A 115,343-nucleotide genomic window follows, 5' to 3' on the forward strand; every position below is an offset into this window, starting at 1 on the left:
CGGTCTCTCAGGAGTATTTAGCCTTGGAGGATGGTCCCCCCATTTTCAAACAGGATTTCTCGTGTCCCGCCTTACTCAATTTAACAACTATAACCTTTTCGAATACAGGACTGTCACCTTCTATGGTTAACCTTTCCAGGTTATTCTTCTAAAATTATAACCGCTTTTGGGCTATTCCGCGTTCACTCGCCACTACTAACGGAATCTCTTTTGATTTCTTTTCCTATGGGTAATGAGATGTTTCAGTTCCCCACGTTCGCCCCATGTTGCCATGGTGACATGCCTTCAACATGCCGGGTTGCCCCATTCGGAAATCTACGGATCAAATCGTATGTGCCAATACCCGTAGCTTATCGCAGCTTATCACGTCCTTCTTCGCCTCTGAGAGCCTAGGCATCCGCCGTACGCCCTTTGTAACTTTTTTTCTCAAGTGGTCTGCTGTTTCTATATATAAATACAGCTAAACCAGTTTGTATAAACACAACTAAGCGTTAGTGTTTGTTAATCTTACTTGTTAAGTATTTTTTATCTTTTGCCTAAGATCTGCTTGCAAATTCTAAGTTTTTTGGCTTAATGCCTCTTATTCTTACTGCAAGTCTAATCTTAAATCAATGTTTTCTCGTTTTCTATAGCTTACTATTGTCTATATCGTTTTATAGTAATAGTAATCTTCCAGTATGTCAATGAACTTTTCGATTGGATGAGCTGCTGAGCTTACGATATTTCGCATGCTTGATTCTGCTCACTCATCACTAGTTTTGGTGGAGAATATCGGAGTCGAACCGATGACCTCCTGCGTGCAAGGCAGGCGCTCTAGCCAGCTGAGCTAATTCCCCTCTTTTTTAGTGTTAACCAAGCTGTAGTCTCAGGCAGACTCGAACTGCCGACCTCTACATTATCAGTGTAGCGCTCTAACCAGCTGAGCTATGAGACTCTTTCTAAACTCTAAAAAGAGTGGTCTGTTTNCCCATTGTCCAATATTCCTCACTGCTGCCTCCCGTAGGAGTCTGGTCCGTGTCTCAGTACCAGTGTGGGGGATCTCCCTCTCAGGACCCCTAAAGATCATCGCCTTGGTGAGCCGTTACCTCACCAACTAGCTAATCTTACGCATGACTATCCTTATCCGATAAATCTTTCAATATCAATCGATGCCAATCAATATATTATACGGTATTAATCCAAGTTTCCCTGGGCTATCCCGTTGATAAGGGCAAGTTCCATACGCGTTACGCACCCGTACGCCGCTCTCTAAGTAGCAAGCTACTTATACCGCTCGGCTTGCATGTGTTAGGCCTCCCGCTAGCGTTCATCCTGAGCCAGGATCAAACTCTCCATTGTAATAATTATTTCTTTTTACAATGCCTAAATCCTAAAAACTCAAATTGACGGTTCTTGGCTTATTTTGTTTCTTCTAAGTTTATTTTATCTTTCAAATGAACTGCTCTTTTTCTATTCGCAAAACCTTTTTCAAAGTTGCGAGCGCAAAGGTAAGAACTTTTTATAAATTGACAAAAGTTTTTTTGATTTTTTTTTAATCTTCAGGAAAACAATTCGTCGCGTTAATCATCCGACTTTTCTTCTTCCTTAGCTTTGCTTTCAAAATCCCAACTTCACTCAGGTCGTAACCTGTTTTGGGACTGCAAATATACAACGCAATTTTTCCGAAATACAAATTTTTTAGAAGAAAATTTCGAAACTCTTCCTAACATGATGAAAACCCGTGAGATATGACGAAAAAAAAATAGCTTTATAATTATTTACCCATAGATTTTACGCCACTTTTGTCAATTCTTTAAGCAAAATATTATTCACGATTGGCTCTATTTGCGATTTGTTGACCAACAATTGGTTATTATTTAGGGTGTCTATTTCATAAAACGAAACATTCTTTTTCAATAATTGTAATTGTTGATAAAATGCTTTCTCTTTGTTTTTATCAAAAAACTGAACACCTTCAACGGTTATGATATGCAAATTGGATTGAACAAACTGCAGCAATTCGGCAAGTTTCTTTCTATTTTTGGTAATATCGACCGTTTGAAATAAATTCAACAAATAATCGTGCTCTACTTTAGGCAATTTTATCAGCCAATCGTTCACAATTGGAGCACTTGCAATAGTCAAGAGGTTTTGTATTTTATTCGGAAAGAGCGTCGCCATTTCCCAAGCTATTCCTCCGCCCAAATCTGCGCCTATCACAGTAAATAATTTATCGACATCCAACTGAAACAACGATAACCAAAACAACACTGCCACATCGCGCGCCTCTACTTTTTTGTTCTGATAAAACACCACATTATCACCATCATTGCCTGGAATATCGAAACAGATTACTGTAAAAAAATCAAGGTCGATCGCCTTTCCTTCACCCATCAATCCGTCCCAATGGAGCATGCAATCTGAGTTGCTTTTCAAAGCATGTTGAATCAAAATAATTGGCGCTGTACCAATTTGTTTGCCGAATTGACGGTAATTCACTTTTTGATTTTTAATGATTTGATTGTTTTGCAGAGGCCAAACTGAAACCTCTAAAGATTGCAACTTACTCATGATTTTAAATTTTAATTGTTAACATCAAAAAACCCCGTTAAAAAAAATAACGGGGTTCTAAATATTTAAAAATTGTAGATACACAATATTACCTATCCAAACACCCGCACACGGTACGAATTCGCATCCATTGATTTTGTTTGTTTGAAATGGTAATATTGCTTCTCATTTTTCGATTAATTGTTGATGTAAAATTATGAATCTGTTTTGTGAAATAAAAATTATTTCGGGTTTTTATTTGTTTTTAGTATAAATTCAGGAAAATCACAAGCAAAAACCCATTAAACCGAAAATAATTCTAACTTCTATTTCAAACCTTTTAAAATTTCATGAAAAACAGCCTGGGCAGAGAAAATACGATTTGTTGCCTCATCGATCACAATCGAAACATCGGAATCCAGCACTTCATCTGCTACCACCACGTTGCGGCGAACAGGCAAACAATGCATAAATTTTCCGTTATTGGTCAATTTCATCTTCTCCATCGTAATTTGCCAATCTTTTTCTTGCGGTATGATTTCGCCATATTGTTCGTACGAAGACCAATTTTTGGCATAGACAAAATCGGCATCTTTCAATGCTTCTTCTTGGTTGTACGCAATGGTTGCGCCTTGTGTAAATTGCTCGTCGAGCTCATAGCCTTTGGGCTGAACGATTGTAAAATCGACCCAATCGACCTTAGTAAACCATTGGGCAAACGAGTTGGGAACAGCTTGCGGTAAACGTCTTGGATGCGGTGCCCAAGTCATGACTACTTTTACTTTTTTGGTTAGTTTTTCGGTTGGATTATAATTGATCTTTTCGGCAATGGTAATCAAATCTGCAAAAGATTGTAAGGGATGTAGCGTAGCGCTTTCTAACGAAACTACTGGAACAGAAGATAAATTCTTTACTTTGTTGAACATGACTTCTTGGTAATCCTCATCTCGATTTTGTAATTTTGGAAATGTACGAACTCCTAACACATCGCAATAGGCACTCATCACCTGGATAGCTTCGGTGATATGTTCCTGAGAATCACCATTCATAACGGTTCCGTCTTGCATCTCTAGCGTCCAAGAATCTGCACCAGCATTGAGCACCCAAACGTTTGCTCCTAAATTGTATGCCGCCTTTAGTGAACTTAATCTCGTGCGCAAACTAGGATTGAAAAAGATGAGTCCGATAGTTTTATTTTTTCCTACTTCTTGTTGTGCAAACGGATTTGCCTTGATTTCTAATGCTTTTTGTAGCAATTTGTCGATGTTTTCTACATCATTTACAGAGGTAAATTGTTTCATTTTAGTTTTTATTCGTTCGATTCTAAAACAAATTTAGTGTAAATATAGCATTACCTTTTAGCAGCAGAAGATATTTTTGTAAAATACATTTGGTGGGAATAGGTTTTAACGCAAATCGATCAGCATCGTTGGTTTGCGTTTGAGCGGATTATAAACAATTGGCGCCAAAACCTCTTCTGAAACGAATTCGACTTCTGGTGTTACCCTTAATTTTGCCCTGAAATGATCTTTAATTTCTTTCAGAAAATCTTCCGAATCATTATCCGACACAATTTTTATACGTATAACATCCGTACCAAATTCCGAACAAGAAAGTTCGATCAAATGCATGGAAATAGCATCATAATGCGCCAATAAATCGTGCATCGCTGGCGGATACAACGTGGTTCCTTTATATTTTATCATCTGTTGTTTGCGACCTTCAACTGGACCAAGACGATGGGTAGTTCTACCGCAATTACATTGTTGCACATGTTTGCGAACCAAATCGCCAGTTTTGAATCGTAGCAATGGCACGCCTTCTACGCCCAATGTTGTGATCGTCAATTCGCCCAACTCTCCGTCTTCGACTTCATTATTATCTTCGTCCAAAATTTCTGTAATAATCAATTCAGGATGATGATGTCCTCCTTGCTGAGCTTGGCACTCTGTAAAAGCTGTTGCCATCTCGGTAGAGGCATAGGTAGAATACAATTTCAAGTTCCATTTAGAAGTGATTTTCTTTGTCAAAATGGTCGGTTGAAAATCAGAAGTTCTCAGCGCTTCGCCAATACAAATTACGCCTTCTACGCCACAATTACTAAAATCGATGCGATGTTGTTCTGCATATTCGATCATTTTCAATAAAAAAGACGGAACAGCAATCAGGTATTTTGGTCGAAATTGCAGAATAGAATCCCACTGCAGCGCCGGTATGCCCGCTCCTACTCTAATGACACTTGCACCTAACTGTCGCAAACCAAGGAAATATGCCAACCCCGCCATAAAACGCCGATCCATCGTCGTCATCAATTGGACCACATCTCCTTTTTGCACACCAGCACACTCGAACGAGATGCACTCGTTATATGCCAAACGGTCGAGGTCTTTGTCGGTAAGACCAAAAGTTACCGGATCGCCCAAAGTGCCCGAAGTTGTAGCAAAATCTACAATTTTGGATTTCGGAACACAAAAAAAATCATCGTTGTACAGTTGCACCTCGTTTTTGGTGGTTACTGGTATTTTTTTCAGGTCTTCTAAAGTTCGAATTGCTCGAATATCGATCAGATGTTTTGCAAAAAGACGCTGATAGAAAGGCGAATTGGACTGTAAATAGCGCAATTGTTCTCTCAATTTTTCTTCTTGAAACTGCTTGATTTCTTCTTTGGATTTTTGCTCTATAGGTGGAATCATCTTTTCTTTTTTTGAACTTTCCTGATTTGTTTTTCGATGGAATGCCAATCAGACTTCGTGGTTACTTCTTTGGATCTTGCCAATAGAAAATACTTTTCTGCTTTCGCCAAATCGCCTTGTAATTTAGCATTTATTCCGGCATCATAATACACTTGCCAAAATTCTGGATTGGTCGCCACATACTGCTCGATAAATCCATTATCTAACGCTGTTTTTCTCTCGTGAGCTCGATGGATGGTCAAACGCTTTTTTTTGAACAATTCGTATTGCTCAAACGCTTTTGTGAGCACAAATGGATGCTGCGGTACGCGAAGCGAATCGACTACAATTTTCACAGTCGGATACATTTTTTCTTGCAACTTCGTTAAATCATACACGGTAAATTCTCCCATATTATAAGGAGCAGACGAGACGTAAACCAATTTTTTTTCTGGTCTAAAAACAACCGCATGATGCGCCAATAATTGATTCAAAGCTTTTTCATTTCCCAGTCCGATATCCTGATGATTCAATCCTTTGAGATTTCGAAGAACTTGAACTACTTTTTGATCATCGAAGGGTTTCAAATCGTGAATTTCTTGTTCTAAAATTTGATATCGATATGCCGAATGAGAATTGGCGATATGTTTTTGGTTGCGTTTATCCGCTTCGAATGGTGAACTCAGAAAATGATTGGTACTGATCAACCAACTTCCGCTGGGCTGTACAATGCCTATTTTTTTGGGTGAGCGTTCGATCAAAATTGCTTTTCGATCAAATGCACTCGAAATCATCAACGATTCTGACACAAAAACTTCTCTGGTTTTGGCAATGGCGATTGCCTCTTCTATCGTTTTGGCATATTGCAAAATTTCGCGAACAAGCAGTGCTATAGGCGTTTTTGCTTTCAACGGAATGCTCGATTTCCCAGCATTGATGGTGACCGAAAGCCCTTCTACGTTCATTCCAGATGTTACACCTACAAACCCCGGCCAACCAATCGAAAGATAAGCATATCCATTTTCGGGTTGCACAAATTGAACCACTTTATTTTCTGCAAAATCATCATTCAGATAGAAATCAAAATTGCGTCCGACCAACAATTCGCCGTCCATCGAATTTTCGTCCCAAACAGCGAAAGAAGAGCATCCGACAATCATAAGATCGTTCATCGCATGTCCAATATCATGCGCTGCATGCAGGTATAAGGCTCTTGGATAAGGCTTGGCGATGGAATCGAAATCGGGATTGGAAAATTGGGATAAAGCAAAAATTTCTGTTTTATATTCTTCCGAAATATGCTTTTGGATGTCGCGATTGAACCACCGAAGAAAGAAATTCAAAAAACCTGTTTTTTTCTTATCTCCTAATAATTGTTGTACACCTTCAAAAAAAATCGATTCTTGATTCTGATATAAATCTTGCGTGAGAAGCCCGTTTTTTGTTCCCAAATCGTAAGCATTCCCATCGAGATACATTTCCCAATTGCCTGCACGATTTTTGCGAAGAAAATTATGATCAATCGTTCGAAGACTATCCGAATGGACAATCAATTGATGCGTTGATTTCGGGTAAAATCCTATATTCGGAGTTTGTTTCAGGCTGCGATTTATACCGCAAGAACTGAACAAAAACGCAAGACTTATCAACAACCAATATTGCATAACTATGAATTGTTTTTTTTTATTTTACGTACAATCTCATCGAAACCTCCCAAAATTTCTGAACAAGTAACAAAAGCTCCAATGGTAACGCCCAAAATGCCGTGCATGCGTATATTTTGTCCTGTCAAAAACAGATTGTCGAGTTTGGTTTTTGCTGAAATAAAAGTTTTCATTGGTGCATTCGAATCTTTGGTAAATCCGTACAAATTGCCTTTTTCACAGCCAATAAAATCGCGGTAAGACAAAGGCGTAGAAGCATATACCGATTTTATTTTCGATCGGATAGACGGAAATTTCTTTTCCAATTCATCCAAAACCAAATCAATTTTTTGTTGTTTAAACAACTCATAATCTTCGCCTCGTTCGCCTTTACGCTCTATGGTTTTGGTGTTGTGGGTGTTTTCCCAAGCCTTAAACTCATCAAAATCCATGTACGTCATCACGGTCATCCCATCGGTCCATTGCTGATTTTCTTTAGACACGTTGAACGTTGCAACATACATTGCTGGCCAGTCTGAAGAAGGTAAAAGATGTTCGTTCAATAAATTTGCTGACGAGCGATGATGATAAATATTGCGATTGAGGTAAGGAAAAGTTTCGGGTTCGAAAACAAGGTGTACCGAAAAAACTGAAGGCGTAAAATTGAGGCTATTGATACGCTTGACAAAGGGTTTGGAAAAGTTTTTTTCGCCAACCAACCGAATGGTCTGATTGAGGTTGATATTCGAGATGAAACGGTTGGCAACATAGGTTGTTCCGTCTTTGGTAAGGCAAGCCATCACTTGATTGTTTTCAACAATAAAATCGGTTACTTCTTGGTATTTGTACACTTCTCCCTCCAACTTTTTGAGCTCTCGAATCAGCAATTTAGACAACTGGCTACCACCTCTTATGCATCGCCATGCGCTTTTCATGTACGAATTTACCGACAATGCATGCACATAAAAAGGCGTTGTTTCAGCTTCGCCAACGTATAAAAAATTATTCCCAACCAAAACCGATTTTAGCAAATCGTTGGTGGTCAATTGATCTAAATATTCTTTCAGGTTGATGGATAAAATTTGATCATCATAGGCCATCCTTCCTGGTTGCAAATTGTACATCGGGAACGCATCGCAAATGCGATCTAAATCTTGGCAATACTGCTCCAAAGCTGCTTTTTCATCAGGAAAATGCTGATGCAATTGTGCGATGAATTGGGTATGATTTTGCGCTAGCGGAAATTCTTCTTCGATGTCGTCGAACGAAATTACATCAAAACCATCGAGTGCTAATCGCTGCAATTTCAGATCATTCATTATTCCTAAATATCGAAAATATTGATAGAGATTTTCACCCTCAGCCAAACCGCCGATATAATGAACGCCTGTGTCGAAAATCACGCGATCTCGAACAAAAGTCTGCAAATTTCCGCCGAACTGATTGTTTTTTTCCAAGACCACCACTTTGTAGCCTTCTTTGGCCAAAACAAGAGCAGAAACCAATCCGCCCAATCCGCTTCCAATCACAGCTACATCGTACTTTTTCATCTTTTTTTGTATTGGATCAATTTTCCTAATTGGTGAATTTTTTCGTAATTTTCTAAGACAGTAGATGGAACAGTTGCATCGAAGACAAAAACCTCTTCGATGTTCGGATGAATTTCTGCATCGTATTTTACATCGGAAATGATCAGCACTCGACAATCGGCAAAATCATCTTGCTCATCGAGGTAAGAAATCGAACGTTTTTTCACCAAATAATTCATCGAAGCAATCGCTCTCTTTTCATCATCCGAAATGTAAGTTTTTATCTTTCGGTTGGGTTCGCTCATTGCCAACAAAAAATCGAGTTCGCCCAAATCGTGCGCTATTCTACCAATTTTTTCACGCTCTCCTATCAGGCGATTGAGTTGATGATATACGGTTTTATTTTGTTCGAAACGCTTCTTCATCTCTGTCACAACCTCTGGCTCTTTGTACAAGAAACTCAGAAATAATTTGGTTCGATAATAATTTTCGTTTTCATACTGCTTTCGCAAAGCGCTGAACTGTTTTTTGAATTCATCGCTTATTTTTTTGGTTCGGACAGCATATCCTTTTCCGAATCGTTCGTCATTTGGCTCGATCACTTCGCCAAAAATCGTGAGCAAATGCCCATCGTAAATAATGTAATCATTCTTCGGCCAAACATCCGATGCGCCAAGAAGATATACGGGCTGAATTGGAATATTCAACTTTTCTGCCAAATAAAACGCTCCCTTATGAAATCGGGCGATGGCATTGCTTTCAGAACGTGTCCCTTCTGGATAAATGATGAGCGAAAAATGCGGTTGAATGCGCTGTTTAAACGTTTCAAATTCTACTTCTTCATTTTTCTTTACAGGATAAAAACCTGCCGAACGAACGGCTTTGCCAAAGACAGGAGAATGATAAACCTTGTTGTTGACCAAAAACACGCTGTTGGGTATCGCCATTTTGTTGAGCGGAATATCTAAAGATGAGGAATGATTGGATATGAAAACCGTTTGAGTCGAATTTCGTTTATCCAAATGCAGGATTTTTTTCTTCACAAACGGATTGATGTAGGGGATAGTTGCTAAAAAACCCGTCATCCAACGGTCGATAATTTTTCGTTTGCGAATATGCGAAATCGGTGCTAAAGCATTGAATAGCACTATCAAAATATTCAACACAAAACCAAAAAACAAAAAATAAGCAAAAAATGCAACCGATTGAATCACCAAACGCAAACTCACAGGAGACAATCCTTTGGCTGGACGGTTTTGAAAGAAAAACTTAAACAAGGGCGGATAAAAAACAAAGGTAATCATCACAGCAACCAACACCCCAATAAGCGCCACCGACGAAATGGATTTGAGGGCTGGATGTTGTGCAAAAATTAAGCTACCTAATGCTAAAATAGTAGTGAGCACCGCCAGCAATATAGAAGTTCTATATAACTTCTGTTCGTTGCGACCCGTCGTATATTGTTTCTGCAACGCACTGGTCATGAAAATGCTAAAATCCACGCCATGCCCCAAAACCAATGTATAGACAATCGAACTGAATATGTTGAATTCGATTTTGAACAAGCCCATCAATCCAGCTGTAACAAATCCAGTAAGAGCAATGGGGATAAAACTGGCTAAAGCCAATTCAATTCGTCTAAAGAAAATCCACAAAATAAGGAGAATAGCAATGGTGGAATAATTGATTAGACGATTAAAATCATCGACCAAATTGCCTAAAAAAGTCTCGTTGAGATTCTTGCGATCGATGATCACCAAACCCTCTGCATTGTCGTATTGCGAAACGAATGAATTACGCTGTTGTTCGTCTAATTTTACCAAAGTAGAAACCGTAAACAATCCGTCTTTCTCATTGAAGAATTCAGACAAAATTGACGAGTTGAATGCTTGAATTTCGTCTAACGAAACCGCTTCAAAATCATGAGCAAGCTGTTGAAAAAACTCTTCGTGTGCCTCTGCTGTCAAGCCCAATTCATCTGCACTGAGTCGAATCAACTGTTGAGTTCTCGCAATTTTTTCTGGAGTCCAAAACCGCTTCCAATCATCAAGTTTTTTTTCTTGAATCGCTTTAGGCAAAAGCAAAGCATTGATGGACGAATAATCTAAAATTTCTTTAGACTTCAGATTCGTTTCCAACTGTTTTTCGAGTTGTTGCGAACGCTCTACAGCCTCGTCAAGGTTGCTTCCATGCGCAATTACATAGACCGACTTTTGCATCATATTGGTCGATTTTACCAATTGATTTTCGGCTTGAATTTGATCGATTGGAACAAAATTTAGACTTTCTATATTTTGATTAAACTTGACCTTATCGAAGGTAAAAAAACTCATCGCGACCAACACAACCGACAACCAAAACCAACTTTTCTTTTCATCGAAATTTATTTTGGCTATCTGCTCCACTATATTTCGATTTTCTTTGATTTCGCCCTTCGAAGGATGGTACAAATGCGGAACCAAAATTAACGTGAAAAATCCGCTTGCGATAACGGTAACAAAAGCAAAAATTCCTAAATCTATCAACGCTTCGGAATGCACAAAAATTAAACAAATAAAGGCAACTGCTGTGGTCATACAACTCATGAGTACAGGTCGCGTAATGTCTCGAAACAATTGCGATATCGAGGGATTTTTTCGATAATGCGTCATCACATGCAAAGCATAATCTATGGTGATTCCTAGCAAAACGGCACCAATACTCAACGAAATAGCAGACAATGAATCGCGCAAAAAATATAAAACACTCAGCGCCGTAAGCAACCCAAAAATTGTGGGAATAAAAATGATGATGGGAGTAAAAATTTGTCGGTAAAAAAGCATGAGCAACAAAACCAAAATAGACATGGCAATCAAAACAGTTTTCATGATATCGGTTTTGATTTGTTGTGCATTGGCTACCGCAATGATTGGAGCACCAAAAAAACTAATTTCGGTACGATGGAGTTCGGCATTCAACGCTTGCTGAAGTTCGGTCAAACCTGCAACAAAAGCGGCATTGTGCTTGGTGTCGCCGCTCTTGTAAACCGGATCGATGAACAGTAAAAGTTTCGAATCGTCTTGCGTAAAAATATAGCCGTCGCGGTACTGCAAATCGGTGATCGAACCGATTTTTTGTAATTTTTGCAAAGCCCGAAATCCTAAACCCAAAGGATCTTTCAAAATAAAATCTTGCAACACAACTCCCGAAGGCGACAATAAGGTTTCGAAGTTTTGGGTCATTTTCACCGAAATAGAATCGGTATTCAATTGTGAATCAATCCATTGATAATCTTTTTCATCCAAATAAATAGGCAAGTGATGGTAAACAAATTCGAAGGCTTCTATCATCAACTCATCATCTGCTACACCACCAATATTCTTGATGTAGACGCGATATTGCTCTAGATTATCAACCAAGCGATCTGCGGTTTGCATCATCTCCTCGATCGAAGCGTCGTTTTTGCGCTCGATGATGACTGTAATTTTATCGGAAAACTGCTGTTGTTGAAATACTCTCGTCGTAATATCCGATTTTTCCGAATTAGGAATTACACGGGTAATATCGTCTTCGAGCTGTAGCTGAGTCGTGAAATAAGCTCCCATTAGCAGAAAAACAAGCGCAAAGAACACGCTCCACACGCGATGAGTTGAAATCCAATGATATATGCGATAAAACAGCTGATGCATCTGTATAAAAATCGCCTAAAAATACGGATTTTTCATTAGTTGATAAAGGAACAGCTCGTTAATTGAAAATCTTTTTCAGGATTCGCTTGGGAGCGAAATAAATCAGGGTAAAAAACACCAAAACAGTATTCAATATGCTGATGCGTGTAAAATCTCGGAAAGGACGAAAATGCGAAACACGTTCGACTGGATCGTACAAAACCTTGATCGGAACGTTTTCTACTGGAATATTTCGCCATGCCAAACGCACAATAACTTCGATTTCGAACTCGAATTTTTTGGTATAAAAACGCGTTGGCAATGCGCGTAAGGGATAAAGACGAAAGCCAGATTGCGTATCTTTTAACGAAATTCCAGTCTCGAACCAAAACCAAAAATTAGAAAACCGATTTCCAAAACTCGATTTTTTAGGAATGCCGTCTGCTTCCATATTTCGATTTCCAATCAGCAGAATGTCGCGCCCTTTGTGTTGTTTGAGTCGATCCATAAAAACAACAATATCGTCTGGATAATGCTGCCCGTCTGAATCGATGGTTAGGGCAAAATCGTAATCCAAGTCTTTTGCCCAACGAAAAGCATATTGCAAGGCTTTACCTTTTCCTTGATTTTGAGCAAAATGGTGAAGGTTGAGATTAGAATAGGAAGCTAAAATTTCTGAAGTCTCGTCTGTAGAACCGTCATTGATGATGATGATTTGATCTGTACATTTCAACACGCCGTCTACAACGCGCCTTAGCGTTTTGGCATTGTTGTATGTGGGAATAATCACACAAACTTTAAAGGCTAAAAAATCGTTCTGAAGCGTCAAACTTTAGTCAATTTTAGTTCAACTTTTCTTTATCGGCATTCGTCATCGATTTGGAAACTTTGCTATAATGTTTTATCATTTTCCTTACCTCAGCATTTTGAGAAGGATAAAGCGAAATCAATGTTTTTCGATCTTCTGCAATATGCGTATTGTACTTCATAAACTTTGGCAAATTTTCCTGTATAACGAAGCGTATCAATCGAATTTCGGCATTTTTCGGTTCTTTATTCACCGCATTATCAATTAATTTAGCTCCATTTTTCAGCAATTCGGTCTTTTTTTCTTTATTTCCAAAATATCGAGAATACATGATGCTAGAAGCGCCTTTGTATGCCAATATCGTTGAATTGTTTCCGCTGTAATCTTCCAAAGAACGATAGAATTGCTGAGTAATTTCTTTGTTGTTTGCCGATTTCTGAAATTGTTCTCGAAGCTCGGGCAAAGTGGTTTTCAAGAAAAAAAAACTACAGAATAAAATACTTAATATCAATTTCATATTTTTACTTTTTTATATTCGCCAAAAAACTTTAGCGCTACCGTATGATCGAATTTGGTTACGTTTTTTACCTTTACTTGATCTTCTTCGTTCGAAATCGATAGTTCTAAAACCAATTTCGGATTTTTTTCTGGATTGATGATTGCCATAAATTTCACATTCGACAATTTGATTAATTGCAGGGGTTGTTGCAAAATTTTTTCGGTCGACTCTTTTATGATTTGCATCATGCAAACGCCAGGAGTAACAGGATTGTTAGGAAAATGCCCTCGAAAGATTGGATGCGCCGCATTCAGCGCTAACGTTACGACAAATCGGTTTTCGGCAATTTCGTTGGTATCGATTGTGGTATAAAAATCTGTTAGTAAGGTCATTTTCCTATTTTTGTGTAAATAAATTCAAAATTTGCGTGACTTCCTAAACTTCACTCCATTATTTGAATAAATTTTCGTCCAAAGTTGGATTGGATTTACGATTGCTAAATGTGAACAACGTATAATCGTTGTTGGGTTGCACCATTTTCACCTGCGAAACCATACGATTTTCACCCTCAAAGGTCAAAATCACTTCTTTCATATATTTTTTCATTTGTTTGTCAACCGGACTGAGTTTCACCAATTTGAGGTCAGCTTTTTTCAGAAAAGTTACTGAAAATTCTTTAGAATCGAATAAATTTCCGTTGAAAGAATTCAAAACCAAATCATTCAACTTTCCGAATTGTTTATTGGTCGATAAATCGGTCGATTTTTTCTTCCCTGCTTGGGTAATATAAATGGTTTTATCAGAAAAAAACAGTGTTGTTGTGGCAGGTTTGGTATATTGCCAAAGCACTTTGTTGGGCGATTTCATATACATTTTTCCAGACGAAACCGATGGTTTTTTCAAGAAGGATAGATTTTTGGTTTCGGTAAAATCTGCCGAATAAGTTTTCAATTTCCTCACTTCTTGTGTTACTTCTCTCTTGAATTTGGTAATTTCTACCGTCGACATTGGAGTTTGTGCAAAACCCCAAAATCCCGTCATCATCAAACTAATGAGCAAAACTTTCGCTTTCATTTTCATATTTTTTTAGCTCTTCTATCGTCACCATTTGGTACGATTGTTCATGAAGTACTTTCAAGATTTGTTCCAAGACTTTTACCGTTTTGGTCGAGGTGTCGTGCAAAAGAATCACTTCTCCTGGAGCAATTTTTGGTAAAACACGCCTCAAAATACGCTCTTCATCATCGATTACCGTGTCCAACGACCTGATACTCCATCCGATAACCTCGTGCGGTCTTTTTTGAATTGCCCTGGCGATATTCGGATTGGTTACGCCAAATGGCGGACGAAAATACGTGGTGGGTTTAGCCGTTTTAACCGAAATCAAAGCATCAGTTTTATCTAATTCTGCCAATATTTCTTCGGTAGAAAAAAAACCGGTTTTGGCAGAATGGCTATACGTATGATTTCCGATTAAATGCCCGTCGGCAATGATTTCATTGACCACCTTATCTTGATTTTCGAAACGATGACCAATGCAGAAAAAAGTCGCCTTGGCATTGTATTTTCTCAACAATTTCAGAACGTCTTTGGTATGTTCTGTAGGACCATCGTCAAAGGTAAGCGCAATAACTTTTTGTGATGTTTTTGCTTTATAAAATACCGATGTGAAATAATTTAGACGTAAATCAAATGCTCCCCAACTCGTCAATCCCAGCCAAATAATAGCAGGAATTACCAGCCACCATATCGGCGTTTTGCCCCTCCAAGCAAGAAAAGCCAGCGTGAGCAATGCAAAAATGCAAACCAAAGAAACTAACCTATGCAGTAACATTTCGCAATAATACTATACTATGATTTTTTCCTAAAAAATGATTGTACAAAACCACGTATTTGAGCTGAGCTTTCTTCACCGAATTGATCTGAATTTTCGGGCTGATTTGTTGCTTTTTCAAGGCTTCGCAAGCGAGCAATAATCCATAAGCAGAAGCTGTATGATATTCACCCGAGAAAGGTTTGTATGTACAAAGCTGAGCATGATGTTGATCGAAAAATGACGTATAAAACGCATCGAAGCGATGATCATCATTTTTACCAATAAAATAAGCATCTACAGCCAATTTTGTGAGCTGATTTTCTTCTAAAAATTGCTCCAAAAAATCATCAACCTCATCAGAATTCAATTCGTTTTGTAATTTCACATCCACAATTTCTGCAAAAGAATTTGTTGATGGATTTTCAGATAAACCAAAAAAGGTAGCACCCTCGCCAAAAGAAGCTCCATTCGAGCTTTCAGACGATTTTACGATTTCTTTCAACTGAAGCAATTGATGCGTAACCTCGCCAATTTCATCGACTGCGCCCACTAAAACTTCGTTAGATTCTCTATGCTGAATTTGCATCAAACCGTCTAACAAAGCCGCCTCGAACGAATTACCGCCGTTGGTATAGGTAAAATTGTAAGCATTACATTTCAGTTGAAGCGCGATTTGTGCAGCGACGGTGTTGTGCGTAGATTGGATGAAAGCGGTGGGCGTGAGAAATTCTTCTTGATTATCAATCAGATTCCGCAGAAACTTCTCCGAATCATTCAAACATCCTAAAGCCGAACCTACTATAATCGCATCTGGTATTTGGATTTGCGCTTGTTTTAATGCAAGATTTGCCGAAAAAATTCCCATTTTTATAGCTTTCGACATTCGTCTGAGATTAGCTGCTGGAATCATCATTTTGTAGGCTGGCTCTTGGGCAAAATTCAGAAAATTGGTCACAGCTTGGAGTTGTTGCGTAAAATCTTCGTTGGTATAAGGCTGAACACTCACCGCAGCCATTCCGTTTACAAAACACTTTTTCATGACTGCGTAAATATTAAGGTTGAACAATTTCCACCAAAACCAAACGAATTTGATAAGACGTGTTGAATGGGTTTTGTTTTGATCTCCAATTGCGGAATCAGTCCAAATTCTGGAATTGGGGTTTCGAAATTAAGATTTGCCCAGACTTTCTGTTGTTGCAAAGCCAAAATACAAAACACCGCCTCTACACTTGCGGCTGCCGCCAAGGTGTGACCCGTGAATGGTTTGGTTGAACTAAAACTAGGAACTTGTGTTGCAAAAATTCTTTTGATTGCCGCACTTTCAGACGCATCGTTGTTTGGCGTCGCTGTACCGTGCGCATTGATGTAGTCGATGTTTTCTGCGGTAAGATTGGCTATTTCGAGTGCCTTTTGCATCGCCAAAAATGCCCCTTCTCCCGTCTCGGAAGAAGCCGTTTGATGATAGGCATCGTTGAAATTTGCATAACCAGCCAAATATGCTAAAACTTGCTTTTGATATTTCGAAACCATAGCATCTGATTCGAGCACAAGATAAGCGGCAGCCTCACCAAGGTTCAAGCCTTTTCGCTGAGCATCGAATGGTCTATTCAATTCGTCTGATAAAATCATCAAGGAGTTGAAACCGTTTAGTGTAAACTTCGACAAAGTATCTGTACCGCCAACAATTACCCGATCTAATCTTCCGGATTGAATCATTCGGGCACCGAACATGATGGCATTTGCTGCCGATGAACATGCGGTGCTGATGGTGGTGGTAAATCCTTTGAGTTGCAGTATTTCTGCAATCTTTGAGCTAGAATCACCAGCGTCATGACTCAAAATATATTTTTGCTTTTCGGGATGTGCTTCGTATTCGAAAAAATAATGTTCGCTCTGGTCCATCCCTCCGACCGAAGTCGCCGAAATCAGTCCTGTGCGTTCATCGTTCATCAAGCCGATTCCTGCCTGTTTTACAGCTTCTTTCGCTGCAATTGCTCCCAAAAGCGCTGTTCGAGTGAAGTTATGATCGGTAGGTAATTTGAGTTTTTCGCTCAGTTCTTCGTTAGACAGTTTTACTTCGCCCAGCGGAAAACGGCTCTGATGAACTGTTTTTAGAAACTGAGCGGTGCCTATTCCTGTCTGATTTTGCAATAGAGACAACAGGTTCTCTTCTACCGAATTACCGATAGCCGAGATAATTCCCATTCCAGTAATTGCAATTGGTTTAGACATTATTTTGTTCTATTTTCGGTAATGTATTTTGCCATAGTTTCGATGGATTCGAAAATGGTTTTTCCTTGTTTTGGATCGGTAATTTTTATACCAAATTCTTTGTCCATCAATACAATCAGCTCCAACGCATCGATCGAATCAAGACCTAAACCTTCGCCAAACAATGGTTCTTTCGGGTCGATTTCATCGGCATTGATGTCTTCTAAATTTAGAACTTCTACAACTTTTTGTCTGAGTTCGTTTATTAAATTTTCCATTATAAATGTTTAATTCTTTCGTTAATAAATTTATTCGTTAAAGGATAATTTCCCTCTTCGCCAACCAAATATACGAATGCTTGATATTTATTTTGAAAATAATCTACCCAACCGCATAAAACTTGCGTAGCTTTTTTTGAGCTGAGCAAATAATTGGCCTGAAGATGAACAAGCTCTGCTGGATAGGTTTCGTCGACAAGAAAGATGCTTTCTGACTTCAAATCGTGCCGAATGCTTACTTCGCCAATGGTAATATTGGGCAGTGTGTAAACGAAAACAGCCGGACTTGGGTAATAATCTGTCTCCGAAGCTATACTCGTTTGATGTTTGCAATCGGTATCCAAACTTGCCGAACGATTGGCAAACAAAATCGCCGTATCGGGAACGTGATGATTCTCTAACACCAATTCGCTCGCAATGAAAGCCAGTTTACTCAAGGCATCCATTTTGTAAAATTTGGGGTAATTCCACTGTTGATCGGTATAAATTTCTTTTGCAAAATGATTGAAATCTTCGCTATCGGATGAATGAATAACTTCACCGTTTAGTTTGAGGTTCTGTTTTGTGATTTCACAAAACTGCCTGATGTACAATTGCTTATTTTGCATATTTCTTAACCAAAATTGCGGCGTTCGTTCCACCAAAACCCGATGCAGTTTTGAGTAAAACTTTTATTTCTTTATTCATATTTTCTATAGCGATAGTCAACTGGTGACTAGTTCCAACTTCCTCAAATCCTAAGGATTGAATCACCAAACCTTCCTGCATTTGCTTGCACGCTATTGCCAATTCGAGTAAGCCTGCACAACCTAGGGTATGCCCAAAATACGCTTTGAGACTATTGAGCGGAATAGATTGCATTCCTAATCGATGAAAAGCGATTGCTTCCATCTCATCGTTGTAAAGCGTGGCTGTACCATGAGCCGAAATATAATCGATATCGGTTGCGACAATGCCCGCCTCTTTCATTGCGCTTTCTACACTCCGAAACAAACCTTCGCCCGTGCGAGATGGACCAGAAATATGATTTGCATCGTTGATGTTGCCTTCGCCTAAAATCTGATAGTTCCAAGAAGTTGCCTCGAGCTCGCTAGATAAATAAATTGCACAGGCCGCCTCGCCCAAACTCACCCCTTTTCGGTGGGCATCATAAGGCCTACAGGGTTCGTCACTCATCGCTTGGAATGAATTGAAACCCGATAAAACAAATTCGGTCACCTCATCAACCGCTACAACAAATGCAGTTTTTACCTCATCCATCTGAATCATTCGCTTGGCAAAATTCACTGCCAAAACGCCAGAGGTACACGCATTGGAAATGACGATGGGTTGTCGCTCGAGCATGAACACTTTTTTTAAGGTTTCGGAAATTACGGTAAGATGTGCCGATTCTATCTGCTGTTTCAGCCCTCGGATATTGCCTTTGGTTGTAGAAAGCACCAAAAGTGTGTCGGGGGAAATCCTATTTTTAATCAAAGGCATGAGCGCCAAAATTGCCATTTTTTCGATGCGTGAACAATGATAATCATTCCAACTTTTAGAAAATTCGTCTTCGAGTTTTTCGGTACAAATCTGCGCTCCAAACGCCTCTTGAAAACGAGGAATAGCCTGAATCTTTTTGATTCCGGATTGGTTGGCAAGCAGCCGTTGCCAATTCGACTCCAGATCGAAACCCAAAGGCGAAATTACATTGGCTTCTTGTATAAAAATTGGCTTCATATCAATCCCATTTTAAGTTTCCAATCTAAAATAAAATCGGGGATGGTCAATTGTAAATCACCATCGAGCGTCATGAAAACTTGCACCGTTTCGCCCGTGCACACGATTTTGTTTTGTTGATTGAACAATTCGTATCGGAAAACCAATTTCGCCGCAGCCGAGTCGACGTAAATCGTTTTTATTGTTAAAAGCTCTCCATACCGCAAAGGAAGTTTGTGTTCGCAGGTCGATTTTACGATAGGAATGGCTAAATGATTTCGCTGAAAATCGAGGTAAGAAATCCCATGCTCTCGACCAAAGGCTTCTCGCCCATCTTCGGAATATCGTAAATAATTTCCGTGCCACACAATTCTTAAAGCATCGGTTTCATTGAAACGGACACGAATTTGAGTCGTGTTTTGCAAGCAAATCGAATCAGGCTGTTCGTTTTTTTCGGTCATAGATAATCGCGATTCCTAAGCACAAGCTAAAAAACAAAAATAGGGAAATAATTTCGGGTAGAATCAAACTTAGCCCACCATTTCGTAAAATGATGTCGTAATATCCGCTCAACGCCCAACGCATTGGTGATAATTCTGCAAGACACTGAAAAGTTTTCGACATCATAAAAACAGGCACCCAAACACCGCCAATCGCCGCGAGAATCACCACCAATGTTGCTCCAAATGGCGGAGCTTGTTCTTGGGTTTTGGATATGGTCCCCAACAAAATCCCTAATCCGATCGCGGCTAAACTCGCACAAAACGTCATCAAAACCATCAATCCAAGCTGACCATGCAATTCGAAATTTGGCAATCCAATAAGCGGAAAAACAAGTTTAGCCACCAAAAGAACAGCAAAAAACTGCAGTAAACAAACCAAAAGGTAAACCAGCATTTTGCCCATCAATAAAATAAAATAAGGCATCGGACTGGTGAGCAGTCGATAATTGGTTCCTAAATTTTTCTCTTTTACGATGTTGATTGACAAGGGCACGATAATGAAAAAAATAGCAAACAATGTCCAAGCTGGTACGTTGTGTTGCACAGCATTGGGCTGCAGCTCTTGTGGTGCTGTAGAAGATTCTTTGTACTGAATAAGCGGTTCGTTTGCAAATAAATTGCCAGACCTTCCGCCCATGACTTCTTCGAACGCTTGATAAATTGCTTTGCTCTGCGCTTGATAAATGATTTTTTCTATACCAAATTTTAATGAATTGCGCATGTTTTCTTGGACTGCCGGATCAAAAATCAGTTCGATTTCTTTGGCTTTTGTATGATTTTTCGTTTCGGTTTGAATGGAATCCAAAGAAAATTCGCCCACAATTTCTTCTACATTTCGCTCAACATTTTCGTACAACACTTTCGTAAGTCCTTGAGGAACAATAATTGCCATTTGATATTTTCCTTCGTTCACCAAATTTTTCGCTTGCTTCTCTTCTATTTTTTCAGCCTCTATTTCCGAAACTAATTCGAAAGCTTCGGTTTTCATCAGACCCTTGTAAAGCTCGTTAGAAATTGAATCGTGGTCGTGATCGATCCATAAAACAGGAAGTTGATGATCGGTATTGTCTAAGGTTTGGTACTGAATTGCCGTAACCATGACCACTAAAACCAAGGGCATGATAAAAAGCACCGCCAAACCGCCTAGATCTCTAGACAATAACTGAATTTCTTTGAGTATAGAACGCCATAATTTATACAACATCTCGTAAAGCTTTTCCCGTGAGATTAATGAATACCTCTTCGAGGTTTGACGCCTCTTCATATTTTTCGATCAAACCTCTCGGTGTGCCTTGAGCAATAATTTTTCCATGATCGATGATGGCAATATCGGTACAAAATTCTTGTGCTTCGATCAAATGATGTGACGTATAGACGATGGTCGTCCCTTGTAAATTCAGCTGGGTGAGAAAGGCAATGATGGTTGCTCGCGATTGCACATCGACGCCTACTGTAGGCTCGTCGAGAAATAGTACTTTGGGCTGATGCAAAATTCCAGCAATCAGATTCACTCTTCTTTTCATCCCACCAGAAAAAGATTCCACTCGTTTATGGGTGAATTTTTCTAATCCTAATAAACTCAGATTTTGATGAACCAATTCTTTGAGCCGAGCCCCTTTCAATCCATACATACTTCCGAAATAAAGCAAATTCTCTTTGGCGGTTAGCGTCGGATACAAAGCGTATTCTTGCGGAACAACGCCAATCAAGGATTTGATTTTGTTTTCATCTTTTTTGTAATCCAATCCGTCTATGGTAAATCGACCCGAAGTAGGCTCTATCAAACCGCACAGCAACGAGATGAGGGTCGTCTTCCCTGCGCCATTTGGACCAAGAATGCCAAATATGGATTGCGCTTCGATGGTGAGCGACAAATCTTCTACCGAGTAAAAGCTTTCTCCTCTATACTTTTTGAATAGTCGATCTATTTTGATCATTTTTTGATTTCTTTTTTCAGTCGTTTAAAAAAATCCTCTTCCGTATCGGCCAACCTCAACAGTTGATCGCTCAAATTGTTGTACACATCTTCAAGATGATTTCTCTTTTTATAAACTCGCGAAGCATTGAGCGCAAAATCTCGCCATTCGTCTCCAATTTTTGCCATTTCTATAGCAAAATTATTCAGCTCATCTCGTTTGAGTTTCTGAGAAGCTTCTTGTAAAAAAGCCGCAAAAATATACCGAAATCCTCCACCTCCAGTTCCAATTTCTTCCTGCATTCGAACCATTTGAGCCAGATAATAATTCGTTTTTACATTCCCTATTTTTTTTGGCCATTTTTTTATATCGTTTGCCAGCATTCGCATTCCACGCACCCCAACGATTGGCACAGGCGCAAGCATTTCGTTACAGGTTTTCAGAATTGCTTTTTTTATAGCTTTTACCCAATTTATAGTTTGTGGAAAAGAAATAGGATAATAAATATGACCTTTGGGTGCGAGGGTTCCTTTTGCAAAACGCACGCGTTCTAAATCTTGCTCATTAATTTTGGTCGGAAAATCTAAAACAGGATCACTCACCAGGTATTCGCCTTCTTTTTTACCGTAAATCACCAAATTGTGTCCATTGAAATGAAAGCGATATTCGTCTGGAAAATAAGGTAAATTGTAAACGCCAACTTGTAATCCGCAAGGCGTATTTTCGGTTAATTTACGATCCAAAGCCTCTTGTGCTTTCTTGGGGTTGGAAAACTTTTGTCGTTTGATTTTGATGCCTAATCTTTTGCTTAAACGATTAAAAATAAATCCGGGTATCGGGCGGTAGCTGATTGCTGGTGCATGATTCACCTTGAGGAAGGGTAAATATACAAAAAACAGCCCCGAACCAAGACCAAAAACCATCGGTTCGCTTATCTCGATTCCTTTGTGTTTTAGCAAATTCGACGCAACACCAGATTCACAATGTGCCGATTGATGATGTGTGAATTCTATTTCTATATTATTTTCCATCAAAACTTGTCAATTCTTCCACTGTAATATTGAAAATTTTGGCATATTTAGCCAAGGTTTTGGGTTTTATTTTCTTGAAAACACTCGGTTTTTGATGTCTTTTTATCAAAAATGTAAAAGTATCCATATAGGCGGCCAGTGTTTTCCAATCCATCTTGTTTACTTCCATGAAATAAACGATCGGACTTTTCTGTCCGTTCGCGACTGCATCTTTTGCTACTAGTGCACGTTGGTGCAAGGAATTCAGGGTTTCGGTTTGCACCAAGGTTTTCACTTCCCAGCCTTTTGATTTTTGAGTAGAAAATTTCCCCTCTTCGTCCAATGCATAATAGATCTCGGTAACATTTTGCTTGCTCAAGAAACTCTCGTCTTGTGGAACTTCAGATTTTTTCATTTCGAAGTTGATTGCTTATTATTCCTCAAAATTAAATTTAATTCTCCAAAAGCAACCAATTTGTCTGCGACAAAACTCTCTACTTTGATAGTACACAGATCAACATCTTGCAAAGAATGTTGAGAAATTAGCTTGGCTTTGGTTTCCAATATCTCATCTACAGCGGGCAAATGAAGAATCTGAAAAGTTTTAATGACGCTGATATAGCCTATGGTTTTGGGTTGTGTTTTATCTTTTTGCTTGGCATAATAATGCTGCCCTAAAATACACGAAGCAGTCTGTGCCGCATTTTCTATCAGTCCAGCTTCCTGAAAACGCCCGTTGTGCACCAATATATTGTCAGATTTTATACAATATCGAGTTATGACTTCGTTGGGCGTAAGCTGCGAAATGAGATCGACCATCAACATTGGATCTTGATGCGGTAAAAAATTTTTGACAGCTATGGAACAGGTTGATTTCATAGGGCGAAAAAATTTTTATTCTGGTGCCAAAACCGTTTTCATCTCGCCAACCGATATTATTTCTTGGTCTATTTTGGCGATTATTTGTACCAATGTAACGCCCATTACCTCTTGTAAAATCTCGGCAGAGGTCACAATTTTTTCTCCTAATTTTGGTAAGCGCATAATTTCTATGCTTTTGATCGACCCTATGTAACCCGTTGGTGCCGGCTGATTTTTCAGGTAAAAGCGAAAACCAGTGTGCAAAGCAACCGTTTGCGCCATGTGTTCGATGAGTCCGGGTTCGTTGAGGCATCCATCCAAAAAAAATATATTTTCTTGCTTTACGGTAAGTCCGCCCAAGACCTCTCGCTCGTCGTAATGGTACAGCGCATCGACCATAACGATAGGATCTCGTTGAGGAATAAAACGTTGGATGGTTTTACTATCGTGTATCGGTAATTTCATAAATCAGAATTTAAACCACTGTTAAATAAGCGTAAGCATAAGAAAATCGTCCACTTTCTGGCACCGACAACAAGATTCGTTCTCCTTTTTGCAGTTGTCCAGAATTCATCAATTCTTCGACCATCACATAAATCGATGCTGCCCCAACATTTCCAACTTTAGAGAGGTTCAAAAACCACTTTTCTATCGGAATTTCGTGTCCCGCATCTTTGAATTCTTGATATAATTTTTCTTTGAAATAGTAGGATGAAATATGAGGCAAAAAATAATCGAAATCTTGAACGCTGACGCCTCGTTTTTCTAAAACTTTCAATTGGCTCTCCACTCCTTTTTTGAGGATATATTCGTCGAGAATTTTAACATCTTGTTTGATCGAAAAAATAGATTCTTTCAACCATTCGTCTGTCGAAAAATGTTGCCAAGGTTTGATACTGCCATCGGGCAGCTTTTCGCCTCCGGCATACATGCACGTCTCCAACTCATTGGCATAAGAAACCGAATCCATCCAATTGATTTTCAAAGAAATACCTTTCTCGTTGGGTTTGTTTTGAAGCAAAAAAGCTCCTGCGCCGTCTGATAACATCCAGCGTAAAAAATCTTTTTTGAATGCCAAAACGGGTTGTTCTTCTAATTCCTTTAGACTCTGAATTTCTTTTTCGAAGCGCTCTGCGATCATCCAAGGTGAAACGCATTCAGACCCAGTTGAAATGGCATTTTCGGCCTGACCCGACAAAATTGCTAAAAAAGCAAATTTGAGTGCGTTCATCCCCGAACAACAAATTCCGGTTGAAGCATTCAGCTCGACCGTTTTACCCTTCAACAAACCATGTACCATAGCGGCATGAGAAGGCAACAACTGATCGGGAGTTGAGGTGCCACAAGACAAAATTTCTAATTGATCTCGAGAGAACGATTCGTCGAATAATTGTTCTATTGCATTTTTGGTGAGTTGGGCATTAGTATGCGTAAAATTTTGATGCTGGTCTAGGGCATAATACCTGGTCGTAATGCCGTTGTTACGCAAAACTATTCTTCTCGCTTTGGATGCTCTTCCGTCGATTTCTCCCAAATATTTTTCCATATCCTCATTCCCGATTGGCTGATTGGGCAGATATTTTGAACTCTTTGTGATGTAAACCTTGTTCGACATTATTGATGTTCGACACGCTGATAGTATCGTTTTTGCTTTTGAATTTTATAATAAAAAAATGGATAAAAGATCGTTTCTACCAAATGAACGATCGGTGAAATCATCCAAATCACGACAAGCAAATATAAATGAAAGAGTTTGATTAAGCGAGTTTTTTGGTGTGGATTTCGTTGAAAAAGATTGGCCCAAATGCTAAACAATCGGTTGGCTTTTTTATCCATCGATACCAAAAACCATCGAATTTCTACTGCATTATTTTCTATCAATTCTTGTTGTAGACTGCGATAATCCTCGGATGAAGAATGTTTTTTTATAATCGCGCCAAATTTTTTCGCTGCTTTTATTTCGTGTTCTGCAACGCCAGGCATAGGGAAAAATCCGTGAGGCTTTCTCTTCACACCAGAAAACATCCAGTCGACCACCGTAACGACGCTCACTAGGTTGATGTTGCGATCGGTAAGCGCTATGTTTCCTACCAAAATAGCCTGATTATCTAACAATAGTCGTTTGATTTTTTCTTGTGCATACACCCACATATTTCGACTTCCGCTTATGGTAACCACGGGCTTTCCTTGCAGCAGTTGAAAAGCAAATTTACTTTTCAGAAAAGAATTGATCGGAATAGATGGTGATAAATACCAGACTTGGTAATGCAACAAAATCAGGTCATAATCGGTGGTTAAAATTTTCTGATTTGGTGGATGAAAAGGATGAGGATTCTGCAAAAAAGAATCAGGAAAAACGCCGAAAAATTGTTCTTTATCCCACGGAAACGGAAAATCGTTTTCCATCTGAATATTGTAGAAATCCACCTGATAGGTCGGATCTTCTACAAATGGTAAACTAACCGAATCTGCAATCTCTTTCAATTGCCCAGATTGGGAATAATAGATTACCAAAACGTTTTTCATACCCTTTAATTTTTTAATGCTTTCCAAAAATCAAAATAATTAAACCATTGATACGGATATTGCAAAACAATCTTTTCGACACTTTGGCAATACTCGCTGAGCAATGATTGGGCATCTCGATGTTTGTAGACTGCACGACGAGTAAAGAGATGATAATGCAACTTCTTCTCCTTCATCACATAGACAAAAGCCACCGGCACTTTGAGCCTTGATGCTATATGGTAGGGACCAGCTGGGAACAATGCTCGCTCACCTAACAAAACCTCTTTCAATACTTTATTTCCCTCAAAATAGCGATCACCTGTAAAACAAATGAGTTCGTTATTTGCCAAGGCTTCGTTGATCTGAAAGATGTGCGCCAAATCTTCTTGAATGATGATGAATTTTATATTCGATTTTACCCGAATACTATCCATATAGGCTTTGATTGCATTGTGTTCTAAATCTGTGGTGACAAGGTTGATACTGAGGTCTAAATTCACCTCATCTAAAAAATATTCGGCAATCTCAAAATTTCCGACATGAGCACTGATCAATATGCCTCCTTTTTTCTCGGCAACTAAGGTTTGCAAAATTTCAATTCCGTCGAATTCATAGGTAAACCGATTGCGCATTCCCATCGAAATTGCCGTCTTGTCTATCAAGGTTTGCCCGAAAACGAAATAGCTTTTGTATACTCCAAAAATCGAGTTAAAGATAGAAAATTGTTGGCGATGTCGCAGGTAATAATAGATTGCTCGATTGCTTTCCCAGGCTACTATAAAATAATAAAAAGCTACAAAAATCAAGACCGAATAAGCAGCCCTAACTCCTAGCTTTTTTATACTATAAACAAATATTTTATATCCTAGTAAAGTCCCGCGAGACTTACCATTCCATTGGCTCATCTAAGCACTTTTTTCGTCTAATTTTTGTTGGATAATATTGTAGAAATCTCGAAAAGTTATCATTTTCAAAAAATCATCTTTCACCAATTTTACGCCAAAATTCGACTCGATAATGACCACCAAATCCACATAATCTAAACTGTCGAGATCCAAGGTTTCTTTCACATTTTTTTCGTCTGAAATTAGATCACCATCGATTTCAAATTCTTCTATTAGAATCTCGTTTATTTTATCTGATATTTCGGTTTTAATCATTTTAAATTTATCGTTTAAACTTCTTAATTATCAAAGCAGAATTCGTTCCGCCAAATCCAAAAGAATTGGACAAATATACGTCAAAATCTTGATTTACGGTTTTGTTTGGAATATTTAATTGTGCCGAAACTTCATCCGGATTTTCAAAGTTGATATTGGGTGCTATAAAACCGTTGAGCATCATCAAATTAGAATAGACAATTTCGCTTGCTCCTGCCATCCAGCATTCGTGTCCAGTCATGGATTTGGTCGAGCTGACATAAGGTCGACCGCCGAAAACGTTGAAGATGGCTTGTGCCTCGTTGCGGTCTCCAACCGGTGTAGAGGTTGCATGAGCATTGATGTAGGCGATTTCATCTGGCACTATCCCAGCTTGTTTCAAGGCTTTTTGCATGGCAACAGTTGGGCCGTCTACATTGGGCGTCGAGATATGTCGGCCGTTGGATGAGAATCCGTAACCAATTACTTCTGCGATAATGTTGGCACCGCGTTTTTGAGCCGATTCTAAACTCTCTAATATCAAAGTGGCTGCTCCACCGCTCGGAATGAGCCCATCGCGATCACGATCGAATGGTCTCGAGGCTTTGGTAGGATCTTGATCGCGTGCAGAGAACACACCCAAACCATCGAAGCTTGCCATGGCATATTTGTTGATTTCTTGTGCTCCTCCACAAATGATCATGTCTTGCAAGCCATTTTTTATCATCATAAATCCTAAACCAATCGAATGCGAACCACTTGCACAGGCTGCACTGATAGTCATATTCACACCTTTCAACTGAAAAAGCGTAGACAGATTCATGGTTACGGTAGAATTCATCGACTTGAAGATGGCTCCAGAACCGATCAACGAGGTGTCTTTTTTTTGGCGTACAATGTCGGTGGCTTCTATTATCGCCTTGGATACGCTGTCGTTTCCGTACAAAATCCCCACTTCATGCTCTTGGAAATATTCATGAGGAATTTGAGCATTTTCTAAGGCTTCTAAGGTTGCCAAATAGGCGTATTCTGTTTCTTCGCCAATGGTTACGCGATGTCGTCTATTCAACAATTTTTTGAGGTCTGGAGTTGGAACCTTGCCTGTTAGGGCCGATTTGAAACCGTATTCTTTTCGTTCTTCATCATAAACAATTCCAGATTTGCCTTCGCGTAAAGATTGGGTAACTTGATCGAGCGACGTCCCCAAACACGAATAAATCCCCATTCCTGTAATGACTACTCTCTGCTCCATTGTTTAAGAATATATTCCTCCGTTAATATTGATGACTTCTCCTGTAATGTAAGATGCTTTTTCTGATGCCAAAAAGGCAACCAAATGGGCGACTTCTTCTGGTTTTCCGAATCTATTGGTCGGAATCATTTTTTTGAGTTCTTGTTGATTCATTTCTGCGGTCATGTCGCTCTCAATAAAACCTGGAGCAACCGCATTCACCGTTACATTGCGTTTCGCTACTTCTTGTGCCAAAGATTTGGTCGCTGCTATCACAGCGCCTTTGGCTGCCGAATAGTTGATCTGTCCTGGATTGCCTTTCAGTCCTGAAACCGACACAAGGTTGATGATTCGACCGTAACGACTCCTCAATAAATCTTGAATGAAAAATTGGGTCACATGATAAAAACCATCCAAACTGGTATCGATAACCGATTTCCAATCGTTTTTCTCCATCCACATGAACAGTCCATCTCGGGTAATCCCTGCGTTATTGACAATCACTTCTACTTTAGCGTTCAGATTTTCATCCTTCCAAGCCTGCAAAACCTGTTGGGTTTCGGTCTGATTTGCTACATCAAACTTTAAGATTTCGCCTGTCTTCCCATGTAAATTCAACTCGTTTAAAGTTTGCAAAGCGGCTTCTTTATTGGATTGATAATTGATTAAAATATGATAGCCCAACTCCTTAGCCAATTGTACACAAATTGCTTTTCCTATACCTCTAGAACCACCCGTGACCAATGCTACTTTTTTCATTTAGGCGTTTTTTATATAATCTTTTAATTGTTTAATATACGGATAAAGTATGATATCATCATAGACTGCAGGCACAATATTTCTGATTTCGCGATAAAATTTTCTCGAATTTGTGCTCAATTTTCTTTGTAAGTCTCTTGCTTCTATTGCTTGCGCAATGCTCATCAGATGGATGGCAAGCACCTCAAATGTATTTTCGATAACCTGATTGCAAATTACGGCTGCATTGGTGCCCATGCTGACCACGTCTTGATTGTCGTTGTTATTCGGAATGCTATGAATGTACATCGAATTGGAAAGGGTTTGATTCTCTGCTGTCGTAGAGGTTGCTGTAAACTGAGCGCCCTGCATCCCAAAATTGAATCCTAATTTACCTAAATTGACAAAAGGAGGCAAAATCTCGTTGATTTTCGAGTTGAGTATATAATTCAATTGGCGCTCCATTAGCATGCTGAGTTTGGTAATTGCCAATTTCATTTTATCCATTTCGAACGCCACATAATCACCATGAAAATTTCCGCCGTGATAGACTTGCCCTTGCTCCAAATCTACTATCGGATTGTCGCTAGCCGAATTGATTTCTTGAACCAAAATTTGCTCCACACCCGCCAAACAATCTTTCACAGGTCCCAAAATTTGGGGTACACAACGCAGCGAATAATATTCTTGAACTTTGACTGAAAAAATTTCTTCTGTATTCTGACCGCTGTACAAATGAGCCTGACGAGATCGAATATTTTCACTATCGTGCAAAAACTCTTGCATTTGCTCGGCCACCCACAATTGGCCTTCGTGCAATTTTGCCCGATTGAGCTCAACCGAAAAATGATCGTCGTAGGCCGCCACCAACTCATTTACAAGGCAAGATGCCTGAATTGCCAATTTCAACAATTTGTAAGCATAATGCAAATTAACAACGCCAATTCCAGACATCACGGCTGTACCATTCATGATGCTCAAACCTTCGCGAATGTGCATCTCGATGGGCGATAATTTTTCTAATTCGAAAACTTTTTTGGTTTCTTGTCTTTCTCCTTTATACCAAACTTCACCTTCGCCAATTAAGCATAGCGCCATGTGTGCCAATTGCACCAAATCGCCACTCGCCCCAACGCCACCGTGTGCAAAAATTACGGGGTAAATCTCTCGATTGATCAGCTCTTTCATCAATTCCAAAACCGAAGGATGCACCCCCGAATATCCCAAAGATAAAGTATTGTAACGCGCTACAAGAGAAGCCCTTACCATTTCGGGCGAGAGTAGATTTCCTTGTCCTGTCGCATGACTTCTAATCAGATTGTACTGCAATTGCAACCGCTGATCATCTGCAATTCGATACTGAGCCATAGGACCAAAACCTGTATTGACGCCGTAGATTATTTTATCTTGGATAAAAGATTGTAAGAAATCGAAGCTTTTTTGTACCTGATTTTTAGTTTCATGATCAAACGCTAGAGGTTGCTGATGAAAAACAACGGCTTCGATATCGGCGAACGGCATTAAGATTGGGTTAGGGTTCATAGGATAAGTAGAATTCGAATAATTTTAATATTAAAATTTGTGATGTTTGATGTACCTTCGTTTCACTTATATTGGGTTTACAAAATTATAATATTTTTAACATTATAAAAATTAATTATGAATCAAGAATTTGTTGATGTTTTGATTATCGGTGCCGGACCCGCTGGTAGTATTGCTGCTGCCTATTTGCATCAACATCAAATCCAAACAAAAGTAGTCGAAAAAATGCGATTTCCTCGATTGGTCATTGGCGAAAGCTTGCTTCCAAGATCTATGGATCGATTTGAAGAAGCGGGTTTATTAGACGCTTTGAATGCTTATGATTTTCAGGTAAAAAGTGGAGCTCGTTTCATAAGAGGAAATCAGGTTTGTGAATTCGATTTTAGTAAAAAATTCGGCGAAGGTTGGGATTGGACATGGCAAGTTCCGCGTGCCGATTTTGACAAAGCCATCACAGACGAATTACAAAAAAAAGGAGTCGATATTGCTTTTGAAACCGAAGTTACGCATGTCGCCATCCGCGAAGACGGATCTGACATCACGGTTGTAGACAAAACTGGCGTCTCGTCTGTCATCCATGCAAAATATATCATCGATGCCAGCGGATATGGTCGAGTTTTACCCCGATTGCTCAACCTACACGATGATTCTAATTTGAGTCCGCACTCCGCGATTTTCTCGCACACCACGGAAACCAACCGCCCAGCAGGACGAGAAGGCACACAGATAACCTTCGACATCCTCGAAACCGAAGTTTGGCTATGGGTAATTCCGTTTTCTAATGGCAATACGAGTATCGGAATTGTAGGCAACACCGCCTATATAGAACAATTGATACAAGACGCTGGCTCTATGGACGCTGCTCTGAAACAAGCAATCAATCGTTCAGATTTTTATCGCGAGCGATTCCGAGGACACGAGTTTCTCTTCGAACCAAAATTGCTAAAAAATTATTCGACCTCTGTAAAAAAGATGTTCGGCAAAGGCTATGTTTTGACAGGCAACAGTACCGAATTTTTGGACCCCGTATTTTCGTCTGGCGTTTGTTTTGCCACCGAATCGGGAGCATTGGCTGCCGAATTGATTATCAAAGAAATACAAGGAAAAGCAGTCGATTGGGCAGTAGAATACGAAGCTTACATGAAACGCGGAATCTACGTTTTTTCGACCTATGTAAAAGAATGGTATACTGGAAATCTACAAGAGTTATTCTTTTTTCAGCCCGAAAATCCACAGGTGAAAGAAAAAATTTGTGCTGTTTTGGCTGGTTATGTTTGGAACGAAGAAAATCCGTTTGTTAAAAAACACAACAAAGTGATTCGCAACATGGCGCATCTAATCAAGATGAGTAAGGCATAAAAAAAACAAACCGCAGTTGCGGATTGTTTTTGCATTATTTCTTCAAGGCTTTTTCAAGATTTTTAGAAAAAGTTTTGGCTGTTTTGGCAAATCCTTCTCCTATACGCGATTCGTTACTGAAATTATTTCCGTACTGATCACCTGGCGCTTCTTTGTATTTTATAATCAATTTTTTGTCGCCTTTATTTTTCGAATCTGTAAAAATTAGAGTTGACGAAACTTTTGCGTATTGTTTCATGACAAAAGCATCCCAACCTGGATATATCCAATCTACTCTTACGGTAAGCGTATAGGGCGTATCTTCTGCGTATTTAGAAAACTGAATTCCAGTATCTTTGGTCGCATATTTCGACAACAACTCCATGAATTTCGGTTCCCAAATCGATTCTTTTGCTCCTTTCCATTTATCGATCCAAGCATCTCCATTTCCTGGATTTTTTGAATTTAAATCATCTTTGCGTTTGGCAATGTATTCTGCCTCTGAAATACTATCGGCATTGATTTTCAGATTAGAATAATCGAATACGACTTTCACTTTTTTTTGATCTTTCAGAAAGTTAAAATCACCCAGTTTTATTTCGCTTTTCTGTGCCGTTGCCATTGTTGCAATAGACAACAGCATCATCAATAACATTTTTTTCATATAACGTTTTAGATTTAATCGTATTGGGTATTGCCGAAGGCGGAGAAATCGGTGCGATAAGTTTCGATTTTGCACTGAGGCGAGCCAAAACGAATTTTTATGAGTTAAATTTAAAAATAAAAATCGAATAAAATTCGTTTTTGGCGGTATATTAGGGCAGATGTTGAGTTATTCACTTTAGCCCCGCTTTTGACAATACCTTGTTAGCTGACGTTTTAATCAGAAGTGTCTACTCCACCGTTATTCATTTCCATCATGTTCTTTAACGCTTTTTTATATAATTTTTGATATTCTTCATATGTAATGGATTTTGTGAAATTAATTTTTTTAAATTCTTTGTTTGTATTTTTTATTTCTACAAGATTGTAATATGTGATATCTTTTAAATTATTTCCATATTTTTTTTCGATTTGAATTTCGAAAATTAATCCGGGTAAACCTCCATATAAGCTTGGCCCAAAGGGACAAGTCATTTCTTCACTATAATATGCCGTAACAATTATATTGTCTTCTAAATTCTCATATATTGCTTTTTTTAATATATAGGTTTTAAATTTTTTCTCATCGTCAGATATTAGTTTCCAATTAAATTTTGGTATGGAGTCTTCAATGAAATAATTTTTTCCTAATGATGATTTTCTTTCATACATTTTATTTTGTTCTAGGTTCACAAAGATAATACCTGAAGAAGCCATTGTAAAGAAATCTCCTTCTTCTTGGCGGTTGTTTATCTTGGGGATATATTCAAATTGTGACATTTTGGAGTCGTACAATAATTCAAATTCTGCCGGTATTGAATGATATTCTTTTCCTTTTTCATCAATATGAGTAGAAGTTACTAAATATAATGCACTAAATTTATCATTATCTAAATTTTCTCCAACTTGAGAAAATGTTAAAGATGACGGTAAAATAAATGTCATAATCAAAATTATATATTTCATAATATGATATTTAATTGTTTAGATCATACATTTCAATTACATTGGGTGTGTAAATTGTGGCATTATTGCAACATTCTTTGTAATCAAAGTATGCTTTTTTTGCATCGGTGATTATTTGTTCCCAACTTTTTGTGTTTGTTAGCTCAATTGTTGGAGCAATTTTCAAATCATCATTTAATTGATTTATTTTTATTGCCCACAAATGAATTACATCATTTTCCTCTCTTACATCTAATATTAATCCTGGTAAACCATAAAATTTCCATGGTCCATCTTTTATAGGGATTGATTCTGTGAAATAAGCAAAATAGGTTCTTCCTTTATAATCAAATTTAGCTTCACTGCACTCAAATCCTAGAATGATTTTCCTATTACCAGTTAACGTATATTTCACATCTATGATAGGTTCTTTTATTGTTATTTTTTTTTGAAATAATACATCCGAATATGAAAATATATTTTTTTCTTTAAAATTTTTATAAACTTGATTTTGAACAGAATCTATTTCACCTATAATATTTCCGTCCATATCAAAATCAATTGTGTTTGGTTTAAAAAAATATTTTGGAATGTTAAATACTGATATTTCATTTTGATGAAGCAATTTGCCTAATAACGTGTCCTTTGGATTTACTTCCGAATATTTATAATTATAATAGTAGTCTATTTGAATTGTCTGAGAATTACATTTAGGTATAAAATAATATGTAATCAATAGTAGATATAGAATTTTCATATATTGTAATTTTATATATTAAAAGTGAGACAAATATTGCCTCACATATAATTATCCTTGTGGTTCAAAAGCCTGTATTGCCATACTTCTAGCACAAGATTGTGCTTCAGGATACGTAGCCGCTTCACAACAAAATAATTGCCCGCCTGCAGAAACACAATAGGTTACACTCATATCCTCGTTAATTGTGTAATACTCATACTCATTTACTTTGGTGTTATTTGAGTTTTGATTTGCAACCGCAAAACTACCTACTAATAAAATCGATAATGATAAAAATAAATTTTTCATAAATATATAAATTTAAATTGGCGCCTACACTCTTTTTTAAAGTCGTTCTTTCAGTTTCCTCCTACTATTGCAAAATTTATAAAACCACTTGTTGTCAAGTACTTTCTTCAATTTTTTTCATTACAAATCAAAGTTTCAATGAAAAGTAATCCGAAAGCTATTTTATAAAATGTCAGCTACCACTTAAATATACGAAATAATACTTTATATGCGACTTAAATTTTAAAATCACCAAACACTGTGTATTAACACTCTATATCAATATTTATTTATAAATTAGTCATTCTATTCATAATAAATATTTGTTTGCGTAATTCAATAATATTTAAGATCCGAACTCGCCAACTTTACAATCGAAATTGCCCAACATAGAAACAAAAACATTATCTGGATTTTCTTTTACTACTAGAAAAAAATATTAATATTCTACATATATTTTGTAAGTCTCGCTATTTTGTCATTAAATAAAGCTTGGTATATCCAAAATACTAAAGGCAACAGAAATTTTGTAGATATAATAGAATGCTATCAACATATTACAGAATCTCTATTAGATGAATAATATAAACTCGCTAAAAGAATGAGAAAAACTGAATTAATATTTAATATAAAGAAAAACTCGGACTAAAATTAGGAAAAATGGAACAAAGTCTATGTGCTAGATACCAACCAAGGAGCCTTAATCAAGCGGATCCACAAAGGGCAAGATAACGAGCATATTACTCTAGTATCAGAAAATGAAAAATACGAACCTTTTGAGTTGCATTTATCGCAGATTTATGCTGTTGCCATAGTCATTGGTGTCGTAAGACTTGAGTAAAGTTGCGAATTGATCATATTGTAACCACTATTTATTCGACCAATCGCAAGATTACTATATAAACTAATGTCAATCAATCAAATACACCAAAAGTATTAATATTTATTTCGGGATTACACCCCTGCGAATATTAGTTTTTAACGCTTAATAAATACATCCAAGAGAGCTACACCTACGAGATTCGTATATTTTTTTTACATAAAGTGAATTTAGAACTGAATTTAGAACTGAATTTAGAACTGAATTTAGAACTAATATTTTAGCGTGATTTCTATTTTCCAGCAGAGAACAAAAAAGCATAAAAAAACAGCCAATTAAAGTGTATTGAAAAGCTGTTAAATCTTATTTTTTACGCTACAACAGTACAATTTGGGTAGTTATCACCTTATATTGACAGTAAAACCGTTTCAATAGTAACATAAATGGTATTAATGCAGTAGTAAAATGGTAGTAAATGTACATTTTGTTTTGTTTGCATAAAAAAGACTTTTTTGGTTATTAGTATTATGTACATTTTGTTTTTACCCCCTTAGTTTGCTAAATTTACAAAAACACTCTTGTTGTCAAGCACTTACTTCATTTTTTTTCATAGCAAATCAATGTTTCAATGAAAAGTATTCCAAAAGCTTTTTTATAAAATGTTAGCTAACGCTCAAATTTACGCTTTTTGATTATTGGTCAAACTCGATGACTTCTAAATTTTCTATTCTACCAGCATTCAATTCGAATCGCAACATGGTACGCACTTGTTGAAAACCATGTTTGCCCGCAGCTCCCGGATTCATGTGTAACAAATGAAACTTGGGGTCGGGCATCACTTTCAAGATATGCGAGTGCCCACAGATGTACAATTTGGGTTGATGAGTTTTGATCAAATCTTTTACACGGCTCAAATATTTTGGCGGATAGCCTCCGATATGCGTCATCAAAACTTTTACCCCTTCGAGCTCGAAAATCTGATTTTCGGGGCATTCGTTTCTTATGGTTGCATCGTCGATATTCCCATAAACCGCCCGAACGGGTTTCAGCGCCTGCAGCCGATCCAAGACTTGTCGATTACCGATATCACCAGCGTGCCATATTTCATCTGCCTTTTGGGCATGTGCCAAAATACGATCGTCGAGATAGGAGTGCGTATCGGAAAGTAAAAGTATCTTTTTCAAATGTTGTATTTTTGTATTTCAAATTTAGGATATCTTGCGATACTTTTTAGAATTAGCCTACAACGGAAAAAATTATTTTGGATGGCAAATACAGCCTCAGCAAATCTCGGTACAAGAAAAAATTGAATATTGTTTATCAACCCTACTTCGGCAACCCATCAGTATCACTGGAGCGGGCAGAACAGACACAGGCGTTCATGCCCAAAAAATGTTTGCTCATTTTGATTACGATCTACCTTTACCCGAAGATTTCGTAAAAAAACTAAATGCTTTTTTGCCACAAGATATTAGCATTTATGCGATTCATCCTACGAAAAAAGATGCGCATGCGCGTTTCGATGCGTTGTCGAGAACCTATCATTATTATATACAACAAGGTAAAAATCCGTTCAATTTCGATCAATCTTGGCAAATAAGACACTCACTGAATGTGGATTTGATGAATGAAGCTGGGAAATTGTTGATTCAAAAAACCGATTTTGGTAGTTTTGCTAAATTGCATACCGATGTAAAAACCAACATTTGCGAAGTTTACAAAGCCGAATGGATTTACCTGGAAGACAGATTGTTGCGATTCGAAATCACGGCCGATCGCTTTTTACGCAACATGATACGTGCAATTGTGGGAACATTGGTAGAAGTGGGACAAGAAAAAATAAACGTCAAAGATTTTGCACAAATTATTGAAAAAAAAGACCGTAGCTTTGCAGGAGCATCTGCACCAGCACAGGGATTATTTTTGGTGGATGTACAATACCCAGAAGACCTCTTCGAATCATGAGCGAAAAAAACAACACATCGTTTGATTATAATGGACTGAAACGCGTCATTGGCATCGGAATGCAATCCAAAGGGTTGTTTTTCACGGTAATTTTTATAGCTTTCATGAGTTCGGCGGTATCCATTTATCGCCCTTATTTAACGGGAAATGCCATTGATGAATACATCTTGAATCATGATGCTCCTGGCTTACAAAAACAATTGATCCTCATTGGTATTACCTTGGTCTTGGAAGGAATTTTAGCTTTCTTTCTGATCTATTTGGCAAACGTTGTCGCTCAACGGGTCATTCGTTTTTTACGGGTAAAATTGTATAATCATTTACTGACATTCAAACTCGGATATTTCGACAAAACACCCAATGGTGTTTTGGTGACACGCTCGGTGTCGGATATCGAAACCATTGCAGAGGTCTTCAACGATGGCATCTTGGTAATTTTGGGTGATTTCTTACGCATCATCTTCATTGTTGGAATGATGTATTACATGAACTGGACGCTTGCCACGGTTGTGATTTTGATTTTACCTTTGATGATGATCATCACGCGATTTTTTCAGAAAGCCTTGAAAAATGTGTACCAAGAAGAGCGAACCTTTACCGCAAATCTCAATTCTTTTGTACAAGAACGCCTAACAGGGATGAACATCATTCAACTTTTCAACCGAGAAAAACGGGAATACCAAAAATTCATCAACATCAACAACCAACTGAAAGGCACTTACCTGAAAACGGTGCTTTATTTTTCATTACTATTTCCGGTGGTCGACATTGTTTCGGCGACTGCAATTGGTTCTATGATTTGGTTTGGCGGATTACGAACTGCGGTCCATGGCGATGTTTCGGTTGGTGACATCATTGCGTTTATTTCGTTTACCACCATGCTCACGCAACCTATGCGACAGATTGCAGAACGCTTCAACTCGATACAACGGGGGTTGGTAGGAGCTGATCGAGTTTTCAAAATATTGGATTCAGACGAAACTTTGCCCAACACTGGAAGCTTACAATTGGATCGTATAGAAGGTAAAATTGAATTTGAAAATGTAAAATTCTCATACGTACCCAACAACCTGGTTCTGAAGGGCATTTCGTTTACCACCCAACCCGGCGAAACTATTGCGATTGTAGGTTCTACAGGCGCAGGAAAATCGACCATCATCAATTTACTAAGCCGTTTTTACGACATCGATTCGGGTAAAATATTGATCGATGGGCATGATTTGTACGATATCGAAATAAAAAATCTTCGTCAACACGTGGCTGTTGTCTTGCAAGATGTTTTCTTGTTCAACACCACGATTTTCGATAATATAGTATTGGGAAACAAAAACATTAGCTTGCAAGAGGTAGAAAATGCAGCAAAAATTATTGGAATTCACGATTTCATATCAAAACTTCCGAAAGCCTATTATACCGAAGTTAGCGAACGAGGTTCGACCTTGTCGGTAGGGCAGCGACAATTGATTTCGTTTCTACGAGCATACCTTTACAACCCTCAGATTTTGGTGCTAGACGAGGCAACTTCGTCTATCGATACCGAATCGGAGAAAATGATCCAAAGCGCGACAGAAAAATTGACCGAAGGGCGTACTTCCATCATTATTGCACACCGATTGGCAACCATAAAAAATGCAGAAAAAATACTGGTAATGGATAATGGAATGATTGTTGAATTTGGTACACATGAAGAATTGTTGGCTAAGAAAGGATTTTATCATAATTTGTACGAAGTTCAGTTTTTAGAAAACGATGAAAAAAAATAAAGAAGAATTAAAGTAAAAATAATAAAGAATTCTTACTTTTATTGTGTTAATATTTTAAACTATTATAAATACATTGAAACAATGAAAAAAGCAATTTTAGGATTATCAGTTTTAGGTTTGGTTGCATTTACATCATGTAAAAGCGAAGCGGAAAAAAAAGTTGACAACGTAAAAGATACGCAAGAAGTAATTTCTGAAACTACCAACGACGCTACAGAAACCGCAAGAGACGAGGCAGTAAACGTTATGGAAACTCTTGAAAAAATGCCAGCTTTCAGCTCGCCAGAAGCAAAAACATTTGCAGACAAATACGCTGCTTATGTACACGAGTTGAAAACAGTAGCTGCATCTGGAGACCAAGCTAAATTGGCTGAATTACAAGGGAAAGCAGTAGAATATACTAAAGAAATGGCAACACTTGCTCAAAAACTTACTCCAGAAGATGCAAAAAAATTGTCAGATTGGGCTGCTGAATTACAAAAATCATTGAACAAATAAGATTCAAACAAGTTTTTTGTATAAAGGCACCTTCGAAAACGAAGGTGCTTTTTCATTTTATAATATTATTAGTCGTAAGTTTTCTTAACTTTATTGCAAATATTATATTCTTATGACCCTCGTGCAATTGCAGTATGTCTTAGCGGTAGCTGAACACAAAAACTTTACTGTTGCGGCAGACAAATCGTTTGTCACTCAACCAACGTTGAGCATGCAAATACAAAAATTAGAAAAAGAATTGAACATCGAGATATTCGATCGCACTTCACATCCGATCAAAATCACGCAAATCGGTCAGAAAATCATCAACCAGGCGAAAGTCATACTCAAAGAAGCCAACCGTATGCAACATTTGGTAAACGAAGAGAAAGGACAGTTGGAGGGCGATTTCAAAATCGGAGTAATCCCAACCATTTTACCCACTTTGGTTCCGCTTTTTTATAAAACTTTCGTAAAGAACAATCCGAAATCGAATCTCATCATCAAAGAACTTCAGACCGAAAAAATAATCGAAGAGGTAAAAGAAGGCTCGTTGGATTTTGGGATTGTGGTGTCGCCGCTCTACGAAGATCAATTGATAGAAAAAACGCTCTATTACGAGCCACTTATAGCTTATATTCCGCCCAATCATCGGTTGGCAGGACAAGACCTCATTTCGGAATCTGATTTGGATACGGCAGACTTATTGATCTTACAAGAAGGCCATTGTTTTCGCGATAATGTTTTGGCGTTGTGCGAGACTTCTAAATTGAAGCAAAGTCCGATAAAACTTGAAAGCGGAAGTTTTGATGCTTTGATAAAACTTGCAAATGATGGTTATGGGATGACTTTGTTGCCAGCCTTGGAAGCCGAAGATTTACCGAGCGATTTACAGCAAAACCTTCGACAGTTCGAGCATCCAGTACCAACACGTGAGGTGAGTCTTATCTATCATCAATCGCAACTTCGGGCAACGTTTGAGAACGAATTGGTAAAGACGATACAAGGTATTTTGCGAGGAAAAATATTTTTGGAACAAAACGATGAAAACCACACGGTAAGCTTGCCATAATAATTGTTGAACAGCAAGAACATAAAAAAATCCGACCAAGAGAATTTTGATCGGATTTGTTTTTTTATAAAACTTTTTCTCGGTATGTTTTGAGAAAAATTAGATTGCGTAACGGATGTATCCTTTTACAGTAAGATCTGGATTTACCGCTTTTACCATATCTTTTACCGATGTTTTACCATCTTTGATCGATGCTTGGTGAACCAGTGTATTCTCTTTGAAGAATTTTTGAAGTTTACCTTGCGCGATATTTTCTATCATATTTTCTGGTTTACCTTCTGCAACCAATTGCTCTCTAGCGATAGACAATTCAGTATCGATTACCGATTGTTCTACCTGTGTTTCGTCTAAAGCCACCGGATTCATTGCTGCAACTTGCATCGCAACATCATAAGCAACCTCTTTTGCGCCGTCGTGATCACCAGACAAAGCCACTACAGCTGCGATTCTGTTACCAGCGTGGATATAAGCGTTCAATGCAGATCCTTCGATGGTTTGGAAGTTACCGATTTCTATTTTTTCACCGATTACTCCTGTTTGCTCTGTAAGTTTTTCTTCTACCGTGATACCGTGGAAAGGTGCTTTCAACAATTCTTCTTTGGTAGAGAAGTTCAATGCTAATTCTGCCAATTCGTTTGCCAATTTTACGAAATCTTCATTTTTAGCCACGAAGTCTGTTTCACAGTTCAAAGCGATGATTACCCCTTTGTTGTGTGCTTCGTTTACTTTTGCGATGACAGCACCTTCGGTAGATTCGCGATCTGATCTGTTTGCTGCAACTTTTTGACCTTTTTTACGTAGGATTTCTACAGCTTTATCGAAATCTCCTCCAGCTTCTTCCAAAGCTTTTTTAGAATCCATCATTCCTGCTCCAGTAGCATTTCTCAATTTACTTACCTCAGCGGCTGTTGCTTTATAGCTCATAATTCTTTTTTGTTTTATTAGTATTTTTTGTGTTGTAACGAATCAAAAGTAGCTCATACATCCGAAAATGTAGGAGCTACAGTTTTTGTGATTATTTCGATGAAATGATCATCTAAGATTTTTTAAGCTTCAGTTTCTGTTTTTTCAGCTCCTTCTTTTGCTTTTTCTTTCTCAGCTTTACGCGTAGACAGACCTTCTTTGATAGATTCAGCAACAGTAGACAAGATGATATCGATAGATTTAGAAGCGTCATCGTTTGATGGGATTGCGTAATCTACGACACGTGGGTCTGTGTTGGTATCTACCATAGCAAAAACTGGAATACCTAATTTTTTTGCTTCGGCAATTGCGATGTGTTCGCGCACGGTATCTACTACGAATATAGCAGATGGTAGACGGGTCATATCTGCAATAGAACCTAAGTTTTTCTCTAAACTAGCTCTTTGACGATCGATTTGTAATCTTTCTTTTTTAGACAATGTTTCAAACGTTCCGTCTTTTTTCATACGGTCGATTGAGTTCATTTTTTTAACTGCTTTACGGATAGTAACAAAGTTAGTCAACATACCTCCAGGCCAACGTTCTGTAATATAAGGCATGTTAATTTCTTCAGCATGTTTAGCAACTACATCTTTTGCTTGTTTTTTGGTTGCAACGAAAAGGATTTTACGTCCCGATGCTGCGATTTTACCCAATGCTTCAGAAGCTTCATCTAATTTCACTGCAGTTTTGTGAAGGTCGATGATGTGGATTCCATTTTTCTCCATGAAGATATAAGGAGCCATGTGTGGATTCCATTTTCTTGTTAAATGACCAAAATGCACACCAGCATTTAAAAGGTCTTTTACATTTACTTTTGCCATTTTCTTATTTTCTTAGTTTACGTTCCGTTTTCTCAACAAGCAACAAATGAGTGGTCATGTATTCGCCTCAATTGTTTAGATGCTAAACCAACGGAAAATGGATTTTTTAATAATTTGAATAATCGATTAACGTTTAGAGAATTGGAATTTCTTACGTGCTTTTTTCTGACCGAATTTTTTACGCTCAACCATTCTTGGGTCGCGTGTCAATAATCCTTCTGGTTTCAAAGAAGCTCTGAATTCTGCATCTACTTCGCATAGTGCTCTAGAGATTGCCAAACGAATTGCTTCTGCTTGACCTGTATGTCCACCCCCAAACACTTTGATTGCTACATCGTATTTATCTTTTGTTTCTGTAAGCAAGAAAGGTTGTTGTACTTTGTAACGTAAAACCTCTGTACCAAAATAATCTTCTAAAGAGCGACCGTTTATAAAGATTTCACCGTTTCCTTCTTGTAAATATACACGAGCGACAGATGTCTTTCTACGTCCTATTTTATGAACTATTGCCATGGTTCTAATTATAAATATTGGTTAATATCTATTTTTGTTGGTTTCTGAGCTTCGTGCGGATGCTCTGCCCCTTCAAAAATGTATAAATTTTTCAACAATGCTGCTCCTAATTTATTTTTAGGTAACATTCCTTTTACAGATTTTTCGATCAAACGTTTCGGATCTCTATTGTACAACTCTTTAGCTGTCAACGATCTTTGACCTCCTGGATAACCTGTGTGACGGATGTATAATTTATCCTCCCATTTGTTACCCGTAAGTTTGATGTTTTCTGCATTCAACACAATTACATTGTCTCCACAATCTACGTGAGGCGTGAAGTTTGCCTTGTGTTTCCCTCTGATTAGCTTCGCAATACCTGACGATAGGCGTCCTAAACTCAGGTCAGAAGCGTCCACTACTACCCATTCTTTCTGAGCAGTCTGTTTGTTGGCTGATGTAGTTTTGTAACTTAACGTGTCCACTATCTTGATTTTTAATATTTTACATAAATCCCGACGCTATGATCGGGGTGCAAATGTACGAATTCCTTTTTGTAATCCAAAAAGGAATTTGCAATTATTTGTATTTTTTTAGAATGCTTTTATTATAACTTGGCAAAGATAAAATTTTTACCGATTAAATTAAGGCTTTATCATACGCCAAAATCTGTTGTGTTGTGCTGCCCAAATAATCTCCGCCGTACTCAATTACATCGCCAGGTTTCAACCAAATTTGTGGATCTTTTCCCATGCCCGAGCCTGCTGGTGATCCTGTTGATAATATATCGCCTGGCATAAAAGATAAAAACTGACTGAGGTATGAAATTAATTTGGGAATACGATAAATGAAATCTCGCGTATTACCATCTTGCATCATTTCGCCGTTGAGCTTCAACCACAATCCAACATTATTGATGTCGGCAATCTCGTCTTTGGTTACAATCCACGGACCAACTGGTGCAAAGGTGTCGCAACCTTTTCCTTTATCCCACGTCCCTCCTCTATCGGTTTGAAAATGTCGTTCGCTAATATCATTCATCAACACATAACCGTAGACGTAATCCATTGCCTCTTCTTCTGTTACGTTGCTTGCTCGTTTGCTAAAGATGACTGCCAATTCGGTTTCCCAATCCATTTTCAGCGAGCCAAACGGCTGCATAATGCCGTCTTGCGGACCGCAAAATGACTGATTTGCTTTGAGGAACATGATGGGTTCGGGTTGCTGTTCTAACCCCGTTTCTTTTACATGGTCTTCGAAATTGAGCCCTACACAGACTATTTTCCCGGGCTTTTCTAGCGGTGGTCCAAGGCGTACCTCGTTTGCGACTATGGGTAAATCTTGGCGATTGGTTTCGATATAATCCATTAATTCTTCTTGCAGAGCTTCGCTTGCAAAAAATTGTTCATTATACTCAATTCCTGAAGCTGAGACGTCGTATCGCACATCATCGATTACGATGCCCAACTTTTCTTTTCCTTTTTCTCCAAAACGGATTAATTTCATTTGTTATATTTTTTCCGTTTGCAAATATAGGGTATAAAAAAAGGAACCAAAAAGGCTCCTTTCATTTATTGAATTTTAAATATTATCGTTTCGCTATTGAACGAGAAATAACAATTTTCTGAATTTCTGAGGTTCCTTCGTAAATCTGCGTAATTTTTGCGTCGCGCATCATGCGTTCTACGTGATACTCACGTACATAACCATTTCCTCCATGGATCTGAACTGCTTCGGTTGTTACATTCATCGCGGTGGTAGAAGCGAATAATTTTGCCATTGCACCAGATTCTGAAATGTCTTTTCCTTCATCTTTCTCAACTGCTGCTTTGAAGCACAACATTCTTGCTGCCGTGATATTCGTAGCCATATCTGCCAATTTGAACGCAACCGCTTGGTGATTGATAATTTCTGTACCAAAAGCTTTACGAATTTTAGCGTAATTCAGGGCCAATTCGTACGCTCCTTGTGCAATTCCTAAAGCTTGAGAAGCGATCCCGATTCGTCCTCCGTTCAAAACGTTCATGGCGAATGCGAAACCAAATCCATCTTCACCTATGCGGTTTTCTTTTGGCACTTTCACATCGTTGAAGAATAAAGAGTGCGTATCCGATCCGCGGATTCCCATTTTTTGTTCTTTTGGTCCTATTTCGAATCCTTCCCAACCTTTTTCTACGATAAACGCATTGATTCCTTTATGCTTTTTTTCTGGATTGGTATGGGCAATCACCAAATAAGTAGAAGCGTTGCCTCCGTTGGTGATCCAGTTTTTGGTACCATTCAGTAAATAATATTCGCCCATATCTACTGCTGTGGTTTTTTGTGATGTTGCATCTGACCCTGCGTCTGGCTCAGATAAACAAAACGCACCGATTACTTCGCCTTTTGCCAACGGCACTAGGTATTTTTGTTTTTGTTCTTCGGTACAATATTTTTCCATCCCGGCACAAACCAAGGAGTTGTTTACCGACATGACTACGGCAGCAGAAGCGTCTACTTTTGCAATTTCTTCCATTGCCAAAACATAAGACACGCTGTCCAGCCCTGCTCCTCCATATTTCGGGTCGACCATCATTCCCAAAAACCCGAGTTCGCCCATTTTTTTCACGGCGTTGTGTGGGAAGGTTGAGGTTTCGTCGCGTTCGATAACTCCCGGTAATAATTCTGAAACAGCAAAATCACGTGCTGCTTGTTGTATCATCAATTGTTCTTCTGTAAGCTGAAAGTTCATTTATTTTTTTGTTTGTTTTTGTTATTTTTTTATTCAAATTTTAAGGACAAAAATACGCCTCGTGTTTTCAGGTCGTACAAGGTGCCGGTATAATTCGGATAGTTCTCTTCGTCTTTGTCTCGTACCATCTCATTATTAAAGAAAAATACACCTTTGAGTGCGGGTGTCATTTTGAACTTTTTAAAATAGATATCGACCCCAATTTCTGCCTGCCAATTGAAATTGTTGGTGGTGGTACGGAAAACTCCCGCCAAATTATCATCTTCTTTGTCTTGATTCGATTGCAAATTCATCATATACCCGAATCCTCCTTGCATATAAGGGCGTGTATTGAACCAACGATTGCCATGAAAATTGATCAGAATTGGAATTTCTACATAGGTAGATTTTACGTCACGTTTGTAATCGGCTTCGTTCACCAACCCTACATTGCGAAAGTATAAGGTACGCTCGGCGAAATGGATTCCTGGTTCTGTCTTGAGGTCGATGTAATCATTTACCCGCATTCGACCAACAAGTCCGACCGAAAACCCAGGTGAATTTTCTTGAGCTAAATACACCATTCCGTCTTGGTCTGCTCCGTCATCTTGTATTCCATTGTCAGAAAATTCTTTGGGTACAACTTTGTACGAGAGTAAATTTGTTCCTAAATAGAATCCGAACGAAAATTTTTTCTGATCGGTAAATTCACGATTCCATTCTTTATCGTAATTGGGTCTAAATTGTCCGAAAGAACTTATACCTAAAACGGTCGCGATAAGTAATAATTTTGCCTTCATAACTTTTATCGGAACGAATATAATCAAAATTTATTTTACAGCAACGTAAATACTTGCTATTCCAAATGTTAAACGATGATCTACGGGATTTTTAAAATTTGTTCCGCTAAGTATAGCTTTCATTTCTTCGCCTTGCGGAAAAGCACTGATAGACTCTGGCAAATAGGTATACGCGCTTTGATCCTTGGAAACCAATCGACCAATCATGGGCAATAAGGTTGAAGAATAGAAGCTGTACAACTGTTTCATGGGGAATTGAGACGGATAGGAAAACTCCAAAATCACAAAGGTTCCGTTGGGTTTCAACACGCGGTGAATTTCTTTCAAACCCTTTTCTAAATTTTCGAAATTTCGCACGCCAAACGAGACCGTAACACAATCGAACGAATGATCTGCAAAAGGCAAATTCTCTGAGTCGCCTTGGATCATCTCGATTCTATCCGACAGTTTTTCTGCTGCTACTTTTCCTCGTCCAACTTCCAACATTCCGGCCGACAAATCCAAACCTGTAACGCGCGCATTGGTCTTTTTTGCCATCATTATCGCCAAATCACCCGTACCAGTGGCAATATCGAGAATTGTTTGCGGGTTCGCTTTTTGTACAATTTCGATTACTTTTTTGCGCCATTGTACATCGATACCTCCCGACAAAACACGATTCAACAAATCGTATTTCGGCGAAATATTATCGAACATCTGTTCTACTTGTTTTTTCTTGGTAAGGTCCGACTCTTGGTAAGGAGTAACATTATCGTGTTTTGCCATTCTCTTTATTCGTAATTTTCAAAATAAAATTGTTTAAAATCTTTTTCGTTGAAAATCTTCATCAAATCGGTATGTTTTTCGCCTTTTTTGATAAAAATTTTCGGAAGATCTTCGTCGAGGTTATAATAGAAATTCTCTATATACAGCCGATCCGACTTCAAAATACTGCCAAAATAGACTTTATCATCGATTGTAATATGGTTTGATTTGAAAAGCGAATCGACATTGTTTCGCATTCCATAAGGTCTTTTGAAGGTATAATAGGTCTCGCCTGTTGGGTTCAACAAACCGTTTGCTTTCTTTATGTTGATTACCGTGTCTATTTTTCTGTCGCGATAGACGTATTTTACTCGATTCTCGCCACGCATCAAATCGATTCTCATGGTTTGATTGGGAGCGATGACAAACTCCTTACCGTTGATATCCAACGCCAATTGTTCGGAAGAAGGATTGTCGATAACATAGCCCATTTTCTTTTCTAAAAAGGTCGAATAAATTATATAAAGGACGCCAAACGTAACCAAAACGACCAAAAAACCTACTAAAGCTGGATTTCTTTTCATTCGGTAAAAATAGGTATAGTTTAGAAAACCAAAAAATCACAGTTTGCATTTTTTATACTAAATGATTTAATCTAGCTATATTTGCATGAATAATTAAAAAAATATTTTCAATTTTAACAATGATAAATTCAGTAATAAAAGGTAGCGGGAGTTACATCCCAAAAAACGTCGTTTACAATGCTCATTTCGTTGATTACGAATTTTATGACGAAAAAGGCGAGCGAATTGATAAACCAGGAGAAGAAATTATCAAAAAATTCCAAGAAATCACCGAAATCGAAGAAAGGCGTTATATCGATCAAAATATACTGAATTCTGAAATTGCAACCATTGCCGCCCAAAAAGCTTTAGAAAAATCGGGCGTCGACAAAGAAGCTTTAGACTACATCATTGTTGCACACAATTTTGGTGATATAGACCCCGTCAGTCGTCAGATCGATATTATGCCCTCTATGTCTGCCAAAGTGAAACACAATTTGGGTATAAAAAACCTGAAGTGTCGCCCTTACGATATGACTTTTGGTTGCCCTGGCTGGGTAGAAAGCATGATATTGGGACATCAATTCATCCAAGCTCGATTGGCAAAAAACATTTTAGTCATTGGCTCAGACACTTTATCGCGAGCAGTGGACCCGCACGATCGTACCGCTATGATTTTTGCAGACGGTGCAGGCGCAGTCGTATTATCTGCCGAGGAATCAGACGAGAAATACGGAATTTTGGCTTACAACACTTTGTCGTATACGGGTGATGAATTGCGATACTTAGAAAATGGTCCTTCGCTGAAATCAGGCTACGTGGGTTCGAATAAAAATATTCGCATGAAGGGTAGAAAAGTTTATGAATTCGCACTGAAAAACGTACCCAACGCACTGAAAGAAACCATGGAAATCACCGATCTTGACATCGATGATTTGTCGAAAATATTATTACATCAGGCCAACGCCAAAATGGATCACGCCATGATAGAACGTTTTTATAAACTCTACAATCGGGCGGTGCCAGAAGGTGTAGACCCTATGACCGTCCAAAAACTAGGAAACACTTCGGTTTCTACGATTCCGATCATGTACGATTTGATAGAAAATCATTTGTTGGGCAAACACCAGTTCTCGAAGGGAGATCATCTCTTAATGGCTTCTGTGGGAGCAAGCATGAACATCAATGCGTTGGTTTATAAATACCGCTAACCCATGTCGAATTCTTTTGGTAAGATTCTACGTCTAACAACCTTTGGCGAAAGTCATGGCCGAGCAATTGGTGGAATTCTCGATGGTTTTCCAGGGAATGTTGCCTTAGACTTAGAAGCGATCCAACATCAATTAGACCGAAGAAAACCTGGACAATCTTCTATCGTTACGCAAAGAAAAGAATCAGACACTGTTCAATTTCTATCGGGCATTTACAACGGAAAATCGACTGGGGCGCCGATTGGTTTTTTGATTGAAAACGACAATCAGAAATCGAATGATTACGATCATCTCAAAGATGTTTTCAGACCATCACATGCCGATTTTACTTATCAGAGCAAAAACAAAAACCGAGACCATAGAGGTGGTGGCAGAAGCTCTGCCAGAGAAACCGCAAATTGGGTGGTAGCTGGCGCCTTGGCAAAACACCTCATTCCAGAAATCAAAATCAACGCCTACGTTTCTGCTGTAGGAAACATTCGGGTTGAACAGCCCTATACCGAACTGAATTTGGATCTTATCGACAGCAATATGGTGCGATGCCCAGTTGAAGATAAGGCCGAAGAAATGATCGATTTTATAAAAAAAATAAGAAAAGAAGGCGATACCGTTGGCGGTGAAATAAGCTGCGTCATTCAGCATGTGCCCATTGGTTTGGGCGAGCCTATTTTCGACAAACTGCATGCTCGATTGGGGCAAGCGATGTTGTCTATCAATGCGGTAAAAGGATTTGAATATGGCGAAGGGTTTGCTGCTTCGCGATTGCGAGGCTCGCAAATGAACGATTTATTCGAAACCGATGGGACAACCAAAACCAATTTTTCGGGCGGTGTGCAGGGTGGAATTTCGAACGGAATGCCAATTTATTTCAAAGTTGCATTCAAACCCGTTGCAACCTTGATGCAAACGCAAACAGCACTTTCTGCCGAGCACAAACTTATCGAATTGCAAGGTAAAGGTCGCCACGATCCTTGTGTAGTTCCGCGAGCTGTACCCATTGTAGAGGCATTGGCTTCTTTGGTTTTGGCAGATTTTACATTGATCAACAAGTCGAAAACATTGTAAAAAAAATTGGCATTTATTTTGAAAATGTTGTTTTACCAACAATTATTTTCTATATTTGGAAACGTAATACTGTAATTGTATGAAACACTTTTTACTTTTTATTACTATATCACTCTTTGGTTTTGCTGAGTTATCGGCACAGTCGGGGTATAGAAATGCACCGTTGCAGACGCAAGTTGAGGCGAAATCGGTGGTTATTTCTCCGAATCCAGCGACAAGTCTTGTCGAAATCAATGCAGAAACTTCGGGTAAATTGTCTCATGTCATCATCTACTCTATCATCGGCAACGAGGTGTTGAATGCCAAGGCAGATAACAATAATCTCCGATTGAATATTGGAAACCTAAAAAAAGGTAAATACATCGTACGCTCATTCTTCAGCAATGGTACGTCTGAGGTTACCACCCTCATAAAGCAATAAAAGCAATAATCAAGAAAATACGATATAAAAAAAAGAGGCTGTCTCAAAAGTGAAACAGCCTCTTTTTTTGTTGCCATCAGCTTATTATTTTTTCATGGCTTTGCTATAATTTTCGTCTACTTGTTTCCAATCCAAAACTTTGAAGAAATTGGTCAAATAATCATCACGTTTGTTTTGGTATTTCAGATAATAGGCGTGTTCCCAAACATCTACACCCAAAATTGGCGTACCAGGCTCTTTTGCTCCTGGCATCAACGGGTTGTCTTGATTTGGAGTTGAAGTTACTGCCAACGAGCCGTCTTCTTTCACAATCAGCCAAGCCCAACCAGAACCAAACTGTTTAGATCCGGCTTCTTTCAATTGTTTCACCAAGTCGTCTAAGCTACCAAATGTTGTTGTAATTTTGGTCAACAATTCTGCAGAAGGCTCGGCAGTAGGATTTGGCGAAATCAAATCAAAATACATCAAGTGGTTGTAATATCCACCAGCATTGTTGCGCAATGCGCTGTTGTTCATATCCAAATTCTTCAAGATATCGACAATGTTGTTACTTGTATTTCCACTCTCTTTCAATGCAGTATTCAGTTTGTTGATGTATCCCAAATAGTGTTTAGAAAAGTGAACCTCCATTGTTTTACCATCGATGTATTCATTTACCTCATCGTACCCATATTTCAATGGTTTTATTTGGAAAGTTCCTGGATCAGCTTTCACATCTGTCGGGTTGCCCAAAGTTTCTGTTTTATCGTCTGTTTTCACTGCAACGGTATCATTAGAAGATGGTGTCACTACTGTATTGGTCGATTCTTTACAAGCGTATGTCATCAACAACATCAAAGAAGCACCTAAAATCAAGCCTTTTTTCATTTTATTAACGTATTTTATTTGAGTTGATAAGTTAGCAAAAATTATACTAAACTTGAAATTATCAATTTTAATATTTTGTTAAATTAAAACAAGTTAACTTTCTCTCAACAAACGCAACTCATTTTTCAAACTTAATAGCTGTTCTTGTAATTGTAGAATTTGCTCATCCTTCGATTTGATGAGTTCTTTGTATAATTCTTCAATTTTTGCTGTGGAAGTTATATTATTGGTATTATAATATCCTGATTGTGAACAAGCATTGAAAACGACCTGATCATTGAAGTTTTTAATAGTTTCTGAATCGACCTCTAAAACACGTGCAATTTCGTTTAATTTTTCTTCCGAAATTTTGGTCTTACAATTCTCAATATCAGAATAAGAGCTTTGACTTATCGATAATTTATCAGCCATATAACTTTGACTAAGATTCTTTATTTCACGTACTTTTCTTATTTTATAACCAATAACAGTATCCATAAACACAATATTTTATCAATCAAATGTAATAAATTATTGGTTATGAAATTTGCCATATCCTTCACTTTATGAATATTTTCAACTTATTAAACAATTTCAAATAACCTAATAATTATGAAAAAATTTATTTTAAAAGGAGGCTTGATTATAGCCTTAGCTTCAAGTTCAATTTTTTATGCATGTAATAACGATGATGACACCGTTGAACAAACAGCCGAATTACAAGGTAAAAAATCACCTGTAATAGGAGAAGACATCTTCTTCAGATCAGATTACAAAGAAGATGTTACCAAAGGAGGTGGAGTAACTTTTGTATTTGATATAGGTAGACGATCGTCCCCTACTTGTAAGGGATTTGGAATCTGTCGCCTTGCTGCATTTGGTATTTGGATTGTTGTCCAGCCCAAAGCAAATCAAGCAATAGGAATTGACAAACAAAGTTCTCTAAAATTTATTACAATTGAGTTAGAATCTCCTATAGATCCTGCAGAATTCGACACACGTTTTTATGTTGATGAAGAAATAATTGACGACAATGGTAATTATAAAATCAAGGCAGGTGTTTATAATTTAGATTCTACGATCGGTTTATATGGTGGTTACAAATTACCTTATTTTGAATTGTAATTAATTATTAATATTTTAGGGTGTGAAATTCACACCCTAAATTCAATAAAAACAAACCTATGAAAAAACTTTTTCTATTTTTCACATTATTTATATTCACTATCGTATCTGCTCAAACTAAATACGAGACTCTTACTATTACCAATTACGACAGTATTCTAAAAAAGCTTGACTCAGAAAACCAAAATGAAATATACAATCTAAATATTAATGATTTTAAGCAACTTGTATCTAAATCAGCAAAACCATTTACATTGGTATATACATATGCTTGGTGGTGTGGTCCTTGTCGAAAAAAACTACCACAGGTTTTAGAATTTAAAAATAAACATCAAAACAAAGTAGAATTACTTATTTTAACAGGTGAGAAAAACCCAAGCAAATACCTTTATATGACTAATAAAGAATTCAATACTAAATACAATATTTTATTCCCAACATTTAATATCTCTGATGAAATTTCAACAAAAAGTAAAAAGAAATTTCACAACTTTATTCAAACAATTGTACCTGGACATTCAGACTACGGAACTGGTTTAAGTCTTAATTTATTAATTGATAATAAAACTTCTGAAGTTTTGTATGCATCATTTACTGAAATAGAAACAACAGACTCAATCTTCTCCAAACTAAACTCTTTTATTTCAAACAATTAAAAAACTCCAAAATCTCAATGGAATTTGGAGTTTTTGATGTAGCGTAAAAATATCGTTTTATTTTTTGTAATTCACCACGGCTTCAATAAATGCTTGTGCATTTTCTACCGGTACGTTTGGCAAAATGCCGTGCCCCAAATTGGCAACGTATTTATAGGTTCCGAAATCGTCGATCATTTCTTTTACCATTTGCTGTATCACCGCTGGCGGCGACAACAATCTCGACGGATCGAAATTACCTTGTAAAGTTTTTCTGAAACCTGTAAGTTCTCTTGCTGTATGCGGCGATACGGTCCAATCTACCCCCAAAGCCGAAGCATTGGATTTGCTCATTTTTTCGAGTGCAAACCAACATCCTTTTGCAAAAACTACAACCGGAACCAAAGGCGCCAATTCGTTGACGATTCGCTCCATATATTGCCAAGAAAACTCGTCGTAATCTTTTGGCGAAAGCATTCCGCCCCACGAATCGAATAGTTGAATGACATTTGCGCCGTGTTCTACTTTTTTCTTCAGATAATCGATCGTTGTTTTGGTAATTTTTTCTAACAACAAATGTGCAGCTTGTGGTTGCTGAAAACAAAAAGCTTTGGCTTTATCAAACGATTTTGACCCTTTCCCCTCTACTGCGTAACAGAGAATGGTCCAAGGCGAACCTGCAAAACCAATAAGCGGAATTTTGTTGTCTAATTCTTTTTTGGTAAGATCGATCGCCTGCATCACATAACCCAACGATTCTTCGATATCTGGATCGATAAGATGCTGTACATCTTGCATAGAACCAATCGGATTTTCTAACCAAGGTCCCACTCCGTTTTTCATCTCGAAATCCATCCCCATCGCTTGCGGAACCACCAAAATATCTGAGAAAATAATGGCTGCATCTAAGGGAAATCTCCTGATCGGTTGCATGGTAATCTCTGCAGCCAACTCTGGGGTTCGACAGCGTGTGAAGAAATCGTACTGGTCTCTAAGTTCGATAAACTCTGGAAGATAACGTCCTGCCTGACGCATCATCCATACTGGTGGGCGTTCTACTTCTTCGCCTCGTAGAGCTTTTAGATACAAATCATTTTTTATCATTTTCGATAGTTTTTTATGGTTTCCAAAACTGCTTCAACCGTGGTGTTTTTTGCAGTAATTATTGGATTATTAATTTTAGATTTAATGGCTTGTGTCGTGGTTTTACCAATCGAAAACAGCACACTCGAATGCGGTATTTCGTTTTCTTTGATAAACGATTCGAAGCTCAGCGGACTGAAAAATGCATAAGCGTCGAACTTTTGCATCATTTTATTGGTAATCGGTCGGGTATGATAACACACCACCTCGTGAATGTGATTTTGGTTGACACTCAATTGGTCTATTAAATAATCGCGACGACTTGTTCCGCTAAAAAACTGAAATTTTTGATGCTTCACATCTTTCAAATGTAGCTCAAAAAGATCTGCTGCATACTCTTCAACTGCGACAATCCTGCGATTTTGCTCTTTCAGCATATTGGCCGTTTTGTGCCCTACCACAAAAAAATCACCTTCTACAATAATGCCTTGTATTGCTCGTGCAGCATTCTGACTCGTCACAAGATGTTTTCGCACAACTGATTCTATTTTATTTTCAATGATATTCTTTTCTTCTAATCTTATTTCCAAAGTTGGAACAACTCGAATCTGCATTTCATTTCCGAGAAAATCTCTGAGGAGCGAATCTGAAATCTCTTTGGTAAATAGAATAGACTGAATCACGATTTCTTCAATTGTGTTTTGATTTGTTCGATCATCTTTTCGGCACCCAAGATTTTGCATTTTTCTGCCATTTTTCGACCAAAATTTTGGAAATCTTGCTTCGTAAAATGCTCTTCGACTTCTAATTTTTGTTGGCCGTCTAATGAAAGAATCGCACCATGAAAATGATATTGCTCTTCTCCAACTGTTGACACCAAAGCTCCGATTGGCGCTGTACAGCCCCCTTCTAATATATTGAGAAATTGCCTTTCTACCGTGGCTTTCAATTCGCATTCGGTGTTGTTGATATTGGGCAATTCGTAATTCTCTCGCGTTACCACTCCCAAAATTCCCTGCGAGGGTGCAGAAATCATCCAATCGATGACTTTATAATGTAATTTTTTTGCGGTTAATTCTTCTAGAATTTCTGCTCGATCTAAACCAGCTAAGGCGAAAATAGCTCCATCCCAATCGTTGTCCAAAAGTTTTTGCAAACGCAATTGTACATTTCCTCTGAGGTCGACCAATTGATCGTTCGGATATTGGTTCAACCAAAACGCACGACGCCGCAAACTACCAGTTGCAATGGTACGCACTTCTTTTTCGAAGATTTTTTCTGATTTATAAACCAAAATATCAGCTGCGTTGGCACGCTCGGGATAGGCTGCTAAAACCAAGCCTTCTGGCAAAACTGTCGGTACGTCTTTCAACGAATGCACCGCAATATCGATCTTGTCGTTGAGCAATGCAATATCCAACGATTTGGTAAATACACCGGTAAACCCTAATGAATAAATAGGTTGTTTGAGATTGAGATCACCTTCTGAACTGATGGGTACAATTTCGGTTTCACATCCTTTTTGGGTGAGTAAATCGGATACTTTATTCGCCTGCCATAATGCTAAAGGACTCTGACGAGTCCCTATTCTTATTTTTTTCATGGAGATATTAAGCTTCTTTTAAACGAAACATTTTTTGCATTAATTCGTAGGTGTCTTCTGCTTGTTCTCGATTTTCGAGCAGATAAGATGCAAACTGATTGGTCATTCGTTGAACCAACTTACTGGCCAAAATGATTTCGTTTTCGTCCAGTTCCATATTATCTTTTTTCATATTATGGACTTCGCTGTGCTGGATGAATTGCAACCTTGATTTGAACGATTGAATATAGGGCACCAACTCTCTTGTTTTCAACCACTCACCAAACTCTTGCATCAATTCGAGAATGATGGCTTCAGCATCTGGAATTGCAGCTTTACGCGTTGCTATGGTGTCGTCTACCATTTTCGAAAGTCCATCAACATTGAGCAATCTGATATTGTCGCGCGTAGCCAAGCTATGGGCCACATTTTCTGGAACCGACATGTCGATAATCAACATTTCTTTATCGAATGGAATCATCTCTTCGGTTATGGTGTGGTTGGTTGCCCCTGTAGCGACAATCAAGATATCGGTATTAGCTAATTCTGAGATTAATTCGGTGTGATCTTTTACGATAACTTCGTATTTATCGCCCAAAACATCTGCTTTTTCTCGGGTTCTGTTGACAATGGTGATCTGTGCTCCATTGGCATGTTTTACCAAATTGGCACAAGTATTTCGTCCAATTTTACCCAGACCGTAAAGTAGAATATTTTTATTGGCTAAATCTTTATAATTGTTTAAAATAAAAGCTACCGCAGAAAAGGCTACAGACGCCGAACCATTGCTCAGCAATGTTTCATTCTTTACGCGTTTGCTTATTTGGATGGCGGTATTCACCAAACGCTCGAGAAAAGCATTGGTCGATCCCTGTTTTTTGAATCGTGAAAACCAAATTTTGATCTGCCCAATGATATCAAAATCGCCAAGGATCTGACTTTCTAATCCGGATGATACACGAAACAAATGTTCTACGGCTTCTCTTCCTTCTTTTATGGTTACAAAATTTCTAAATTCTTCTACGCTTCCCTCTGTAAAACGACAGAATTGTTGGATAAGTTCTTCTGCCGAAGTTGCAAAACCGTAGCACTCTGTGCGATTGCAAGTAGAAACCACAAAGTAATGATCCAAACCATTGAGGCTTGCATCGCTTACAAATTTTTCTACCGTTTCTGGAAAAAATGTAAATTTACCACGAGCTTCCGCATCAGCTTTTTCATAACTGATTCCGATCACGTAGAATTTTTGGTCTTTTTTATCTCCTCTTATCGTCATTCGTCAACTAAAACTGAAGCAAAATTACGCTGAAAAAAAGAGAAAAATAGCTTCAAAAAGAAAAAAATAACGCCAAAAAGTAATTGTAATTATTTTAGAACTAATCTAAATTATTGTTTAAATTTGCGTTGTAATCCTTTTTGTACAGCAACTTAAGCCGTCGAAAAGAATTTTACATGACAAGCATCAGTTATGAATCGGAAGTTGAAAAATACCCACAAAAGTAAAATCAAAGAGTATAGCATTGGTAATGAGACTTATATTGTTCAGCTCAACAATTTTACAGATTCTACCGATACCATCCTCAAAGGCTTAGACAAGCGATACATTCAATTCTACTTTTGTACAAAGGGAAATTTGATTTTCAATTTCAACCATGGAAGTTACAAAATCAACCTTACCGATGGACATAGTTTTTTGTTTTACAACCCGAATCTCGACATGCCTTTGAATCTGAATATCTCTGCCCAGAGCAAAGTCTTGATTATTGCAGTATCGATAAAAACCTTACACTCTATTTTTGCGCAATACAACATCAACAACGACATTATCGAACGCACACAATTCGACAAGTTTTACGAACAAAAAAGTTTCACAAGCAATATGCGTGCAATTCTCAACCAAATCGAAAACATGAACCTGAATCCTGCTTTCGAGAATTTGTATTTGTTGGGGAAAATGTACGAAATGTTCACCTTATATTTCGCCAATATCGAACACAAACGAGATTATTGCCCGTATTTGGACAATGAAGTCCAGGCCAGAAAATTGAAATTAGCAAAAGATATTTTGGTAGAAAATCTCAGCAAACCGCCTTTGATGAAAGATTTGTGCGAACGAGTCGAATTGTCTGAATATCACCTGAAAGAAGGCTTCAAAAAAATCTATGGCAATACGGTTTATGGTTATGTGTTGGATAAAAAACTGGAAATTGCAAAAGAAAAACTGATGGCTGGACAACACAAAGTGAAAGAAATTGCTTTCGAAATTGGCTATGAAAATCCTTCCCATTTCATCGCCGCTTTCAAGAAGAAGTATGGCGTGACGCCGAAGCAGTTTACCAAAGAAAACAACTGATCTTTGACGCCTGAACCATGAGTTTTTGACTTTGAATTTGCTTTCGAATCGCTTTCAGATTTGAGGAAAATTATTTATTTCTTTACGAAATCAATATTCCTTTTCAGTCCGCTAAATTTAGTTCGTTTTACAGGAGATTTTTTAAAAACTTTCCTGAAAACCTCTTCGGTAATTTCTTCCCAATCTTGTTTACTGAACTGATTGATTTGTTCCTGAGCAACGAATTTTTGCTCTTGGGTCGGAAGCGAAAATCTATTCCACGGGCATACCTCTTGGCAAACATCGCAACCAAAAATCCAGTCGTCAAACTTGCCTTGCATCTCATCAGGAATTTCATTTTTCAGTTCGATAGTGAAATACGAAATGCATTGACTCCCATTCACTGTTTTGTTGGGCAAAATCGCCGCAGTAGGGCACGCATCGATGCATCGGGTACAGCTGCCACAATGATCTGTTTCGATCGGATTATCGTACGCCAAATCCAGGTCGATAATGAGTTCGGACAGGAAAAAGAAAGACCCTTTTTGCTTGCTGATGAGCAATGAGTTTTTTCCTACCCAGCCTAAACCCGCTTTTTGTGCCCAGGCATGTTCTAAAATCGGAGCAGAATCTGCAAAAGCTCTACCTCTCACCTCGCCGATTTCTTCTTGTATGTAGTGCAGCAACTCTCGTACTTTTTCTTTCACCACAAAATGGTAATCTTCGCCTTGGGCATACATCGCAATTTTGTAACCATCGGGGTTGCGATCCAAATCTTGATAATAATTATAACTCAAAGAAATCACCGATTTGGCGCCCTCTACCAATAAGCGTGGATCTAAACGCAGATCGAAATGGTTTTCCATGTAAGACATCTGACCATGGTACTGGTTTTTTAGCCACTTTTCTAACCTTGGAGCTTCTTCTGCTAAAAAATCTGCTTTGGCTATGCCACAACTCAAAAAGCCTAATTCTTTGGCTCTTCTTTTGATGAGTTGCGAACGCTTTTCGAGCGTAAAGATTGATTCGGCTAGAAGCATTATTATTAAGGTATAGATAGGATGAAAAACTAATCGAAAAGTTCTTGTTGATTGGATGAATTCCCACTAAAATTGATGCCTAAATGTCGGTATGATTTTTCGGTTGCAATACGACCTCTTGCCGTACGCATCAGGTAGCCTTCTTGTATCAGATAAGGCTCGTAGACTTCTTCCAAAGTTCCTCCGTTTTCGCCTACGGCTGTTGCGATCGTCGTAATTCCGACAGGACCACCCTTAAATTTTTCTATTATCGTTCTCAGAATTCGGTTATCCATCTCATCCAGACCATTCTGATCCACTTTCAGAGCTTTCAGACTAAATTCTGCAATCGGCTTATTGATTCTTCCGTTTCCTTTTATCTGAGCAAAATCGCGGGTTCTGCGCAACAAGGCGTTTGCAATTCGAGGCGTTCCGCGGCTTCTACTCGCAATTTCTATAGCGGCATCTTCGTCTATTGGCGAACCCAGAATGCGAGCGCTGCGTTCGATAATTGAGCTCAACAATTCTACATTATAATATTCGAAACGAAAATTGATACCAAAACGCGCCCGAAGAGGAGCCGTCAACAACCCCGATCTTGTGGTGGCGCCGATCAAGGTGAAGGGATTGAGCCCGATTTGCACCGAACGTGCATTGGGACCAGACTCTATCATAATATCGATTTTGAAATCTTCCATTGCCGAATACAAATACTCTTCGATCACGGGCGACATCCGATGTATTTCGTCTATAAACAAAACGTCATTCGGTTCTAAATTCGTCAACAATCCCGCTAAATCGCTTGGCTTATCCAACACTGGACCCGATGTGATTTTGATGCCAACACCCAATTCGTTCGCAATGATATTCGCCAAAGTCGTTTTGCCCAAACCTGGAGGACCGTGCAGCAAAACATGATCCAAGGCTTCTTCGCGTAGTTTTGATGCTTTTACAAAAACTTCTAAATTTTCTAAAATATGAGTTTGACCTGCAAAATCGTCGAAACGTTGCGGACGCACCGTATCCTCATTTCGTAGATCATCATCTGGATAAAAGTCGCGATCTGGATGCAAAAGGTCTGACATATCGTGATATAAATTATTATGATAAAGTACAGTGATGTAATTACAATATATCGCTGTATTTTTGCACTACAAATTACGGAATAATTTTTTAGAATATTCAATATGAGCAAAGGAATACTGTTAGTCAATTTAGGTTCACCTGATTCTACCGATGTACAAGACGTGCGGACCTATCTACGCGAATTTTTAATGGATCCTAAAGTTTTGGATTCGCCTTGGCTCGTGAGAAAATTTGTGGTAGAATGTTTTATTTTACCCAAAAGACCAGTAAACTCGGCAGAAGCTTATCAAAAAATTTGGACAGACGAAGGTTCGCCATTAATTATTTATTCTAAAAAACTACAACAAAAAATTCAAAACAAAGTTGATGCGCCTGTTGGCTTGGCGATGCGATACAAAAATCCGTCGATAGCAGCCGGATTGCAAGAGTTGTACGATAAAGGCGTACGCGAAATTTTGGTCATTCCCCTTTATCCGCAATACACCATGAGCACGACCGAAACTGTTGTCGATAAAGTAATGGCGGTACAAAAAAAGAAATTCAAAGACGTAGACATCAAATTTCTGAAGGCTTTCTACAATCATCCAGATTACATCAAAGTCTTGGGAGATTCGATTAGAGAAAAGTTACCTTTACAATTCGACAAACTATTGTTCTCGTATCACGGAATTCCAGAACGTCACGATAAGAAAGCAATCGCATTTGGCAAACGCAACAACATCAAGGTCGAAACATACCGAAATCAATGTTTGGAAACGAGCCGTTTGGTTGCCGAATATTTGGGTTTGTCCGAAGATCAATACCATACCTCTTTTCAGTCGAGACTAGGTAAAGATCCCTGGATACAACCCTACACCGATCAGACCATAGAAGATTTTCCGTCGCAGGGCATAAAAAACCTCGCCATTTGTACGCCCGCCTTTGTTGCAGACTGCCTCGAGACTTTGGAAGAAATTTCGATGGAAGGCAAAGCGCTTTTTTCTAAAGCTGGCGGCGAAAATTTCACCTATATTCCATGTCTGAACGATCGCAACGATTGGATAGAGGTCTTGGTGAAATGGATAAACGGTTGGTTGAACCAATAGAAAATAATATCTTTGTTTCTTCAAAATTTAATAAAATCACCTTTTAAAAAAGATTGATTGAATGAAGAAATGGATTTGGTTTTTTTATCTTTTGCTTGGGAGTAGCGTTTGGGGGCAATTCTTAGACACCAACGGCAACCTGCTCTTCGACGGTAGAAAATACCTGAAATCTAAAGTCGACACTACGGGCAGAAAATCGGGCTGGGTAGTATCGGGAATCAACACTTTACAAATCAATCAGAATACATTTTCTAATTGGATTTCGGGTGGAGAAAATTCTGTTTCGGCGACAGCAAAAATTGATTACGAACTGAATTACCGCAAGCGAAGCCATTTGTGGGACAACCGTTTCCTTATCGAATATGGTTTTATGGATCACAAAACTTACGGAACACGCAAAACCGCCGACAACATCAACATCACCACTTCGTATGGTTACCTTTTCAAAGATTATTGGTACTTGATTGCTTCGGTAAACTTGCGTTCGCAATTCGACAAAGGTTTTGATTACAATGTAGAACCCTACAAACAGTTGTCCAATTTTATGGCACCAGGGTATCTTACCGTCGGGATTGGAGCAAATTATATCCCGAGTCCGCATTTTCAATTGAATATTCATCCCGTGACCTCTCGTACTACTTTTGTATTAGATAAAAATTTACAAACCAAAGGAAATTTTGGTCTCAGAAACGATGGAGATATTGCCTATTTCGAGATGGGAGCTTATGTTGGAGCCCGTTACCGAATGAAGCTTTTTGAGAATGTCTATTTCGACAATACCATTGGAATTTTCTCGAATTATTCTCACAAACCGCTCAACATAGACGTTGTCTATGCCGGCAATTTCGATATGAAGATCAACAATTTCATGTCAACTCAACTCTCTTTGAATTTGGTTTATGATGAAGATCAGATCAAAAAAACGCAATTCAAACAGACCTTAGGCGTCGGACTCACCTATAAAATCAGCAATCAAAAACCGCCAAACGAACGCAGAAAAAGAAGAAAACAAGACCGCATGGTGCATCCGACCCAGATTCCGATACAAGATTTGAAATTTAGACGCAGTTATTACAATAGAATGAAATTTGATTCTGTATTTTTGCAAAAAACAATTTCAGAATCTAATCTGAAATCAGAAACAATTTTCAACCCTTAAAATTAAACATTCTAGAACTATGAAAAAATTTTTCGCATCACTATTGATGCTCGGGCTTGCTAATGTTTATTCGCAAACGGTAGATGAAAACGGATTGAAAACTGACAGTAAACGCTACCTGAAAGAGCAAAATTACGATGGTCGCACAGCAGGATGGTTCATCAGCGGAAACAACTCGTTGCTATTCAGCCAAAGTGCTTTTGACAATTGGGTTGCTGGTGGTGTAAACTCTTTTTCGTTGAACGGAACCATGGATTACGAATTCAACCTTACGCGCGGTAAACACATTTGGGACAATCGTGTTATTTTAGGATATGGTATTTTGGCAAACAAAGGCGAAGATCAACGTAAAACCAACGATATCATCGACCTTACCTCGTCTTATGGTTACAGCATTGGCAATCATTGGTATTTAGCAGCAATGATGAATTTCAAAACGCAATTTACCACAGGATATGATTATACCGTAGATCCAAAAGAGAAAATCTCGAATTTTATGGCACCGGGTTATCTTTCGTTCGGACTTGGGGTGGATTATAAACCAAATGAAAATTTCCAAGTTAACATTCACCCAGTTACACCACGTTGGACATTGGTTACGGATAAAGATTTACAATATGCAGGAAACTTTGGTTTGGAAAAAGATGGCGACTCTTCACTATTCGAGTTTGGAGCTTACCTTGGCGCACGCTACAAATTGCAAATAATGGAAGGCATCACCTACGACAATCGTTTGGGAATCTATGCCAATTACTTAGACAAACCACAAAACATGGACATTGCCTATGCTGGCGTTTTGGATATGAAAGTGAACAAATGGATTTCTGCTCAAGTAGCCATCAACCTATTGTACGACGAAGACCAAATCAAACGTACTCAGGTGAAACAAACTTTAGGAATTGGATTCAATTACAAATTCGACAACCAACCAGTTGCTGAAGTAGATACTGCTTTGATGACAGAAGAAATTCCTTACATCGAAAATGACGAACCAGTTTTGGTATCTGCAAACACATCAGAAACAGTAGATTTACAATTATAATCATCACCATCATCAATACAGAAAGAAAAGCATCTACTAGGATGCTTTTTTTTGTTTGAAGAATATCCGTAATTTGTAAGAAATAGAAGCTATATGAAACTCATAGGACCATTCAAACAAATCATTACGCTAGAAAATTTACCCTTAAAAGGACCGCTAAAAGACGAACAATTAACCTATATAGAAAATGGTGGAATCGTTGTAGCACACGAGCAAATCGTGGCTGTTGGTGATTATACTTGGTTGCAAAAACATTACCCAGACAGCGAATTAGAAATCATCGAAAACGAGCAAGTGCTATTGCCGGGTTTTGTAGATGCCCACACCCACATTTGTTTTGGCGGAAACAGAGCCAAGGATTTTGCCATGCGACTAAACGGTAAATCGTACCTCGAAATCGCAGAAAGCGGTGGCGGAATTTGGTCTACCGTGACACAAACTCGGGCAAAATCGGAAGAAGAATTGACGGCGATTTGCTTGCAAAATGTACAAAAATTGATACAGCAAGGGATTACCACAGCAGAAGTAAAAAGCGGATATGCTCTTTCGGTAGAAGGCGAACTCAAAATGATGAGAGCGATAAAATCGGCGAAAGACAAAGCATCTATCGATTTGATTCCCACATTTTTGGGTGCTCATATGAAACCCAAAGACTTCGACGGAAGCAACCGTGCGTATTTGGATCTTTTGATTGAAGAAGTTTTTCCGATTCTGCAAAAAGAACATCTTGGTAATCGCGTTGATATTTTCGTCGAACAATCGGCATTTTCTGTAGAGGAAGGCGATTATTTTTTAGAAACTGCAAAAAAACAAGGTTTCGAACTCACCGTTCATGCCGATCAATTCACGCCTGGCGGCAGTCATTTAGCCATCAAACACCAAGCACTCAGCGCAGATCATTTAGAGTTTTCGGGCGAAGACGAAATAGCAGCTTTGGCACTATCAGATGTCGTAGCAACCGTATTACCCGGCGCTTCTATCGGGTTGGGAATGCAGTACGCACCAGCCAGAAAATTATTAGACGCCAATTGTTGTCTATGCATCGCCTCTGACTGGAATCCTGGTTCTGCACCCATGGGCAACCTACTCACGCAAGCCTCTATATTGGCAACATTCGAAAAATTATCGATGGCAGAAGTATTAGCCGCAATCACCTATCGAGCTGCAAAAGCCTTGGGTCTGGATGATCGCGGAAGTTTAACTCCAAACAAAAAAGCCGATTTTATCAGTTTCGAGACCGATGACTTCCGAAATATCATTTACTTACAGGGTCAGTTGCAACCTGCCATGGTTTGGAAAAATGGAAATCGAATCTTTTGCTAACGATTTATAATCAATCAAAATAAAATATTCTTAGTGGTACTGAAGAGAATATTCTTAATTTTGCGTACTATTTTTTGCATATGATACAATCAATGACCGGCTTTGGAAAAGCAGTTGTCGAATTACCAGAAAAAAAGATAAGCATCGAAATTCGATCTTTGAACAGTAAAACATTGGACCTGAACACGCGAATTCCAAGTTATTACAGAACCAAAGAATTGGATATTCGAAATCTTATCTCTGAAAATTTACAACGCGGTAAAATTGATTTCAATTTGAGTTGCGAACTCAACGCAGCTGCACGCAGTCAGAAACTTAATGCAGACCTGATTCGGGCTTATTTAGAAGATTTCAAAAAAATTACACCACAGGTTGCAGAAGCCGATTTGTTGCCCGTTGTGTTGCGCTTGCCCGATGTGTTGTGTACGCCACAAGAAGAATTGGAACTGGCAGAGTGGGATCAGATCAAACAAACCATTTTGGAAGCGATCAACGACCTCAACCAATTCAGAACAGACGAAGGCAATGCTCTGGCAAAAGAATTGCGACAATACATCCTTCAGATCTTGAATCTTTTAGAACAAATAAAACCTTTTGAGGGTGAACGAATAATTACAGTTCGCGAACGACTAGCCAAACGATTAGAAGAATTGGCTGTAGAAATCGACCAAAATAGATTGGAGCAAGAACTGATTTATTTTATAGAAAAGTTCGATATCACTGAGGAAAAAGTAAGATTGAAAAATCATTGCGAATATTTCTTGAGCGAATTGGACGCTGAGCAATCAAACGGAAAAAAATTAGGTTTTATTACCCAAGAAATTGGTCGAGAAATCAACACCCTTGGATCGAAATCCAACCATGCTGATATGCAAAAAATTGTAGTTCAGATGAAAGATGAGTTAGAAAAAATTAAAGAACAAAACTTAAATGTTTTATAATGAATAGAGGTAAACTAATTGTGTTTTCGGCCCCTTCTGGCGCAGGCAAAACAACATTGGTAAAACACGCTTTAGAAATCTTCAAGCAAGATTTAGCATTTTCCATCTCGTGTACAACACGCCAAATGCGAGAAGGTGAAACGCACGGAAAAGATTATTACTTTTTGGATCTGGAAGATTTTAAACAAAAAATTGAACAAAACGAATTCATTGAGTGGGAAGAAGTCTACACCAACAACTTTTACGGTACGTTGAAATCTGAAGTTGACCGCTTGATGGATGAAGGGAAATCGGTAATTTTTGATATTGATGTAGAAGGAGGACTCAACATCAAGAAACTTTATGGCAAAGATTGCCTTACGGTTTTTGTGCATCCGCCATCAATCAACAGCCTGAAAGAGCGTTTGCGTGCTCGCAATACCGAAACCGAAGAAAAGCTGAAACAACGATTAGAAAAAGCAGACCTCGAAATAGCAACAGCACCCAAATTCGATGTTGTTTTATGGAACGATGATTTGGACAAAGCTAAAAACGAAACGGTATCGATTATCCGAAATTTCTTGAATTTACACCATCAGATATAATGCTAAAGCCTTTGAAAAAAGGCTTTTTTTATACTCAATTGGGAATTATGCGTTTCAAGAAACGTAATTTGTGCGAATATTCTTGCGAATCGGTATTGAAAATGCCATTGGTGTCCAACGGATCGATGCGTACTTTACCATGTGCATGGATGATTTTACCATATTCTAACACAATTCCAACATGAATAATCTTTCCATCTTGGTTGTCGAAAAATGCCAAATCACCTGGCTCTGTTTCTTCTAAGAAACTCAACACCTCGCCCACCTCGGCTTGTTGCGATGCGTCTCGGGGCAGTTTGTACCCACAAAGTTTGTAAACTTGTTGCACCAAACCAGAACAGTCGATACCAAAAGTAGATTTTCCGCCCCACAGATAGGGAACATTGAGGTATAAATTGGCAAAATCTATCAATAATTTTTTCACTTTCACTGCTTGTATCACCTCCCCTAAATATTGAAATTCTTTTACACCGAAACCAAAAGTATTCTGGTTGTAATTTGGTAAAACAGCTCCCAAAGGCAAGGTAAGTGGTAAATCATTTTCTACCGCCAGATTGAATGCATCGGTCGTGTAAAAATTCATGTTCAGCTGTTGATACTCGTTTTCGGAAAGCTCGAAAAGCTGTTTGGGATCAACAAAGCCTTCATATCCATCAAAATCTGCTTTTATTTTGACCCATTTTTTTTCTCGTTCGAGTATGACTACTTTCTCACCAAAAAGCAATTGTGTTACCATCTCTGCCATATCGGTATTGGCTGATCTAACCGGAGCTACACTTACCTGACAAATTGCAAAACTCATTTCTTACGAATTAGGGTTATACCATCTCGAATTGGTAAAATTACAGAATCTACTCGTGAATCTTGGGTTACCATGCGGTTCAGTTCTCGTAAAGAACTGGTCTTTAAATCATTGATTTGCTCGTCTAAAACTTTTCCGTACCAAAGTACATTATCAATTAGAATCAAACCGCCCTTTCGCAACAAGGCTACAGCCTGCTGATAATACGTGGGATAAGATTGTTTATCTGCATCGATGAAAATCAAATCTACAGATTCGTTTTCAATGGTTTCCAAGCCCAACAATGCAGAACCGATTCGGTAATCTATTTGATGGGCAAAATGAGACTGATCAAAATATTTTCTCCCCAAATATTCCAATTCATCGTTAATGTCGAAGGTAATAATCTTACCATCAGCCTGCAAGCCTTCGGCAAGACACAAGGTCGAATAACCCGTGAAAGTGCCAATCTCCACGATTAATTTAGGCTGAATAATTTTCGAGATTAAACTTAACAATCGCCCCTGATAATGACCAGAAATCATATGCGGTTGGGTAGTCACCTGATAGGTTTCTACCAACAAATCATGCAACAATTCTGAGTATGGAGAAATATGCTCGTCTAAATATTGTTCTAGTTTCGGATCGATTGGAATCATAACAATCAAATATCAACAAAAATAAAAAATCGCAAGAAAACTCTACAACTTCCTTACGATAATCTTATGGTAAATGTATTTATTTTACTTCTTTCAGAATAGCATCTACCACAGCCGGATCCACCAAGGATGAGGTGTCGCCAAAATCATGCTTTTCACCCGAAGCGATTTTGCGCAAAATGCGACGCATAATTTTACCACTTCTTGTTTTTGGTAAATCTCGTACAAATTGTATTTTGTCGGGTCTTGCAATCGCCCCAATGGTACGCGAGACCAGCGATTTTATTTCGTTCTCCAATTCGAGAGACGGCTCATGCCCTTCGTACAGGGTAACGAATGCATACAAGGCATTTCCTTTGACATCGTGCGGGAATCCGACCACCGCGCTTTCTGCAACAATTTCGTGCTCGTTGATTGCGTTTTCTATTGGTGCGGTTCCCAAATTATGTCCAGAAACGATGACCACATCATCTACTCTACCCGTAATTCTATAATTTCCCATTGCATCGCGATATGCACCATCACCTGTAAAATAATACCCCTCGAAAGTAGAAAAATAAGTGTCGATATAGCGCTGATGATCTCCAAAAATTGTTCTTGCCATAGAAGGCCAAGGGAATTTAACCGCCAAACGTCCTTCGGCTTTTTCTGCTTTTTCATCTTCAAGTTCGTTTCCTGCATCGTCTATAAGCGATACTTGAATTCCGGGAAGTGGTAATGTAGCAAAAGTCGGACGTGTGGGAGTAATCCCAGCCAAAGGCGAAATCATGATGCTACCAGTTTCTGTTTGCCACCAGGTGTCAACGATTGGAGCATTACCTTTTCCAATATAATCATTGTACCAATGCCAAGCTTCTTCGTTGATAGGTTCACCAACAGAGCCTAATACTTTGATGCTCGACAAGTCGTACTTTTCGACAAACGAAAGAGATTGTTTTGCCAACGATCTTATCGCGGTAGGCGCAGTATAGAAATGGCTCACATTCAGTTTTTCGACCACCTCCCAAAATCGCCCGAAATCTGGATAGGAAGGAATACCTTCGAACATCACTGAAGTAACGCCGCACAACAATGGCCCATAAACGATATATGAATGCCCTGTGATCCATCCAATATCTGCAGTACACCAAAAAATATCGTTTTCATCCATCTGAAAAATATTATCGAAGCTATAAGCCACTTCGATCATATAACCTCCGCAGGTATGCACCATTCCTTTTGGTTTGCCCGTTGAGCCAGAGGTATACAAAATGAACAACGGATCTTCGGCGTCCATCACTTCGGCGTCGCAGTGGTCGTCAACCTTTGCCATTTCGTCTATCCAAAATTTATCTCGACCGCCCAACATGGCAGTAGACTCGAGTGCTCTACGATAAACGATTACATTTTGTACAGAAGGGCAACTCTTCAATGCCTCGTCGCAAATCGCTTTGAGGTTGATTGATTTTTCACCCCGAAAAACTTCGTTTGCTGTGATCAATACTTTACATTGTGCATCATTTATTCGGCTCGCTAAGGCTGAACTCGAAAAACCTGCAAATACAATAGAATGCACTGCTCCAATTCGTGCACAAGCCAACATCGCAAAGACCAATTCTGGAATCATCGGCATGTACAGACAGACCCGATCTCCTTTCCCTATTCCATTGTTCTTGAGCACATTGGCAAATTTACAAACTTTATGATGCAGTTGTTTGTAGGTTATGTGTCGAGTTTCTTCTAAGGGATTGTTGGGTTCCCAAATAATGGCAGTTTTGTTGCCTAATTTTTCTAAATGACGGTCTAATAAATTTTCGGTAATGTTCAATTTTCCAGATTCGAACCATCTAAAATCGGCAGTTCTGAAATCAAACGCCAAGGTGTTCGACCATCGTTGATGCCACCGAAAGGTTGAAGCTACTTCGTCCCAAAAACTGTCGGGATTCTCGACACTTTCTTTATAAGATTTTTTATAATCAGAAAAAGATTGAATTCTTAAATCTCTTAATTGTTTCATATCGTGTTTGTATTGTTTTGTCTAAAAATAATAAAAAAAGCGTTAAATTAATAATTCAACGCTTTTTTATTCATTTTTTTAATTTTTATTTTCCTTTGTAGGGACTCGCATTATAATATTGTAAGGCTTGCGGCAATACTTCTTTGATTTTTGCAATTCGCGTAGCATCGCTAGGGTGCGTACTGAAAAAGTCTGAGCCTCCTGATTTTCCTTGCGACATTCTCTCCCAAAATGGAACAGCTTCGCTAGGGTCGTAACCTGCCATCGCCATAAGATATAAGCCAGTGACGTCTGCATCCAACTCCATCTTGCGCGAATAATTCAACAATACTCCTTGTCCGCCAAAATTGTACAATTCTCCAATGACGTTTGCGTATTGTGAGTTAGAAACGGCTCCACTCAACAGTTGACCTCCATATTGAGCAAAAACTTGTTGTGAAATCTGCTCTGCACTATGCCCTGCCAATGCGTGACCAATTTCGTGTCCCATCACAACTGCTAAGCCAGTTGCGTTTTTGGTAACGGGTAAAATTCCAGTATAGATGGCAACTTTACCTCCGGGCATACACCATGCGTTGACTTGATTATCTTGTATCAAACTGAATTGCCATTGATACCCCTGCAATTGACTCGAAATTCCTAATTGTTGATAGTACTTTTCGGCAGCAAATTTTAATCGTTCACCAACGGTTTGCACCATTTTGGCATCGGCTGTCCCAGTCACAACTTTACTTTCTTTCAATACTTGGTTGTATTGAGTAAATGATTGTGGGAATAATTGCGCATTTGACACAATCGACAGAGATTTGCGTCCCGTAACTGGGTTTGTGGAACAAGCTGCAATCAGCATTCCTATACCCAAAGTCGAAATTATAATTCTTCTCATTTTTATAATCAGTTTGGTTAATGTCCTAATTTCTTTTTTATTTCATTCAACTTCATCAACGCTTCTACAGGCGTTAAGGTATTGATATCTGTTTTCAGAATTTCTTCTCGAATGGCTTCCAAAATCGGATCGTCTAACTGAAAAAAACTCAATTGCATTTTGTCTTCAGTAAGCTTTTTAGTACGATCGGTAAGCTTTTCGTTGGCATGTGAATTTTCTAAAACTTTCAAAATTTCATTCGATCGATCGAGCACCCATTGCGGCATTCCTGCCATTTTTGCGACGTGAATTCCGAAACTATGTTCGCTTCCGCCAGGGACTAATTTGCGTACAAACAAAACGTTGTCTTTGGTTTCCTTTACACTTACATTGAAATTTTTTATTCGTTCCATACTCGAAGCCATTTCGTTGAGTTCGTGATAATGGGTTGCGAATAAAGTCTTGGGCTTTGTTGGATGATTGTGCAAATATTCTGCAATCGCCCAAGCAATAGAAATTCCATCATAAGTGCTCGTTCCACGACCAATTTCATCTAACAAAATCAAACTTCGTTCCGAAATGTTATTTAGAATGCTTGCCGTTTCGTTCATTTCGACCATAAAAGTAGATTCACCAGACGAAATATTATCGGAGGCTCCTACTCGTGTAAAAATTTTATCTACAATTCCGATACACGCCTCCTCTGCTGGGACAAAACACCCCAATTGAGCCATGATTACAATGAGTGCGGTCTGACGTAACAATGCCGATTTACCAGACATATTTGGACCTGTGATCATGATGATTTGCTGATCGGTCTTGTTCAATTTCACATCATTGGGCACGTAATCTACGCCAACTGCTAATTGTTTTTCGATTACGGGATGCCGCCCGTTTTTGATTTGCAAATCGAGATTATCGACAACGGTTGGTTTGTGGTAATTATTTTCTACCGAAATTTCAGCGAAAGTAGAAAGAACATCCAAATAAGCAATTTGATGCGCCGTTTGCTGTATAAGTTCTATTTCTAAAATAATTTTTTCGATGAGGTGTTGGAAAAGTGTGGTCTCTAATGTCAAGATCTTCTCCTCTGCCCCCAAAATTTGGTTTTCGTACTCTTTCAGTTCCTCGGTAATATAGCGTTCTGCATTTACCAGGGTTTGTTTGCGAATCCATTCTTGCGGCACCTTGTCTTTGTGCGAGTTTCTTACTTCTATATAATAACCAAAAACGTTGTTGAAGGCTATTTTGATAGATGGAATTCCAGTCTTTTCAACTTCGCGCAAACGCATTTTTTCTAAAAAATCTTTTCCCGAAAACTGAATTTCGCGCAATCGATCCAATTCTGTCGAAACTCCTACCGCGATAACATTTCCGCGTACTAATAAATGCGGTGGATCATCGGTCAAGGTTTTTAAGATTTCGGATGAAATAAAATCCAAACGTTCAACTGACCCAAAAAGTTTTTGTAAATCTGCCTGATTGGATTGTTGAGCTTTTCGCTGAATTTCGAAAACGATTTGAAGGCTCTGTGCAAGTTGTAAAACCTGCTTTGGCGAAATTTTCGCAGTTGAAACTTTTGCTGCATAGCGTTCGATATCGGATAATTGCCCCAACAAAGACCGAAGCTGTTCACGCAAATCATTTTCAACAACCAAATATTCAACCAATTGTAAGCGCTTCTCTATCAACTTTTTATCTTTCAGAATACTGACCATCCACCGGTGCAGCAAGCGACCGCCCATCGGACTGGCAGTCTGATTGAGAATATCCAACAACGCAACTCCTTTTGGATGCGAAGGATACAGCAATTCGAGATTGCGAATAGTAAAGGGATCCATCCAAACGTATTGTTCCAAATCTATACGTTGAATAGAGGTGATATGCTTCAGATCGAAATGATGCGTATCATCTAAATAGGCAAAAATAGCGCCCGAAGCTATCACACTTAGGATTTGACCTTCTATCCCGAAACCCTTCAGCGAATTGGTTTTGAAATGATTGAGCAGTTTGTCTTTGGCATAATCTAACTGAAATGCCCAATCTTCTAAATGAAAAATATTCGGATTATCTAGGAAAGGATAATTTGTTCTTTTCTGTAGGATGATCTCCGAGGGTTGATAGCTTTGTATAAGCTTTTGCAACTGTTGTTGACTCCCTTGGAAAACCAAAAATTCGCCAGTAGACAAATCGAGAAGAGCGGCACCAAAATTTTTATCTTGATGATGAATTGCCATTAAAAAATTATTTTTTTTGGCATGCAGTACTTCGTCGTTTAGAGCCACACCTGGCGTTACCAACTCGGTTACACCTCGTTTTACAATGCCTTTTACAGATTTTGGGTCTTCGAGCTGATCGCAAATGGCAACTCGCAATCCAGCTTTTACCAATTTTGGCAAATACGTATTGAGCGAATGATGAGGAAATCCAGCCAGCTCTTTATCTTTCTCCGAACCATTTGCACGTTTGGTCAATACAATATCCAAGATTTTGGAACATAAAACCGCATCCGAACCGAAGGTTTCATAAAAATCTCCTACTCGAAACAATAAGAGCGCATCGGGATATTTTGCTTTGATGGCATTGTATTGTTGCATCAAAGGTGTTTCCTTTTTCTTCACTATTTTTGACAAAAATTATGGCTTTTTGAAAGAGGCTAAGTTAAAGATTTTAGAACGGATGAGAAAATTAAAATTAGATGAATTAGGAAGAGTTTCTACAGAAGAGTACAAAGAAATCGATAAAATTCCGGTTGTCGTGGTCTTGGATAACATTAGAAGTATGCATAATGTGGGAGCTGTTTTTAGAACGGCGGATGCGTTTTTGATCAAGAAACTGTACCTGTGTGGCATTACGGCAACTCCGCCACATAAAGAAATTCACAAAACGGCGATTGGCGCAACCGATAGCGTAGCTTGGGAATATGAAAACGATTCTGTTGAGTTGATAAAAAAATTAAAAGCGGATGGTTATACCATTGTTTGTATAGAACAGGTCGAAAATAGTAAGGCTTTTCAAGATTATACTGTAGATTCTGATAAAAAGTATGCTATTGTAATGGGCAACGAAGTAGATGGTGTTCAACAAGCTATTGTCGACATTACCGATGACTGTTTAGAAATACCGCAATCTGGCACAAAACATTCGTTGAACGTGAGTGTTTGCACTGGAATCGTATTGTGGAAATGGTATGCCGCTTTTGTTTTGCAAAAATGATTGGATAGGTAATAAGTTAACCATCCACCTATCAATACAACCATCCGAAGAGGTTTAATTTCTTCGGATTTTTTTGTGAATCGCCATTTCAGGATGGGACAAAAAAAGCTCCGAAAAAATTTCGGAGCTTTTTGTATCTAGTTACGAGGGTTCTTATTCTTTAATTTTGAATACTACTCGTCTGTTCTCTAAGTTTTTCCAAGCCGGACAGTTTGTATGAGGATCACACTCTTTGTGTTTCAAATCAGACTCACCTTTGCCGATTGGCGTTATTTGGTCTTTATTTACACCTTTGTTAACTAAGTAACGAACAACTGAAGCAGCACGTCTTTCTGACAATCCTTGGTTATATTGTTCAGAACCAGCAGCATCTGTATGACCTTCCACCCAGAAGTTGTACTGAGGATTCTTGATAATGACTTCTGCAGCGTTATCTAGTTTAGGATAAGAAACTGTTCTGATTTTATCAGAGTCATAATCAAACTCAATTCCTTTCAACCAATCTGTTAATTGATCAGCGATAACATCACCAGACACTACCGTCTCGGCTACCGGACAACCTTTGTTGGTTAATGGACCAGGAATTGTAGGACATTCATCTTCTGTATCTACTAGACCGTCACCATCCGTATCCAATGGACAACCTGAACCATCGACTTTATAACCTTCTGGTGTATTTGGACATTTATCCCATTGATCACAAACCCCATCGTTATCTTCATCTATACATTCGAAGGGTGTTGCTACTGGGGCTAAGATTGGTTGTACCATATAAGGAGCCCATTGCAAAGATTCTCTATCGGGACCAAATTTATAATGAACCCCTAAAGACAATGTAATCATGTTATCGTCACGTCCTTCTTCAGTATCCGCAGCAGTCCAATAGCCTGGCCATGGATCACCAGAAGCGTCAAACTCTTCGTCACCGCTCATAAAATACATTGCGCGAAGTTCAACGTCAAATTTATTATTGATTTCGTATCGCAAACCAGCTCCACCTTGGAAAAATACTGATTTATCTCCTAACTTCTGATCTGTAATTACGACATATCCATCTGGACCACTTCCTCTAAAATTGTTGCGTTCTGCTTTATACCCTAATAAACCAGCTCCAAAATAACCGTGAAGTGCTAATTTTAACTCAGTTCCATTATCAGAACGTCTCAATAGATTAGAAAAATTAACATCTCCTAATAAAGATATTGCATTATATTTTGTACGCCCATCTACTTTCCCTCTATAATTTGAAATATAATAATCATCAACAGTTCCATGTTGACGAGTTTTTCCAAATTGATACATCAAAGACATTCCGAAAGCATGTGTAAGCTGTCGGTTCACTTGAAATTGGAAATCATAACCCGGCTTAAAATAACCAGCGTCCCAACTTACCAAGTCGGTATTTTGCAATACATTACCCCCAGCAAAAAAGCTAACTGACCAATCGTTAAATTTCTTATCTTCTTTAGTAAATTTGTCGTCATACACATAGTTTTCTCCAGAAACTACTTGAGCCTGAGCCTGTGATGAAAACAAACCTAAAAACACTAAAGAAACAGATATAGTAAAATTCTTCATAGGTTTTTTTTTAAATCAGTTAATTTTCTTAATATTAATACTTTAAATTAAATTATAGATGTTTAAGTTTTCCCTCTTTAAGACTTTACAAATATATAATTATTTACAACATTATTAATAAATCGTTTACAAATTTTCTATTAAAATTTCTTGGATGGGGGATGATGAGTGTTTCCGATTTATAAATAATTTCGCCTATTTTCAGAATATCGATATCGATTAGGCGGTCGGTATACTGCTCTCCATCAAGAGGTTGTTCATAGACACGTCCCATTTCCGATTCTATTTCTTTCATATCTCGAAGCATCTTTTGAGGCGAAACTCGACTTTCAACACAAATAATTTGATTCAAAAAACAATTATTCGAGGTAAATCCAACTGGCTCTGTCTTTATCACATCTGTTTGTTTTACAATAGGATAACCTCGAACTGCAATTAATTCTTTTGCTTTTTCGATATTCAATTCTTTATTTCCTAGATTTGTTCCAAGTAACAAAATGGCTTTATTGTACGACATACTACAAAAGTATTAATTAGAAGATTAGATATGAAAAATTTTTTTTCTAGAGTATTTTCTACCATCGTTGGTAATTTATTAACCTTTGCAATTCTCTTTGCATTTCTTACAGTATTGATTCTTGTATCCTCTATCGGCAGCGGAACGAAAAACACTATCGTTCCAAAAGCAGCCATATTAGAACTTACACTGGATTCTCCTATAATGGAGAGCGAGATGGACAGAACTCCACTTACATTGTTCAACTTATCTGAAGAACATACCTCCTATTACTTGAGCGATATTCTCGATGCCATTGAGGCAGCAGCTACAGACGATCGTATCCAAGGTATTTCGTTGAAAGTAGATAATTTTCAGGGTGGATTTACCCAAGCAGATGACATTCGTCTGGCATTAGAAAACTTCAAAAAATCTGGAAAATTCGTCTATGCTTTTAGCAACAACAGCTCGCAAATCTCTTATTACATCATGTCTATTGCAGACAAAATTTACCAAAATCCACTAGGAATGTCGATGGTACAAGGACTAAGTGCTGAAATCATGTTTTACAAGAATTTTGGTGATAAATATGGCATCGATTTTCAGGTTATACGACATGGAGCGTACAAAAGTGCCGTAGAACCTTATCTTCGCGATAATTTATCTGAGGAGAACAAAGAGCAAATAATAGATTATGTCGGAGACATTTGGAACAATATTGCAACAAAAACTGCAAAATCCCGTCAATTATCCTTAGAACAATTCAACACCAAAGTTGACAGTCTATATGCCTTCAATCCAGATCTTGCAAAAAAAAATAAGCTGGTCGACGAACTCTCTCAAGAGTCTGCATACAATCTGATGTTGATAAAAAAAATAGACGAAACAGTCGAAAATGTGAATGAAAAAACCGAGAAAAAATACTTCACCAACTTAGAAGATTACATCTTGCAACTCAACAAGAAAAAAGAAAAAGACGTCATTGCAGTCTTATACGCTTCAGGCGGAATTAGCGAAGGTGACGGATTCGAAGGAATCCAGTCAGAAACCTACATCAAAGCGATTCAAGATATTGCAGAGAACGACAAAATAAAAGCGGTAGTACTGCGTATAAACTCGCCTGGAGGTAGCGCAAACGCATCCGAAGCCATCTTGTACGAACTGAAACAGCTCCGCAAGAAAAAACCTGTTGTGGTTTCGTTTGGCGATGTCGCTGCTTCCGGCGGATACTATATCGCACAATCGTCTGAACGTATTTTCGCCAATGCCAACACCATCACAGGGTCTATTGGTGTTTTAGGAATGATTCCGAATGCAAAAAAATTAGCCAACAATATCGGGATCACAACAGATATTGTAAAAACCAATGCCAATGCAGATCAGCTAAAATCTTGGACCAATCCCATGAACGATTATACCGAAATAACCATCCAAAGAAGCATCGAATATATTTACCATCAGTTTGTAAATCGTATCGTGGAAAATCGCAACATGACTTTCGAAGCAGTTGATAAAGTGGGCGGCGGACGCGTTTGGTCTGGAAGCCGCGCCATGCAACACGGATTGGTTGACGAAATCGGAAGCTTGCAAGACGCCATCAATTACACCGCAAAACTCATAAATGCTGATCGATACAAATTGGAAAGTTATCCTAAAAGAAAACAAGCATTCGAAGAGTTTATGGAGTCGTTGGGCGGTAAAACCACCAAAGAAGCGCTGGCTCAAGAATTGGGCAGCGAAGGATATGCACTTTACGAACAAGTGAAAAACATCCAAAATCAACGAGGAGCACAATTACGATTGCCCTTTACAATGAAAATCAAGTAAGCTTCAAAATAACTTCGGTATTTTATAATATTCGACACAACATATCGTTAACAATTTTATGATATTTTTAATTCGAAATAGGATTGTATTTTGAATTAAAAATATCATACTTTTGTAGCTATCATAAAAATTATCAAAAATTTAACTGAGACTTAGAAAATAAATGGGACTGTTTAATTTTTTCACACAAGAGATTGCAATTGATCTTGGAACAGCAAACACATTAATCATTCATAATAATAAGGTTGTCGTAGACAGCCCTTCTATTGTTGCCATTCACCGCAGAACCAATAAGGTAATTGCCGTAGGCGAACAAGCAAAACACATGCAAGGAAAAACACACGACGACATCAAAACCATACGCCCACTGAAAGACGGCGTGATCGCAGATTTTGAAGCGTCTGAATTTATGTTGACCGAGTTCATCAAAAAAATACCCGGAATTCAAGGTAAATTATTCTCTCCATCGTTGCGAATGGTCATCTGTATCCCTTCAGGAATTACCGAAGTAGAAAAAAGAGCCGTAAAAGACTCTTGCCAACGCGTAAACGCAAAAGACGTTCGCCTCATCTACGAACCTATGGCCGCCGCAATTGGAGTAGGAATAGATGTTACCCAACCAAAAGGAAACATGATCATCGATATAGGTGGCGGGACTACCGAAATAGCTGTATTGGCATTAGGTGGAATCGTTTGCGACAAATCGGTAAAAATCGCTGGCGATGTCTTCACCAACGATATTGCTTACTATTTGAGAACCCATCACAACCTCTATATTGGTGAACGCACTGCAGAACGCATCAAAATTGAAGTTGGCGCTGCAGTAGAAGAATTGGAACACGAGCCAGACGATTTACCAGTACAAGGTCGTGATTTGATTACAGGAAAACCAAAAGAAATCACCGTAAATTATAAAGAAATCGCAAGAGCATTAGACAAATCTATCCTTCGAATAGAAGATGCGGTGATGGAAACTTTGTCACAAACGCCACCAGAATTGGCAGCAGATATTTACAATACTGGAATTTACATGGCCGGCGGAGGTTCTATGCTTCGTGGATTGGATCAACGTGTATCGAAAAAAACAGGTTTGCCAGTCTTCTTGGCAGATGATCCTTTGCGTGCTGTTGTGCGTGGTACTGGAATCGCTCTAAAAAATATCGACAAATATACATTCTTGATGAAATAATAATTTTTTGAGCTAAGTATCGATGTATTTTATTATAAATTTAATTAGGAAAAACGGCTATTTTTTATTTTTTCTATGCTTACAAATTATTGCATCGATACTTATTTTCAGATACAATGTGTACCACGAAGTTGTTTTGGGTAAAGCGAGCACCAACATTGGCGGAGCAATCGATCAACATACTTCAAAAATTTCTAGATTCTTCAACCTCCCAACCCACAACAGAGCATTACAAGAAGAGAATGCAATTCTTCGAGAGCGTTTGTATGCATTGGGCGTAAAAGATGCCAAGACAGGCGTTTTTCAACGTTTAGATTCTGTACAATATCATCAGACTTATTCCTTTATTCCAACAGATGTTATCAATAATACCATTGTGCATTCGCATAATTTCTTGACCATCAATCGCGGTAAAAATGACGGAGTTCAGGTGGGCGACGGTATCATATCGCAAAATGGAGTTGTCGGAATTGTCACGCGCGTTACCGATCATTATGCAAGAGCATTATCAATCTTGAATACCAACACCAAAATAAATGCTCGACTGAAAGGAAGCGAATATTTTGGTACGATGGTTTGGGACGGAAAAGATCCGCGCTATACTTATCTTACAGAAATTCCAAAATATGTTGATGTAAAAGTGGGCGACACCATCGAAACCGACGGGAAATCTCCCGTTTTCCCAGAGGGTATTCTCATTGGCTCTGTTGCCAGTAAAACCATCGACAATGTTTCGGGTGACTTGAATATCAAAATCAAACTGAAAGAAAATTTTGCCAACATCAAATATGCCTATGTGGTAACCAATCTTCAGCGAAATGAAATTATAGAGGTAGAAAAAGATCAGACAGCAAATCCAAATCCAAATGTTCAATAGAGATTTTTTTATTCAAGTTCTGAAAATCATTTTTCTGATACTGCTTCAGACTTTTATCTTTGATCATATCGAAATCATGGATAAAGCAAAACCTTTTGTCTATATCTTATTCGTCATTTTTTACCCAATTTATAACAATCGATTTGCTTTTCTTTTACTAAGTTTTGTTTTGGGATTGGGCATCGATTTCATGGAGCAAACAGGTGGTATTCATACTTTTGCCACGGTAGCTGTAGCTTTTTTCAGACACCGAATCTTGAAGGTCATTACAGGTCAATCTTTTGAGGAGCAAGACCGATATAATAGCTACGAAATCTCGACTATGCAATGGTTTTGGCTTGCTCTTTTCATTACCTTGGTGCATCATCTTATCTTGTTTGTTCTCGAAAACTTCAAATTAGCTCACCTATTAGAAGTTGTCGTGAGCGCCTTGTACAGCACAGTACTGACCCTGATTTTTATTATTTTCTATAAAATCTTATTCAAAAGAAAACAGCGAATATGAAAAAATTAGTCGTCATATATGGCCTTATTTTTTTCATTGTTGTCTTGTTTATTGGCCGTTTAGCATATTTACAATTGATTACCGATCGTTATCAGTTGAATGCTTTCAACACCTCGATCAAACAAGAAATAATCTACCCCAACCGCGGTGATATTCTCGATCGCAATGGTAAATTATTGGTATCCAATACGTATTCTTACGAATTGAATGTGGTTCCAAAATTAATTTATGACGATTTCGATAAAAAAGGGTTTAGTCAAATGGTGGGCATCAGCACCAAGCAATTCGACTCAATTATAGCGTCTATAACCACTGCACCCGACTATAAAAAAATGACGCCTTACCCCTTTATGAAAAATATTTCTCGTGAGCATTTTGCCCAAATGCAAGAGCGATTATATCTTTTTCCAGCCTTTTCTATCGTGAAGCGACCAGAACGAAAGTATATGGTAAAGACTGCCGGAAATATTTTGGGTTATATCAACGAGGCTAATCCTGCTTATATCAAAACCGATTCTACGTATTATCAGCCTGGTGATTTGGTAGGCATTACTGGTGTAGAAAAATCGTACGAAAAAGAATTGCGCGGTATAAAAGGCGTAAAAAATCATGTTGTAGACATCAGGATGAATGTCGTGGGACCGTACAAAAATGGCGAATTTGATCGCCCTGTGAAAAGCGGTAAAACGCTAAAATTGACCATCGATTATGATTTACAACTCATGGCAGAAGAAATGTTGCAAAACAAACGAGGAGCCTTGGTCGCAATCGACCCGAATACTGGCGAAATCTTGGCACTTGCTTCTGCACCAACCATTGACCCGTCTGACTTCCTGAATTCGACTACACGCAATGCGCTCATTCGCGATACCTTTGCTCAACCAACCTTTGATCGGGCATTACAAGGGACATATCCGCCAGGCTCTACCTTCAAAATGATTACCGCTTTGGCAGGGATGCAAATGGGCACCATGACACCAGAAACGCGTTATACTTGTAAACATGGCTTCCGCTATGGGCGTATGCGAATCGCTTGCCATTGCGGTAAGTACTACGCTCCACAGGGCCTAGAACGTGCCATAGGGAAATCTTGTAACAATTATTTTTCTGAAGCTTTCCGCGATATCGTTCGCAAAGATTCTTCGGATTATTCGGTAGGAGTGAATGAATGGGCTCGTATTATGAATAGTTTTGGTTTGGGTAAATTCATGGGAACAGATCTGCCTGTAGGAAGCAAAGGAACCATTCCGACTTCTGATTTTTATGATCGGATGATGGGCGAAGGCGTTTGGAATCCGTACCGCATCATCTTCAACGGTATGGGGCAGGGTGAAATTACAACAACGCCCTTGCAAATGGCTAATTATACAGCAGCTATTGCTAATAAAGGATTTTATTTTACACCTCATATTGTAAAAGAAATCGAAAATAATCCCATCAAAGATTCCAATTATATCGTACCCAAAAAAACCATGGTAAATCCAAAATATTTCCAAACGATATTGAATGGTATGGAAAACGTTTTCACGATGGGAACTGCCCGAAGTTTCAGAATCAACGATTTTGTACAGCTTGGAAAGACGGGTACTTCTCAGAATTCGCAAGGCGAAGACCATTCACTATTTGTACTGATTGCACCCAAAGATAAACCCAAAATTGTGGTGGCAGCTATAATAGAAAACGGAACTTGGGGTTCTACCTGGGCTGGACCAATGTGCAGCCTTGTTGCAGAACGTTACCTTACCGATACCATAAAACGTACAGCATTATTCAATCGGATGAAATCTGGTAACTTGAATGCTCGCTACCAAAAACAATGGATCAACACGCTGAAGAGAAAAGGATTGTATAAAGAACCCGTAAAAAAAGATAGCATTGGTACAAAGCAGGACTCTACAGGGCGTTGATTGGATCACGATATTCTTAGGATTCATCTTACTCATTTTCGGGATCATGAATGTATACAGTGTGCAACATGATTTGGGAATGAAACAAATGCTATGGGCTGGACTCGGCATGGTGATGATTTTTGGGCTGATGGTCATCAGCAACAACAATCGGAATTTTTTCGAGACCAATAGTGTGGTGATCTACGCCATCTCTATCTTGCTACTAGCAGGAGTTTTGGTCGTAGGAAAAGAAATCAACGGGGCTAAAGCTTGGTATAGAATTGGCAGTTTGTCTCTGCAACCGGCTGAGTTTGCCAAAATCAGTACTGCCTTATTGATTGCGAACTTATTGAATCATTCTAACTCTCATTTGAGAGATCTGAAAACGCTTGGGCAGATTTTACTCATCATGCTCATCCCGATTAGTCTGATCATGCTTCAGCCAGATTTGGGCTCGGTCATTATTTTCTGTTCCTTCTGCATTCCATTATACCGAGAAGGTTTGAATCCAGTTTTAATTTTCATTCCTATTATCGGACTTGTTTTATTCCTTATTTCCATTGTACAAATTCCTTTTTATGTACTGCTTATCTTTGGGTTTATCATCCTATTTATCGTCTTGCTCATCAATGCTTTCTATTACAGCCACGATATAGAAGAATGGGTTTATGGGGTGATGATCGGACTCTGTTTTTTCTTTATTTTAATCATTGTATCGAGTTATTTGGTTTCTAATTTATCTGAAGAAACTCGTGAATCTTTCGGTCATTTATATCCCTCTCGCTCTTTATTTTTCTCAGATCCAATCCGATTCAACGTTAATCTTTTCGGATTTTTGGGCATTTTACTATCGGCGACACCTGTGATTCTATACAAAATAGACAAGCGAAAAGAAGTGATGAATTCGCCTTTTAAAATCAATTCAGGATTCAAAACAGATATTCTCACAACATCGGCAATCATCTCTACGATTGCGTTGCTTTTTGTGATGACGCTTAGTTTCATTTCACCCATCGTATTCGAGAAATTACCCAAACATCAGAAAGAACGTGTTATGGTGCTCTACGAAGGTGAAGGAAAATACCGTGACACCTCTGGGTACAATTTGCTCTATGCCAAAACCGCTATCGGCTCGGGCGAACTTACGGGTAAGGGCTACCTACAAGGAACGGTAAAACAAGGGCGTTTTGTGCCAGAGCAACAGACCGATTATATTTTTGCTACTGTTGGGGAAGAATGGGGGTTTTTGGGCAGTGTTGGTGTTGTAATTCTGTATGCGCTTTTCATTGCTCGCATCTATTATTTGGCGGAGAGCCACACCAATGTATTCGTTCGTTTTTATGGTTACAGCGTCGCTTCTATCTTGTTTTTTCACTTTTTTATCAATATCGCAATGGTGATGGGGCTATTCCCAACCGTTGGAATTCCACTACCTTTTTTCAGTTATGGTGGAAGTAGTCTTTGGGGCTTTACCATTCTCATCGGTATTTTTCTAATCATCCATTATCAACACAAACAAAGTTTATTATAAAAAAATCGCTATCAGCGTCTGATAGCGATTTTTAATGCTTAAAGTTCGTTGATATGATTTATTTTCTTTATCAATTTATTGTCCTTGTCGAGCAAAAAAAGCGTCGGTGTAGAATTCACTCCGTACATTCGGGCGATCTCGCTATCCCATCTTAACAATTCGGTCGTATTGTACCATGGTAAATCTTTGGTCGCTTCATCAAACGCTTGCTGTTCGACATCTAGAGAGACGGCAACGATTTCGCCACCATCTACTTTGAATTTTTTATAAAAATCTTTTATATACGGCATTTCAGCAACACAAGCTGGACACCAAGAAGCCCAAAAAACGACCAATTTTTGATTCGCCTTTACATCGTATAATGATTTTTTACCCTTAATCGCTTTGTCGAAATTGAAGTTGGGCACTCGCTCTCCTACTTTCAGGCCTTCGATGTTGAATACCGCGTATTTCAAATCTTCGTGAACATTTCCTGATAAAGCCTTCGCTTTATTGATTAAATCGGCATTGATGGTTGGAAATTGTTTCGGGTTGAAAATGTTGATTAGATTCGCTAAAATCATTTGTCCGCGCGACGATTTTAAATCAAACAGATTCACAAACTGATCTGTAATCGCCTTCATTCCTTCTTCGCTTTTGCTAGTGTTAGCACTTTGCGTAAAATATCCTTTTAGATAGTTGAGAATCAACACATTCATCAAACCTGATTGCTCGAGACGTTGGTCATCATTTTTCAACACGGTCACAATTTGGTCCAAACCTTCTTTATTGAATCCACTAGAAGTATGTTCAGCCAACTCGTTCAGTTGTAAATAATAGGTCAAAAGTTCGGGCTTGGTTGATGAAACACCCTTGCTTAATTTCTCGATACGATTGATTTCCTTTTGCAATGCGGTATAGAATTCATCGGTCGGATTATAATAATTTTTCAACTGTTCGAAAACCGAATATCGCAAGTCTTCGTACAATGCATTCTGCAAAGAGATCTGGTATTGCTGGGCAACTCCACCCTTTGTAAATTCTATGTTGGACTGTAATCGATTGGGAGATGTCGCCTTGAAACTCACATCTTGATTGTCTGACATGATTTTGATGGTCTCCCCATTGGCTAAACCGAGCTCGACAATTCCGTTATATTTAGTGGGTATTTTCAATATAAAATTCCCATTTTGGTTGGTCGTGGACTTATCGATCAATTTCAGAATACTGCCTGTGTTGATTTTAGCCGTGACCATTTGATTGGGATAATTGTTGATGCTTCCCTCAATTTTGAATTGTGCAAACGTATATGAACTTAACAAAAGTCCAACGCCTATAACGATATTTTTCATAATGCTATAAATAAAAAAACCTCAATCTTGGATTGAGGTTTAAATATACTATAATTTTCTTATGCGACCTTTTGATTGCGTTTTTTATTCACAACATAACCAACGCCAAGTGTAAGCGCAAACCCGAATAAGATTACTTGGTAATCATCGACTGGAGTTTTAACTTGAGATCCAGGACCATCACATTCTACACCCCCACAAGGTTCGCTTGGACAATCGTATCCACATTCATCATCATAAAAATCCTGAGCTTGAACGAAATTAAATGTCAATACAAATGTAACTATGTAAAATTTGGTTAAAAATTTCATAATTATCTATTTAATGGTTTAAGGTTAGTCTACTAATAATTTTTGTGATACTACAGATCCGTCATTATACGAGGTTTTGATTATGTACAATCCTTTATATGCAACAGGAAGATTCAATTTTAGATCCTTATTAACCGATTTTACTTTCTGTGTACTAACTTTTTGTCCATCCAAAGCAAATATTTCTACTACCCCCTCTTGTTTCGATTGATCAAATTTTACTCTATAATCATTTTCAGATGCCTTATAAACGATAGTTTTGTAAGCGTCGACAGATAGGTCGTTGTTTCCTAAATTTCCTTTTGGATAGTCTTTCCAATAGAATTCGTATCGATTATTTGTCTCCAATGCTGACGCTATCGTTATAGGCAACTCAAAATCAGAGGTAATTTCATGCGCTACCTTTTCTACTTTGTCATATAGGTAGAATTTTGCATCACCGTCGAATTTCTGAACTGGAGAAGTAAAGATTGAATATTCTTTCAGTCTAAACTTCAAGATGTATTGCTGACCTATTTTAACTCCAGAAAACTTCATTTCGATTGGTTTGCGAATGTAGTCGTCTTTAAAGGTGTTTACTAATGTTCTTGAATTGGCTACGGGTGTTCCGTCTTTCTCTTCTTCTACGAAATAGATTAAGTTCAAATCACTACTTTCCAAATCATTCCCCGATTCGAATACACTCGAAGTTGACAAGAAGATCGGACTACCCACTCGTTCTCTGGCTGTGTTGTAAATACCAACTTCCATTTGATAGAAGTTTTCTGCATTGTTACCTCTTGGTGCTGATCCTAGATTTAAATCTAGTTTATGCTTGAAAGTTTTTACATCATTTCCTAAGTTCACCGTAACTGGAACGATTGGAGTTGTATTGCCAACTCGATTAGTAACCGTTACACGGAACATTTCTAACGGACGCAACAACAAGGCTTCTTCGTTACCTACCCATATACCATTTTCACGTTTAGCTCTCACATAAATAGTTTTACCTGCAGCAACTGTAGAACCATCTTCTGCAGTCCAAGATTGCTCAAAAGCATCATTAGCTTTTAGCACATAATATCCGTTATTGATATTAGAAGTACTAGATCCGCCAATGGTCAACCACTTGCTTGGGTCAGACAAGTCTACATTTGAAGTAAATGGATTAGCGAAACGATACATATTTTTTCCGAAACGGTATAACGTTCCAGGATTACTACGTTCCCCTAAATATGACTTATAGGTTTCCCTATAGTAATTTATATTATTCATCCATTGTGAATAATTCATACCTGCAAAAACATCAGCATTAATACCTCTTGGTGTCCCTTGCCCAGTTGAAATAGTAACGGCTGCTGGAGCTGGTTTTCCTTTATATGGAATAATTTTATTTCCATCGTAGAAAGAGTTAAGACCAGCAGAGTATTGATCTTTTTCCAAGTTTAGCAAGTAGTAATAACCTGGCTTAAGTTGATGAGAATTATGTACCGCATCGTTTTCGATTTGAGGATTGTCCCAAATCATCAAGGTTTGCCTATAACGACCTCCACAATGAACATTCACTTGACAATCACCTACAAAATCTGATGCTGTTTTCCCCTCAAAAGCATTCATCAGTTCTGTCACTGCACCTTGAAAAGGTAGACCAATCGGATACCAATCAACGCTTGATGAAGCAACAGATTTCTTTTGTTGGGTCATGCGTGCAGTAACAGCATTATTATCAGTTCCAAAGATGATCAACTGTCCGTAAGGTGAAGTATTAGCATTTTGCCCTTCAGTCCAGACATTCACAAACTGTGTACCATCAAGTTCATCAGATACATTGCTTCCTTTCTTAAATCCTCCAGTGTAGACATTCCCTTTATTTACAATTGTGTTTGTCGCTTTCGTATTGATAAAAAAGTCACCTGAATTATAAAAAAGCGTGTTTTCTTTTATAGTAACAAATGCTCCTCCGTTAACATAAGTGTTAGACTGAGCATTAACTAAAGTAACAAAAGATAAACTTAAAAAAGTAAGTATATTCTTTTTCATATGATTTTAGTTTGGTTTGATTAGTTTTTTTTAAAAAAACAATTCAATGCAAATATATAAAATTTATTTGCTTAAACAATTCTTATTCAATTTATTTTATATCAATTTTTATTTTTTCGGTATAGTCTTCTATATTGTACATCACATCGGTAAACACTTCTTCTGCTACAGAGCGGAGTCCGCGAGCACCCAACCCTAATTCGTTTGCACGGTCTACTATATAGTCTAGGGTTTGTTCTGTGACTTCCAGTTTTTTTCCATCCAATTCGAATAATTTTTCGTATTGTTTTATCAATGCATTTTTGGGTTGTGTAAGGATTTGCTTCATCGCTTCTCGATCCAAAGGTTTCAAAAAGGTAATGATTGGCAAACGCCCAATCAATTCTGGAATGATTCCAAAATTTTTCAAATCCATGGCATTTACTTCTTCTAAAAGGTTTTCTACATTTTTTCCTTTTTCTTCTTTATTGAAACCAATCACGTTCTTATTAAGACGATTGGCGATATGGCGATCGATTCCAGAGAATGCACCACCAGCTATAAATAATATGTCTTTGGTATTGACTTCTACAAATTTTTGATCTGGGTGTTTACGTCCTCCTTTCGGTGGAACATTTACTACTGTTCCTTCCAAAATTTTCAACAAGGCTTGCTGCACACCTTCGCCCGAGACATCTCGTGTAATGGAAGGGTTGTCGCTCTTACGCGCGATTTTATCGATTTCGTCGATAAACACAATGCCTTTTTCTGCCAATTCTATATTATAATCTGCTGCTTGTAAAAGTCGGGTCAAGATACTTTCTACGTCTTCACCTACATAGCCTGCTTCGGTAAGCACTGTGGCGTCTACTATGGCAAACGGCACGTTCAGGAGTCGAGCAATGGACTTGGCTAGTAAGGTTTTTCCGCTACCGGTTTCACCCACCAAGATGACATTCGACTTGTCGATTTCTACTTCATCGGGCTTGGTATCATACAGTACCCGTTTGTAATGATTGTACACAGCAACCGACAGAATTTTCTTGGCCTGATCTTGTCCAATGACATAATCATCCAAGAATTCTTTGATTTCTCTGGGTGATTTTAAGTTTAAAGGTTGAACAATATTTTGCTCTATGTTGAAGCGAGCTTCTTCTTTCAGAATACCGTAAGCTTGTTCGATACAATTCTCACAAATATTTCCTTCTACTCCAGATACCAATATTTGTACTTGTTCTCTACTCTTACCACAGAACGAGCATTTATTTTCTTCCAATCTTTGCTATTTTTTGAGTTTGCAAATTTAGCACTAAATTATGACTAAGGAAAATTCTAATTACAAAAAATCCTCTTCCATTTGAAGAGGATCATTTCATTATCTGTCGTTGTTTATTTTTCTATTGGGCAACAAGACTTCGTCAATCAAGCCGTAAGCTTTTGCTTCTTCCGATGTCATCCAATAATCTCGTTCACCATCTTTCTCGATCTGCTCGAAGCTTTGACCAGAATGATAAGCCAAGATATCGTACAACTCTTTTTTCAACTTCAAAATTTCTTTCAAAGTGATTTCCATATCGGTTGCTTGTCCTTGTGCACCTCCAAGCGGTTGATGAATCATCACGCGTGAATGTCTTAGAGCGCTACGTTTTCCAGGCGCTCCGGCAGCCAACAAGACAGCTCCCATAGACAACGCAGTTCCGGTACAGATGGTTGCGACATCGGGTTTTACCAATTGCATGGTATCGTAAATACCTAAGCCAGCATACACTCCACCTCCTGGTGAATTCACATAAATCTGAATATCTTTGGTAGCATCGGCGCTTTCTAAGAACAACAATTGAGCCTGAATAATATTTGCAATTTGATCGTCGACTGCGGTTCCTAAAAAAATGATACGATCCATCATCAGACGAGAAAACACGTCCATTTGTGCTACATTGAGTTTTCGTTCTTCGGTGATGTATGGTGTTACGGCTTGGATATAACCATCAACAGTAAGACTGTTGATACCAGCATGTTTGACTGCGTAATTTCTAAATTCTTGACCAGCGTTTTTCATTTCTTATAAATTTTCTGAGGTTAAGTATACAAAAATTTATCCAATTTATGCATTTGCCTCTTCTACTTTATTTTGAGCTGAAATAATGTCAACAAACTCATCCAATGTCACTTTTTTCGCATCCAATTTTGCTTGTGATTTGAAAACCGCTAACATTTTGTCAGTAAAAACTTGGTAAGATAAACGATTATATTCTTCTTGATTCGAAATTGCGCTTGCAATGATAGAGTTCATCGTTTCTTCTGGAATGGTATTTTGACCGTACATTGCCAATTGCTCCTTGATTGCGGTTTCGGCAGCAGCTTTTACTTCGTCGGCTGTTACTTGAATATCATTTTCTTCTGCAATTTTACTTTCGATCAATTGGTATTTGAGGCTTTTAGAAATTTTTTCTAACTCCTCTTTGGCTTGTTCGTCAGATGTAATGTTGTCGTTCGAGAATTGTAACCATTTTACCAAAAATTCTTCAGGTAATTCTACCGCCGTGTTTCCGATCAATTGTTCTACCACTTCGTTGATTAGCTGACGATCGGTTTCTTTGGCGTACATTTTTTCTGATTCTTCTTTGATTTTTGCTCGGAAAGCTTCTTCAGAATCTACAGCACCCTCACCGTATACTTTGTCGAATAATTCTTGGTTGATCTCGGCAGCATTCATCTTGTTGATCTCCTTTATTGTCAAAACCAAATCAATTCCATCTTCTCCCATTTGTTCTTCTGCAATATTGAACACCGATTGTGCTTGTTCTGCATCTTCGAAAATATCTTTGGTGTTGGCTTCAACGGTTTCTCCAACTTTTTTAGCTTCGAAAAGTTTCTGATCTTTTACATCTTCCAAACGGATGTAAGTGTTCTTTGTAGCTTCTTCGTTGTTTTTCTCTTTCACTTCAACTTTCAAAACTGCATTTTCTTCTACAGTTTCTAGAGACTCCATAGAACCGTAACGTTGTGCAAAATTGTTGATGTATTTATCAACTTCTTCGTCGCTCACATAAATTTCATACGCTGGAACTTCAATCTTTTTCAAGTCCACCTTTACTTCTGGAGCTAATCCAATTTCGAAATCAAAATTCAATTGTTCTGCATCCCAATCGAGGTTTTCTTGCGCTACTGGAATCGGATTTCCTAAGATCGAAATCTTTTCTTCGTTGATATATTTTGTCAGTTCTTTTTGTAATAATTCGTTTACTACATCAAAAATCACGGGCTTTTCATATTGTTTTTTCACAAAACTCATGGGTACATGACCTTTGCGAAAACCTTTAATGTTTGCGGTTTTCTTGTACTGAAGTAAGACTTCGTCTACTTTGCCCTGATAATCTGCTTTATCTACAGCAACGCTGATTACTGCTGATAATTTGTCTGTTGTATTTTTAGTAATATTCATCGTTTGAATTTGGGTTGCAAATGTACAATTTTTTATCCAAATTGTTAACGCTTAATTTTTTAAAAACAAAAAAAGCTCATTTTTATAATCTGAGCTTTTTTCTTGTATTTTTTGAGTGGATTTTTTTACTGTCTAATCTTCGTAATCTGCATACGACGGATCGAGTACAAAATCTTCCATGAATTTGGTTGTGTAATTACCTGCAATGAAATCTGGATCGTCCATCAATTGTAAGTGAAACGGAACGGTAGTTTTGATTCCTTCGATATAGAATTCTTCCAAAGCGCGTTTCATTTTCTGAATCGCTTCTTCTCGCGTCATTGCTGTGGTAATCAATTTTGCAATCATCGAATCGTAGTTTGGCGGAATGGTGTATCCGGCGTATACATGGGTGTCTACACGCACTCCATTTCCTCCTGGAATATTGATCGATGTAATTTTACCTGGCGACGGACGGAAATCATTATACGGATCTTCTGCATTTATTCTACATTCTATAGAATGCATGTTTGGATAATAATTTTTTCCAGAAATTGGTTCTCCCGCAGCGAGTAATATTTGTTCTCTGACCAAATCGAATCCTGTAACTTGTTCGGTAATCGGATGCTCTACTTGGATACGCGTGTTCATTTCCATAAAATAGAAATCGCCGTGTTTGTCTACCAAAAATTCGATTGTACCAACCCCTTCGTAACCGATAAATTCTGCAGCTTTTATAGCGGCTTCTCCCATGCGTTCACGTAAATCTTCGGTCATGATTGGCGAAGGCGTTTCTTCTACCAACTTTTGGTTGCGACGTTGAATAGAACAGTCGCGTTCTGATAAATGGCATGCTTTTCCGAATCGATCTCCTGCAATCTGAATTTCGACATGGCGTGGTTCTTCGATCAATTTTTCCATATACATTCCGTCATTCCCGAAAGCGGCTGCGGCTTCGGTACGAGCAGATTCCCAAGCGTGTTGCAAATCTTCTTCCTTCCATACTGCACGCATTCCTTTTCCGCCACCACCAGCGGTTGCTTTTAGCATAACCGGAAATTTGATTTCGCGTGCAACGGCCAATGCTTGTTCGTAACTTTCTAGCAAACCATCAGACCCTGGCACAACGGGTACTCCAGCTTCTTTCATGGTTGCTTTTGCGTTTGCTTTGTCGCCCATTCGGTCGATTTGGTCTGGCAAAGCTCCGATGAATTTGATCTGGTTCGAAGCACATACTTTAGAAAAGGTAGAGTTCTCTGATAAGAAACCATAGCCTGGATGAATCGCATCTGCATCTGTAATTTCTGCCGCTGCGATGATGTTGGTCATCTTCAGGTAAGAATCTTTGCTCGGTGCAGGTCCTATACAAACGGCTTCGTCTGCAAAGCGTACATGTAAAGAAGTTTCATCGGCTTTTGAGTAGACCGCTACCGTTTTTATCCCCATCTCTTTTGCAGTACGTATTACACGCATTGCGATTTCGCCTCGATTGGCAATTAGTATTTTTTTGAACATCTTTTTTAATTTGAAATTTAGATTATTTTGAAAATTAGAAAGCCTTATTCAATGTAAAGATTTTTATCTCAACATCTATTGTCTCACATCTAAAATTCTAATTAAGAAGGATCTACCAAAAACAATGGTTGGTCGTATTCTACCGGAGTTGCGTCATCAACTAATATTTTCACGATTTTACCTGAAACTTCTGCTTCTATTTCGTTGAATAATTTCATTGCTTCTACGATACACAATACTTTTCCTTCTGCAATGGTGTCACCAACTTGTACAAATGGTTCTTTTCCTGGCCCAGCTGCTCTATAGAACGTCCCAATCATCGGCGATTTCACGGTGATGTAATTGTTGTTTTCTTCTGCTACAGGTGCTGCCTCTTCTGTAGAAACTGGCACTTGTGGCGCATTTACAACGGGTGCTGGAGCTTGCAACTGAGGTACGTAAACTTGCTGTACATCTACTGTTTTTGACGATTGCCCGTGCAGGGTTTTGATTTTGATTTCGATATCTTCTTGCTTGATGCTTACTTCTGCTACTTCAGCTTTTGATACGAATTTGATTAAATTCTGAATGTCTTTAATATCCATAATTGTGTTTTTTGCCTAATTCCGTTATCTGTATAAATTTACCTAAAAGATTTCAAATTTATTAAAAAAAATAAAAAGCTGCTTCTTTTTTACAAGAAACAGCTTGAATTTTATTTTTCGGTAGGATTATTCTGAAACTTCTGTTTCTTTTTCTAAAACTACGCGTCCTTTGTAATACAATTTACCATCTGACCAGTGAGCTCTGTGATATAGGTGAGCCTCACCCGTTGTTTTGTCGATTGCTAATTGCGGAACCTCGATTTTGTAATGGGTTCTTCTTTTATCTCTTCTTGTACTTGACTGACGTCGCTTAGGATGTGCCATATCTATTTACTTTAATTCTTTAACTTATATTCTTTACTTATAAAAAAACCTTATGGTTTCAAATCTTTTAATTTTGCCCAACGCGGATCGATATCTCCATCATCGTCGTCCTCATCATCAGTATCTGTTACCGAATCTTCGATATCGTCTTCGTCTACTTCTTCTACCATGTATTGATTCAATAATCTCAACACTTCAGAACCGCTATCTCCCGTCAACACATCGGGATGAATGCGCTTTGTGGGGATGCTCAACAAGATTAATTCGTATATCAATTGTGCTACATTCAACTGATATTCTTCTCGTGGTATCACCCAAATTTCATCATCTGCGTCGTCAAATTCATCACCGAACTTCACAATCAACCGAGAAGAATGCTCAATCTTTTGTTCAAACTCTTCATTCGACAGATCGCAAATCAAATTCACCGTTCCTTTGAGTTTTATAAACAATTCGAGCATGGTCGAACGTTTTTCTAATTCAATACTCACGCTGACTTTTGGTTGACTAAAGTCTTGATCAAATTGAAACAAATCAAAGAACGCTTGCGTGATTTCGTAATCAAATTCGGTCTTGCCCAATGGTAGACCAGAGAAAATAATATTGTAATTTTTCAACTTATCCATCACACAAAAGGTTTGCAAAGATAATATTTATTTTTAGTATTTAAAGTCTTTTATATTTTTTTCTAATAAAATTATTCAACTTCATCTTCTTCACTATCAATATTGACTTTGGTAGGTCGCAGAACATTTTTTGTAAGTTCGGAATACTCCTTTCGATTCTCGAAAATTCTTATTGCCGTAAATATAGCTTGCTTGAATGATGTTTCATCGGCAATGCCTTTGCCAGCGATATCGTAAGCTACACCGTGATCGGGTGAGGTGCGTACATGGCTCAAACCTGCTGTATAATTCACACCTTCTTCGAAACAAATCGTTTTGAACGGAATGAGTCCTTGATCGTGATACATCGCCAACACTGCATCAAATTGATCGAGCATAGCTGGCGAGAAAAAACTATCTGCCGGATAAGGTCCAAATGTTAAATTGCCTTTTTCAAGTTGTTGATTGATCAAAGGTGCCAGAATTTCTTCTTCTTCCTTGCCCAGCAATCCTCTATCTCCTGCATGTGGATTGAGCCCTAAAACTGCAATTTTTGGACGCTCGACTGCAAAATCTTGAATCAAACTTTTGGCAATCTGTTTCAGTTTGAATTCAACATTTTTGGTGGTAATATGTTGTGCCACTTCTTGCAATGGAATATGCTGGGTAACCAAACCAACTCGAACTTGGTCCGATACCATAAACATCAGCGGTGTTCCGCCCCAAACCTCCCCCAAATACTCGGTATGTCCTGGGAAATTGAATTCGTTTGATTGGATATTTTCTTTATTGATCGGTGCGGTCACCAACACATCTGCAACACCGTCTTTCACGGCTTGAGCAGCAGCTTTCAGCGACTGAAATGCCAACTCACCTGCCAGTGGCGTCGATTTACCTAATTGGACTTCGGGTTGTTCTCTCCAGAGATTTACCACGTTTATTTTACCATCAACGGTTTTGGATGCATGGGGTATACCTTGAAAATAGATTCGGTCTAATTTCAACTGATCTTTATGAAAATTGAGCAGTTTTGTCGCGCCAAAAATTATTGGGGTGAAAAAATCGGTGATGTCTTTATCCATCAAAGCTTTCAAGATTACTTCGACACCTATACCGTTTGGATCACCAATCGAGATAGCTACCCGTATTTTTTTTTGTTCGCTCATAGATTATTCTACTTTTGAATTCCGAAAAAATTTTTTATAAATGATTACCACGACTTTCCCTCCCAACCACGAAAAGAAAAACAAGATGGGCAGGAGCAAAATTTCGTACCAAAACGGATGATACGGCGTAAAAATGACATCCAACAAGCCAACGAGCAACAAGATAAAACCAATGAGCATCGCATAAGCCAACTTGGCTCTCTCCACGATAATAGCGGTCACTGTGCCTCCAATCATTGCTCCTATGCCAGAGGACAAGAGTAACGACCAAAAAAATCCACGCTCTTGATTTACAGCTGATAATTTAGAGAAATGTTTCAGCACATGTCGCCATTCATCAAAAATCAACCCATCAACTTGCCAGCCATAAGATGTCGCAACATAGGTAATGGCAAAGGTCATAAAAGCCAATGCCAATACCAAACCTGTAATTACAGCAATGGTATTGCGTACTACCGAACTGTGTTTTACCATAATTTTTATATTATCCTTCTACCTGTGCTATCACCGAGATTTCAACATTCACATCGCGTGGCAATCGTGCAACTTGCACGCATTCTCTTGCTGGGTAAGCGTCTGTTGAAAAATAGGAAGCATAAATTTCGTTCAATTCCCCAAAGTTATTCATATCGCTCAAAAAGATGGTCACTTTCACCGCATTGTTGATACTTGTACCAGCCTCTTCAAGAATTGCATTTACATTGGCCATGACTTGATGCACCTCGTCGGCAAACGAAGACGTTACGACCTCTCCTGTTTCTGGATTCACAGGAACTTGTCCTGATACAAATAACAAGCCATTGTACACAATTCCTTGCGAATATGGCCCTATAGCTTTGGGCGCTTTTGTGGTATGAATTACTTTTGTCATGATGATATTTTTTTTATTAATTATAAATTAAAATCCACTGTTGTAATACAACGAATTCGAAGATTGCTGATCGTATTTGATCGCATCGCTCAAGATGGAGGCTTTGATACCAATAAAAAAATCCCACGTTTTATACACCCCGATTGGAATCCAACTAAAGGTAAGGTTGAAACTTCGTAAATCACGAGCGAAACTCAGACGCGTTCCCACCAATTCTTTATTCACAATATCGTAAGTTCCGTTGGCCGAAATTTGCCAATAAGGCGATGGCGAAACAGAAGCCGTCATTGCCAATGTAGCGGCGTCTCTATTTGTTCCGTCTATCAATCTATTATGGGTGTATCCTAGATTCATGCCAAAAGTCCAAGGAATGGCAAAACGTGCATAATCTTCGTCGTCGAAATAGAAAACCTCGTCGCGCACGGTTCCTTGTTTTTTATAAGCTTTGGCGTCAAATTTCTTCCCACCAAAAGTGTTGTTATCGAAACTGTAACCAGTATTGACATTGAATGATGCTAAACGAAATGCCCCCAGCTCATCGATTTTGGTATACGCATTGGTAAGGGGGTCGTAATCGATTTTGTAGGGATCTATTATGCCGCTGAAATTAAATTTCATTTTACTATCGAACAGACTGGTTGATCCCGAGAAATTAACCGGACTCAATTTGAATTCATCCGCAGTAAAATTGTACGAAGAATTGATATTGAAAAAGTCGAATATTTTGATTTTTTTGAATCCTTTCGGATGTTTATCATCCCGCACTTTCAACTCTAAATTATTCGCCAAACTGAAATTCAGAGAATTGGTCACCATAGTGTTGGGCACACCATACAAGGTGTTTTCGAAATAATTGTAATATTGTAGCGCCACATTGGAGCTACCCAATTGCGGAACCTCGTAATAATCTATGTATTTCGCACCTGTATTCGGACTAAAACTATAGCCAATACTCGGGGTCAACACATGTCGAATACCCTGAATTTTAGCGTCTTTATTTTTCGCCAAAATTTGTCCGTAAAAATTGGTACTCACACTAGCCGACGTACTGAAATTCCCAAATCGATAAAAACCATTCAATCGTTGCGTGATCGTTTCGGCAGAATTTGCATCCCAATATTTACGCGTATTATTCAACGCCCAAACTTCTTGATAATTCGCCGAGATCGTCAACGGAAAATAATTTGCCAAAGTCACATTGGTTGATAAATCGAGGTGATGACGAGCGCCTGTTTTCATCTCGTCTTGCCACATGGTTTTGGTAAAAAAATTCTCGTCGCTGGTCGAAATTTGGTTCGCCATATTCATGCTATAAGTCACACCCAAATTGTGCAACAGACCTTTGCGTGGGCCAGATTTCGGAGCAAACGGAAATTGTCTACTCATGTTTACCGTAAGTCGCGGCAAGGTTAAATCGATCTGCCTAGTTTGATAATTTTGCGAATGCGAAGCATCTAAGTTTAATGTTAACGGAAGATTCTCGAATGATTTTCGCAAACTGATCGATGAATTGGTGGTATTGGTATAAACATCTCCACTGAGGTAATTTGAATTCTGAATCGATTCTCGAAAATATTGACTACTCGAAAAATTGACACTGGCATTGAACGTAAGATAAGGATTCGATTTGATATCTTGCGCATGCGTCCATCGCACATTATACAATTTCGACTGCGAAAAGATGTTACGTGGATCACGAACTCCTCCCGGACTGTTGGCTGTAAGCCCTTTGATACCCGTGATTCTGTTTTCGTAACTTGCACCAAAATTACCACTGAATCGGTAATTGACTTTGTAGCGGCTCAATACATTTACACCCCAACTCCCTTTGGTATAAAATCGGGTTTCTAATTGGAGGTCGGCATATTCGCCAATGGGCATATAATAGCCCAATCCGTCGAGGTAGAATCCAACATCGGCACGCTCACCAAAAGAAGGCAACAATATTCCAGCAGAGCGTTTGCTTCCCATAGGGATATAAGCAAAAGGCAAAGCCAAAGGCGTCGGTACATCGTAGATGCGCATATGGGTTGGTCCTGCAATCAGAATCTTTTCGTCTTTCTCTTTCTTGTCGACCAGTTTTCCTTTTGTGGTACGCAACACATAATCTGGCTCGTCTGTCTTTCCTTCTTTGAAATAAGTATCGGTCGTATAATCGGCACGAGACAAATACATCACGGTATCGTTGATTCGCTTCACTTTATCACCAACGATCACTCCTTCACCTTCTTCCAATCGTACATTATAAGCAATACCAACCTTGGTCTTGAAGTTGACCTTGAACGCATCTTGCTCGAATTTGTTTTGACCTTGCGTAAAAACAGTTCGTGTCACCACATTGCCTATGGTATCGCGTTTACCTTCGGCATAGACATCGCCCGAGTTCCAATCGATTTCGATGTACTCTGCCTCTATTTGCATATCGTTATAATCAACCTTGGCATTTCGCAAAAGGTAAGTGATATTCTTTTTCCGATCATGCACCTCATCCTCGGACGCACGCACCACAGTATATTCCAATCTTTCCTTTTTTACTGGTATAATGGTATCCAGTTTGATGGAATCTTGATTTACAACTCCATCATTATTCGGCGTAATTTGACCAAAAGAAATCGAGCAAATTACGAAGGGCGAACAGAATATAATATGCTTAAATGCGTTTGTAAACAAGTGAAAAATTAATTTTTGTTTTTAAATTGCGTCAAAATTAAAATAAAAAAACCATCTTACAATATGCATTATAAAATGATTAACATACAAAAGTACCTATTTTTATTGCTATTTGTCTTGGCGAGTTCGCTTTTTGCTCAAAAAAACTTCGTTGTGGTGTTGGATGCTGGTCATGGCGGGCACGATGCAGGAGCAAGAGGCGTAGCAGATTTAGAAAAAAATATCGCATTAGACGTTACCTTGCGACTCGGTAAAATGATCGAAAAAGAATTCAAAGATGTAAAAGTAGTGTACACGCGTACTACCGATGTCTTTATAGAATTACACGAACGCACCCGAATATCGAACAGCAATCGAGCAAATTTGTTCATTTCTATCCATTGCAATTCGGCGACAAACAGAAGTGCATACGGTACCGAGACATTTGTCATGGGATTGAATAGAATGAACGAAACAGACGAAGTATCGAGACGAGAAAACTCTGTAATTTTTCTAGAAGGCAACCAAGAGATCTATCAACGATTCGACCCTACCGACCCTGAAGCCGTCATTGCATTCGAAATACAAAACGCCGCTTACAAAGATCAAAGCATTCGTTTTGCAGATTTGGTCGAAAAAAACTTTGTGAGAAACAACCGTTATAGCCGAGGGGTAAAACAAAGTAACTTTCACGTTCTACGAGGCAACGCCTCACCATCGGTATTGATCGAGTTGGGCTTCATTTCCAATTCGGAAGAGAGTTATTATTTGGCTTCGGATACTGGGAAAGAAGAACAATCGACCGCGATTTTCAAAGCTTTCAAAACCTTCAAAGAAGAATTCGACCGCAAGATGGGGCGATCTGGCAAACAAACGGTTGAGACAGAAAAACCAAAAGAGGTAGAAAAGCCTGTCGTAGGTAAAAATTTCAAAATTCATTTCCTTACCAGTAAAAACAAATTTGCACCCTCATCGCCAATGCTCAAAGGACTTACCGATGTAGAAATTGTACAAAAAGGTAGCGAGTATCTTTATTATTATGGAAACACCAACCTCATTTCTGAGCGTGACAATCTTTTGGCTTTCGTAAAACGAAAAGGTTTTCCAGATGCCCAGTGGGTAGAAATCGGTAACAATCAGAAACTAGAAGGAAAGCTCAATTATCGAGTTCAGTTCATGACATCGAACAAAAGATATCGTGACAAAGACAACAAATTCAATGGACTGCAAAATGTAGTACGCATAAAAGAAAGATCATTGTACAAATACTATTTCGGAGAAGCAAAATCGATGGAAGCAGCACAAAAAATACTCGAAGAAGTACAGAAAAGAGGTTTTAGAAATGCTTTTATCGTAACCTTTGACCAAGACAAACCATTGTAATATTGATTATTTCTAAATAATATTTCTGTTATTTTTGTAAAAATTTTAAGTAGTGAAGATTTCAAATGAAGTAAAGATCGGCGCCGTAACCCTGATTACCATCGTAAGTTTTTTTATGTTATACAACTTCTTACGAGGGAGCAAATTGTTCTCCAGAGGAACAACGTATTATGCCGAATATGAGAATGTGAGCGGATTACAACCTACAAAACCAGTATCAATAAACGGATTGAAGGTGGGTAAAGTTGACGAAATAAAAATTATTCAAGGGCAACCATTGCGTTTTTTGGTGAAATTTACAGTCACAGAAGACGTTGAATTTTCTAAAAATACCGTAGCTCAAATCTTTTCGCCAGGAATCATGCAGAGTTCAGAATTGCAACTCTTGTTGGATTACCAAGGCGAAATGGCAAAAGATGGCGATTATTTGAAATCATCGGTCAATGCAGGTTTGTTGGGTGAATTAGGCGGTCAGATAGAACCAACGCAACAAAAACTAGATACGGTCTTGGTTACACTAGACCGAACGCTAAAAGCAGTCGAACACCTATTAGACAACGACAACCAACAAAACATCAAAATCCTCATCGACAACCTCAATAGAACGGTAGGCTCTTTCAACGAGACAGCGCGCTCATTCTCGACCACAGCATCTAGCGCAGACGGATTGATACGTGAAAACCAAAAAATCTTGAATTCTACTCTAACCAATGCCAACAGCATGCTGGCATCTGCTAAGGTTTCTGTAGACAAGTTTGGAAACACCGCCGATAAGTTGAACAATTTACAACTAGAGCAGACTTTGGCAAACTTCGAAACTGCCTCAAAAGACCTCAAAGACCTCATGAGTAGAATAGAACGAGGCGATGGAACATTGGGCGGATTGTTGAACGACAAAACCATGTACAACAACCTCAACGAAGCCACCAAAAACCTGAATGAGCTGATGCTGGATTTGAAGCAAAATCCAAATCGATACGTCAACTTTTCGGTATTCGGAAAAAAAGCGAATTAAAACAATATAAGAACTCACTAACATGATTCAGTATTTACCCAACATTATTTTTGCTGTATTGCTTATTGTAGCAGCAACTGTCTTTGTTACAAATGCTAAGAAAATCTTGCGCAACATCCGCTTAGGACAACCCATCACCCGCTGGGATCGTAAAGATGAACGTTGGAAAACCATGGCGCGTGTAGCATTCGGACAAAGCAAAATGACCGTCCGACCAATCCCTGCATTCTTGCACCTCATTGTCTATATAGGATTCTTGCTTATCAATATCGAAGTGATCGAAATCTTGATCGATGGTTTGTTCGGTACTCATCGCGTACTGAGCTTCATGGGTGGATTCTATAATTTCATGATTGGATTCTTCGAAATCTTAGCCTTCGGTGTTATACTTGCTTGTGTACTATTTTTTATCAGAAGAAATATTGTACACGTACGTCGCTTGGTAATGGGCGAATTGAATGGATGGCCTAAAACCGACGCCAACCTCATTTTGTTGATGGAGGTATCTTTCATGGTGGCTTTATTATTGATGAACGGTGCCGATGCAACATTGCAAGCACGCCAATACCCACACTTTGTAGAAGCCGGAGGTTTCCCAATCTCTAGTTGGTTAACGCAACCCTTATTCGAAAATCTACCATCAGACACTGTTTTGGTGTTCGAACGTGCAGCGTGGTGGTTTCACATCATCGGAATTTTCTTCTTTGCCAACTATTTATACTATTCAAAACATTTACACATCATCTTAGCCTTCCCCAATACCTGGTTCTCTAAATTAGAACCAAAAGCAGAATTCAACAATTTGGCATCGGTAACCAACGAAGTAAAAATGATGATGGATCCCAAGGCAGATCCTTACGCAATGCCTGCAGAAGGAACAGCAGAAGAACCGAGTACATTTGGTGCAAAAGATATTTTCGACCTCAATCAGGTGCAATTGTTGAATGCCTATACCTGTACAGAATGTGGGCGTTGTACATCGGAATGTCCGGCAAATCTTACAGGCAAAAAGTTATCTCCGCGAAAAATCATGATGGATACCCGTGACCGTATAGAAGACGTGAGCAGAATTTTGGATGCCAACAACGGGCAATGGAAAGACGATGGCAAAACATTGGTCAACGACTACATCTCAGCAGAAGAATTATGGGCCTGCACCTCGTGTAACGCGTGTACACAAGCCTGCCCAGTAAATATAGACCCATTGTCTATTATCGTAGACCTCAGACGTTATTTGGTGATGGAACAATCTGCAGCGCCACAAGAATTAAACTTGATGATGGCAAACATCGAAAACAACGGAGCTCCGTGGCAATTCAATACAGCAGATCGGCTGAATTGGGCTAACGATTAAATTATAAATTAAAAAAACGTATCAAAACACAATACCATGTCAACATTAACTGTGAAAACAATGGCTCAATTTATGGCAGAAGGCAAGCAACCAGAAGTATTATTCTGGGTAGGATGTGCCGGAAGTTTTGATGATAGAGCAAAAAAAATAACCCGTGCTTTTGTAAAAATATTAAATCATATAGGTGTTGAATTTGCCGTTTTAGGTACAGAAGAATCCTGCACTGGCGATCCTGCAAAACGCGCCGGAAACGAATTCACATTCCAGATGCAAGCCATGATGAATATCGAAGTATTGAACGCTTACGAAGTGAAAAAAATCGTAACCACTTGTCCGCACTGCTTCAATACCCTGAAAAACGAATACCCATCATTGGGTGGCGAATACGAAGTATTGCACCATTCACAATATCTACAACAATTGATCGACGAAGGCCGTTTGAAAATAGAAGGAGGCGAAAAATTCAAAGGACGCCGAATCACTTTTCACGACCCATGTTATTTAGGACGAGGGAACAACATTTACGAAGCCCCACGAACGCTGATCGAAAAATTGGACGCCGAATTGGTAGAAATGAAACGTTGTAAAACTCGTGGATTATGTTGCGGTGCTGGAGGTGCACAGATGTTCAAAGAACCCGAAAAAGGAAACAAAGACATCAACATCGAGCGCACAGAAGAAGCCTTAAACGAGAGCCCAGAAGTCATCGCCACGGGCTGTCCCTTCTGTAATACTATGATGACAGACGGGGTAAAACATTTTGAAAAAGAAAAAACAGTTGTGGTAAAAGATTTGGCAGAATTACTGATGGAAGCACAAGATTTGTAAACATTGCATTTACAACTCAATAATAGAATCGGACTTAAACAGTCCGATTTTTTTTAATCCATTCTACCCATAGATTCTAGTTCTCTTAGTTTCGAACCCAAAGATTGCGTAAATTTGCATTACATAAAATTTCAGAATATGAATTTAGCAGAACATGCAAGAATATGGATTTTCCAGTCGAAAAGACCATTCAACACGCAAGAAATTAAAACCATCACCAATAAATTCGACGAATTTCTAAAAGATTGGAATGCACACGGAGCTGCCCTCCTCGCCGATTATCAAATCATCGACAACCAATTCGTCGTCGTAGGAGTCGACGAAGACCAAGCCGCTGCAAGCGGTTGCTCAATAGACAAACTCACCAAACTCATCAGAACAATAGAAGAAGAATACCAATTTGGATTTTTAGATAGGATGAATGCAGCCTATCAGCAAGCCGATACCCTAAATATTGTACAGCTCAACGACTTCAAGAATATGGTAAAAAATGGTGAACTGCCCGATTCGGTAATTGTTTACAACAATGGTTTGACTGATCTGAAATCCTTTAGAGAAGCTTGGAAATTACCCCTGAAAGAAAGTTGGGCAAAAAATTTAATTTCAACATCTTAATCATTACCTTTACCTTTAATTTATCAAACTAAAAATTCAATTATGAAAGGAAAAGGATGTCTTATCATCGGAGTTATAGTAGCTCTATTGGGCGTTGTTGTATTCTGGGGGATCAGTAAATACAACAGTTTTGTACCCGCACAAGAAAACGTAGAAGCACAATGGGCCAACGTAGAAAACACTTATCAAAAACGTGCAGACCTAGTTCCAAACTTGGTCAACACCGTAAAAGGTGCAGCAAATTTCGAACAATCGACACTCACCGACGTAATCAATGCGCGAGCTAAAGCAACCTCTACGCAAGTAAACATCGACAATGTAGATGACTTAACACCAGAGAATATTGCAAAATTTCAAGCGGCACAAGACCAATTATCAGGCGCTTTAAGTCGATTATTGGTTTCTGTAGAAAAGTATCCAACGCTCACCGCAACTCAAAACTTCCAAAGTCTTCAGGCAGAATTATCATCGATAGAACAAGAAGTATTGTTTGAAAGAAAGAAATACAATGATGCTGCAAGAGGTTTCAACTCGTTGATAAAAACTTTCCCAAACAACGTGATTGCAAACTTTGGAAACTTCAAAGAGAAAGGATATTTCGAGGCAACTGCAGGTGCAGAGAATGCTCCAACGGTTAATTTTGAATAATGGATGAGCAAAGCCCTCGTTTCTTCAACAAGAAACAAGAAAAAAAAATCATCAAAGCGATCATAAAAGCTGAGAAAAAAACCAGTGGTGAGATTCGAATTCATGTCGAATCTCAACCATCTGATGACCATATTCAACGTTCGATCCAAGTCTTCAAAGATTTGGGAATGCAAAACACAAAACACCGAAACGGCGTATTGTTTCACATTTCACCAGCTGATCATAACTTTACCATTATCGGCGACGAAGGCATAAACGCCGTAACACCCGAAAACTTTTGGGAAGAAATAAAATCGGTGGTCATTGCCCACTATCAGCAACAGCAATACACCAAAGGAACTATAGAAGGTATAAAAATGACGGGGAAAGCATTGAAGAAATACTTCCCACATGAAGAACACGACGAAAATGAATTACCAAATGAAATTAGCCAAAACTAGCTCGTTCTTACTTCTCTTTTTCGCTTCGATCTGTATTGCATTTGGGCAAATCACCTCATCGCAAAACACCAAATCTTATTTCAAAACTCCAGAGCAAGTGCTGGCAGAGAAAACTCCGCCAAAACGCATTGTCAACGATTATGGTTTGCTTTTCGACGCGATGCAGTTAGAAGCGCTGGAGAAAAAATTGGTGGCGTTCGACGATTCTACTTCAACCCAAATTGCCGTGGTCACTTTTCACGAGTTGAACGGCTATCCTTTGGAAAGCTTAGCAAATGAAATCGGAGAAAAATGGGGTGTTGGACAAAAAGGCAAAGACAACGGTATCGTGATATTGATCAGCGACAAAGACCGCAAAGTAACGATACGCACTGGTTATAGTGCACAAATTCATGTACCGCCAACCATAGCCAACAACATCATTCAACACGATATGATTCCCTATTTCAAACAAGGTGATTATTATCGTGGCGTTGACCAAGCAACCACTTCGTTACAAACCGCTTTACAAGGTAAATACAAGCAAGACAAACAGCGTAAGCAAGACGATGATGGTATCGATTTGTTCACCTTGATACTCGTTATTTTCTTCATCATATTTATCGTTTCTATCTTGTCAAAAGGCAATAATAACGACCAAAACAACGGGAACGGTCGCAGAAGAAGAAGCCTGCTGGATGACATCATCATCATGAATTCTGGTAGCACCATTTTCCGTGGAGGCGGATTCGGAGGCTCTTCTGGTGGCGGAGGTTTCGGAGGCGGATTTGGAGGTTTCGGAGGTGGAAGCTTCGGTGGCGGTGGAGCGAGCGGAAGCTGGTAATGCTAGCCCAATTTGATAAACAAAATCTTACAATCATCCTAAAAAGTCTTTAGTTTTGTACTGAAGACTTTATTCTTTTAAGTTCAACTCATGAGCAAATTCAATTCAATATTTTCTACACAACGAACCAACAGCCCAAACGAATCGATCGATACCCGATCAGAATATCAGCGCGATTATGATCGCATCATCTTTTCGTCGGCTTTCAGAAGATTGCAAAACAAAACACAGGTTTTCCCTTTACCAGGAAGTGTGTTTGTGCACAATCGTTTGACGCATTCGCTCGAAGTTTCCTCGGTTGGACGCACTATGGGAAGTTTGGTCGGACAATACATTGCTCAAAATTTTGATTTGAATGAGAAGGCATATAATTTCTACCAACACAGTTTGTGCGACGTGATTTCGGCTGCAGCACTTTGTCACGACATAGGCAATCCTGCTTTTGGACATTCGGGCGAAGACGCGATTGCCTCTTATTTTGATCGAAACGAAGAAAAATTAAAACCGCTTTTCACTCCCGAACAGTGGACAGATTTGGTTCATTTCGAAGGTAATGCAAACGCTATCAGAATTCTCACCCAGCAACAAAATGGCAAATCAGACGGCGGACTTCGGTTGACGTATACTACTCTGGCTACCATTGCAAAATATCCTTGTGAGTCTATTGCTCGTGATAAATCGGTTTTGCATCGTAAAAAATTTGGCTTTTTTCAAACCGAAAAAAATACGTTTTTGCACATCGCTGAGGCGACCAATATGCAGCAAGAAAATCAGCATCCGCTCGTCTACAAACGTCATCCATTTGTGTTTTTGGTAGAAGCTGCCGACGATATTTGTTACAACATCATCGATGTAGAGGATTCGCATCGTTTGGGGATTATCGATCATGACAAATGTCGAAAATTGTTTTTGAATTTGATTGAGTCATTGAATCCTGAGCAGATTGAAAAAACGAAAACGAACCTAAAAAAAATTACTAACAAAAACGATCGTATTGCGTATCTGAGAGCAAAATCGATCAATGCCTTGACCAATAAATGCGTCGAAGTCTATCTCGCCAACATCGAAGCAATCTTGAGTGGTAATTTTGAATTTGCGCTGCTGGATGTCATCAAAAATGAAACTGAACTGGTTACTAAAAAAGTTTTGGACGAGATTCAGCGTTTTTCGATCGAAAACATTTACAATCATCGCTCTGTGGTAGAAATCGAGAATGCGGGTTACAATGTAATGTCGGAATTGCTAACGCAATTTATCCCGCCGATCATCAAAGAAAAAAACGAACGAAAGTCGTATGAAAAGAAAGCTTTGAAATTGATTCCAGATCAATTCCTCTACGATCAAGCGAGCGTTTACGAACGGGTGATGGGAATTTTGGATTATGTTTCGGGCATGACCGATAATTATGCAACAGAATTGTATCGACGCATCAAAGGAATCGAAATTGGCATGCACAATTAAGCAGATTTATTGCCTTTATTTTTGACAGAAATCCAAGCGTTTTTTGTCCACTTCGAAAGAATTTGTCTGTTGTATAATCCTATCATTTTTCTCAATCTACGATTTCGAAAATCGCTTCTTGTTTGTTGAGAAATAAGAATTTTTTGATGAGCAATTCTACGCTCAAATTACTATCGATGGGCGTTATCAACTGTGCGATGCGTTCTTTTGTTTTGATCTGATGATGCAATTCATAGTAACCATAGCCTTTGAAAACACCTTCCTCTATGTAGAAAAAAGCGTGTTCGCCAACTTTTCTTCCTTTATCGATAATCACAAAAGTATTGAACGGATACGCTGCTTTATTTACGATTTCTTCTACACGGCCATTATAGTCCTTGGGCGATTCTGCTTTTACACAAGCTCCCCTGCAATTACCCATTTCATACGAAAAACAATTGGTTTCTGCCTCTTGTAAACCATTCAGTTTTGGGCATAATAGGTATTCGTTTGTAATCTTTCGCAACATGGCAACGGCTGCACTGCGTTTGCTGAACGATAAAAAAGGCGCCTGCTTGCGACCTCTACCAATCTCTAACCGATGGTAAGATCTTTTCGAAGGAAGGAAGTAAATACCATAATTTTTTTGGTTTGCCAAAGTTGCATTCAGCGTCGGAAGATTCTGTTGCAATTCGTTGTATTCTTTAATGGCCGCCAACAATTCGCTTCCGGTAACTTCGTAGGTAATATATTTGGTATAACGTTTTATTTTACTCGATTCGAAATTCTTGGCAGAGTAATACTGATTCACCTTGAATGCAATATTCGAACTGCGTCCAATAAAAATGATTTCGTCCAATCGGTTATAAAAATAAAACACGCCAGTCTTGGTCGGTAGATCTTCGAGCAATTTCAGGTATTTTTCTTTTACCTTTTTATCTGTTCCTAAACCTTTTCTTTTCTGGATGATTTTTTCGGTGTCTTTGTCTCGCAGAATCTGAAACAATTTCAAGGTGGCACGGGCGTCGCCCGAAGCACGATGGCGATCGGTAATTGGAATACCCAAATTGGATGTTAGCTTACCCAGGGAATACGATTCTTGATTGGGAATCAATTTTTTTGCAATTTCTACCGTATCAATCCACTCTTTTTCGTAATGATAGCCCAATTTCAAATACTCTTGATTCAACATGCGGTAATCGAATTTCACGTTGTGCCCTACCAAGACACAGCCTTCGGTAATCTCGATAATACGTTTGGCAATCTCATGAAATTTTGGTGCTGTGAGAACCATTTTATTGGTAATATTGGTCAGTTTCTGAACAAACGGATCTATTTTCCGCATCGGATTCACCAATGAAATGAACTGATCTACAATCTCGTTTCCATCGTATTTGTAAATGGCAATATCGATGATCGATTCCTCGCCTACTTTGCCACCTGTAGCTTCTATGTCTAAAATTGCGTACACGGTTTATTTTTTTCCTTTCAATGCATCCAACACAATTCTCATCCCCCAATCGATCAATTTGCGTGTTGCTGTTCTGCTCACATCTCTCGCCATTCGACTATCGGTCCAGTTGGTTTCTTTTGGTGTAGTTCTCCCGGTTGTGGTCGTCGTTCTAGACTGTGGCTGTGGTTTGGCTTGTTGTAATTGTTCTATTTTCTGCGACAATATTTCGTTGGCACTATGCCGATCAACAGTTGTGGCATATTTTTTTACCAATACCGATTGGTTGACCAATTGGTCTATCTCACTTGTAGATAAAACATCCATCCTAGAGTTGGGCGATCGCATATAGGTATGCGCCAACGGCGTCGGAATCCCTTTTTCGTCTAAGGCTGTAATGAATGCTTCTCCTATCCCAAGCTCGGTAATGAGTTCGTCTGCCTTGTAATAGGTCGAAATCGGATAGTTTTCTACGGCTTTCTGTATTTGTTTCCGATCTTTTGCTGTGAATCCTCTTAGGGCGTGTTGAACTTTCAACCCGAGCTGACTCAATACACCGTCTGGAACATCGCCTGGTACTTGCGTTACGAAAAACAATCCGATACCTTTCGAACGAATCAATTTTACCATGGTTTCGATCTGATTCAATAAGGTTTTGGATGCTTCGCTAAAAATAAGATGGGCTTCATCGATAAAGATGACCAATTTCGGTTTATCCGCATCGCCTTGTTCTGGAAATTGAGCGTAAATCTTATTCAATAAACTCAACATAAAAGTCGAGAATAAATTGGGCTGACTCTGGATGTCGGTCAACCGAATGATATTCACAACACCTTTACCGTTTTTGGTTTGCAACAAATCGAATACATCAAAACTTGGTTCGCCAAAAAACTTGGTCGCTCCTTGTTGTTCCAAGGCTACAATTTTACGCAAAATAGCACCGAGTGATGCTGCAGCAATTGAACCGTAGTTGGCCGAAAGTTCTGTTTTACCCTCGGGGGTATCGGTTACAAATTGCAATACTCGCCGAAGATCTTCCAAATCGATCAAAGGTAATTGCTTGTCTTCGCAATATTTGAATATAATGGATATGATGCTGGACTGCGTCTCATTCAACTCTAAAATTTTACTGAACAGTACAGGGCCAAAATCTTCTACCGTCGCCCGCAATTTAACCCCAGGCTCATCACTGATCGATAACAACTCTGAGGGTGAACCTGCAGGAGAAAAAGGAAGATCTAAAATTTCGTGACGTTGCTTTATAGCTTCGTTTTGTTGGTCGCCCGCAACGGCTATTCCAGACAAATCGCCTTTGATGTCCATCAACAAGGTTGGAACGCCTTTTTCCGACAATTGCTCGGCAATGATTTGTAGCGATTTGGTTTTCCCTGTACCAGTTGCACCGGCAATCAGCCCGTGACGATTCATCGTCTTCAGGGCAATTGCAATTTCGGCTTCTGTAACCACTTCGCCATCCAACTTGGGTTTTCCCAACACAATTTTATCGCCTTTGTAGGTATATCGTGTATTAATTTCTTGAATAAATTGCTCTTTATTTGACATCTTGAGGTTCGTTTTTAGGTAATTTATAATTGACAAAAACCGGATAATGATCCGAATACTTTTTACGAATGATATGACCACTTATGGGTTTGATAGCATTTGAATGAAAAAGATAATCGATTCGGATAGGGAAATTGAAACTATGAAAAGTTGTTGCATTCCCGCTACCCACAGCAAGGAAAGAATCTTTTAAATATTTGGTAAGTTGAAAGTATTCATACGATGCTGGAGTCGCATTCAAATCGCTTCCGACAATTATTGGATGTTTAGATTGCTTGATAAATGGCATGATCTCATTCAACTGATGTTCGTGTCTTATCATTCCGGCAACTAATTTACTTTCTATCTCTTTGGTCTGTTGCTCTGCCTCTAGAGAATTTTCGGCTTCGATAGCAGATTTTACCAGTTTCTTGTCTATTCGCATTGTTTCCAAATAAATATTGATGATGCGAATGGTATCGCTCCCTGTATCGATATCGGCATAAGCCGCAATACCTTTGTTTTTATCTTTCGGGAAGTTGATTTGTTTGGTTTCGATGATCGGATATTTGCTGTAGATCGCCAGTAAGTCGTAATGTTCACTATAATAATCTTTCAAAACCTCGTCTAACACCGAAAAATTTTTTTCGTATGCTTCTTGAAAAATCATCACATCGGTCAAGTTTTCGGCAATCAATCGATCGGTTCCATCGTCTCGTATGAAATGAGCGTTGAAACTCATCACCGATAAATCTGGTTTCTCATCTGAAGTTTTTTTGAAAAAATTGAGCGGATAAGAGAGTGAAAAAATATAAAAAACACCAAGCGAAAGGATGAAAATTCCAATCGCGTGACGCCAACTCACCAATATCCAGTACAATAGAAAAATTACTACCACACAGAAAATCAATACATAACCAATAGCCAGGTAATTGAAATAAGGCAAAACAGAAGGAGTATAGAAGGCGTTTAAAAAAACGGAATACGCCATCAACAAAATCAGCACGTTGATGAGCATTACCATTTTATTAAAAAAATTTAATTTAGACGCCGACGATTTCATGATCTACCTTCTCGAAATAAAAAATCTTTTTCTTCCTTCGACAAACTTTCATAACCAGAACGAGAAATTTTGTCTAAAATTGAATTTATTTTCTTTTGTTTCTCAACCTTCATCGAGTTGTATTCATAATCATCTTTTGGAACATGAGTACGTGAAAAAGGTTTAGATTTTGATGTTTTAAAGGTAGACTTTTTATCTCGTCTGAAAAAGTTTTCGATCGCACGAATTGCTTTTCCTACAAAATCGTTGCCTTTCTCGAATTGTTTCATATACAAATAGCCCGCAAGCGCAGCTCCCAAATGCGACAAACTCCCGCCAGGATTCTTGCCCGCAAACAACTGAAACACATCCAATCCAACCAAAAACAAGGCAACATAATACAACGGAAAACTTTTCGGAAAAAATAACAATCGCACAGGAATGCGAGGATTATAAGAAACTAAGGCAAAAAAAACTGCAAATATAGCGGCAGAAGAACCGACCAAAAAATTGGCCGAACGATCGAAACTAGAAGAAAAAACCACGAAAAAAATGGCTCCACTCAAAATTCCAATCACGAAAAAAGTAACAAAATCTTGATCTCTGAAATAGCGTAAAAACATGACGCCCGCGTAGTACAACAGCAACATATTGAACAATAAATGCAACAAATCGCCATGCATAAAAGCATAACTAAAAATTGTCCAAGGCTTGGTGAAAACTTGCTGATAATCATACGATAACGCAAACCAACGATCCATAGAAGTCGTGGGCATAAATTGTTGTAGTAAAAACCCAATAATCAGAAAACTAAAAAAACATACAACATTGTAATAGATCAGCTTGGTCGCTATATTTCCCGTTCTGTACCTCAGTTTGAGGTCGTCTAAAATACCTTTTATCATTGTCTAAATTGTTTTTTCTTCCAATCTCTGATAAACAAAAACCCGAGCAAAGCTCCTCCTAAATGGGCAAAATGAGCAATATTGATTCCGCCAAACGAAGTATTGGATATGCCTGCATAGAGCTCTAATGCGATAAGAATGGGTATAAAATATTTTGCTTTGATGGGTATTGGCAAGAAAATCATCATCAGTTTGGCATCTGGATACAAAACTGCAAAAGCAACCAAAATACCGTATAAAGCTCCCGACGCACCAACCATTGGCGTGATGTATTCTATTATCAACTGCCGAGCATCGCTATTATTGTATATTTCTTTTGTAATCAATTCACCATCAATGCCTCTTTGCGCCATGTGTTGAATTTCGTTCAAGCTCAAACCTGCCGAAGTCACCGCCTCTTTCAACGATTGAACCTCGAAAAAGGTTACGAGATTCAACAAGCCAAAGCCGGCGAATCCTGCCAACAGGTAAAGCGTTAAGAATTTCTTTGGTCCTATCGTCATTTCTACCGTAGAACCAAACATCCATAACCCAAACATATTGAAAAAAATATGCATAAAATCTGCATGCATAAACATATGCGTCACGATTTGCCAAGGTCTGAAATTTGGAGATTCTGGATAAAAAGCTCCTAAAATCACATCGAGACTGATGCCCTTAGAAATCAGAACAAATTTTGCTAAAAAAAACAACCCATTGATAATCAATAGATTTTTCGTAATAGGTGGAATACGATTTCCCATAAATTTATTTTAATTTTTTTTCGATTAATGCTGTGCTGAATTGCAAGAACACGGGTTTGCCATAGGGTGTAAAATTAGGTTCGTCCAAATCCAACAATTGTTGTACCAAAGCAATTGCCTGCTCTTTCTTGAGGGTTTCACCTTTTTTGATTGCCGAATTCTTTGCAAAAATCTTTGCAAATGATCGATCGAAATTTACCACATCGTTGAAGTCTAATTCTTCTACAAAATCGGCAAAAATTCCTACCACGTCATTCTGATCTAGATCTACAGGAATCGCTTTTACAGCAATAGACTGCGCTTCGAATTCTAAATCGAATCCATAACTTATCAACAATTTTTCGATCGATTTTATTTTATCTATATTCACCAAAGTCGCCTCCATCTCTATCGGAAACAACAACTGCTGAGCAAGCGCATGCCCTTCATTTGCCTGCAAAAACCGTTCGTACAACACTTTTTGATGCGCTCTATGCTGATCGATAATCAACAAATCGCCCCTATACTCCACCACCAAATAGCGATGATTCCATTGCAAAACTTCGAGCTGTTGCGCATCTTCGAGCTCGAACAATGCTTCTACCTTGCTATTTTCTGTGGCAATCGCCTGCACATCTTTATAATAATCCAAATTTGCCCGAATAAGGCTAGAAGACGGACGAGAAACGGGTTCGGTGAAAGGATTGAAATCGGGTTTTACAGAAATTTTAGGCTCAACAATCGGTTTGTCTTTTGATACATTGAGAAAAGCCCAATTGGGATTCTGATCAAAATCTAAGCTGGGCGCAATATTGAATTGCCCCAAACTGTGCTTGATGGCAGTGCGCAACATCTGAAAAATCGTTACATCTTCTTCGAATTTGATTTCGGTTTTGGTCGGATGAATGTTGATGTCGATTTTACTCGGGTCGATTTCTAGGTATAAAAAATAACTCGGCGTGTAGCCCGCTGGCAACAAACCTTCGAAAGCATCGATGACGGCTTTGTGCAAAAACGAATTTTTGATGAATCGATGATTGACAAAGAAAAATTGTTCGCCTCTCGATTTTTTGGCACTTTCAGGTTTACCCACAAATCCGTTTATTTTTACAATATCGGTATCTTCGTCTATCTTCAACAATTGCGTTTCTATTTTTTTACCAAAAACTTGTACAATGCGTTGTTTTAGATTGCCCGCTCTTAGATGGTAAACATCGGCGCCGTTGTGCATCAACTGAAATGCGATATCGGCATGAGCCAATGCAACCCGCTGAAATTCGTCTTGAATATGACGAAACTCTACTTGATTCGATTTCAAAAAATTTCGCCTAGCTGGCACATTGTAAAACAAGTTTTTTACCGCAATCGAAGTTCCTGTTGTCGCCACCACAGGTTCTTGATTTTTCACTTCGCCACCTTCGATCAAAATCAGCGTACCCAATTGCTCTTCGGCTGGCTTGGTTTTGGTCTCTACCTGGGCAACGGCTGCAATCGAAGCGAGCGCCTCTCCACGAAAACCTTTGGTCCTGATGTTGAAAATATCTTCTGTTTGTCGAATTTTAGAAGTTGCGTGTCGCTCAAAAGCCATTCGAGCATCGGTAAGGCTCATTCCTTTTCCGTTATCGATCACCTGAATCAAGCTTCGACCAGCATCTTTTACAATCACTTTTATTTCGGTCGCACCAGCATCTACCGCATTCTCCATCAACTCTTTGATCACCGAGGCTGGTCGTTGCACTACTTCACCGGCAGCAATTTGATTGGCAACATGATCTGGTAATAATTGGATAATATTTCCCATCTATTCTTTGGCTTGCTTCTTATGTATAAGCTACAAATATACGAACTTATGTAGGCTTTTTTGAACTAAGTAAAAAGAATCAATATGCATTTTTCATACTGCCGTATACCTCATCGAATGCGTTTCCTATGGTTGGATTTTGATTTTGAAAAGGCTATGAAAAGTTTAAGTATTAAAAACAAACTGAAATATTTGTAATAAAATATGCAACGACAGCCAGAAAATACAGAAAACATTCTGCAAATTTGCGAAAGAAAATGCTGCATGAAAATATCATTACAAAACTGGCTCATATTGCTTTTATTGTCGCTTACTTGGGGGAGTTCTTTTATCCTAATCAAACAAGGTTTGGTCTCGTTCTCACCTTTCCAGGTGGGCGCTTTGCGCATGACGATCGCCGCTGGATTTTTGTCGATTTGGGGTTTTAGAAATCTCACTGCAATTCCGAAATCTAAATTGAAGTGGGTAATCATCGCGGGAGCCAACGGAAATTTCATTCCCATGTTCCTTTTCCCAATTGCACAAACACGCGTAAGCAGCTCTATGGCAGGCATTCTCGATTCGCTTGTTCCTATCTTTGTTCTACTTTTCGGATCTTTATTTTTTCGTCAGAAAACTTTAATCAACCAAGTTTTAGGAGCAATCGTTGGTTTTATTGGTGCTGTTTTGTTGATTGGTTTTGATGG

The 115,343-nt window shown here is 38.6% G+C and carries 113 protein-coding genes, 1 tRNA gene, 1 rRNA gene, 1 pseudogene and 1 other annotated feature (1 of these 117 running past the window's edge); of the genes and pseudogenes, 35 read left to right on the forward strand and 81 right to left on the reverse strand.

Annotation, left to right across the window (positions count from 1 at the left end):
• From BN8061_RS01130 to BN8061_RS01290, 32 genes and pseudogenes are all read right to left on the reverse strand, one after another.
• Window positions 1–424: ribosomal RNA gene (locus tag BN8061_RS01130) — 23S ribosomal RNA — on the reverse strand; the annotation flags it as partial.
• A 335-nt stretch (window positions 425–759) separates the two neighbouring features.
• Window positions 760–836 (reverse strand) — tRNA-Ala (locus BN8061_RS01135).
• 65 nt (window positions 837–901) lie between these two features.
• Window positions 902–1,330: a sequence feature (16S ribosomal RNA rRNA prediction is too short), on the reverse strand.
• Window positions 1,331–1,770: 440 nt separating this feature from the next.
• On the reverse strand, window positions 1,771–2,550 hold the full coding sequence (locus BN8061_RS01145) for an alpha/beta fold hydrolase (RefSeq protein WP_068595578.1): 780 nt from the start codon (window positions 2,548–2,550) through the stop codon (window positions 1,771–1,773).
• A 305-nt stretch (window positions 2,551–2,855) separates the two neighbouring features.
• Entirely contained in the window at window positions 2,856–3,830 is a 975-nt protein-coding gene (locus tag BN8061_RS01150) for an N-acetylornithine carbamoyltransferase (protein WP_068595581.1), read from the reverse strand.
• A gap of 105 nt (window positions 3,831–3,935) precedes the next feature.
• The gene (locus BN8061_RS01155) at window positions 3,936–5,222 is read right to left on the reverse strand and encodes a flexirubin biosynthesis putative acyl-CoA ligase FlxY (RefSeq protein WP_068597836.1); all 1,287 of its coding nucleotides are present in this window, start codon (window positions 5,220–5,222) and stop codon (window positions 3,936–3,938) included.
• The gene (locus tag BN8061_RS01160) at window positions 5,219–6,865 is read right to left on the reverse strand and encodes a C45 family peptidase (RefSeq protein WP_068595584.1); all 1,647 of its coding nucleotides are present in this window, start codon (window positions 6,863–6,865) and stop codon (window positions 5,219–5,221) included. The genes BN8061_RS01155 and BN8061_RS01160 overlap by 4 nt, the downstream gene beginning before the upstream one ends.
• Window positions 6,866–6,867: 2 nt before the next feature.
• Entirely contained in the window at window positions 6,868–8,394 is a 1,527-nt protein-coding gene (locus tag BN8061_RS01165) for a phytoene desaturase family protein (RefSeq protein ID WP_068595587.1), read from the reverse strand.
• Window positions 8,391–11,957: a 1-acyl-sn-glycerol-3-phosphate acyltransferase gene (locus BN8061_RS01170; RefSeq protein WP_162270398.1), complete on the reverse strand. Its 3,567-nt coding sequence runs from the start codon at window positions 11,955–11,957 to the stop codon at window positions 8,391–8,393. Before BN8061_RS01170 ends, BN8061_RS01165 begins: the two co-directional genes overlap by 4 nt.
• A 154-nt stretch (window positions 11,958–12,111) precedes the next feature.
• A pseudogene (locus BN8061_RS01175) lies at window positions 12,112–12,849 on the reverse strand (glycosyltransferase family 2 protein); the annotation flags it as partial.
• Between the two features lie 13 nt (window positions 12,850–12,862).
• Window positions 12,863–13,345, reverse strand: a complete 483-nt coding sequence (locus BN8061_RS01180; protein WP_068595594.1) for a hypothetical protein — start codon at window positions 13,343–13,345, stop codon at window positions 12,863–12,865.
• Window positions 13,342–13,719: an ApeI family dehydratase gene (locus BN8061_RS01185; protein WP_068595597.1), complete on the reverse strand. Its 378-nt coding sequence runs from the start codon at window positions 13,717–13,719 to the stop codon at window positions 13,342–13,344. The genes BN8061_RS01180 and BN8061_RS01185 overlap by 4 nt, the downstream gene beginning before the upstream one ends.
• 58 nt (window positions 13,720–13,777) lie before the next feature.
• Entirely contained in the window at window positions 13,778–14,401 is a 624-nt protein-coding gene (locus BN8061_RS01190; protein WP_068597838.1) for a flexirubin biosynthesis/transport protein LolA2, read from the reverse strand.
• Complete coding sequence (locus BN8061_RS01195) at window positions 14,376–15,161, reverse strand: polysaccharide deacetylase family protein (protein WP_068595600.1); 786 nt, start codon at window positions 15,159–15,161, stop codon at window positions 14,376–14,378. The genes BN8061_RS01190 and BN8061_RS01195 overlap by 26 nt, the downstream gene beginning before the upstream one ends.
• The gene (locus BN8061_RS01200) at window positions 15,148–16,182 is read right to left on the reverse strand and encodes a beta-ketoacyl synthase chain length factor (protein ID WP_068595603.1); all 1,035 of its coding nucleotides are present in this window, start codon (window positions 16,180–16,182) and stop codon (window positions 15,148–15,150) included. The genes BN8061_RS01195 and BN8061_RS01200 overlap by 14 nt, the downstream gene beginning before the upstream one ends.
• On the reverse strand, window positions 16,179–17,375 hold the full coding sequence (locus BN8061_RS01205; protein ID WP_068595606.1) for a beta-ketoacyl-[acyl-carrier-protein] synthase family protein: 1,197 nt from the start codon (window positions 17,373–17,375) through the stop codon (window positions 16,179–16,181). The genes BN8061_RS01200 and BN8061_RS01205 overlap by 4 nt, the downstream gene beginning before the upstream one ends.
• Window positions 17,375–17,632 (reverse strand): phosphopantetheine-binding protein, encoded by a 258-nt coding sequence (locus BN8061_RS01210; RefSeq protein WP_068595609.1) that lies wholly within the window; start codon window positions 17,630–17,632, stop codon window positions 17,375–17,377. The genes BN8061_RS01205 and BN8061_RS01210 overlap by 1 nt, the downstream gene beginning before the upstream one ends.
• Window positions 17,632–18,240, reverse strand: coding sequence for a hypothetical protein (locus BN8061_RS01215; protein WP_068595611.1), 609 nt, complete (start codon window positions 18,238–18,240; stop codon window positions 17,632–17,634). The genes BN8061_RS01210 and BN8061_RS01215 overlap by 1 nt, the downstream gene beginning before the upstream one ends.
• Window positions 18,230–19,351: a beta-ketoacyl-[acyl-carrier-protein] synthase family protein gene (locus BN8061_RS01220; protein ID WP_068595613.1), complete on the reverse strand. Its 1,122-nt coding sequence runs from the start codon at window positions 19,349–19,351 to the stop codon at window positions 18,230–18,232. The genes BN8061_RS01215 and BN8061_RS01220 overlap by 11 nt, the downstream gene beginning before the upstream one ends.
• On the reverse strand, window positions 19,348–19,791 hold the full coding sequence (locus BN8061_RS01225; protein ID WP_068595616.1) for an acyl-CoA thioesterase: 444 nt from the start codon (window positions 19,789–19,791) through the stop codon (window positions 19,348–19,350). The genes BN8061_RS01220 and BN8061_RS01225 overlap by 4 nt, the downstream gene beginning before the upstream one ends.
• Complete coding sequence (locus BN8061_RS01230; RefSeq protein WP_068595621.1) at window positions 19,766–21,037, reverse strand: ABC transporter permease; 1,272 nt, start codon at window positions 21,035–21,037, stop codon at window positions 19,766–19,768. Before BN8061_RS01230 ends, BN8061_RS01225 begins: the two co-directional genes overlap by 26 nt.
• Complete coding sequence (locus tag BN8061_RS01235; RefSeq protein WP_068595623.1) at window positions 21,027–21,770, reverse strand: ABC transporter ATP-binding protein; 744 nt, start codon at window positions 21,768–21,770, stop codon at window positions 21,027–21,029. Before BN8061_RS01235 ends, BN8061_RS01230 begins: the two co-directional genes overlap by 11 nt.
• Window positions 21,767–22,780, reverse strand: a complete 1,014-nt coding sequence (locus tag BN8061_RS01240; protein WP_394330289.1) for a BtrH-related acyltransferase DarH — start codon at window positions 22,778–22,780, stop codon at window positions 21,767–21,769. The genes BN8061_RS01235 and BN8061_RS01240 overlap by 4 nt, the downstream gene beginning before the upstream one ends.
• The gene (locus BN8061_RS01245) at window positions 22,770–23,174 is read right to left on the reverse strand and encodes a flexirubin biosynthesis protein DarG (RefSeq protein ID WP_068595624.1); all 405 of its coding nucleotides are present in this window, start codon (window positions 23,172–23,174) and stop codon (window positions 22,770–22,772) included. The genes BN8061_RS01240 and BN8061_RS01245 overlap by 11 nt, the downstream gene beginning before the upstream one ends.
• Entirely contained in the window at window positions 23,171–23,638 is a 468-nt protein-coding gene (locus BN8061_RS01250) for a hotdog family protein (protein ID WP_068595632.1), read from the reverse strand. Before BN8061_RS01250 ends, BN8061_RS01245 begins: the two co-directional genes overlap by 4 nt.
• 15 nt (window positions 23,639–23,653) lie before the next feature.
• Window positions 23,654–24,085 (reverse strand): hotdog family protein, encoded by a 432-nt coding sequence (locus BN8061_RS01255; RefSeq protein ID WP_068595634.1) that lies wholly within the window; start codon window positions 24,083–24,085, stop codon window positions 23,654–23,656.
• A gap of 10 nt (window positions 24,086–24,095) precedes the next feature.
• On the reverse strand, window positions 24,096–25,235 hold the full coding sequence (locus tag BN8061_RS01260) for a dialkylresorcinol biosynthesis protein DarB (RefSeq protein WP_068595635.1): 1,140 nt from the start codon (window positions 25,233–25,235) through the stop codon (window positions 24,096–24,098).
• Window positions 25,235–26,146, reverse strand: a complete 912-nt coding sequence (locus BN8061_RS01265) for a hypothetical protein (RefSeq protein WP_068597842.1) — start codon at window positions 26,144–26,146, stop codon at window positions 25,235–25,237. Before BN8061_RS01265 ends, BN8061_RS01260 begins: the two co-directional genes overlap by 1 nt.
• 5 nt (window positions 26,147–26,151) lie before the next feature.
• On the reverse strand, window positions 26,152–27,033 hold the full coding sequence (locus tag BN8061_RS01270) for an LpxL/LpxP family acyltransferase (RefSeq protein WP_068595638.1): 882 nt from the start codon (window positions 27,031–27,033) through the stop codon (window positions 26,152–26,154).
• Window positions 27,034–27,288 (reverse strand): acyl carrier protein, encoded by a 255-nt coding sequence (locus BN8061_RS01275; RefSeq protein ID WP_068595640.1) that lies wholly within the window; start codon window positions 27,286–27,288, stop codon window positions 27,034–27,036.
• A gap of 7 nt (window positions 27,289–27,295) precedes the next feature.
• On the reverse strand, window positions 27,296–28,519 hold the full coding sequence (locus BN8061_RS01280) for a beta-ketoacyl-[acyl-carrier-protein] synthase family protein (RefSeq protein WP_068595641.1): 1,224 nt from the start codon (window positions 28,517–28,519) through the stop codon (window positions 27,296–27,298).
• 3 nt (window positions 28,520–28,522) lie between these two features.
• On the reverse strand, window positions 28,523–29,257 hold the full coding sequence (fabG, locus tag BN8061_RS01285) for a flexirubin biosynthesis SDR family reductase FlxB (protein WP_068595643.1): 735 nt from the start codon (window positions 29,255–29,257) through the stop codon (window positions 28,523–28,525).
• The gene (locus tag BN8061_RS01290; RefSeq protein WP_068595645.1) at window positions 29,258–30,778 is read right to left on the reverse strand and encodes a flexirubin biosynthesis tyrosine ammonia-lyase FlxA; all 1,521 of its coding nucleotides are present in this window, start codon (window positions 30,776–30,778) and stop codon (window positions 29,258–29,260) included. It lies immediately after the preceding gene.
• A gap of 117 nt (window positions 30,779–30,895) precedes the next feature.
• Here BN8061_RS01290 and BN8061_RS01295 point away from each other — a divergent pair, with 117 nt between their 5' ends.
• Window positions 30,896–32,137 carry an NAD(P)/FAD-dependent oxidoreductase gene (locus BN8061_RS01295; protein WP_068595647.1) on the forward strand — a complete coding sequence of 414 codons (1,242 nt, stop codon included), beginning with the start codon at window positions 30,896–30,898 and terminating at the stop codon, window positions 32,135–32,137.
• A gap of 34 nt (window positions 32,138–32,171) precedes the next feature.
• On the opposite strand, the gene BN8061_RS01300 is transcribed toward BN8061_RS01295, so the two are convergent.
• From BN8061_RS01300 to BN8061_RS01315, 4 genes are all read right to left on the reverse strand, one after another.
• Entirely contained in the window at window positions 32,172–32,780 is a 609-nt protein-coding gene (locus BN8061_RS01300; protein ID WP_068595649.1) for a hypothetical protein, read from the reverse strand.
• Between the two features lie 215 nt (window positions 32,781–32,995).
• The gene (locus BN8061_RS01305; RefSeq protein WP_013597272.1) at window positions 32,996–33,724 is read right to left on the reverse strand and encodes a GLPGLI family protein; all 729 of its coding nucleotides are present in this window, start codon (window positions 33,722–33,724) and stop codon (window positions 32,996–32,998) included.
• 10 nt (window positions 33,725–33,734) lie between these two features.
• On the reverse strand, window positions 33,735–34,460 hold the full coding sequence (locus BN8061_RS01310; RefSeq protein ID WP_013597273.1) for a GLPGLI family protein: 726 nt from the start codon (window positions 34,458–34,460) through the stop codon (window positions 33,735–33,737).
• 51 nt (window positions 34,461–34,511) lie between these two features.
• A complete protein-coding gene (locus BN8061_RS01315) occupies window positions 34,512–34,751 on the reverse strand; it encodes a hypothetical protein (RefSeq protein ID WP_068595651.1) in 240 nt (79 codons plus the stop codon).
• A 655-nt stretch (window positions 34,752–35,406) separates the two neighbouring features.
• Here BN8061_RS01315 and BN8061_RS12395 point away from each other — a divergent pair.
• A complete protein-coding gene (locus tag BN8061_RS12395) occupies window positions 35,407–35,571 on the forward strand; it encodes a S24 family peptidase (protein ID WP_394330290.1) in 165 nt (54 codons plus the stop codon).
• A gap of 671 nt (window positions 35,572–36,242) precedes the next feature.
• Here the strand turns inward: BN8061_RS12395 and BN8061_RS01320 are convergent.
• On the reverse strand, window positions 36,243–36,734 hold the full coding sequence (locus tag BN8061_RS01320; RefSeq protein WP_068595657.1) for a metallophosphoesterase family protein: 492 nt from the start codon (window positions 36,732–36,734) through the stop codon (window positions 36,243–36,245).
• Window positions 36,735–36,768: 34 nt separating this feature from the next.
• Here BN8061_RS01320 and truA point away from each other — a divergent pair, with 34 nt between their 5' ends.
• The 4 genes from truA to BN8061_RS01340 all read left to right on the forward strand — a co-directional run bounded on the left by truA (window position 36,769) and on the right by BN8061_RS01340 (window position 40,827).
• Entirely contained in the window at window positions 36,769–37,515 is a 747-nt protein-coding gene (truA, locus tag BN8061_RS01325; protein ID WP_068595659.1) for a tRNA pseudouridine(38-40) synthase TruA, read from the forward strand.
• Window positions 37,512–39,278: an ABC transporter ATP-binding protein gene (locus tag BN8061_RS01330; RefSeq protein ID WP_068595663.1), complete on the forward strand. Its 1,767-nt coding sequence runs from the start codon at window positions 37,512–37,514 to the stop codon at window positions 39,276–39,278. Before truA ends, BN8061_RS01330 begins: the two co-directional genes overlap by 4 nt.
• An 81-nt stretch (window positions 39,279–39,359) precedes the next feature.
• On the forward strand, window positions 39,360–39,776 hold the full coding sequence (locus BN8061_RS01335; protein ID WP_068595665.1) for a hypothetical protein: 417 nt from the start codon (window positions 39,360–39,362) through the stop codon (window positions 39,774–39,776).
• A gap of 112 nt (window positions 39,777–39,888) precedes the next feature.
• A complete protein-coding gene (locus tag BN8061_RS01340; protein ID WP_068595668.1) occupies window positions 39,889–40,827 on the forward strand; it encodes a hydrogen peroxide-inducible genes activator in 939 nt (312 codons plus the stop codon).
• Window positions 40,828–40,926: 99 nt separating this feature from the next.
• On the opposite strand, the gene tsf is transcribed toward BN8061_RS01340, so the two are convergent.
• The 9 genes from tsf to BN8061_RS01385 form a co-directional block, all read right to left on the reverse strand.
• Window positions 40,927–41,751 (reverse strand): translation elongation factor Ts, encoded by an 825-nt coding sequence (gene tsf / locus BN8061_RS01345; RefSeq protein ID WP_068595671.1) that lies wholly within the window; start codon window positions 41,749–41,751, stop codon window positions 40,927–40,929.
• 122 nt (window positions 41,752–41,873) lie between these two features.
• Entirely contained in the window at window positions 41,874–42,614 is a 741-nt protein-coding gene (gene rpsB / locus BN8061_RS01350) for a 30S ribosomal protein S2 (protein ID WP_068595676.1), read from the reverse strand.
• Between the two features lie 126 nt (window positions 42,615–42,740).
• Window positions 42,741–43,127 (reverse strand): 30S ribosomal protein S9, encoded by a 387-nt coding sequence (gene rpsI, locus BN8061_RS01355; protein ID WP_068595682.1) that lies wholly within the window; start codon window positions 43,125–43,127, stop codon window positions 42,741–42,743.
• 8 nt (window positions 43,128–43,135) lie between these two features.
• Window positions 43,136–43,591 carry a 50S ribosomal protein L13 gene (rplM, locus tag BN8061_RS01360; RefSeq protein WP_068595684.1) on the reverse strand — a complete coding sequence of 152 codons (456 nt, stop codon included), beginning with the start codon at window positions 43,589–43,591 and terminating at the stop codon, window positions 43,136–43,138.
• Window positions 43,592–43,745: 154 nt separating this feature from the next.
• On the reverse strand, window positions 43,746–44,612 hold the full coding sequence (locus BN8061_RS01365) for a fumarylacetoacetate hydrolase family protein (protein ID WP_068595687.1): 867 nt from the start codon (window positions 44,610–44,612) through the stop codon (window positions 43,746–43,748).
• Window positions 44,613–44,694: 82 nt separating this feature from the next.
• Window positions 44,695–45,837 (reverse strand): acyl-CoA dehydrogenase family protein, encoded by a 1,143-nt coding sequence (locus BN8061_RS01370; RefSeq protein ID WP_068595689.1) that lies wholly within the window; start codon window positions 45,835–45,837, stop codon window positions 44,695–44,697.
• Window positions 45,838–45,866: 29 nt separating this feature from the next.
• Entirely contained in the window at window positions 45,867–46,616 is a 750-nt protein-coding gene (gene porT / locus BN8061_RS01375) for a type IX secretion/gliding motility protein PorT/SprT (protein WP_068595693.1), read from the reverse strand.
• A gap of 30 nt (window positions 46,617–46,646) precedes the next feature.
• Window positions 46,647–47,381, reverse strand: a complete 735-nt coding sequence (gene ubiE, locus BN8061_RS01380) for a bifunctional demethylmenaquinone methyltransferase/2-methoxy-6-polyprenyl-1,4-benzoquinol methylase UbiE (RefSeq protein WP_068595696.1) — start codon at window positions 47,379–47,381, stop codon at window positions 46,647–46,649.
• 5 nt (window positions 47,382–47,386) lie between these two features.
• Window positions 47,387–47,944, reverse strand: coding sequence for a hypothetical protein (locus tag BN8061_RS01385; RefSeq protein ID WP_068595698.1), 558 nt, complete (start codon window positions 47,942–47,944; stop codon window positions 47,387–47,389).
• A gap of 119 nt (window positions 47,945–48,063) precedes the next feature.
• Here BN8061_RS01385 and BN8061_RS01390 point away from each other — a divergent pair, with 119 nt between their 5' ends.
• From BN8061_RS01390 to BN8061_RS01400, 3 genes are all read left to right on the forward strand, one after another.
• A complete protein-coding gene (locus tag BN8061_RS01390) occupies window positions 48,064–49,134 on the forward strand; it encodes a 3-oxoacyl-ACP synthase III family protein (protein WP_068595702.1) in 1,071 nt (356 codons plus the stop codon).
• A 3-nt stretch (window positions 49,135–49,137) separates the two neighbouring features.
• Window positions 49,138–50,199: a chorismate synthase gene (gene aroC / locus BN8061_RS01395; protein WP_068595703.1), complete on the forward strand. Its 1,062-nt coding sequence runs from the start codon at window positions 49,138–49,140 to the stop codon at window positions 50,197–50,199.
• Window positions 50,200–50,278: 79 nt separating this feature from the next.
• Window positions 50,279–50,620 (forward strand): T9SS type A sorting domain-containing protein, encoded by a 342-nt coding sequence (locus BN8061_RS01400; RefSeq protein ID WP_068595706.1) that lies wholly within the window; start codon window positions 50,279–50,281, stop codon window positions 50,618–50,620.
• Window positions 50,621–50,704: 84 nt separating this feature from the next.
• Here BN8061_RS01400 and BN8061_RS01405 read toward each other — a convergent pair whose 3' ends face one another.
• Window positions 50,705–51,487, reverse strand: a complete 783-nt coding sequence (locus BN8061_RS01405) for a superoxide dismutase (protein WP_068595709.1) — start codon at window positions 51,485–51,487, stop codon at window positions 50,705–50,707.
• A gap of 93 nt (window positions 51,488–51,580) precedes the next feature.
• Window positions 51,581–51,964, reverse strand: coding sequence for a helix-turn-helix domain-containing protein (locus BN8061_RS01410; RefSeq protein WP_013597546.1), 384 nt, complete (start codon window positions 51,962–51,964; stop codon window positions 51,581–51,583).
• A 114-nt stretch (window positions 51,965–52,078) separates the two neighbouring features.
• Here BN8061_RS01410 and BN8061_RS01415 point away from each other — a divergent pair, with 114 nt between their 5' ends.
• Window positions 52,079–52,591: a hypothetical protein gene (locus BN8061_RS01415; protein ID WP_068595712.1), complete on the forward strand. Its 513-nt coding sequence runs from the start codon at window positions 52,079–52,081 to the stop codon at window positions 52,589–52,591.
• A 59-nt stretch (window positions 52,592–52,650) separates the two neighbouring features.
• Complete coding sequence (locus BN8061_RS01420) at window positions 52,651–53,247, forward strand: thioredoxin domain-containing protein (RefSeq protein ID WP_013597544.1); 597 nt, start codon at window positions 52,651–52,653, stop codon at window positions 53,245–53,247.
• 57 nt (window positions 53,248–53,304) lie between these two features.
• Here the strand turns inward: BN8061_RS01420 and hemE are convergent, their stop codons facing one another.
• The 4 genes from hemE to hemA are packed head-to-tail and all read right to left on the reverse strand — an operon-like array spanning window position 53,305 to window position 57,167.
• The gene (gene hemE, locus BN8061_RS01425) at window positions 53,305–54,330 is read right to left on the reverse strand and encodes a uroporphyrinogen decarboxylase (protein WP_068595714.1); all 1,026 of its coding nucleotides are present in this window, start codon (window positions 54,328–54,330) and stop codon (window positions 53,305–53,307) included.
• Complete coding sequence (locus tag BN8061_RS01430; protein ID WP_162270399.1) at window positions 54,327–54,992, reverse strand: uroporphyrinogen-III synthase; 666 nt, start codon at window positions 54,990–54,992, stop codon at window positions 54,327–54,329. Before BN8061_RS01430 ends, hemE begins: the two co-directional genes overlap by 4 nt.
• The gene (gene hemC / locus BN8061_RS01435; RefSeq protein ID WP_094745818.1) at window positions 54,989–55,912 is read right to left on the reverse strand and encodes a hydroxymethylbilane synthase; all 924 of its coding nucleotides are present in this window, start codon (window positions 55,910–55,912) and stop codon (window positions 54,989–54,991) included. Before hemC ends, BN8061_RS01430 begins: the two co-directional genes overlap by 4 nt.
• Window positions 55,913–55,919: 7 nt before the next feature.
• Complete coding sequence (gene hemA, locus BN8061_RS01440; RefSeq protein WP_068595723.1) at window positions 55,920–57,167, reverse strand: glutamyl-tRNA reductase; 1,248 nt, start codon at window positions 57,165–57,167, stop codon at window positions 55,920–55,922.
• A gap of 192 nt (window positions 57,168–57,359) precedes the next feature.
• Between hemA and BN8061_RS01445 the strand changes: the two genes are divergently transcribed.
• Complete coding sequence (locus BN8061_RS01445) at window positions 57,360–58,244, forward strand: helix-turn-helix domain-containing protein (protein ID WP_068595726.1); 885 nt, start codon at window positions 57,360–57,362, stop codon at window positions 58,242–58,244.
• 74 nt (window positions 58,245–58,318) lie between these two features.
• Here the strand turns inward: BN8061_RS01445 and queG are convergent, their stop codons facing one another.
• Both queG and ruvB read right to left on the reverse strand, forming a co-directional pair.
• Complete coding sequence (gene queG / locus BN8061_RS01450; RefSeq protein WP_068595728.1) at window positions 58,319–59,263, reverse strand: tRNA epoxyqueuosine(34) reductase QueG; 945 nt, start codon at window positions 59,261–59,263, stop codon at window positions 58,319–58,321.
• 29 nt (window positions 59,264–59,292) lie between these two features.
• Entirely contained in the window at window positions 59,293–60,327 is a 1,035-nt protein-coding gene (gene ruvB / locus BN8061_RS01455; RefSeq protein ID WP_068595731.1) for a Holliday junction branch migration DNA helicase RuvB, read from the reverse strand.
• A 102-nt stretch (window positions 60,328–60,429) separates the two neighbouring features.
• Here ruvB and hemH point away from each other — a divergent pair, with 102 nt between their 5' ends.
• From hemH to gmk, 6 genes are all read left to right on the forward strand, one after another.
• Window positions 60,430–61,413: a ferrochelatase gene (gene hemH, locus BN8061_RS01460; protein ID WP_068595735.1), complete on the forward strand. Its 984-nt coding sequence runs from the start codon at window positions 60,430–60,432 to the stop codon at window positions 61,411–61,413.
• A gap of 61 nt (window positions 61,414–61,474) precedes the next feature.
• Entirely contained in the window at window positions 61,475–62,572 is a 1,098-nt protein-coding gene (locus BN8061_RS01465; RefSeq protein WP_068595738.1) for a DUF3078 domain-containing protein, read from the forward strand.
• A gap of 19 nt (window positions 62,573–62,591) precedes the next feature.
• Entirely contained in the window at window positions 62,592–63,614 is a 1,023-nt protein-coding gene (locus tag BN8061_RS01470) for a DUF3078 domain-containing protein (RefSeq protein WP_068595742.1), read from the forward strand.
• Between the two features lie 93 nt (window positions 63,615–63,707).
• Window positions 63,708–64,937 carry an imidazolonepropionase gene (gene hutI, locus BN8061_RS01475; protein WP_068595745.1) on the forward strand — a complete coding sequence of 410 codons (1,230 nt, stop codon included), beginning with the start codon at window positions 63,708–63,710 and terminating at the stop codon, window positions 64,935–64,937.
• Window positions 64,938–65,017: 80 nt separating this feature from the next.
• Window positions 65,018–65,878 carry a YicC/YloC family endoribonuclease gene (locus tag BN8061_RS01480; protein ID WP_204207185.1) on the forward strand — a complete coding sequence of 287 codons (861 nt, stop codon included), beginning with the start codon at window positions 65,018–65,020 and terminating at the stop codon, window positions 65,876–65,878.
• On the forward strand, window positions 65,878–66,462 hold the full coding sequence (gmk, locus tag BN8061_RS01485; RefSeq protein WP_068595750.1) for a guanylate kinase: 585 nt from the start codon (window positions 65,878–65,880) through the stop codon (window positions 66,460–66,462). Before BN8061_RS01480 ends, gmk begins: the two co-directional genes overlap by 1 nt.
• A 34-nt stretch (window positions 66,463–66,496) precedes the next feature.
• Here gmk and BN8061_RS01490 read toward each other — a convergent pair whose 3' ends face one another.
• The 5 genes from BN8061_RS01490 to mutS all read right to left on the reverse strand — a co-directional run bounded on the left by BN8061_RS01490 (window position 66,497) and on the right by mutS (window position 73,360).
• Window positions 66,497–67,264, reverse strand: coding sequence for a C40 family peptidase (locus BN8061_RS01490; protein ID WP_068595753.1), 768 nt, complete (start codon window positions 67,262–67,264; stop codon window positions 66,497–66,499).
• On the reverse strand, window positions 67,261–67,902 hold the full coding sequence (locus tag BN8061_RS01495; protein WP_068595755.1) for an O-methyltransferase: 642 nt from the start codon (window positions 67,900–67,902) through the stop codon (window positions 67,261–67,263). The genes BN8061_RS01490 and BN8061_RS01495 overlap by 4 nt, the downstream gene beginning before the upstream one ends.
• Window positions 67,903–67,981: 79 nt before the next feature.
• Window positions 67,982–69,898: an acetate--CoA ligase gene (gene acs / locus BN8061_RS01500; protein ID WP_068595758.1), complete on the reverse strand. Its 1,917-nt coding sequence runs from the start codon at window positions 69,896–69,898 to the stop codon at window positions 67,982–67,984.
• Between the two features lie 85 nt (window positions 69,899–69,983).
• Window positions 69,984–70,784: a M48 family metallopeptidase gene (locus tag BN8061_RS01505; RefSeq protein ID WP_068595762.1), complete on the reverse strand. Its 801-nt coding sequence runs from the start codon at window positions 70,782–70,784 to the stop codon at window positions 69,984–69,986.
• A 17-nt stretch (window positions 70,785–70,801) separates the two neighbouring features.
• On the reverse strand, window positions 70,802–73,360 hold the full coding sequence (mutS, locus tag BN8061_RS01510) for a DNA mismatch repair protein MutS (protein WP_204207193.1): 2,559 nt from the start codon (window positions 73,358–73,360) through the stop codon (window positions 70,802–70,804).
• Window positions 73,361–73,442: 82 nt separating this feature from the next.
• Between mutS and BN8061_RS01515 the strand changes: the two genes are divergently transcribed.
• Complete coding sequence (locus BN8061_RS01515; protein ID WP_068597844.1) at window positions 73,443–73,979, forward strand: RNA methyltransferase; 537 nt, start codon at window positions 73,443–73,445, stop codon at window positions 73,977–73,979.
• Between the two features lie 153 nt (window positions 73,980–74,132).
• Here the strand turns inward: BN8061_RS01515 and BN8061_RS12340 are convergent, their stop codons facing one another.
• Together BN8061_RS12340 and folK are read right to left on the reverse strand one after the other, a co-directional pair.
• Entirely contained in the window at window positions 74,133–75,557 is a 1,425-nt protein-coding gene (locus tag BN8061_RS12340; protein WP_068595767.1) for an OmpA family protein, read from the reverse strand.
• Between the two features lie 103 nt (window positions 75,558–75,660).
• Complete coding sequence (folK, locus tag BN8061_RS01525; RefSeq protein ID WP_068595769.1) at window positions 75,661–76,074, reverse strand: 2-amino-4-hydroxy-6-hydroxymethyldihydropteridine diphosphokinase; 414 nt, start codon at window positions 76,072–76,074, stop codon at window positions 75,661–75,663.
• Window positions 76,075–76,104: 30 nt separating this feature from the next.
• On the opposite strand from folK, the gene sppA reads away from it, so the two are divergent.
• From sppA to rodA, 6 genes are all read left to right on the forward strand, one after another.
• The gene (sppA, locus tag BN8061_RS01530) at window positions 76,105–77,880 is read left to right on the forward strand and encodes a signal peptide peptidase SppA (RefSeq protein ID WP_068595772.1); all 1,776 of its coding nucleotides are present in this window, start codon (window positions 76,105–76,107) and stop codon (window positions 77,878–77,880) included.
• Window positions 77,881–78,043: 163 nt separating this feature from the next.
• Window positions 78,044–79,069 (forward strand): rod shape-determining protein, encoded by a 1,026-nt coding sequence (locus tag BN8061_RS01535; protein ID WP_068595775.1) that lies wholly within the window; start codon window positions 78,044–78,046, stop codon window positions 79,067–79,069.
• Window positions 79,070–79,091: 22 nt separating this feature from the next.
• Window positions 79,092–79,946: a rod shape-determining protein MreC gene (gene mreC, locus BN8061_RS01540; RefSeq protein ID WP_068595777.1), complete on the forward strand. Its 855-nt coding sequence runs from the start codon at window positions 79,092–79,094 to the stop codon at window positions 79,944–79,946.
• Window positions 79,936–80,451 carry a rod shape-determining protein MreD gene (locus BN8061_RS01545; protein WP_068595781.1) on the forward strand — a complete coding sequence of 172 codons (516 nt, stop codon included), beginning with the start codon at window positions 79,936–79,938 and terminating at the stop codon, window positions 80,449–80,451. Before mreC ends, BN8061_RS01545 begins: the two co-directional genes overlap by 11 nt.
• A complete protein-coding gene (gene mrdA, locus BN8061_RS01550; protein WP_068595784.1) occupies window positions 80,448–82,358 on the forward strand; it encodes a penicillin-binding protein 2 in 1,911 nt (636 codons plus the stop codon). The genes BN8061_RS01545 and mrdA overlap by 4 nt, the downstream gene beginning before the upstream one ends.
• Window positions 82,327–83,871 (forward strand): rod shape-determining protein RodA, encoded by a 1,545-nt coding sequence (rodA, locus tag BN8061_RS01555; protein ID WP_068595787.1) that lies wholly within the window; start codon window positions 82,327–82,329, stop codon window positions 83,869–83,871. Before mrdA ends, rodA begins: the two co-directional genes overlap by 32 nt.
• Before the next feature lie 38 nt (window positions 83,872–83,909).
• On the opposite strand, the gene BN8061_RS01560 is transcribed toward rodA, so the two are convergent.
• The 14 genes from BN8061_RS01560 to BN8061_RS01620 all read right to left on the reverse strand — a co-directional run bounded on the left by BN8061_RS01560 (window position 83,910) and on the right by BN8061_RS01620 (window position 98,670).
• Window positions 83,910–85,202, reverse strand: coding sequence for a TlpA family protein disulfide reductase (locus BN8061_RS01560; protein WP_068595791.1), 1,293 nt, complete (start codon window positions 85,200–85,202; stop codon window positions 83,910–83,912).
• Window positions 85,203–85,261: 59 nt separating this feature from the next.
• Window positions 85,262–85,513 (reverse strand): hypothetical protein, encoded by a 252-nt coding sequence (locus BN8061_RS01565; RefSeq protein ID WP_068595794.1) that lies wholly within the window; start codon window positions 85,511–85,513, stop codon window positions 85,262–85,264.
• 24 nt (window positions 85,514–85,537) lie between these two features.
• Window positions 85,538–87,532: a T9SS type A sorting domain-containing protein gene (locus tag BN8061_RS01570; RefSeq protein WP_068595797.1), complete on the reverse strand. Its 1,995-nt coding sequence runs from the start codon at window positions 87,530–87,532 to the stop codon at window positions 85,538–85,540.
• A 91-nt stretch (window positions 87,533–87,623) separates the two neighbouring features.
• Complete coding sequence (gene clpX, locus BN8061_RS01575) at window positions 87,624–88,787, reverse strand: ATP-dependent Clp protease ATP-binding subunit ClpX (protein ID WP_068595803.1); 1,164 nt, start codon at window positions 88,785–88,787, stop codon at window positions 87,624–87,626.
• Between the two features lie 99 nt (window positions 88,788–88,886).
• Window positions 88,887–89,570: an ATP-dependent Clp protease proteolytic subunit gene (locus BN8061_RS01580; protein WP_068595805.1), complete on the reverse strand. Its 684-nt coding sequence runs from the start codon at window positions 89,568–89,570 to the stop codon at window positions 88,887–88,889.
• 45 nt (window positions 89,571–89,615) lie between these two features.
• Entirely contained in the window at window positions 89,616–90,956 is a 1,341-nt protein-coding gene (locus BN8061_RS01585) for a trigger factor (RefSeq protein ID WP_068595808.1), read from the reverse strand.
• Window positions 90,957–91,088: 132 nt separating this feature from the next.
• On the reverse strand, window positions 91,089–92,450 hold the full coding sequence (gene accC, locus BN8061_RS01590) for an acetyl-CoA carboxylase biotin carboxylase subunit (protein WP_068595811.1): 1,362 nt from the start codon (window positions 92,448–92,450) through the stop codon (window positions 91,089–91,091).
• Between the two features lie 101 nt (window positions 92,451–92,551).
• Window positions 92,552–93,034, reverse strand: a complete 483-nt coding sequence (gene accB, locus BN8061_RS01595) for an acetyl-CoA carboxylase biotin carboxyl carrier protein (RefSeq protein WP_068595816.1) — start codon at window positions 93,032–93,034, stop codon at window positions 92,552–92,554.
• Window positions 93,035–93,160: 126 nt separating this feature from the next.
• Window positions 93,161–93,358 carry a 50S ribosomal protein L32 gene (rpmF, locus tag BN8061_RS11705; protein WP_094745820.1) on the reverse strand — a complete coding sequence of 66 codons (198 nt, stop codon included), beginning with the start codon at window positions 93,356–93,358 and terminating at the stop codon, window positions 93,161–93,163.
• Window positions 93,359–93,408: 50 nt separating this feature from the next.
• Window positions 93,409–93,984: a YceD family protein gene (locus BN8061_RS01600; protein WP_068595819.1), complete on the reverse strand. Its 576-nt coding sequence runs from the start codon at window positions 93,982–93,984 to the stop codon at window positions 93,409–93,411.
• Between the two features lie 71 nt (window positions 93,985–94,055).
• The gene (gene pdxA / locus BN8061_RS01605) at window positions 94,056–95,129 is read right to left on the reverse strand and encodes a 4-hydroxythreonine-4-phosphate dehydrogenase PdxA (RefSeq protein ID WP_068595824.1); all 1,074 of its coding nucleotides are present in this window, start codon (window positions 95,127–95,129) and stop codon (window positions 94,056–94,058) included.
• Between the two features lie 3 nt (window positions 95,130–95,132).
• Window positions 95,133–95,603, reverse strand: a complete 471-nt coding sequence (locus tag BN8061_RS01610; protein WP_068595827.1) for a hypothetical protein — start codon at window positions 95,601–95,603, stop codon at window positions 95,133–95,135.
• Between the two features lie 10 nt (window positions 95,604–95,613).
• Entirely contained in the window at window positions 95,614–96,000 is a 387-nt protein-coding gene (locus BN8061_RS01615) for a RidA family protein (RefSeq protein ID WP_068595836.1), read from the reverse strand.
• Window positions 96,001–96,027: 27 nt separating this feature from the next.
• A complete protein-coding gene (locus BN8061_RS01620) occupies window positions 96,028–98,670 on the reverse strand; it encodes a putative LPS assembly protein LptD (RefSeq protein ID WP_068595840.1) in 2,643 nt (880 codons plus the stop codon).
• Between the two features lie 75 nt (window positions 98,671–98,745).
• On the opposite strand from BN8061_RS01620, the gene BN8061_RS01625 reads away from it, so the two are divergent.
• From BN8061_RS01625 to dgt, 9 genes are all read left to right on the forward strand, one after another.
• A complete protein-coding gene (locus BN8061_RS01625) occupies window positions 98,746–100,032 on the forward strand; it encodes an N-acetylmuramoyl-L-alanine amidase family protein (protein WP_235802660.1) in 1,287 nt (428 codons plus the stop codon).
• A gap of 52 nt (window positions 100,033–100,084) precedes the next feature.
• On the forward strand, window positions 100,085–101,047 hold the full coding sequence (locus BN8061_RS01630; protein WP_068595848.1) for an MlaD family protein: 963 nt from the start codon (window positions 100,085–100,087) through the stop codon (window positions 101,045–101,047).
• 22 nt (window positions 101,048–101,069) lie between these two features.
• The gene (locus tag BN8061_RS01635) at window positions 101,070–102,401 is read left to right on the forward strand and encodes a 4Fe-4S dicluster domain-containing protein (protein ID WP_094745821.1); all 1,332 of its coding nucleotides are present in this window, start codon (window positions 101,070–101,072) and stop codon (window positions 102,399–102,401) included.
• Window positions 102,402–102,437: 36 nt separating this feature from the next.
• Window positions 102,438–103,229 carry a (Fe-S)-binding protein gene (locus BN8061_RS01640; RefSeq protein WP_068595851.1) on the forward strand — a complete coding sequence of 264 codons (792 nt, stop codon included), beginning with the start codon at window positions 102,438–102,440 and terminating at the stop codon, window positions 103,227–103,229.
• A 138-nt stretch (window positions 103,230–103,367) separates the two neighbouring features.
• Entirely contained in the window at window positions 103,368–103,844 is a 477-nt protein-coding gene (locus BN8061_RS01645) for a hypothetical protein (RefSeq protein WP_068595854.1), read from the forward strand.
• A 42-nt stretch (window positions 103,845–103,886) separates the two neighbouring features.
• Entirely contained in the window at window positions 103,887–104,492 is a 606-nt protein-coding gene (locus tag BN8061_RS01650; protein ID WP_068595856.1) for a LemA family protein, read from the forward strand.
• Window positions 104,492–104,932: a TPM domain-containing protein gene (locus tag BN8061_RS01655; RefSeq protein ID WP_068595859.1), complete on the forward strand. Its 441-nt coding sequence runs from the start codon at window positions 104,492–104,494 to the stop codon at window positions 104,930–104,932. The genes BN8061_RS01650 and BN8061_RS01655 overlap by 1 nt, the downstream gene beginning before the upstream one ends.
• A complete protein-coding gene (locus BN8061_RS01660) occupies window positions 104,883–105,755 on the forward strand; it encodes a TPM domain-containing protein (protein WP_235802661.1) in 873 nt (290 codons plus the stop codon). Before BN8061_RS01655 ends, BN8061_RS01660 begins: the two co-directional genes overlap by 50 nt.
• A gap of 90 nt (window positions 105,756–105,845) precedes the next feature.
• The gene (gene dgt, locus BN8061_RS01665) at window positions 105,846–107,216 is read left to right on the forward strand and encodes a dGTP triphosphohydrolase (RefSeq protein WP_068595861.1); all 1,371 of its coding nucleotides are present in this window, start codon (window positions 105,846–105,848) and stop codon (window positions 107,214–107,216) included.
• A gap of 91 nt (window positions 107,217–107,307) precedes the next feature.
• Here dgt and BN8061_RS01670 read toward each other — a convergent pair whose 3' ends face one another.
• Genes BN8061_RS01670 through mutL form a run of 6 tightly spaced genes read right to left on the reverse strand, consistent with a single transcriptional unit; the run spans window position 107,308 to window position 114,657 of the window.
• Window positions 107,308–108,666 carry an exonuclease domain-containing protein gene (locus BN8061_RS01670; RefSeq protein WP_068595864.1) on the reverse strand — a complete coding sequence of 453 codons (1,359 nt, stop codon included), beginning with the start codon at window positions 108,664–108,666 and terminating at the stop codon, window positions 107,308–107,310.
• Between the two features lie 3 nt (window positions 108,667–108,669).
• On the reverse strand, window positions 108,670–110,208 hold the full coding sequence (locus BN8061_RS01675) for a helicase HerA-like domain-containing protein (protein ID WP_068595868.1): 1,539 nt from the start codon (window positions 110,206–110,208) through the stop codon (window positions 108,670–108,672).
• Window positions 110,198–111,211 (reverse strand): endonuclease/exonuclease/phosphatase family protein, encoded by a 1,014-nt coding sequence (locus tag BN8061_RS01680; protein WP_068597850.1) that lies wholly within the window; start codon window positions 111,209–111,211, stop codon window positions 110,198–110,200. Before BN8061_RS01680 ends, BN8061_RS01675 begins: the two co-directional genes overlap by 11 nt.
• Window positions 111,212–111,246: 35 nt before the next feature.
• The gene (locus BN8061_RS01685; protein WP_068595872.1) at window positions 111,247–112,134 is read right to left on the reverse strand and encodes a rhomboid family intramembrane serine protease; all 888 of its coding nucleotides are present in this window, start codon (window positions 112,132–112,134) and stop codon (window positions 111,247–111,249) included.
• Complete coding sequence (locus BN8061_RS01690) at window positions 112,131–112,877, reverse strand: rhomboid family intramembrane serine protease (RefSeq protein ID WP_068595875.1); 747 nt, start codon at window positions 112,875–112,877, stop codon at window positions 112,131–112,133. The genes BN8061_RS01685 and BN8061_RS01690 overlap by 4 nt, the downstream gene beginning before the upstream one ends.
• Window positions 112,878–112,881: 4 nt before the next feature.
• Window positions 112,882–114,657: a DNA mismatch repair endonuclease MutL gene (mutL, locus tag BN8061_RS01695; protein ID WP_068595878.1), complete on the reverse strand. Its 1,776-nt coding sequence runs from the start codon at window positions 114,655–114,657 to the stop codon at window positions 112,882–112,884.
• A gap of 264 nt (window positions 114,658–114,921) precedes the next feature.
• On the opposite strand from mutL, the gene BN8061_RS01700 reads away from it, so the two are divergent.
• A protein-coding gene (locus BN8061_RS01700; RefSeq protein WP_094745888.1) for a DMT family transporter crosses the window boundary here: on the forward strand, window positions 114,922–115,343 show its 5' end (the start). 523 nt of this gene lie beyond the right edge of the window; 422 of the gene's 945 nt are visible here — the first part of the coding sequence; the start codon lies at window positions 114,922–114,924; its stop codon lies beyond the right edge, outside the window.

Origin of the sequence: Vaginella massiliensis (assembly GCF_900089075.1) — a bacterium.
Classification (GTDB): domain Bacteria; phylum Bacteroidota; class Bacteroidia; order Flavobacteriales; family Weeksellaceae; genus Weeksella; species Weeksella massiliensis_A.

Bases quoted from the DNA above. Each gene is read 5' to 3' on its own strand.
- BN8061_RS01240 (WP_394330289.1), bottom strand. From the start codon at position 22,780: ATGGAAAATAATATAGAAATAGAATTCACACATCATCAATCGGCACAT.
- BN8061_RS01265 (WP_068597842.1), bottom strand. From the start codon at position 26,146: ATGAAAAACGTTTTGGTAATCTATTATTCCCAATCTGGGCAATTGAAA.
- pdxA (WP_068595824.1), bottom strand. From the start codon at position 95,129: ATGAGCGAACAAAAAAAAATACGGGTAGCTATCTCGATTGGTGATCCA.
- BN8061_RS01365 (WP_068595687.1), bottom strand. From the start codon at position 44,612: ATGAAATTAATCCGTTTTGGAGAAAAAGGAAAAGAAAAGTTGGGCATC.
- BN8061_RS01275 (WP_068595640.1), bottom strand. From the start codon at position 27,288: ATGATTAAAACCGAAATATCAGATAAAATAAACGAGATTCTAATAGAA.
- BN8061_RS01305 (WP_013597272.1), bottom strand. From the start codon at position 33,724: ATGAAATATATAATTTTGATTATGACATTTATTTTACCGTCATCTTTA.
- BN8061_RS01410 (WP_013597546.1), bottom strand. From the start codon at position 51,964: ATGGATACTGTTATTGGTTATAAAATAAGAAAAGTACGTGAAATAAAG.
- porT (WP_068595693.1), bottom strand. From the start codon at position 46,616: ATGAAGGCAAAATTATTACTTATCGCGACCGTTTTAGGTATAAGTTCT.
- BN8061_RS01255 (WP_068595634.1), bottom strand. From the start codon at position 24,085: ATGAAATTACCGATACACGATAGTAAAACCATCCAACGTTTTATTCCT.
- BN8061_RS01290 (WP_068595645.1), bottom strand. From the start codon at position 30,778: ATGAACCCTAACCCAATCTTAATGCCGTTCGCCGATATCGAAGCCGTT.
- hemH (WP_068595735.1), top strand. From the start codon at position 60,430: ATGAGCAAAGGAATACTGTTAGTCAATTTAGGTTCACCTGATTCTACC.
- BN8061_RS01250 (WP_068595632.1), bottom strand. From the start codon at position 23,638: ATGAAATCAACCTGTTCCATAGCTGTCAAAAATTTTTTACCGCATCAA.
- accC (WP_068595811.1), bottom strand. From the start codon at position 92,450: ATGTTCAAAAAAATACTAATTGCCAATCGAGGCGAAATCGCAATGCGT.
- BN8061_RS01210 (WP_068595609.1), bottom strand. From the start codon at position 17,632: ATGGAAAATTTAATAAACGAACTCAGACAAAAAGTTGTAGAAGTTCTA.
- BN8061_RS01495 (WP_068595755.1), bottom strand. From the start codon at position 67,902: ATGATTCCAATCGATCCGAAACTAGAACAATATTTAGACGAGCATATT.
- ruvB (WP_068595731.1), bottom strand. From the start codon at position 60,327: ATGTCAGACCTTTTGCATCCAGATCGCGACTTTTATCCAGATGATGAT.
- BN8061_RS01225 (WP_068595616.1), bottom strand. From the start codon at position 19,791: ATGACCGAAAAAAACGAACAGCCTGATTCGATTTGCTTGCAAAACACG.
- BN8061_RS01565 (WP_068595794.1), bottom strand. From the start codon at position 85,513: ATGAAATTTTTAACCAAATTTTACATAGTTACATTTGTATTGACATTT.
- BN8061_RS01490 (WP_068595753.1), bottom strand. From the start codon at position 67,264: ATGAGTTTTGCAATTTGTCAGGTAAGTGTAGCTCCGGTTAGATCAGCC.
- BN8061_RS01315 (WP_068595651.1), bottom strand. From the start codon at position 34,751: ATGAAAAATTTATTTTTATCATTATCGATTTTATTAGTAGGTAGTTTT.
- mutL (WP_068595878.1), bottom strand. From the start codon at position 114,657: ATGGGAAATATTATCCAATTATTACCAGATCATGTTGCCAATCAAATT.
- hemA (WP_068595723.1), bottom strand. From the start codon at position 57,167: ATGACGATAAGAGGAGATAAAAAAGACCAAAAATTCTACGTGATCGGA.
- BN8061_RS01570 (WP_068595797.1), bottom strand. From the start codon at position 87,532: ATGAAAAAGAATATACTTACTTTTTTAAGTTTATCTTTTGTTACTTTA.
- BN8061_RS01420 (WP_013597544.1), top strand. From the start codon at position 52,651: ATGAAAAAACTTTTTCTATTTTTCACATTATTTATATTCACTATCGTA.
- BN8061_RS01215 (WP_068595611.1), bottom strand. From the start codon at position 18,240: ATGCAAAATAAGCAATTGTACATCAGGCAGTTTTGTGAAATCACAAAA.
- acs (WP_068595758.1), bottom strand. From the start codon at position 69,898: ATGAAACAATTAAGAGATTTAAGAATTCAATCTTTTTCTGATTATAAA.
- BN8061_RS01170 (WP_162270398.1), bottom strand. From the start codon at position 11,957: ATGGGAGCTTATTTCACGACTCAGCTACAGCTCGAAGACGATATTACC.
- hutI (WP_068595745.1), top strand. From the start codon at position 63,708: ATGAAACTCATAGGACCATTCAAACAAATCATTACGCTAGAAAATTTA.
- BN8061_RS01150 (WP_068595581.1), bottom strand. From the start codon at position 3,830: ATGAAACAATTTACCTCTGTAAATGATGTAGAAAACATCGACAAATTG.
- folK (WP_068595769.1), bottom strand. From the start codon at position 76,074: ATGTCGTACAATAAAGCCATTTTGTTACTTGGAACAAATCTAGGAAAT.
- BN8061_RS01340 (WP_068595668.1), top strand. From the start codon at position 39,889: ATGACCCTCGTGCAATTGCAGTATGTCTTAGCGGTAGCTGAACACAAA.
- BN8061_RS01505 (WP_068595762.1), bottom strand. From the start codon at position 70,784: ATGAGAAGAATTATAATTTCGACTTTGGGTATAGGAATGCTGATTGCA.
- BN8061_RS01650 (WP_068595856.1), top strand. From the start codon at position 103,887: ATGAAAGGAAAAGGATGTCTTATCATCGGAGTTATAGTAGCTCTATTG.
- BN8061_RS01230 (WP_068595621.1), bottom strand. From the start codon at position 21,037: ATGTTGTATAAATTATGGCGTTCTATACTCAAAGAAATTCAGTTATTG.
- BN8061_RS01675 (WP_068595868.1), bottom strand. From the start codon at position 110,208: ATGTCAAATAAAGAGCAATTTATTCAAGAAATTAATACACGATATACC.
- BN8061_RS01405 (WP_068595709.1), bottom strand. From the start codon at position 51,487: ATGAAAAAAGGCTTGATTTTAGGTGCTTCTTTGATGTTGTTGATGACA.
- BN8061_RS01190 (WP_068597838.1), bottom strand. From the start codon at position 14,401: ATGAAAGCGAAAGTTTTGCTCATTAGTTTGATGATGACGGGATTTTGG.
- BN8061_RS01400 (WP_068595706.1), top strand. From the start codon at position 50,279: ATGAAACACTTTTTACTTTTTATTACTATATCACTCTTTGGTTTTGCT.
- hemC (WP_094745818.1), bottom strand. From the start codon at position 55,912: ATGAAAAAAATAAGAATAGGGACTCGTCAGAGTCCTTTAGCATTATGG.
- BN8061_RS01160 (WP_068595584.1), bottom strand. From the start codon at position 6,865: ATGCAATATTGGTTGTTGATAAGTCTTGCGTTTTTGTTCAGTTCTTGC.
- BN8061_RS01465 (WP_068595738.1), top strand. From the start codon at position 61,475: ATGAAGAAATGGATTTGGTTTTTTTATCTTTTGCTTGGGAGTAGCGTT.
- BN8061_RS01370 (WP_068595689.1), bottom strand. From the start codon at position 45,837: ATGAACTTTCAGCTTACAGAAGAACAATTGATGATACAACAAGCAGCA.
- BN8061_RS01580 (WP_068595805.1), bottom strand. From the start codon at position 89,570: ATGAAAAACGCTGGTCAAGAATTTAGAAATTACGCAGTCAAACATGCT.
- gmk (WP_068595750.1), top strand. From the start codon at position 65,878: ATGAATAGAGGTAAACTAATTGTGTTTTCGGCCCCTTCTGGCGCAGGC.
- BN8061_RS01685 (WP_068595872.1), bottom strand. From the start codon at position 112,134: ATGATAAAAGGTATTTTAGACGACCTCAAACTGAGGTACAGAACGGGA.
- BN8061_RS01245 (WP_068595624.1), bottom strand. From the start codon at position 23,174: ATGAAAAAATCTGAAGTTCCACAAGACGAGAGTTTCTTGAGCAAGCAA.
- BN8061_RS01640 (WP_068595851.1), top strand. From the start codon at position 102,438: ATGTCAACATTAACTGTGAAAACAATGGCTCAATTTATGGCAGAAGGC.
- fabG (WP_068595643.1), bottom strand. From the start codon at position 29,257: ATGAAAAAAGTAGCATTGGTCACGGGTGGTTCTAGAGGTATAGGAAAA.
- BN8061_RS01615 (WP_068595836.1), bottom strand. From the start codon at position 96,000: ATGACAAAAGTAATTCATACCACAAAAGCGCCCAAAGCTATAGGGCCA.
- BN8061_RS01200 (WP_068595603.1), bottom strand. From the start codon at position 16,182: ATGAAAAAGTGTTTTGTAAACGGAATGGCTGCGGTGAGTGTTCAGCCT.
- BN8061_RS01195 (WP_068595600.1), bottom strand. From the start codon at position 15,161: ATGTTACTGCATAGGTTAGTTTCTTTGGTTTGCATTTTTGCATTGCTC.
- BN8061_RS01180 (WP_068595594.1), bottom strand. From the start codon at position 13,345: ATGAAATTGATATTAAGTATTTTATTCTGTAGTTTTTTTTTCTTGAAA.
- BN8061_RS01235 (WP_068595623.1), bottom strand. From the start codon at position 21,770: ATGATCAAAATAGATCGACTATTCAAAAAGTATAGAGGAGAAAGCTTT.
- BN8061_RS01535 (WP_068595775.1), top strand. From the start codon at position 78,044: ATGGGACTGTTTAATTTTTTCACACAAGAGATTGCAATTGATCTTGGA.
- BN8061_RS01660 (WP_235802661.1), top strand. From the start codon at position 104,883: ATGAAGAACACGACGAAAATGAATTACCAAATGAAATTAGCCAAAACT.
- rpsI (WP_068595682.1), bottom strand. From the start codon at position 43,127: ATGGCAATAGTTCATAAAATAGGACGTAGAAAGACATCTGTCGCTCGT.
- BN8061_RS01155 (WP_068597836.1), bottom strand. From the start codon at position 5,222: ATGATTCCACCTATAGAGCAAAAATCCAAAGAAGAAATCAAGCAGTTT.
- BN8061_RS01295 (WP_068595647.1), top strand. From the start codon at position 30,896: ATGAATCAAGAATTTGTTGATGTTTTGATTATCGGTGCCGGACCCGCT.
- BN8061_RS01480 (WP_204207185.1), top strand. From the start codon at position 65,018: ATGATACAATCAATGACCGGCTTTGGAAAAGCAGTTGTCGAATTACCA.
- BN8061_RS01415 (WP_068595712.1), top strand. From the start codon at position 52,079: ATGAAAAAATTTATTTTAAAAGGAGGCTTGATTATAGCCTTAGCTTCA.
- BN8061_RS01680 (WP_068597850.1), bottom strand. From the start codon at position 111,211: ATGGTAATGCTCATCAACGTGCTGATTTTGTTGATGGCGTATTCCGTT.
- BN8061_RS01390 (WP_068595702.1), top strand. From the start codon at position 48,064: ATGATAAATTCAGTAATAAAAGGTAGCGGGAGTTACATCCCAAAAAAC.
- ubiE (WP_068595696.1), bottom strand. From the start codon at position 47,381: ATGGCAAAACACGATAATGTTACTCCTTACCAAGAGTCGGACCTTACC.
- BN8061_RS01205 (WP_068595606.1), bottom strand. From the start codon at position 17,375: ATGTCTAAACCAATTGCAATTACTGGAATGGGAATTATCTCGGCTATC.
- mrdA (WP_068595784.1), top strand. From the start codon at position 80,448: ATGAAAAAATTAGTCGTCATATATGGCCTTATTTTTTTCATTGTTGTC.
- hemE (WP_068595714.1), bottom strand. From the start codon at position 54,330: ATGATAAAAAATGATTTGTATCTAAAAGCTCTACGAGGCGAAGAAGTA.
- rpmF (WP_094745820.1), bottom strand. From the start codon at position 93,358: ATGGCACATCCTAAGCGACGTCAGTCAAGTACAAGAAGAGATAAAAGA.
- dgt (WP_068595861.1), top strand. From the start codon at position 105,846: ATGAGCAAATTCAATTCAATATTTTCTACACAACGAACCAACAGCCCA.
- BN8061_RS01600 (WP_068595819.1), bottom strand. From the start codon at position 93,984: ATGGATAAGTTGAAAAATTACAATATTATTTTCTCTGGTCTACCATTG.
- BN8061_RS01280 (WP_068595641.1), bottom strand. From the start codon at position 28,519: ATGGAGCAGAGAGTAGTCATTACAGGAATGGGGATTTATTCGTGTTTG.
- BN8061_RS01560 (WP_068595791.1), bottom strand. From the start codon at position 85,202: ATGAAAAATATCGTTATAGGCGTTGGACTTTTGTTAAGTTCATATACG.
- tsf (WP_068595671.1), bottom strand. From the start codon at position 41,751: ATGAGCTATAAAGCAACAGCCGCTGAGGTAAGTAAATTGAGAAATGCT.
- mreC (WP_068595777.1), top strand. From the start codon at position 79,092: ATGTATTTTATTATAAATTTAATTAGGAAAAACGGCTATTTTTTATTT.
- BN8061_RS01145 (WP_068595578.1), bottom strand. From the start codon at position 2,550: ATGAGTAAGTTGCAATCTTTAGAGGTTTCAGTTTGGCCTCTGCAAAAC.
- BN8061_RS01470 (WP_068595742.1), top strand. From the start codon at position 62,592: ATGAAAAAATTTTTCGCATCACTATTGATGCTCGGGCTTGCTAATGTT.
- BN8061_RS01445 (WP_068595726.1), top strand. From the start codon at position 57,360: ATGAATCGGAAGTTGAAAAATACCCACAAAAGTAAAATCAAAGAGTAT.
- accB (WP_068595816.1), bottom strand. From the start codon at position 93,034: ATGGATATTAAAGACATTCAGAATTTAATCAAATTCGTATCAAAAGCT.
- BN8061_RS01690 (WP_068595875.1), bottom strand. From the start codon at position 112,877: ATGGGAAATCGTATTCCACCTATTACGAAAAATCTATTGATTATCAAT.
- BN8061_RS01610 (WP_068595827.1), bottom strand. From the start codon at position 95,603: ATGGTAAAACACAGTTCGGTAGTACGCAATACCATTGCTGTAATTACA.
- BN8061_RS12340 (WP_068595767.1), bottom strand. From the start codon at position 75,557: ATGAAGAATTTTACTATATCTGTTTCTTTAGTGTTTTTAGGTTTGTTT.
- BN8061_RS01310 (WP_013597273.1), bottom strand. From the start codon at position 34,460: ATGAAAATTCTATATCTACTATTGATTACATATTATTTTATACCTAAA.
- BN8061_RS01635 (WP_094745821.1), top strand. From the start codon at position 101,070: ATGATTCAGTATTTACCCAACATTATTTTTGCTGTATTGCTTATTGTA.
- BN8061_RS01300 (WP_068595649.1), bottom strand. From the start codon at position 32,780: ATGAAAAAAATGTTATTGATGATGCTGTTGTCTATTGCAACAATGGCA.
- BN8061_RS01220 (WP_068595613.1), bottom strand. From the start codon at position 19,351: ATGAAGCCAATTTTTATACAAGAAGCCAATGTAATTTCGCCTTTGGGT.
- queG (WP_068595728.1), bottom strand. From the start codon at position 59,263: ATGCTTCTAGCCGAATCAATCTTTACGCTCGAAAAGCGTTCGCAACTC.
- BN8061_RS01185 (WP_068595597.1), bottom strand. From the start codon at position 13,719: ATGACCTTACTAACAGATTTTTATACCACAATCGATACCAACGAAATT.
- mutS (WP_204207193.1), bottom strand. From the start codon at position 73,360: ATGCAACAATACAATGCCATCAAAGCAAAATATCCCGATGCGCTCTTA.
- BN8061_RS01645 (WP_068595854.1), top strand. From the start codon at position 103,368: ATGAATTTAGCAGAACATGCAAGAATATGGATTTTCCAGTCGAAAAGA.
- BN8061_RS01625 (WP_235802660.1), top strand. From the start codon at position 98,746: ATGATTAACATACAAAAGTACCTATTTTTATTGCTATTTGTCTTGGCG.
- aroC (WP_068595703.1), top strand. From the start codon at position 49,138: ATGTCGAATTCTTTTGGTAAGATTCTACGTCTAACAACCTTTGGCGAA.
- BN8061_RS01655 (WP_068595859.1), top strand. From the start codon at position 104,492: ATGGATGAGCAAAGCCCTCGTTTCTTCAACAAGAAACAAGAAAAAAAA.
- rpsB (WP_068595676.1), bottom strand. From the start codon at position 42,614: ATGGCAAAAGTAAATGTAAAAGACCTTTTAAATGCTGGTGTGCATTTT.
- BN8061_RS01165 (WP_068595587.1), bottom strand. From the start codon at position 8,394: ATGAAAAAGTACGATGTAGCTGTGATTGGAAGCGGATTGGGCGGATTG.
- BN8061_RS01260 (WP_068595635.1), bottom strand. From the start codon at position 25,235: ATGTCGAACAAGGTTTACATCACAAAGAGTTCAAAATATCTGCCCAAT.
- BN8061_RS01330 (WP_068595663.1), top strand. From the start codon at position 37,512: ATGAGCGAAAAAAACAACACATCGTTTGATTATAATGGACTGAAACGC.
- BN8061_RS01545 (WP_068595781.1), top strand. From the start codon at position 79,936: ATGTTCAATAGAGATTTTTTTATTCAAGTTCTGAAAATCATTTTTCTG.
- BN8061_RS01270 (WP_068595638.1), bottom strand. From the start codon at position 27,033: ATGAGCCAATGGAATGGTAAGTCTCGCGGGACTTTACTAGGATATAAA.
- BN8061_RS01335 (WP_068595665.1), top strand. From the start codon at position 39,360: ATGAAAAAAGCAATTTTAGGATTATCAGTTTTAGGTTTGGTTGCATTT.
- sppA (WP_068595772.1), top strand. From the start codon at position 76,105: ATGAAAAATTTTTTTTCTAGAGTATTTTCTACCATCGTTGGTAATTTA.
- BN8061_RS01585 (WP_068595808.1), bottom strand. From the start codon at position 90,956: ATGAATATTACTAAAAATACAACAGACAAATTATCAGCAGTAATCAGC.
- BN8061_RS01515 (WP_068597844.1), top strand. From the start codon at position 73,443: ATGAGAAAATTAAAATTAGATGAATTAGGAAGAGTTTCTACAGAAGAG.
- BN8061_RS01385 (WP_068595698.1), bottom strand. From the start codon at position 47,944: ATGAAAAGAAATCCAGCTTTAGTAGGTTTTTTGGTCGTTTTGGTTACG.